Raw genomic sequence first — 108,004 nt, forward strand, 5'->3', positions numbered from 1 at the left:
AAGTGTTACTGATGTCTTGATGCAGTTTTGTCACCGATGTCCCAATACATGACATAGTTAAATGCATGAACGCGCCAATATGGTGTGCCGGCGGGATGAGGATCTTCGAATCATCGAAATGATAGCCGCGGTCATCGGCTTCCACCCAGATCCCGTGCAGGTAATGCCCTATTGCTTTCAAGGGATCCGCTTGTTCTTTAAACCTCACCAGCTGGGGGTGCCCGGTATACCCTTGGGTCTGACCTGCCAGCACCTTCTGGGCCAACAGCGTTTCCCGCCAGCAGGCAACCAAGCCTTTGACATCGAGAAGAGAGGGATGCAGGGACCACATTCGCATGGGCCAAGTCTATGGATACGCCTATGCGGTTGGGAATTCGATGATTTCGCTGCGGATTAAAAAGCGCTTGCCTTCCGGGGCCTCTACCGAAAACCCGGACCCTCGTCCGTTGACCACGTCTACCGTAAGTTTCGTGTGTTTCCAATACTCAAACTGCTCTTTTGACATCCAGAAATCGATATTCCCCAACAACCGGCCGGTGTCGTCGTTGAGTTCGAGTTCCCCCAAGCGGATATCGGAGCCTCCAGTTCGGAATTCACCTGCCGGATAGCACATGGGCGATGAACCGTCGCAGCAGCCGCCAGACTGGTGGAACATCAGTGGACCGTGGATTCCCCAGAGTTTACGCAATAGTTCCAGCGCCGGTTCAGTGAAGGCAACCCTTGAGAAGTCTTCCCCGTCGATGGCGGCTTTCGTTTCGGTCACGGTGCTCACGACTTGCTCCTCATAATTTTGTCGGCTGCTGCTACTGCCAGTGTCCGCTTTTGGCCACCAATAGTCGAAGAGTTTCGGGGCATATGCCCCGAAACCCTTGTCTGGCTAGTATTTAGAAGAAGCCAAGCTTGCCTTCCGCGTAGGAGACGAGCAGGTTCTTGGTCTGCTGGTAGTGATCCAGCATCATCAGGTGGTTCTCACGGCCGATGCCCGATGACTTATAGCCGCCGAAGGCCGAGTGCGCCGGGTATGCATGGTACTGGTTGACCCAGACTCGGCCCGCCTGGATGGCGCGGCCGGCTCGGTAAGCGGTGTTGCCTTCGCGGCTCCATACTCCAGCGCCCAAACCGTAGAGGGTGTCATTGGCGATAGAGATCGCGTCGTCGTAGTCCTTGAACTTGGCCACCGCGACCACCGGGCCGAAAATCTCCTCTTGGAAGATGCGCATGTTGTTGGTGCCTTCGAAGATGGTCGGCTGGACGTAGTACCCCTGGGCCAGGTCACCACCCAAATCTGCACGGGCGCCGCCGGTGAGCACCTTGGCGCCCTCGGCCTTGCCGATGTCCAGATAGGAGAGGATCTTCTCCAACTGGTCGTTGGATGCCTGGGCTCCCATCATGGTCTCGGTGTCCAGCGGGTTGCCCTGCTTGATGGCCTTGGTGCGGGCGACGACCTTCTCCATGAACTCGCCGTAGATGCTTTCCTGGATCAGCGCCCGCGAGGGGCAGGTGCATACCTCGCCCTGGTTCAGTGCGAACATCGTAAAGCCCTCTTGGGCCTTGTCGTAGAAGGCATCGTCCTTGGCTGCAACGTCTTCAAAGAACAGGTTCGGCGACTTGCCGCCGAGCTCAAGGGTCACCGGGATGAGGTTCTCCGAGGCGTACTGCATGATCAGTCGTCCCGTGGTGGTCTCGCCGGTGAAGGCGATCTTGCGGATGCGCTTGTTGGAAGCCAGCGGCTTGCCTGCCTCCACGCCGAAGCCGTTGACGATGTTGACCACGCCTGCAGGCAGCAGGTCACCGATCAGCTCGAAGAGCACCATGATGCTCACCGGGGTCTGCTCGGCCGGCTTGAGGACCACCGCGTTGCCTGCGGCAAGTGCCGGGGCAAGTTTCCAGGTGGCCATGAGGATCGGAAAGTTCCAGGGGATGATCTGGCCCACCACGCCCAGCGGCTCGTGGAAATGGTAAGCGGTGGTGTCGTCGTCGATCTGCGAGAGACCGCCTTCCTGGGCACGGATGGCGCCGGCAAAATAGCGGAAGTGGTCCACCGCCAGCGGCAAGTCGGCATTCAGGGTCTCACGCACGGCCTTGCCGTTGTCCCAGGTTTCGGCCACCGCCAGCATCTCGAGGTTTTCCTCGATGCGGTCGGCGATTTTATTCAGGATGACTGCGCGTTCGGCCGGGCTGGTCTTGCCCCAGGCCGGTGCTGCGGCGTGAGCTGCATCCAGTGCGGATTCAATGTCTTCCGCGGTGGAGCGGGCCACCTCGCAGAAGGCCTTGCCGGTGACAGGGGTGACGTTCTCGAAGTACATGCCCTTGGCTGGGGCGACCCACTGCCCGCCGATGTAATTCTCGTACCGAGATTTGAAGTTGACCAATGCTCCATCGGTATTCGGGTTTGCGTAGATGCTCATGGTTGCGCGACTCCTTCGTCTCTTCCATTCGTACCGGCGCCTCAATGGCTCACCGTGCTGGAATGTGACCCTACTCACGCAAAGGTTGCAAGAAGGTTGCACGCCGTTGCGGCGCCGCCGGGAAACCCGCCGGCCCAGCGGCGAATCAGGCTTCGAGGGCCTCGATCTCCGCGACCACCAGAGAACGCGCCGGAGAATCCAATGGCAGTTCGCGCAGGGCGGCCATCAACAAATGCGAGTCCGCACTCTGCCGCCCGAGACGTAGCAGCTGTTGGGCGGAGCCCCGGTCAAGGACAATTTCCCTCAGCGCCATCTGCGCACGGTAGCGCAATGCCGAAATGCCCGGGGCCTGGGAACGCACCAGAATTTCGGCAGGATAAAGCTGCAGCGCCCGCTCCAGATCCCCCTCTTCCATAGCGTGCCAGAGTCGGGTCAGCGTCGTTTGCAGCTCCCACTCCAGTCGGTAGGGTCGGGCCGCGATGCGGCAGATCGGAGAATTCGAGAGTGCCTTGCGCAAGCGGACCAGCTCGGAGCGCAAGGTCCCTTCAGAAGCCCCGTCGGGTTGCTCGAACAACTCTTCAACCAGCTGCGTGCTGCTCAGTCCCCGTGGATGGGCGGCGAGGATTGTCAGAATTTCAGCGTGCCTCAGGGAAATAGGCCTCCCCGAAAGCCGCGGGCCGTCACTGGCGCACAGGTCAAGGAAATCCTCGTTGCCTTGTTCCACCGCAAGCGCCGGAAGCAACAGCTGCCCTTCAGCCGCGGATACCGCCGCCTGGAGCAGTGGCAGGGAGTGCACGGCGATCGCGTCTGTTCCTCCGGTCAGATCGACCGCGCCGATGATGCGTCCGGTCCGCGGGTTGCGAATCGGCACCGCAGAACAATTCAAATGGTGCACGCGTTCGGACAGATGCTCCGCACCGGAAACTTGGGCTCCACTTCCGGTGACAAGCGCCACCCCCGGCGCCGAGGTGCCCACCGAAGACTCACCCCAATTGGCACCCGCACTGAAGCCAACGTCCTCTGCGTCATCCATGGCTCCCCGGCTCCCAGCCATCCAGAGCAGCGTCCCTTGGGCATCCGCCAGGGCAACCAACAAATTGGCATCGCTGGCGGCGGGCACCAGCAGCTTTTCAAATACCGGCCAGATGCGCTGCAGCTCGCTGCGTTCCCGCGCCAGACGAAGACTGTCGTCACTGAGCATCGCGGGCTGGCCAATCTGCGCAGAGTTCAACAGGGACCGCCTCCACGATTCACGAACGATTTTTCTCAATGGGAGCGCATCGAGGTCATCCAAATGCGATCCCAAAAGCTCGTGCGCCTTGCGCGCTTGGCTCACCGCAGTCAACCAGTCCATGCCAGCTTCGCCCACCATGACTCCAGATACCTGTATAAATTCGCCGTAACGCAGGTCACCCATTACGCGCGTATCCTTACACACTAGGCCATACGGTTGAGGATTCGTAGTGACCGCCCAATCTATGCACCTCGCACTATCTGGACCGATAGGCGCGCCGGCGATGGCACCAACTCTCGCTCACGAACAATAGGTGACTTAGCTACTATATATTTAGATGTTTTATCGACTATTTTCTTTCGCGGTAGAGTTCCTTGAATTAAATCCACCCACCCCCTTCCCCTCAGCGCGCTGCGGGAGTAATATACAACCAAATGGTTGTATATGCTTTGAGCGACGAACAGGTTAACAAGGTCTTCCGCGCCTTGGCAGACGCCACACGACGAGACATCGTGCGGCGGACGTTGAGCGCAGAAGTTCGCGTGAGTGACCTCGCCGCGGCCTACGAGATGTCGTTTGCCGCGGTGCAGAAGCACGTTGCCGCCCTTGAGGCGGCAGGCCTAGTTACCAAGATCGCACGTGGCCGCGAGCGCATAGTCCGCGGCCAGCCGGACACCATCCGGCACGTCCAGGAACTACTTACCACCTATGAGGACATCTGGCGCCAGCGCATCAGCCGGCTCGATGACTTCCTCGCAGATGAAACCAACTAAGGATTTCGCCATGCCTGTCACCTCCGTACTCAAAGACCCTGAAACACTGACGTTGACAGTTAACGCCAACTTCCCGGTCCCCGTTTCACGTCTCTGGGATGCCTATCTCGACCCCCGCCAAATCGAAAAATTCTGGGGCCCTGTTGAATATCCGGCCACCTTCACGCGCCACGACGGCGCGGTTGGCGGCAGGAGCAACTACTTCATGACCTCGCCTGAAGGCGAGCAGTTCCATGGTTACTGGATCTGGAACGAAATCGTTGAACACAAATTCTTCGAGGTCACCGACGGATTCGCCAACGCGGATGGATCCGTGAACGAAGATCTTCCGGCCACCCGTACGGTCTTTAGTTTCGACCCTCACGAAACAGGATCCAATCTGACGATCACAGCCAACTTTGAATCCGTCGATGAGCTGGAGCAGGTTGTCGCCATGGGCATGATCGATGGCACCCGTTCGGCCATGAGCCAGATCGAGCAGGTGTTGATCGACCTGCGCAACTACGCCCAGACCTTCGCCACCGAAGCCCAGCTGCTCTCCGACACCCAGGTACGCGTAAGCCGAATCATCCGAGGCACTCAGGAGCAAGTCTGGCGCGCACATCACGATCCCGAACTCATGAAACGCTGGCTGCTCGGACCCGATGGCTGGCAAATGACCGAATGCATCCTGCCCAAGAAAGTTGGAGACAGCTACCGCTACCGGTGGGAGCCGACTTCCGGCGTCGAAGGCCAAGGGTTCGGGTTCGAAGGCGTGTGCTTGGCAAGCACCCCGCCCAGCTTCGAATCATTCAGCGAGCAGATGATCGATACCGACTACCCTGCAACAGTCAATGAAACGACATTCACCCCGGTGCAGTCCGGCACCCTACTCAGCCTCGTCATCACCTATCCCGACGCCCAAACTCGCGACATGGTGTTGGCCACCGGTATGACCGACGGCATGGAGGCCAGCTACGCACGCCTTGAATCCATGCTCTGAGCGATTCGCCCCACATCCGTCATCGCCCGTAAGGCAAATATGAAACACTTAGAACTATGAGTACCCACAATGTGCGCGCAGGCCTGGACAAGCAGGCGAATCAGGTTCAGCAGATGTTCGATAACTTGGCTCCCAAGTACGACTTGCTCAACACGCTGATGACCGGCGGCATTGTGAACTACTGGCGCAAGATCACCACAGAAGCAATCGCACCCAAGCCAGGCGAGCGAATCCTCGACCTAGCAGCAGGCACAGGCACTTCATCGATGCCCCTGGCGAAAGCAGGAGCAAAGGTCACTGCCTGCGATATGTCCCACGGCATGCTTGCCGAGGGCCGCAAGCGCTACCCGGAACTCGACTTCGTCTACGGCGACGCAATGGATCTTCCGTTTGAAGACAATACTTTTGACGCTGTGACCATCTCCTATGGCCTGCGCAATATTTCAGACACCGAAAAAGCACTCTCCGAACTGCGCCGCGTCACCAAACCCGGCGGCCGCATCGTCGTCGCCGAATTCTCGACCCCTACCTTCGCCCCAATCAAGGTGGCATACCAGCAGTTCTTACCGCGAGTTATCCCCGCTCTGGGCTATCTGGTGTCGCCGAACCCGTCCGCATACGCCTACCTGGCGGAATCAATCGCCGCCTGGCCAGGCCAGAAAGAACTCGGCCGTAAGTTCGTGAACGTCGACTGGAACAAGGTCGAATACCGCAACCTCACCGGTGGCATTGTCGCCGTGCACCGCGCATGGAAGTAACCGCGAGCTAATGGCAGAATTTGGGACGCACCGAGAGGTGCGTCCCAAAATTTTTAACCCTCAACGGACTTTTCCCTGCCAGCCTTGTTTCGGCTCCTCACAGCGGCCCCAGCGGAGAGGACGACCGCCAGACCGCCAAGTAGAGTCGGCCAGGTGAGAGAGTCTCCGAGGAACAGAACGGCCCACGTAATAGTCAGCACCGGCTGCACCAATTGCGTTTGGCTCACCTGCGCCATCGGGCCAATGGCCAGCCCCCGGTACCAGGCGAAGAAGCCCAAGAACATGCTGACCACCGACAAATACCCGAAAGCCGCCCACTGGCTTGCCGATGCCTCAGGAACTTGAAAATTCGTCGCCCAAAGGCTCAATGCAGTTGTCCAGGGAAAGGCCAGTACCAAAGCCCACGAGACTGTCTGCCAGGCGCCCAATTCGCGAGCTAGCATCCCGCCTTCGGCATAACCAACTGCTGCAGCAATCACTGCTCCAAAGAGTAGGAAATCAGCCCCGTTGAGATGGCCGAAGGAACCTGACTGCAATGAAGCAAAGAGCAACGCACACAGGGCACCGACACTCATTGCAACCCAAAACTTTCGACCCGGTTTTTCTTTACTCCGCCATACGGCAACGGTTGCCGTTGCTGCTGGAAGCAACGCGATCACCACAGCACCATGGCTTGCTGGCACGATTGTCAGCGCATAGGTCGAGAACAGCGGAAACCCCAACACGATACCTACGGCCACGATTCCCAGGCGAAGCCCCTGTCGAGGGGTGGGAAGTTTTTGCCTCGTTAGCGCCAAGGCAGCAGCGGCGAGAAGTGCTGCGATCATCGATCGGCCGACGCCTACGAACAATGGAGGCAATCCTTGAACAGCGACAGTAGTCATCGGAACGGTAAATGAAAATGCCACTACGCCAATTAGCCCCCAAAGAAAGCCGCGAGAAGAGCCAGGTAGTATCACTGGCGAATAATCTTGAGTAGCGCTATCGTGTCTATACATGAATAATGATAGCAGTCTGCAGATCACTGCCAAGCTTAAAGCGATAATCAGCAGTTCTGCACCGGGCACTCGGCTGCCGTCCACTCGTTCGCTGGTCAACGAATTCCACGCGAGCCCAGTCACCGTACAAAAAGCTCTGCAGACCCTCACCATGCAGGGGCTCATTGAAAGCCGCCCCGGCATCGGCACCTTCACCCGAACTCAAGCGGTGTCGCGGCCTGCAGATTATTCATGGCAAAGCACTGCGCTCGGATCTGCCCGCACCAGACGGACCTCGGCAGCATCGCCGCTCACCGGGCCGAACGGCGACTCACTGGCGCTTCACCACGGATATCCCGAGCCAGAACTACTGCCATCCCGGCTGGTCCGCGCTGCAATCAACCGTGCATCTCGCAGTGAAACCGCCCTTACCTGCCCTCCGGCCGGAGGCCTGGCAGACCTTCAAACATGGTTCGCCCGCGAACTCGCCGAACAAACCATCGGAGCTGTTACTCCGCCAAATGCCAAAGACGTCATCATTATGCCGGGAAGTCAGGCCGGGCTCAGCTCGATCTTCACCTCCCTCGTCGGAGCCGGCCAACCGTTGATCGTCGAGTCCCCGACCTACTGGGGCGCCCTCCTAGCCGCCGAAAACGCAGGGGTTGAACTCGTTCCTGTTTCCAGCGGACCCCATGGTCCGGACCCGCATGAACTGTCGAAGGCATTCGAGCGCAGTGGCGCTCGGATGTTCTATGCCCAGCCGAATTATGCAAACCCCACCGGAGCCCAGTGGGGAGTAGAGCTCAAGGGACAGGTCATGGACGTAGTCCGTCAGCATTCCGCCTTTTTGGTGGAGGATGACTGGGCTCATGACTTCGGGATCGAATCCTCGAGCGCTCCCATTGCCGCCACAGATGATTCTGGGCATGTCATCTACATTCGTTCGCTGACCAAATCGGTGTCTCCCTCGCTGAGGGTCGCGGCCGTCATCGCTCGCGGTCCGGCAAGGGACCGAATTCTCGCGAATACTGCGGCCGAAGCGATGTATGTCAGCGGACTACTTCAGGCTGCTGCGTTAGACGTGGTGAGCCAACCAGGGTGGAAAACGCACCTACGTACTTTACGCAGCCAATTGCAGTCCCGCAGGGATCTGCTCATCTCGGGCCTGTACGACGCAGTGCCCGAAGCACAGCTCGAGCTGATTCCAAAGGGCGGCTTAAATCTTTGGCTCCGCCTGCCCGAACACATTGACCTCAAGAGACTAACGCTAGATTGCGCCCAATCGGGACTGTCGATTGCCGGCGATGTCAATTGGTTTCCGGCAGAACCAACCGGGAAATATCTACGACTGAACTATGCGGGGCCCCGCCCCAGCGAATACCACGACGCCGCCCGCATTCTTGGCGAGGCACTACATTCCCAGTAGTCGGTAGGTGCAATCATTCGGCTTGCGCAGAATCCCACGTCGCCATGCCGTCTGGCTCCTGCTACACTCAATCCCATGGAAATCATCTCCGAATAGCCAAAGAACTTGTTCCGCGCCCGTCTTCCGGCGCATTGTTCAACTATTGGCTACCGGCAGAGGTTTCTATTTCTTTTCCGGCTGTATTTTCTGGCAGCTCGACTGCCCCCGGTAGCCTCCTCAACAAACAGAGGAGCCGTACATGGCTTTATCACCACCAATCACCCTTCACTCATTGAGTTTCAGCTGGCCCGACGGCAGCACCGCGCTGACAAACCTCGATGGCACGTTTCCCGCGGGAGCCAGCGGTTTGGTAGGGAGGAACGGCAGCGGCAAGTCGACGCTGCTCAAACTCATTGCAGGACTATTAACACCGACTTCCGGCAGCGTCTCGGTCTCCGGCGAGGTAGGTTACCTTGCCCAAAACATCACCCTGCAAGACGATGCAACCCTCGCTGACCTGCTCGGCGTTGCCAAGACGTACCAAGCTCTCAAGGCCATCGAATCCGGTAGCGTCGAGCCCGAAGACTTCGATGCCGTCGGCAACGACTGGGATCTTGAAGCCCGGGTGGAAGTCGAACTTACTGGGTTGGGGCTGGGCCAACTGAGCCTTGACCGCAAGGTCAGCGAGCTATCCGGTGGTGAAACAATGCTGCTGGCCGTCGTAGGACTCAAGTTGGCAGGCAGAACCATCACCCTGCTCGACGAACCGACGAACAACCTCGACAGCGACACCAAGGAACTGCTCTACAGACTGTTGAGAACCTGGAAGGGGACCCTGCTGGTAGTCAGCCACGATCTGGATCTTTTGGAGCAGATGGAGCATACCGTTGAGTTGTACAACGGGCAGTTGCGGTTCTTCGGCGGTCCATACAGCCTCTACGTGGAACAGGTCGAGGGTGAACAGTCGGCAGCACAGCAGGCCGCCAAAACCGCGAATGCGGCGCTAAAGGTGGAAAAGCGGCAGCGCGTCGAAGCAGAAACCAAGCTCGCCCGAACCAAACGCAAGGGCCGGGCCGAACAGCTCGGAGGCAATATGCCGCGCATTCTCGCCAACACCCTTAAACAAAAATCGGAAGCAACTGCTGGCAAGACCCGCGCCCATCTTGACGGAAAAATCGACGCGGCTCAGGAGTCAGTTGATCAGGCCGAATCCAGATTGCGGCAGGTAGACCACATCAATCTTGAACTCCCGGATCCTCAGCTCCCCAGCGGCCGCCGAGTACTAGAGCTCGGCGACGGCGAGCGCAACCACCTTGTCCAGGGCCCCGAACGCGTAGCTTTGGTTGGCCCCAACGGGGCAGGCAAATCCACGCTGCTGCGGCAACTGATGCAAGGAACGCAGGAGGCCGACGGTTTATCCGGGAGCATCTTCGTCAGCCGCTTCGGCTACCTGCCACAGCAGCTGTCGGGTCTTGACGATCACCTTAGCGCCATTGAAAACGTACAAAAGACGGCCCCGAAAGTTCCTTCGGGAAGCATTCGCAACACCTTGGCACGGTTACTGCTGCGCGGGAAGAATGCCGATCGGCCGTTGGGCAGCCTCTCCGGCGGCGAACGCTTCAGGGTGTATTTGGCGTGCCTTCTTGTGGCAGATCCACCGAATCAATTGCTGATCCTCGATGAACCCACGAACAATTTAGACATTGACAGCGTGCGCCAACTAGCTGAGGCGCTCGGTGCCTACCACGGAGCGTTGTTGGTGGTCAGCCACGATCAGAACTTCTTGGACCAGTTGAGCATCGACTACACGTTGGCATTGGATCGAGAGCATCGACTCACTCGACGCTGATGGTCATTGCACGCCCTTGGGCGCGACCCGACGTACACTTATGCAAAGCCCAACGCCGAGGACCGAAAGCACCAAGAATATGTCCTACCCGCAGCGCACAGTAGAAGTCGTCGATTCCGGACTGGTCATCGACCAATCAGCAACATTGCTCTGGAAGGATATCCGGCGAGCGTTCATCTATGACGCTGGATCTGGCGGCATGGACCTGACCTGTGCAGAGTTTCACTTATCCGAGGGCTACAGCGTCGAGATCAACAGCGAAATGCCTGGTTGGGATCACGCATTGCAGCATCTGCCCTCCCAGATCGAAAACCTTGTCGACGAACGATAATTGGCTTGCCCTGCGACGTTGACGAAGACCGCCGCTAGCTCCTAGGCTCGAACGTAGTTCGAGCCTAGGAGCTTTTAATGGCCACCATCGTTTTATTCCACCATGTCCAAGGGTTGACCCCAGGAGTTCAGGCCATGGCGGCCGAGCTTCGCGCCCAGGGCCATTCGGTCCACACCCTTGATCTTTACGGGGGAAGGCTCCCGAAGGATCTCGAAGCCGGAATACGTCTGGCAAACAAAATCGGCGAGGACAAAATCCAAGAGCGTGTGGACAAGCTCTTCAAGAATCTTCCCGAGGATCTGGTGTACATCGGCACCTCGTGGGGTGCCGCCCTGGCCCAGCAATGCGCCCAGCAGCGTCCGGAGACCCGCGGCGCCATCTTGCTCGAATCATTCGTCGATCTGGACGCCGAGTGGAGCTTCGGACCGTGGCCTGCAGGAGTCCCCGTGCAGATTCACGGCATGGACGACGACCCATTCTTCGCCCATGAGGGAGACCTTGAGGCAGCCGAACATTTTGTCAACGGCGAGGGGAAAGCGGTTGCAGAACTCTTCACCTACCCTGGGAATAAGCACCTCTTCACCGACAGCTCACTGCCGTCCCACGACCCGCAGGCGAGGGCGCTGGTAATGGAACGCATGAAGGAGTTCCTCAGCAGGGTTTAGGGGCAGCTAGGGAGGGCACGTTTCACAGTTTCGACCGGTGTGCAAGGTGCGGTGTTGAGAACAATCCGACATTCAGCGCGTGCAGTTCGCCGGATAAAATTGCTTATGTGGTGAAAAGTAAGCGATCTCTTCTCAGTGGCTTCAAGGCTTACTTTTCTCGTCGCTTGGAAAATGAACCTGCCCTAGCCGCAAGGCCGCTCAACGAACAGTTAATTCGCAGCATTGCTGAGATCCAGCGCATTGCAGACCTCACCTTGCGCAATACCCGCATCACCACAGCCGATCAACTGCTTGACCCGGTCTTTGGACCTTCGCTGATCCGTGAGGCGCTGGAAAATGGCTGCCTGTTGCTGTTTATCGAAGTTGCGTTGGGTGACTACGCAACGCTTCGCGACCAACTGGGTGAAGACCTGCATCGAGTAGATGAATCCGTCGAGAGCCCGTTTGCCCTCTGCGCCATCCGAGTAGATCACTTGGCACAGACCGTGCTGGGTCGGACCGCCGAGGTACGAGCAGAGTTGGAAGGCATGTCAACTGTGCGCATGCACTCCTCCGCGATCCGTTCCATGCCCTCAGACATCGGACTTCAGCGGGCCTGTGGGCTTTCCCGGATGCTCAGCAACCCCAAATTCACGGTGTACCTCGTGGTGTTCATCTATTCGTCGTTGCGCGCCCTGCCGGTGGCGTTCATCAAAGAATTCCACGGAAACCTCTTCATCCTGTGGTCAATAGATATCATTACTGCCGTCCCCTATACCTGGGGCGTGCTGACCATGCTCTTTGCCAAACGGTGGCAGATGCGTGCCCTCGGAACGCTGACCACCGTGGTGACATTTGCATCTCCCTATGTGTACTTCTGGCTGCACGGACGCGACTATCCTCCGTTCGTCGCAGTAATCATCGCTGCGCTCACCCTCCTGAGTGTTGGGATGGAGTTCATAAAGTTCCGCCAGGAACGCAGTATGCGGGCCCGCTACAGTAGCGTTGAACAACAACCCGCGCAAGAATTCGCCGCCTAAGATCCGCGCATTGCATCAGCGTGCCCCGATAGAGGCCAGCTTTTTGCACCTTGGCCAATAGACTCGAACTATGAGAATCGACCGTCTGTTTCGCTTTCCGTTCAAGGGCCTGCCAGCCGAAGAAATCACCACGGCCGCTGTTGAGCTGGACGGCGGATTGGCTGGAGATCGAATCGCAGCCTTCAGCAATGGAACCAGCGAAGTTTCGGATGGTCAATGGCAATCATGCCTGACCTTCACGATCTTGAAGAACAACAAAAGCCTGCAGAAATGGTCTGTCAGCTCTCAGCCACCGCTGATCACCGTCACTGCCCCGGGCGTCAGAGAATCGCTGACCTTTGATTCCTCCAGTCAGGCAGGACGCTCCGAAGCAAATAGATACTTCACCGCGCACATCCCTGCTCAGGGGAAATACCCGCGTCAGGTTGTTTCTGCCGGCCGCGGAATGTTTGACTCCCAGCATTCCGGTCTGTCGTTTATCAATCCGAATACCGTCAAGGTCTTATCGGCGGCCAGCGGTGTTGATCTGGACCCGTTGCGCTATCGCGGCAACGTTCTGTTGGAAGGCCTGCCGGCATTCGCTGAATTCGATCTGATCGGCAAGGTGATGCGCATTGGAGAAGTCAGGATCGCCGTCACCAAATCAATCGAAAGGTGCACCGCAACCTCGGTAAATCCGACGTCCACTGAGGTTGATGTCAACGGCCCCAGGCTGTTGGCTGCTCATTTCGGACATTTGCACTGTGGCATTTACGGGACAGTGCTCAGCCCGGGGCAGCTTCATACGGGTGCAGAAATCATCGTAGAAGAGAGCTCGAACGAGGCTGCCGCCCGGGTTCCGCGGAAGAGTACCCCGCGCTATCTTACGGTCGTCAAGCATCAAGAAATCGACAACGGCGCCTTCGCCATCACTCTGCGCGACCCCCTCGGCTGGATTTCGGATCATGATGAAGCCGGCAAGCACCTGCGCGTTCATCTGTCGGACCCGCTGTGGCGCAACTACACGATTACCGGCGTTCAGGGACAGGACATTTCACTTGCCGTGCGGGCTCAGGGAACCGTCTCGCATCGAATGTCCCAACTGTCTGTTGGCGATAGGGTCCTCGCCTCAGGTCCCCACGGGACCGTGACCGCACGAAAGGTCCTTCGGGGCCGCACAGCGTTGCTAACAGCCGGCATCGGGATCACCCCCGCCCTTGGATTGCTGCGTCATCGCGAGTCGGCACATGCGCTCACGGAACTCCGTGTTGTGCACTGTGAGCGCGGTGCCGGAGGAACCCTGTTCTCTGCGCTCCAAGACACCCTGCGTGAAGTCGATGTTCCGTTGGCAGTGACGCACTTCAACACCGCCACGGCCCGTCCCACCGTCGAGCAATTGGTCGAAGCGGTGCGGGACTGCGACAGCGTCGTGATCTGCGGACCAGAAGGTTTCACCGAATTGGCTCTCGAGGCGTGCCATACTGCCGGGCTTGCCCCACAGCAGATCCACCGCGAAACTTTCGCCTCGCCGATACAAGACTTCAGCGAGCTGATCGCAAATTATGAGCCTGCCGACATCACCTGTTCATTCAGTGGAAAGACCTTCACCTGGGACTCCAACGATGGTGTACTTCTCGACTCCCTGGAGGCCCAAGGCCTGACGCCTAGCAGCTCCTGTCGCGGCGGCGCCTGCGGTGAATGCGCCATTACGCTGCTTCGCGGCAGTGTCACCTATCCCATTGATCCCAGTGCATCGGTAGAAGACGGCCAGATCCTGACGTGCATGGCGGTGCCGTCGGAAAACCTGGTGTTGGATCTCTAACCGGTTCCGCCGGGCAACTGCTGTTCACGCACTGGTCATTAGCTTTTTGGTTGCCGGATAAATGCCATCTCTAGGGTGGACACGGCTACAGGGAACCGCATCCCCTGGGCTTTCCCCCACCCTAGAAATGAGGCCAGTTCATGCTTCCACGTATTCCGGCTGCCGTTGCCGCATCCCTCCTCGCCGTCGGGCTTGCCAGCCCGGTTATGGCCGCAGAGCCGTCCGAATCCCAGTTGAAAACCAATGAGCGCAATGGCTCCTTCGACCTTCAGGCCCATCGCGGCGGCCTCGCCGAATGGACCGAAGAGTCCATCGCTGCATTCGGAAACGCGCTTGAAGTCGGGGTCACCACCCTAGAGCTGGACACGATGCTCAGTGAAGACGGAAAGATCGTCGTTTGGCATGACGACCGCATCCAACCCAGCAAGTGCGCGGACACAGCGCCCGTGGTCGCGGGAGATCCGGAGTTTCCCTACGTTGGCCAGCGCGTCGCCGACCTGAGCTTCGCCCAGTTGAGCACGCTGAACTGCGGCTACCAGAAGCTGCCCGGCTACCCTGAACAGAATGTCGCCGAAGGCAACCGCATTGCACAGCTTAAGGACGTATTTGCACTGGTCAAGGAGTCGAAGGCCAAGAAGGTCCGGTTCAACATCGAAACCAAGGTTGAAGACGGCAGGGCCGGCGGCCACGCCATGGAGAAGCTGACGGTGGCGGTGCTAGATGAGATTCAGGATGCGGGGATGGCACAGCGCACCACCTTGCAATCCTTCGACTGGGCGGCGTTGAACCTCGCGCGCGACCTCGCGGCCGACAAGAAAGCTCCGAAGCTTCCCCTTGTCGCTTTGACCAGTGGTGATAAGGCCATGGGCGTAGGACAGCCGGGTTCGGTCCCAGAACTCGGCGGTATAGATATCGACGATTACGACGGTTCGTTGGCCAAGGCCGCCAAGGCCCAGGGCTACGATGTCATTTCGCCGGCCTTTGCAGCTGTCACCGATCAAATGATTTCTGAAGCACACGATCTGGGGCTGCCAGTGATTCCTTGGACCGTCAACAGCCGTACCGACATGGAACGCCTGATGGATATGGGGGTGGATGGAATCATCACGAACTTCCCCACCCGCTTGCGTGAGTTGATGGCGGAGCGCGGACTGAAACTACCCAAGTCATACACGCAGGTGCAGAACTAGACCGCAGCCATTGCTCGACTTCGGCCTTCCGGCTCCGCAGCCGGCGGCTAATGGCCGCCGCCCGCGGCGATTCAGCAATAATTGCATTGGCTTCGGGCCACAGCCACGACGCTAAAACCCATATTCGGCGGCCGCCCGATTTGGGGCCAGCGGGTGATGCCATTCTTCTGCGCGCACGCAACCCCTGCTCACAAAAACCAGTCAAACCATCAGCAAATCCTCAGTAGGCCCCCAAGGTACCGCTCGTTCGATTATGGAATCCGTAGTGTTTCATTCATGCATCTCACTGTTGATGCCAGACGAAATATCTCGATCATTGAGGAGCAAGTCATGGGTTTCATAGGTTGGATTGTTTTGGGTCTCATTGCTGGTGCGATCGCGAAGGCCATCAAGCCCGGAGAAGAAGGCGGAGGCTGGTTGGCTACCCTACTGCTGGGCGTCGTCGGCGCAATCATTGGAGGGTGGATCGGCTCTGCGGTGTTCGGTGTCGGAGTCAATGAGTTCTGGTCGCTTTCGACATGGCTGCTGGCCATCGGTGGCTCTCTTGTGGTGCTCATCATCTGGGGTCTTCTCACCCGCAAAAGGGCATAGTCTACTGACGGTGAGCCCAGAAAGCGCCATTTTCTCCGCTCCGGCAGGTCGGCATCGGCCGGATCATCTAGCGCCGATTGAACCAGTTCGTGAAACATAAACTGTGGTCAAAATCGACCTTCTGGCCGCAAAAAACCCGCCGTTCGCTTGTTTTACCAAGTGAACGGCGGGTATTTTTGTGCGCCCTGCGGGGATCGAACCCGCGACCAATGGATTAAAAGTCCAGTGCTCTACCAGCTGAGCTAAAGGCGCACGGCCTACGGCCAAAAACCATATTACCTGAAGTAGCCGTTCATCCTTAATCGAGCCTTCAAGGCCCGTGAGTCCGTCGCCTGGCTCACTGAAAAGCGCAAGGAAAAGGGAGTAACCTTGTCGCCATGAGAGGTGCTCGATCAGGATCAAAGGTAGCCCACGAGTCGGGGTTTAGACATCATAAACCCCGCCCCTTCGCCCCGATAGATTTCGAACCATATGAGGGCGGAGCCGACCCGGCACGCGTTTCCGAGGCGGCGCACCTTTCAGCTCAGGCCTTCGTGCAGCGGGGCATTGAGAACGAAGATCCAGAGGTGGCGCGCCGCCTCATAGCAGTGGCCGAAGATGAAGGCATCGAGGTACTTGCCGAACTGTGGAGCGAGGCTCCGGCCCATTCGCTGCCCGGAGCGCTGTGGCGGCTCTATGCGGTACGCACCGCAACCCTGAATATGCCAGAGGTGATGGCCGCCCGCTTCTCCGCTGGAGCACACCGCGCAGAGGTCGAACGGATTGTCGCGGGTGTTGCCGAGCCGCCCACCTCCGAAGAGCTGAAAAACATGACCAGCTCCATTCTTTCCGGCGCATTCGACGGAGACTTCGCCCATGCACTGGAGCGCACCGCAGCTTATTGCAGGGTTCTGGCCCTGGGAATGGTTGAGCATGCCGACGCGGCCGACCTTGCTAGCAGCGCCCGCGGTTCACAATTGACCCAGCGCGCCAAGTCCTTGGACAACACCGCCAACGATCTTGAGGTCTGTGCCCGCATGTGGCGCCAGGGCACGCTCGTCTAAGACACAAATCTGCTTTATGCCCGGCGTGCACCGTAGGATGAACGGGCAAGCTTAACAAGCGAAAGGCCGGTGCGTGGAATCGGACAACAAGGCTTCATCTACTGGAACCGTGCGCTGGCTGCTGATTCTGATCGCCACGGCGCTGTTGTCGCAAACTGCGTTGAATCTCGTTCGACCCGTCACCACCTACAAGCTCATTTCGCTGCATGCTGATTCGGTCACCATCGGCGCCGTCACCGCCGCCTATGCGCTGCTGCCGCTGTTCACCGCGATCTATCTGGGGCGCGTGAGCTCACGGATGCGCCAGATCCGCTATCTGATGCTTGCAGGCGTCCTTCTGCTGGCGGTCGGCGGGGCCGGCATTGCGCTGGCTCCCAATGCCCTGTTGGTGGCGTCGGCGAGCGCGGTGTTGGGTCTGGGGCACCTGATGTTTACGATCGGCGGTCAATCCTCGATTGCCCGGTACCTGCCGGATGCCGAACTGGACAAGGGTTTCGGCTGGTTCACCGCCGCCTATTCTGCAGGCCAGTTCCTGGGACCGCTGATTGCTGGCTTCGTGCTCGGCACCGGAACCACGGCAGACTCCCCCGACCGCATTGCAGGCATCGGCCTGTCGCTGTGGATCGGCGCCGCCTGCGCGCTGCTGGCGATTCCGCTGCTGCTGCCAAACTTTCAGCCGAAGATCTCCAAGAAGTCGGCTGCCCCCGTTGCCGGCAAGGCAAAAACCTCGGCCTTCGGCATCCTGAAGATCCGGGGCGTTGCCTCGCATATGTTTGCTTCGCTGACGCTGCTGTCAATCTTGGACATCCTCACCGCCTTCCTGCCGCTGGTTGCCGAGCAACATAACGTCACACCCACGGCGGTGGGCGTGCTCTTGGCCATTCGCGGCTGCGCATCGGTGGTTTCACGCTTGGTGATCCCGCAACTCTCTGCCCATTTCAGCCGCCCCGCGCTGCTGACGGTGAGCCTGTATGTCGCGGCGCTCACCATAGCCATTGCCCCTGCATTCATCGACTCGCTGTGGATCTCCGGCACCGCGCTGCTGATCGGCGGGTTCTTCCTGGGGCTGGGCCAGCCGTTGACCATGACGATGATTTCAACAGCTGTTCCCCCGTTGGACCGCGGCGCGGCCCTGGCCGTTAGGCTCATGGGTAACCGCCTGGGACAGGTGGCGTTGCCGATCGTCGCCAGTACCGTCGCTGCAGGCTTGGGGCCCGCCGGCGCCATCTGGTTCAGCTGCGCGCTGCTGGGTGCCAGCGCCGTGGAGAAATCTCTGCGCCGATGACGTGAGAAGTCGCACTGAAACTGGCACGCAGTTGACAGCCCACCGGTTGAGCGAGAAAACTAGGATGCGGTGTCGGGCCGCTGGTAACCCCGGGCTCCAAAACTCTGCCGCTTCGAGCGGCCTTCCGCCGAGAGGCGTTCCCGGTCCGGCATCACTAAAATTCTTGAGTTCAACTTCAAGCCGTAAACTGTACTGCGTTGGTACCTACCCCTAAAGTTCTAGTCGAATGGTGCGCCGTACAAAGTGAAGTTCCAGATCTTTCCCTCAGCCTCCCGCGGCATTGAGCTGCTCTGCGACCTAGCTGACACGATCCGCCGCTCGGTAGCAGGCGTGGCTGAAATGATCGGCAATCCCGATGGACGCCCACAGCAGCTGCGCGAGCTGGCGGCCGCCGAAGCCGAAGCCTCGGATCTGGTCCACGCGGTGCTCACCCACCTGCGCACCAGCTACATCAGCCCGCTGCCCCGCGAAGATATGTACACGCTCTCGCGACTGCTGCACGAGACCATGGAGCACCTGCGCGGCACCGGAGAATTGATCATGAACGTGGGCTCCACGCCGCTCTCCGAACGCTCCTCGGAGCAGCTCGAACTGATCTCGCAGCTTGCCGAGCTGGCGGCCGACTCGGTCAGGCGCCTGAACAGCCTCGACGACCTGGAAGACAACTGGCTGCAGATGCTGCAGTCTTCCAAGCGTGCCGCCCGCACGCACCTGGTCTGGCTCGACGAGATCGCCAACTTCTCCAAGGCAGGCACGATGCACCGGCACCAGTCGGTGGCAAACCACCTGATGCTCACCGCCAATACCCTGCGCCAGTTCGCAGACCACCTGGGCCGCGTTCTGGTCAAGGAGTCCTAGAGCCGATGACCGTGACCTCGGCCCTGACCGTCATTGCTGTCATTCTCACCCTGGCCTATGCGGTGCTCAACGGCTTCAGGGACTCCTCAACCGCCGTTGCCGCCGCCGTGCGCACCAGGGCGCTGACCCCGGTAGTCGCCGTGGTCGTCGCCGCGTTCTTCGCCTTCCTCGGCACGCTTGCCACCTCCGGGTTGAGCACCGCCCTGGTGGATGCCCTGAACTTCAACGTCCCACCGGGCACCGCCGGGCTGAAGATGGTCATCTGCGGCCTGATCACCGCGGGCGCCTGGGGCATCTACTGCTGGTGGCGCGGCATGCCGATGAGTTCAACCCACTCGCTGCTCTCCGCGCTGGTGGGCGCCAGCGGCGCCGCCGCATTCGTCGGCGACGAGTCCATGGCGGGGGCCTGGCAGCTGCTGCTTGGTTCGGTGCTGCTGCCCCTGCTCATCGCCCCGGGCGTCGCCTATGCGCTGTCCTACCTGGCGGTTATTCCGGCGATGTGGCTGGTGCGGCACAACACCTCCCGCACGGTCAATGAGGTCTCGCGCACCGGGCAGGCGGTCACGGCGTGCGCTTCGGCGCTCGGCCTCGGCCTGCAGGATGGCCAGCGCACCGGCGCCCTGATCGCGCTGGTGCTGATGAACGGCCGCCTGATGGACCCGGGGCCCGTCACCTGGGCCATCCAGCTGGCCGCCGCCGCCGCACTGTCCTTCGGGGTGCTGCTGGGCGGTTGGCGCATTACCTACACGCTGGGACGGCGCCTGGTGAACTTTGATCCGCTGCGCGGCATGATCGCCCAGGGCGTTTCGGCAATCATGCTGTTCCTCGGCTCGGTGGTTTTCCACCTGCCCATGTCGACGACGCAGACGGTCACCAGCGGCATCGTCGGGGCTGGAAACAACCAAAGCTTCGAGTCGGTGGTCTGGCGCAACGTCGCCAAGGTGGCGAGGATCTGGGTGCTGACCCCTGCGGTCTGCATCTTCGGCGGCGCCGTGCTCACCCTGGCCGTCCGGCCGCTGTTCTAGCATGGTTAAAAACCAGCGGCGCACCGTGGTGCGCCGCTGGCGATGATCCCCTCCAGGATCCTCGGAAGACCCCCCTTCCGGTCCGCCTGCCGCCAAGCGGCAGACGAAATCTTTATCCGAAGCGTCCTGAGACGTAGTCTTCGGTGGCCTTCTGCTCCGGCTTGGAGAAGATGGCGGCGGTGTCGTTGTACTCGATGAGCTTGCCCGGCTTGCCGGTGCCCGCGATGTTGAAGAAGGCGGTCTTGTCGCTCACGCGGGCTGCCTGCTGCATATTGTGGGTCACGATCACCACGGTGTAGTCGTTCTTCAGCTCGTTGATCAGATCCTCGATGGCCAGGGTGGAGATCGGGTCCAGAGCCGAGCAGGGCTCATCCATCAGGATCACGTCGGGCTTCACCGCGATGGTGCGTGCGATGCACAGGCGCTGCTGCTGGCCGCCGGAAAGGCCGGAACCCGGCTTATCCAGGCGGTCCTTGACCTCGTTCCACAGGTTCGCGCCGCGCAGCGACTTCTCCACCAGCGCGTCCGCGTCGGACTTGGAGATCTTCTTGCCGTTCAGCTTCACGCCGGCGAGCACATTGTCCTTGATGGACATGGTGGGGAACGGGTTGGGACGCTGGAAGACCATGCCGATCTGGCTGCGGACTGTCACCGGGTCCACGCCCGGGCCGTAGAGGTCGTCGCCGTCCAGCAGGACCTCGCCCTCGACGCGTCCGCCGGGGATGACCTCGTGCATGCGGTTCAGCGTGCGCAGGAAGGTCGACTTGCCGCAGCCCGAGGGGCCGATGAATGCGGTGACCGACTTCGGTTCGATATTGATGGAGACGCCTTCAACGGCCAGGAACTTGGAGTAGTAGACGTTCAGGTCGTTGACGTCGATGCGTTTTGCCATGATATTTCCTTGAAAAGTTTGGGGGTTGGACCGGAGCCTTGGCTCAACGGCCCTTCTTGGGGGCGAAGATCTTTGCGACCAGGCGGGCGATGAGGTTCAACGCCATCACCATCAGGATCAGCAGCAGGGCCGCGGCCCAGGCACGATGCAGCGACGGATCCACATTCGTGGGGCTGGTCGGGGTCATGATCTGGTAGTAGATGAAGGTCGGCAGCGTGGACATCCAGTTGGCGAACACGTTCAGGTTGATGCTGCTGGCGATGCCGGCGGTGACAAGGATCGGTGCGGTTTCACCGATGACGCGGGCGATGGCCAGGGTCACGCCGGAGGCGATGCCGGAGATCGCGGTCGGAATGACCACCTTCAGGATGGTGCGCCAGCGGCGCACGCCCAACGCATAGGATGCCTCGCGCAGCTCGTTCGGGACGATCTTGAGCATTTCCTCGGTGGAGCGGACCACGGTGGGGATCATCAACACGCTCAGGGCGACCGCTGCGACGATGCCCATGCGGGAGTTCGGTCCGAGCAGCAGCCCGAAGAAGGCGGCGGCGAACAGGCCTGCAACGATCGACGGGATGCCGGTCATGACGTCCACGAAGAAGGTGATGGCGCGGGCCAGCGGGCCGTTCTTGCCGTATTCCACCAGGTAGATGGCCGTCAGCATGCCCACCGGGACCGAGATCAGGGTGGCCCAGAAGGTGATCAGCAAGGTGCCCATCAGCGCATGGTAGGCGCCGCCGATCACCGGGGTGCCCTCGGCGACGGTCTGGTTGTCCACCGCACCGGTGACGCCGTTCATCGAGGTGAGCAGGAAGTCCATGCTCATGCCCGGCAGGCCCTTTTCAAGCACCGTGTACAGCACCGATGCCAGCGGCAGCAGCGCCAGGATGAAGCTGGAGTAGATCAGGTAGGTCCACATGGCGTTCTTGCCGCGGCGCTTGCCCTCAACGACGGTGGTTGCCACGGAGGCGATGACCAGGAAGAGCAGCGCCGAGTAGATCGCGAAACTCGCCACGGCGAATCCGGTCAGCGTGGAGGCCGCCGCGCCGAGCACGATGGATCCGGCGCCGATGGCGGGCAGCGCCCACTTGGGCATCTTGCCCTTGGCCAGCGAATTGCGCTTGCGGCTCGGGGGAGGTGTCAGGCCGGTGTTGCTGCGTTCAAAAGTAGTCATGGCATTCATCAGTTGGCTCCGGAGAATTCCTTGTGGCGGGCGATGATTGCCCGAGCGATCATGTTCACGACCAGGGTGATCAGGAACAGGACCAGGCCGGCGGCGATGAGCTCGGCCAGACGCAGCCCAAAGGCCTCAGGGAAGTTCAGTGCGATCTCTGCGGCGATGGTCTGATTGCCGGACTGGATCAGCGAGGCGATCAGCGGGCCGGTGGAGAGCACCAGCGCCACCGCCATGGTCTCACCCAGTGCGCGGCCCAGGCCGAGCATGACCGCCGAGATGATGCCGGGGCGGGCGAAGGGCAGCACCGCGGTGGTGATCATTTCCCAGCGGGTGGCGCCCAGCGCGAGCGCGGCTTCCTCGTGCAGCTTGGGCGTCTGCAGGAAGATCTCGCGGGACAGCGAGGTGATGATCGGCAGGATCATGACCGCCAGCACGATGCCTGCGGTGAGCATGGTCTTGCCGGTCTGGCTGGCGGGGCCTTCAAAGATCGGGATGAAGCCCATGTTCGCAGCCAGCCAGTCGTAGCCGGGGACCAGCGCCGGAGCCAGCACCATGTAGCCCCAGGCGCCGTAGATGACCGAGGGGATGGCGGCCAGCAGGTCGATGACGTAGCCCAGCGGGCCGGCGACCTTGCGAGGAGCGAAGTGGGAGATGAACAGGGCGACGCCCAGTCCGATGGGGGTGGCGATCAGCAGCGCAATGGTTGCGGCGATCACCGTGCCGATGACGATCGGCCAGATGTAGGCGAAGAATCCTTCGCCGCCGGAGATGTCGGCCGGGTCCGCCAGGAAGGTCGGCATGGCCTGAATGAGCAGGAAGACTGCCACCGCGAACAGGGTGATCAGAATCAGCACACCGGCGCCGAGTGCTGCACCGGAGAAGATCTTATCCCCGGCGCGGCCGGACGTCGATGACTTGCTCGTCAAAGCATTGGTAGTCATGGCTTGAGCCTTTGTCGGTTTGAGGGGGTGGGGGTGGAGGGGGTTGGGGGGGGGGGGGGGGCGGCTTCCCGCCCACACCGGGTGTTACTTGGCGACGGTGATCGCGTCGATGGCCGCGGCGGCCTTCTCTTCGATGCTGGTCGACAGCGGGGCGTTGCCGGCCGAGTCGGAGGCTACCTTCTGGCCTTCGGCTGAAACGACGTACTTGCCGAATGCCTTGACCAGGTCGACGGTTGCCTGATCCTTATAGGTGCTGCAGTAGATGTGGTAGGAGAGCAGCACGATGGGGTAGGTGCCCGCCTCGGTGGTGTCGCGCTTCAGGTCAAGTGCCAGGTCGTTCGGGCCGGAACCCTCTACCGGGGTGGCGGTTTCAAGCGCCTTGGCGGCGGCTTCGGCGGAGATCTTGGTGTACTCGTCGCCGACCTTGACGTTCACGGTGGACAGGTCGCCCACGGCGGAGAAGTCTGCGTAGGTGATGGCGCCGGCGGTGGAGCTGGCGGTGGAAACCACACCCGAGGTGCCCTTGGCGTTCTCGGACTGGATGTCCTTCGGCCAGTCGCCGGAGACGTCGTAGGTCCAGACATCGCCCGCGGTGGCCTTCAGGTACTCGACGAAGTTCTCGGTGGTGCCGGACTCGTCGTTGCGGTGCACCACGGTGATTGCGGTGTCCGGCAGCTTGGCGTCGGGGTTCTGCTTGGCGATGGCCTCATCGTTCCACTTGGTGATCTCCTTCTTGAAGATCTTGGCGATGGTGTCTGCATTCAGGTTCAGCGAGTCGACGCCATCGAGGTTGAAGGCCACTGCAATCGGTGAGACGTAGGCTGGAATGTTGAAGGCGCCGTCCGGGCCGCAGACCTGCTTGGCCTGGTCCTTTTCCTCGTCCTTCAGGTAGGCGTCGGAACCGGCGAACTGTGCGCCGCCGGCCAGGAATGCCTTGCGGCCCGCGCCCGAACCGTCAGGCGAGTACTGCACGTTGGCCTGGGCGTTCTCTGCCTTGAACCCGTTGATCCAGGCTTCCATGGCCGAGTTCTGTGAGGAAGCGCCGATGCCGGTCAGGGTGCCGGAGACTCCGGCGCCCGCCGATGCGCCCTCGGCCGGTGCTGCGGTGGCTGCGCCGGTCGGGTTGTCCGAACCGCAGGCAGTCAGTGCCAGTGCTGCGATGGAAAGAACAGCAGCTGCACTGCCAAGACGATTGATCTTCACGAGTAGTACTCCCCAATAAGTGTGGTGGAAAATGATGTAAACCTTGCAGCGGACATCCTTCCCGCTTCACCTAGAACGTTAAGGAGCCAAAGTGACCAGCTCCCCCAGCAAAGGTGAACGAAAGGTTAACAACGAGTTGCAGCGGCGGTGATCCTGATCACGAATTTTTTCGCCGCCTCGTTCCACCCCAAGGACTCCCCTCGTCAGCCCGTAAATACAGGTCTTTTTCTCCGCCCATGACAAACTAGAGGCATGGCTACAGGTCGCACGGTGCGTACTTTTCTTGCCACGCGCAATAAGGCAGGACTGGTCCGCGCCCGCAATTCGCTGCCGAGGATCATCCGGATGACCCTCGGCGCCATCGGCGCGTTCTGGGCGGCGGAGGAACTGCTGGGACACACCCAGCCGATCTTTGCGGCCACCAGCGCGCTGGTATCGCTGGGATTCGGCGGAGCGACCACCGTGCGGCGCACTGCAGAGGTGGCGTTGGGCTGCACGCTGGGAGTGGCCCTGGGTGATCTGCTCATGCAATGGCTGGGACAGGGCATCTGGCAGGCGGCGGTGGTGATGTCGCTGAGCCTGGTGATCGCCCGCTACCTTGATTCGGGGGCGATCTTCTCCACGCAGCTGGGCATGCAGTCGGCGCTGGTGGTGCTGCTGCCGATCAGCGTGGACGGCCCCTTCGCCCGGTCGCTGGATGCGGTGACCGGTTCGGTGCTGGCGCTGCTGATCATCGTCCTGTGGCCCTCCGACCCGCGGCGCACCCCGGTGGCGGCCCTTTCCGAACTGTTCAAGGAGCTCTCCGAGTCGATGCTCGAATGCTCCTGGGCCATCAGGGACGACGACCGCCGCGCTGCGTTCCATGCACTGGTCAAGGCCCGCGCCACGCAGAAGTATCTTGACCAGCTGCCCGCCGCCTTCAAGGCTTCGCAGGAGCTTGCCATGCTCTCCCCCGCCGGGCGGCGGCATCGCGAGGAGCTAAACCGCCTCTCGGAGCGGTTCAACCACTACGACTGGGCTTCACGCAACGCTCGAGTGTTTGTGCGGCGCCTGGCATCCACCCTGAGCAACAGCGCGCTGACCCCCGAGGGTTCGGCGGCGCTCGCCCCGCTGCTGCGGGAGATCGCCGAGGGCATCAACGCGCTGGCCCAATCGGTGCGCGAGCCGACGCTGGCAGGCCAGCACAAATACGAAAAGATCGCACGCTCCCAGCTTGAGGCCGCCGCGGCCCAGTTGGATCCACGGGCGCTGGGCGTTGAGGGGCTGCAGGGCGAAGGGCTGGTGCTACTGCTTCGCCCCATGGTCGTTGATCTGTTGGAAGCCGCGGGGCGCAGCAATGAATCCGCCGTCGAGTTCTTCCCGAAGTTGTCCTAGCCGGTCGATAGCATTGGTACATGGCCAAAACTTCGACTAAGACCAAAGCTACTGCGAGCTTTAAGTGCTCCGAATGCGGCTGGACCACCATCAAATGGGTGGGCCGCTGCGGCGAATGCCAGGCCTGGGGCACGGTAGAAGAGGTTGGCGTGGTCAGCGCCCGCACCGTGGCCGCCGCCAAGGTGGCCCACCCCGCCAAGCCCATCGCGCAGATCGACGGTTCCGAGGCGGCCTTCCGCCCCAGCGGCGTGCCCGAGCTGGACCGCGTGCTCGGCGGCGGCCTGGTCCCGGCCGCGGCGATCCTGCTGGCCGGCGAACCAGGCGTGGGCAAGTCGACGCTGCTGCTCGACGTGGCGGCCAAGGCGGCGCAGACCGGGCTGCGCGTGCTGTACCTGACCGGCGAGGAGTCCGCGGCACAGGTCAAGTCCCGCGCCGAACGCATCAACGCCATCGCCGACACCCTGTACCTCGCCGCAGAGACGGACCTGTCGTTGGCGCTGGGGCAGATCCAGGAGATCAACCCGCAGCTGCTGATCCTCGACTCCGTGCAGACCTTCTCCTCTGCAGAGGTCGACGGGGCCGCCGGCGGCGTCTCCCAGGTGCGCGAGGTGGCCGCCTCCATCATCAACTCCGCAAAAACCCGCGCAATGACGACCATCATGGTGGGACACGTGACCAAGGAGGGCTCGGTGGCCGGCCCGCGCCTGCTCGAGCACCTGGTGGACGTGGTCTGCCAGTTCGACGGTGAAAAGCATTCGCGGCTGCGCATCCTGCGCGCGCTGAAGAACCGCTACGGCGCCACCGACGAGGTGGGCTGCTTCGATTTGAACGAGGACGGCATCGAATCGCTGACCGACCCGTCCAAGCTTTTCGTCACGCGCACCCGCAACCCGGTGCCCGGCACCTGCATCACCGTCACCCTCGAGGGCCGGCGCCCGCTGGTCGCCGAGGTGCAGACCCTGCTCTCGCGCGGCAGCGGCCCGGCCCCGCGCAGGGCCACCAGCGGCCTGGACGCGGCCCGTGCCCAAATGGTCGTCGCGGTGCTGCAGGCCCGCGCCCATATGGACCTGTCTTCCATGGACTCCTATATAGCAACGGTGGGCGGGGTGAAGATCGCCGAACCGGCCGCGGACCTTGCCTGCGCGCTGGCGCTGGCCTCCTCGATGAACGAGTTCCCGCTGCCCCAAGACTTCGTGGCCTTCGGCGAGGTCGGCCTCGCCGGCGAGGTGCGGCAGGTCCCGGAGATCGCGCGGCGCATCACCGAGGCGCAGCGCCTTGGCTTCTCCTTCGCCATGGCGCCTGCCACCCCCGAGCCGTTGAAGAACATTCCCGAGGGCATCCGTGTGTTTCAGGTGGAGAACGTGGCCCAGGCCCTTGACATCGCGTTTAACCAGCGGCAGAAGCCAACACGATAAACTTGGTGTTGCTGCCCGCTGAAAGGACGCACGTTGAAGCCGCATCCAGCACCCGAACTGCTCACCACCCTGGCCCGGATCGCCCCGGGAACCGAACTTGCCCAGGGTTTGGAGCGTATTCAGCGCGGCCGCACCGGCGCCCTGATCGTGCTCGGGCATGACAGGATCGTCGAGTCCATCTGCTCCGGCGGCTTCAGGATCAACACCGAGTACACACCCACCAGGCTGCGCGAACTGGCGAAGATGGACGGTGCGATCATCCTCGACGCCTCGGCCAAGCAGATCCTTCAGGCGGGCGTGCAGCTGATGCCCGATGCCGGGATCGAGACCCAGGAATCAGGCACCCGCCACCGCACCGCTGAGCGCGTGGCGGCGCAGACCGGTTTTCCAGTGATCTCCGTGTCCCAGTCAATGCAGACGATCACGCTCTATGCGGCCGGCGAGCGCCATGTGCTTGAACCCGCCGAACGCCTGCTGGCCCGCGGCAACCAGGCTATTGCCACGCTTGAGCGCTACCGCCACCGCCTCGACCAGGTCACCAGCGCATTATCTGCCGCTGAAATCGAGGACGTCGCCACCGTGCGCGAGGTGCTTGCGGTCCTGCAGCGCACGGAAATGCTGCGCCGCACCAGCGAGGAAATCTCCCGCTACGTTCTTGAGCTCGGCGTGGACGGGCGTCTGCTCGCCTCCCAGCACACCGAACTGCTGGCCGGCATCCACGTGGACAACCAGCTGCTGCTGCGCGACTACTCCCATGCCGACGGCGCCGAGCTGGATATCGAGGCCGCCCTGGAGAAACTGCATGAGATTTCCGATGCACAGCTGATCGAGCCGGAGGCGTTGACCAAGATCCTCTTCCCGCACTCCACCGCGGATCAGGAAGACCAGCTGACCCCGAAGGGCTACCGCCTGCTCTCGCAGATCCGCTCTGTACCCAAGGCGATCGGCGAGCGGCTGGTCGCCTCGTTCGACAACCTGCAGCTGCTGATGGCCGCCTCGACCACCCAGTTGATGCAGATCGAGGGCGTCGGCGAACAGCGTGCGCGCTCCATCCGCGAAGGCCTTGCCCGGATGGCCGAATCTTCACTTCTCGACCGCTACATCTAGGGCTACTTCAGCACGAAGGTCACCGGGTCGCTGGTGAATTCTCCCAGCGCAGCGGTGAACTTATAGGTGCCCGGCAGCGGCTTGGAGTTGATTGCCTTGCACCCGGGGGCCGAACGCTTGCGGTCCCATTCGAACCTTGCGCTCTCCTTCTGTCCCGCGGCGAATTTGAGCATCACGTCTTCGCTGTTGGCCAAGCAGTCAACGGTGGAGAAGATGCGGTCGGACCCGCTGGAAATCAGGAATTCCTGCTGGCTCGTGCCGACGTTGACCTCACAGTCGCGATCCGAGGTGTTCTCGATACCCAGGGTGAGCACCGGGTTTTCCTCGGGGGCATATGACTTTTTATCGGTGGATGCGGTGATCTTAACTTCGTCGTCCTTGCAGACCTCGCCGGAAGCTTCCTTGGGCTTCTCGCTGCCGTCGGCGCTGGGGGTCGCCTGCACACTGGGCGCTGCGGCGGTCGGGTTCGGGTTGTCTCCCGAGCTGAACAAACCGACCAGGGCGGTAATGCCCCAGATGATCACGCCCACAAGCAAGAGGGCCGCGATAGCCACAGTGATGCGCCGGCGCCGATAAACGCCAGCCGATTCCTTGCCCCCCGAAGTTTTGCTCATGGGTTAAGGCTAGTTCATCGACCGGCTTCAACCGCGTCATAGCGCGTGATTCTGCGCCGAGATACCTCTCATTTAGAGTGGTGAGGTGCAGCAAATTCACGACAAGATCAATAACTGGTACATACACAACGCCCGCGACCTTCCGTGGCGCCGCCCCTCGGCCACCGGCTGGGAAGTGATGGTCAGTGAATTCATGCTCCAGCAGACGCCCGTGGCGCGCGTACTGCCGGTGTGGGAGGAGTGGATGCGGCGCTGGCCGCGCCCCCAGGATCTGGCGGCCGAACCCCTCTCCGAGGCGCTCAAGGCGTGGGGACGCCTAGGGTATCCGCGTCGCGCCCAGCGCTTGCATGCGGCGGCCATCGAGATCACCACCGAATACAACGGCCAGGTCCCGCGCACCGAGGAGCAGCTGCGCGCGCTGCCCGGGGTCGGCGACTACACGGCTGCGGCGATCGCCTGCTTTGCCTTCAAGGAGCCGACGGTGGTTGTCGACACGAACATCCGCCGGGTCCATGCCCGGCTCTTCGGCGGGATGGCCCTGCCGGAGCCGAGCCCGCGTGCCAGCGAGTTCGCCCGCGCAAGGGAAGTTCAGCCGCGGGACACGCAGGCGGCAAATCTGTGGAACGTCTCGGTGATGGAGCTCGGCGCCCTTCTCTGCACCGCGCGCACTCCCAAATGCGAGCAATGCCCGGTGTTCAATGACTGTGCCTGGATCAAGGCCGGGCAGCCCGCACCCCACTACACTCCCAAGGGGCAGGCGTGGAAGGGAACCGACCGGCAGGTCCGCGGGGCGATCATGGCGATCCTGCGCGAGCATGATCACCCGGTGGCGGAGTCCAGTTTCCTCACAGACCTTTCTCTGCAGTCCCATGCGAAGTATGTCGCCCTGGGCATGCTTGAATCGCCGCTGGAACAGCGCGAACGTGCATTGGCCGGATTGCTGAAGGACGGATTGGCGGTGGCCGAGCCAGAAGGCATTCGCCTTCCTTCCTAGGAATCAGCGCAGAGTCGGTGCAATGGATCTAAGCTATGTCCATGAGCGCTTCCTCCTCCGACGCCCTACGACAGGTGACTGATCATCCGTGGTTTCGGCGCATTGCCCGCTTGGGGTACATCGCGAACGCAGTATTACACGCAATGTTGGGCGTGCTGGCCCTGACGCTCGCACAAGGGGGCAATACTGAAGCTGACCAAAGCGGGGCGATGCAGACTTTAGCCCAAGACCCCTGGGGAATGATCTTGCTCTGGTTTTGCGCACTGTCAGCAGCTCTTCTGGGTCTCTGGTCAATTGCGCAAGCGGTGATGACACAGACCAAGGCAACACGACGGTTCAAGGTCGGTGGCACCGGGCTGGTTTTTATCGCACTCAGCGGCGCGTTCTTTCAATTTGCCACGGGCCACCATAGCGATTCGGGGCAGACGACCAGCTCAATTAGCTCGGTGCTCATGCAGTCGGCAGGCGGTAGGTTCCTGCTGATTGCGCTTGGACTGGGGCTCATAGGAATCGGCGGATACTTCATCTTTCGTGGCATTTCGCGGCGATTCCTCGAAGACATCGACTCATCCAGCCACGTGGCGCTGCAAAAGGCAATCACCATTTCTGGGGCACTCGGATATCCTGCCAAGGGTCTCGTCCTTGCAGCTGTGGGGTTGCTGTTCATTAGCGCCACGGTCCAAAACAATCCGGAAGATTCAACCGGCCTCGACGGTGCGCTCAAGGCAGTTCGAGACCAAGATTTCGGTCCCACGGCACTAGCTCTGGTCGGAGCAGGTTTGCTGGCCTACGCCGTATACCTCGCCTTCCGGTCTCGCTACGACAGCATGGATGCCTGAATTACAGGGTGATGATCATCCGGGTATTGCCAAGGGTATTTGGCTTGACGCGGGCCAGATCCAAGAATTCTGCCACGCCTTCATCGCGTGAGAGCAGGATTTCTTGGTACACGGCGGGGTCCACGGCGCTCTGGTCCGCCATTACGCTGAATCCCTGGCGTTCGAAGAACTTCACCTCGAAGGTCAGGCAGAAGACCCGCGCCACCCCGACTATGCGCGCCCTGCGCAGCAGTTCGTTCAACAGCAGATGCCCCACCCCCTGGCCGCGCACCGCTGAGGAGGTGGCAAGTGTGCGGATTTCGGCGATGTCCTCCCAAATCACATGCAGGCCTCCGCAGCCGACGACGTTGCCTTCGGAATCCTCAGCCACCACGAATTCTTGAATCGATTCGTAATAGGTCACCGCTTCTTTATCCAGCAAGATTCGCTCCTCGGCCAACGGTCGCACCAAGCTGCGAATCGCCTGGACGTCACTGGTTTTTGCTGAACGAACGGTAATTGTATTCACACATCAAATCCTATGCCCGCGTGATTACAGAATCGATTCTTCGGTAGGCAAAAGTCACGGATCACACCCGGTGTGGTGTTCTATGCGAAACTTAGCTTCGGCGGCGGTGATTCTACGGCGAAGGAACAGGATGGCGACAAAGTCTGCAGCTCCCGGGTTCGGATTGCTCTCCATCCTGCTTGCGGCCGTCGGCATCGCGCCCCTGCTCAACTACGGGTTGAGCGCCACCAGTGATCTGGTCATCCGCGACCTGGGCATCAACGAAACCCAGTTCGGCCTGCTGGCCACCGCATGCTTCGGCTGCGGCGCCATCGGCAATGTCGTGTTCGGCAGGTATTCGGACCGGCAGTCCGACGCAAAGTTGCTGGCCCTGGTCTTCGGCATTGCCGCAGTTGCCATGACCGTGGCAGCCATTCCGGCTGGTTATGCCTTCTTGCTCGTCGCCTCCGGAATTGCAGGCTTCGCCCAGTCCTTCCCCAATGGCGTCACCAACCGCATCCTTGTCCAGCGGGTGCCCGCGGCGCAGCGCATCGGCTGGACAGGCATCAAGCAATCTGGGGTTCAGGTTTCGCAGCTGGTGGGAAGCCTCGGCTTCCCCCTCATGGCCGGAATCATCGGCTGGCACGGCGCCTCGGCCGCTGGTGCTGTCTTCGCGGTGCTTTTGGCGATGCTCGCGGTGCGGATCTTGGGCAAGACGCCGATGTTCCCGGCCCCGACACCACGGCAGCAGGTCAGTGCTGTTCCGCTTCGGGACGCAGCCCCCGATGTCTCTACCAGATTCATCGTATTTGCCCTGACACTTTTCGGCTTCATCAATGGTGTCGGGGTGCAGGCAACAAACGTAGGCTGTTCTAAACCCCATTTGAGACTGACACGAACTTCGAACCACAGATATATTGATCGTCCTTTAACAAGTTCATGATTGAGTACGAACATTATGAACATGATCAACGTGTGCATTTGATTAGTTGCTGACTAAACGACCAACTTCTTCAAACTTGTAAAGATGTTAAACGTCAACATCAAAGTCGACAGTTATTAAGTGAGATCCTTCATCAAAATATTTAGTTATGCGCTATAACGCGCTATAGTTCATGAACGTGCAACGTTTACACACAATGTATGTACCAACGAAGCACGCACTTTGGTGTACTCGTGTGTCACCATACAACAGGAAGTGATCAGAATGGACAACGCAGAAGCACTCGTTCACTCTATTGGGCTTCATGCAGTTTCGGGCATTGGTAAAGAAAATCTCCGTGCACTCGAAGTTGCATTGGATTCCGATAGTCACGAAGCACACATTGCCGTAGTTTTACGTCATGAGTCTGAAGAGCAGATCCTTCGCACTACTGACAAGCTTAATGATCTACAGATTCTATTTCTCGGTGAGGCTTCAATTGAATGGTCTTTCGAGGAAGCTGGCTCCCGTACCCGTACGGTTCGAGCAACCGAAAAACAGTATCAGTACGCCTAGGCAACGATGCTCCCTACTACATCGCAGCTAGAAGATTGGGCCGGTCCCCATTGGAGGACGGCCCAGTCTTTGTTTAAGAGCTCTGACCAATGGGCGGCTGTTGCCGCGTTTTATACTTCGTACCATTACTTGCGTGCAGCGCTCATCGCAGATCCAGTATTTCAGGATCAGAAGGCGCTCTCATTGATCCACCCGGCGTTGAAGGTCGGCGATCAATTCGAGAAAAAACATAGCTTTGGTGGCTTGAGTAAAGCACAGCTTGGACTCATAGAAATGTGTATTGTGGTATATCCTCATGTCTCGCGTTATTACACGCTTGGGCATCAAGCCAGCTGCGGAGTTCGGTATGATGGAGGCTTCCCTCGTCACGTGTCGCTTGAAAAATCCATGGAATACGCCGAAATCTTCCGGCAAGAGTACCTTGCAGGGAACCTGGTACATACCAAGTCCAAGGCCCTCAAAGCTGCACAATCCTAGTCTTCTCTTTAACGAAGAAAACTGCCCGATCATATTCACCTTGCGGTGAATATGATCGGGCAGTTTCGCTGCAGCTACTTGCGGAAGGTCTCACCGTCGAAGCCAGGGTAAGAGCCCTCGGCCGCGGCCGTTGAGAAATCCTCCTGCGGTTCAACTTCGACCTGATCGCCAGGATCCGCAAAAGTGATTCCGGATCCCAACGGATCGTTCGCTTCACGCAGCGAATCAATGTGCTTCACGATCGTTCCGTACACCAACTGCTGCAGACCGTAGACGACGAGGAACGCCGGGAGGATCTGCATCCCGGTAAGCGCGCCAGTCGCGAACGAATACACTCCGGCGATTGCCAGTGACACCACGACGGGCAGCGCAACGCTGAGCGTCTTGGACCAGTCGCGGGTCTTGCGCCACTGGATGACCGGCGCCGAGGCGATGGTGAAGACCGCGGCGATCGCGGCCATGAGGATATCTGTATCCATGAGGTGGTTCTCCTTTACTTGAAGGGTGGGATGTCGAGCATTCGGCAGGTGATCGCACCGGCTTGGCCGTCGGCCTTGCCGCCGCCGAGCTTGGTGTAGCGGGTCCAGTTGGCTTTCTGGATCGCAGTGACGTGCTTGGCCAGGACTGGGCCGTAGTCGCCGTCGCGGACGAGCTTGCCCAGGCGCTGCGAGGCAGCCCATTTGGCAACGGCCGGCTGCAGCGTGTTGCGCACCCACTCGTACCAGCGCTGTGTGGTCGGGCCCCAGTAGCCGTCGGCCTTGAAGGTGGCGCCGCCGTACTTGCGTGCCCGCTCCTGGTAGCGCTTCACCGCGGAGCGGGTCATTTCGCCGTAGATGCCATCGATCTCGCCGGTGTAGATGCCAAGCGACTTGAGCAGCTTCTGGATCTTCTTGGTGTCCTTGGCGGAAACACCCTTCCAGACGGTTTTGGTCTTCGGCGCTGGCTTCGAAGTGCCACCGGTAGGCTTGGTGACTTCCTCGACCTTGCCTTCAGTGGCTCGACGGATCTTGTCTGCCACGCGCTTGACCGCGGCCGGCGAACCCACGATCTCGAAGTGCATGTCATCGCGCTTCGAAATCAGCAGGTTATAGTCGCCGCCCCAGCGCAGTGTGCCTTCGTAGTACTTGAGGCGGGCGCGGATCGCTGCGCGCTGCGCCGCGGCGAAGGTATTGATTGCCCCGCGTGGGTGGCGCATGGCGTTGACGTCGACCGCGTAGCCGCCGGCATGGTTCGAATAGCCCTTGGTCTTGCCACGTACCGGGCGGACCGCGTGGCCCCAGTCGTCCTCGCCCTGGTCGACGTCCTCGATGTGCTGATCGACGTACAGGACGATGTCTGTCAGGATGACCGCGACGTCGCCGCCGTGCACCTTGCCGATGATTTTCGGGATCCGTGTGAGCTGCGAACTGGTCGAGTCAAAGATGACCGGCCAGCCGTTCTGGCATAGGGCCATGGGGTTTCCTTTCGGGTATGCGAAAGCCCCGGCACCGGGTGGTGCCAGGGCATAAGAAAAGCCCCGACCATTTGGTCTAGGGCTTGGGTGGTTTGCGCTCCTACGGAACTACGGGTAGTGCAGCAAGAGCGGCCGCTGTGGGCCACGCGTCGGTGGTGAGCCAGCTGATCTGCGTGATCGAGTACTGATCGCCAAAGGTCGGCGTTGCGGTTCGGTTGATGATTCCCATGTCCCGCTCCGCGTAGCGAATAGTGACGCCTGTAAGGTTCGTGGTGCCGCTGCTGTTCATGTACACCGGGACGCGGGCGGTGATAGCCGTAGGCCGGAAACCGATTGGATATCCAGTCAAGAAGAAATTGGATGTAGCTGCACCAGTGAAGGTGACATTCTTCAGTAGCAGTGTTGCCCGGTTGCTTTCGCGGATCATGCGAGCGAAACCGTCGGTGCCTACAGTGACGTTCGCAGTCAGCAGGCTGGCTACATCACGCATAAACGTGGTCGACGACAGTAGTTTCTCTGTTGCGCCGGCGGAAACGTAGACCCGCTCTCCGACTGTTGAGTCGACCCGAAGGGTTGCGTTACCTGGGTCGCCCTGCGGACCCTTGAGCCAGTTCATGAATTCGGCTTCGGTCCCCGTGTGGCCGAGGCCCAACCAGACTTGGTAGGCCGAGAGCCCGTCGAAGTTCCCGGCGTCGGCATCCGATCGCACGCTGTTCGAAACTTGCTTCGCTTCCAACGCGGCCTGCTTCGATTCCTCGGCCGACGCTGCAGACTCAGCCGAGGACTCCGCGGATCGAAGCGCGGCCGCCTCCGACTGAGGAAGACCATATCCAGGGGTAGCCGGAGTCGGCGCAACGTCGGCAAGATTCAGCGGTTCTTCCGCATACGGGAGCAGAAAACTGAACGTTGGGATCTGAACTTGAACGTCCCCGACCTTATTGAACTTCGTTTCGATCGACCAGGTGTAATCCTGTACCGATGCATTCGGGTCATCTGTCACGTGCAGCACAACGCCGCGGTACATCGGCCGGCCCTCTTGCGGATGCCCCTTTGGATACGGCGTGGCCAAATGCCCCTCGTCGTCGAAGATCGCATTTATGGGTACGCGGACCAGCGTTGCGGATCCTGCTGACGTGTGGACGTTGTTGTAAGTGACGAACATCTTTAACACAGCGGTCCCGGCTACCGGTACCGTGTCAGGTTTCTGGTCAGGGTCCACACCGTCCGTTACCGCTGCAGCGACCCACCAGTTCACCAGACGTGTTCTGAGCTCGTCAGGCAAAACGCTCATCGGTGTTCCTTTCAGACTGGAATAGAACCACCCCACGAGGTGGCTTAGGTTATCCGTTTCTTATCGTGATACTGATTATGAAGATCGCTGATCATCGCTCGAACTGGTTCGGATTCTTTGACATGCTCTTCAAACTCTTCCCGCAAGACCTGTGTCTCACGTCTACCTGCCCTATCCTCGGCACGTAGATGACCGATATCCATTCGGGTAGCTTGATGGTCCTCACGTAATCCACGAACATCACGCGCGATCTCTCGCAATGCGCTCACGGTAGCTTCATGCCGTTCGTCCTGTTCCTCGCGGAGGTTCGTTGTGTGGGTGTTCTTTACCTGTTCCCGCGCCTCCTTGGCGTCTTTGGCGGCCGAGCGCGCGTCTTTCTTCGTCTTGCCAACATCGAAGGACAGCTTTCCAATCAAAGCTGTCAGCAGCGTGACAGCACCACCGATGATTGCGAGCAATACAGTCTCAGACATTCTTGCCTTTCACCGCTCCTGTGGGAGGGCACAAAAAATGCGCCCTCCACACAGGCGCCTCATGATCGATTTGGTTACGACGAATACAGATCGTCCAGAGCTTGCTTTAGACGAGAGTTCGGATTGTTCAAAGACTGCAGGAACATGTTGATGAACTCCGTCAAAGCAGGCGAACGACTCAACGTCGTTGGTGCATTGCCGTCCAGAATCGTGCGAGCATCCGGATACCGATCGTTCACCGGGAGTGCGCCCATGGTTACCAGCGCTTTCACCGTGCCCCCATGATTGACCAGCATGCAAACGTTGCCAATGATGTTGTTCAACGTTCCAGTCTTGCCGGCAATGAACTCCGGGAAGCTCGGGTTTCCATTCACAGGGATCGAGTGGTTGATCGTGAACGTTCTGGCATTCGGCCCAGTAATGGTTACCGTATGCGTTAGTTCACCCATGATACCGATCAACGTTGAGTCCTCGTCACGGATACGGAAGATCAACTGGGCCATCTGCCGAGCAGTAGCCTTGTTGCTGGTGCCGAGACCCGAAGCCGTGGTGAAGTTCGCGCCGGTCCAGCCCCAACCCTGCACCGTGCTATTCATCAGCGCGATGAACTTGTCACGAGGCGTATCAGTTCCCGACAGTTCAGATCCGACCCGCGCCGCCAGCAGCTCAGCGGCCACGTTGTGCGACGGAAGAGAAGCCATGTAGAACAGCTCGCGCCACGTGATCACGTCGCCCGCCTTGATCTCCGGAGAGGATCCACCGGTGATCGTGTTGATCGTTGCCATCTCAGTGCTATCGAGCGTCAACGCTTCACTGAGTCGGGCATTGGTCACCGTCTTGCGCGCCACGTACTGCATCAACATCTTGGTCAGCGAGGCCGGGATCTCCGGCTGGTCGGGAAGTTTCCCGAAGTCCAAAGTCCCATCGGCGCGCATGAGCACGGCTTCCTTTGATTTCAACCGGTCCGACTGCACAAGTGAAGCTGGCAAGGTAATCGACTGCAACGCACGTTCCATCCGTTCGCGTACTTCGTCCGAAGGGATTCCCTTATAGATCAATGTCGGACCGATCAGGCCGTCCCACCAACGCCCCGCGGTTCCGGCTTGGTGATTGCCCAAGGTTAGGCCGTCCAGCGGGCGGGTGTTTGCGGTGGATCCCCAGGAACCGGTCCGCGGAACACCGTCGACGAAGAATCGTGAACCTGTGGTCGAGAATGCTCCGTTGAACTGAGCGCCGAACACGTGGTCGAATGCATCTACGTCGACGGTCGATCCAAACTCATTGCCCGCATAGGATCCCCACTTGCCCGGGAACAGTGACGAAGCGAGAATTGCTTGCCGGCCCGCGTTGGTCGCACCGTCGACGATGACGCGGCTTGTAGGGTTCGAGATGTCAGAGCGTGCCAGGGTCATGATGAATGTCGGCTGCTGCAACGCTTCAGGGAAAAGGCCGGTGCGCAGTGCGTTCGGCACGTCGCCCACGCCGTACCACGCGCCGCCGTAGCCGTCCCAGGACGCTGGGGACCATCGCGGCCTAGATGAAGCAACATTGGTCGTTGCTGGCGGAAGGTTGCCCATGAGGTCGTAAATTGCCGCCACGTCACCGTTGACCAGATCGCGGCCCTTCGGATTGGCCGGATCGTAGAGCGCGTACCACCCATCGGACTTTGCCAGATCGTAGATCATGCGCTGCCGTTCAGGCATCGGCACGTCAGCATCGTCCGCAACAGTACGCCACGGCCCCCACAGATTCGCGGCCGCATCAATCGCTTCACGCCAGATCATCTTGTCTGAGTCCGTGCGGCGCTGCACAACGGCGAAACCCGCCGATGCAGGAAGAACTTCCCAGACGAACGAAGAACCTGCGAGCGGCATGTTCAAGTAACCACCAGTGGTTACGCCCTGCCAGATGCCGTAGTGCTCTGGCTTGTAGTAGTCGTTCGCGTTCGCACCATCAGGCAGAAGGCCACGGCGCTGCGGAACCTTCGCCAGGATCTCCATAGCGATCGAGTCGCCAGGCATTCCCTTGAGATTAGCGATAACTTCCCACGCCATTTAGGGCCTCCATACATGTAGATCGGACGTATTCAAAGGATCGAAAGGATCCGGATCGGGACCTGGCTCCTGCTGAAGCCAATACATCCCTGGATAAGGCTTCGCTGGCGGGTACTGACCAACCCAGACGAGGCTACGGTTGATGTTTCCGCCGCCACCCGTCGGGTCAATCAGATCTTTGAGCTGTCCGCCTGCCGGGGGAACACGGATCTTGATTCCCAGATAACCGGTCAATGCATGGCCGTCCTGGTTCCAACGGATCGATACGTCGTACCAGGCATCCAAAGTCATGGTTGTGGTTGGAAGCAGCCCAACGGTGCATCTATTGTTGGCATCCGGTTTGACCGGATAGCTATTCATATCAGCGACAAGAGTGTTATCGCTGGTGGTGTTGGCTTGGTTGAGCGTGAAGATCACTTCTCCGTCTTTCGGATCCATGCTGGATCCTGCAAGGTCAGCGAAATCGAAATCGACGACAGCCACGGCCACCTCCTTTAAATGAAGAAACCCACCGAGTTATTCGGTGAGTTTCGTTGCGAGTGTGAGTTGCGCATCCTTGACAGCTATTGAGTGATTCGCCGCTGTTAGTGACTGCTGGTAAGTGGCTAGCACCAGCTTCAACAATTGATTTTCTTGGCGCACAGACGCCAAATCTTTTTCTAGTTTTTCGAGTCTTTCCTCTAAATTGGGTTTTTCATATTCATTAGAATCTGACATTTATCGGCTCCTTAGATTAATCTGGTAAACATGCGCCCAAAACTTATTTCTCTGCTTGCCGTACCGGCTCTCTTGCTCGTCGGTTGTTCCACTGCTGAACCAGCCCCATCGGACCCAGCTGCCTCGTCAGCTCCTACGGCGAGCGCGACCCCAACTGCAACAGCAACTGACGCAGAAGAACCAGCGACGGCTGACGATGCAGCTGCCGAAGCTGCCTTTCTTGAAGGCGTCTCGACCGTCACTGACAAGGCTTCACAACTGCCAAAGAACCTTCGGGCTAAAGCCGAAGATTCTTATTTGCTAAAGCGCGGTAAGGAATACTGCGAGACAATTGCGAAAAAGGGCACTGCCGAGCCTGAGCAGACTGTGGACAATGCTGATGATCTGGCCATTGAATCAATGATTCTGACGTCGGCCCGGATTTACCTTTGCCCTGCTGATTAGTTCTTAGATACGCCAAAGGCGCCCGGCTGCATCAATATGAACGTTGGCTTCTGCACCGGTTTTTACATCTACTGGGATAGTGACGCTCGGGCCATTGATCCTCACTCCGAGATTGTGTGTGACTACCAATCCGAATGTGGGCGAAGCTGCAATACCTCCGCCAAGGAAGTTGATCTGGCCACCGTTGGCTGGTTCGATTTGCAGGTTTCCTGCGTTGATCTTGCCGCCTTCTTCAATGTTCAGGTCGTTACTGAGCGTGGTCACGCCTTCCACCGCCAGGGTTCCTTTGGTGGACATTGGACCGGTCACGTCTAGAGTTCCTGAAATGGTGGAGTCGCCCTGTACATCCAGCAGGCCGGTGATAGTCGTGTCTCCGCCGATATCGGTGACGCCGTCTAGCTTCGTCGGCCCAGTCACTATGAGCTCACCGGTGATCGAGGTATTCCCGCTGATCGTGGTGATGCCCTCGATCGTCAGATCGCCGGTAACATTGGTGGGTCCTGTGATGTGATTCGTTCCCGACAGGTTGTTCGTGCCGGACATGTTGTTGTCGCCGGACGCATTGAACGTTCCTGTAACGTCCAAGGTGCCGGAGATCGTCGCTGTGCCAATCACCTGCAGGCCGCCGTTGAGGATGCGTATCCAACCACCGTCGTAGACTTCCAGACCTTCACGGCCGATAGCCGAGTGGTTCAGGTTGGAGTTGTTCATGAAACGCTCTAGCTTCGCGAGACGCCTTTTGAAATCTCCCTCGTTGATGTTTCGCTGCATGCTCATGCGCCCGAGCTCCTACCTTCCATCTCCTGTGTTTCGATCTTTACTACCTCGGAAGTCAGATCTCCAGACAAACCGATCAGCTCGAAAGGGTGCCAACCGGAGAGCAGCCATGAATCTTTGTCAGCCTTCCACCGGACGGACCCGCCCAACGCGAGCTCGTTCAGGGCCGGAGACCCATCGGCGCGAACTGCCATATCGAGCTGCCGAATCGCGCCGTCCTTAGCCCGACGAGCACCTGTTGTCGCAGACTGCAGACGCTCTAGAGATTTCATGCCTGAAAACTTCTCGGCATCCTCCAGCGCCGGGTATGGAAACCCATCACTGGATGACTGGCGAGTGAGCGTACGGCGTTCTGTGCCTTCGCCGGTGCCGTACATCTTATTCACCAGGTACGCGCCGGACAGCGTGTAGTTCATGTTCTCCACCGAGGACTTATCAACGTCCAGGTCGTAGTCCCACACACGAGTCTTGTTCGCATTGACTTCCATCACCCATTCCAGCGTCCCCTCGGAAGACCAACGTGGACGGAAATCGATATCTGGGCCTTCGTCATCTTCGATGTAATCGTTGATGAGATCAGAGGCCTTGTCGAAGTTGTACCCATACACCGTCATGTCTTCCGATCCGGCGGCGTCTGCAGGTAAAGAAATCGGCAGATCGTAGATCAGGGGTGACCCGAAATTATTCGTGATGTTCTGAATGATCTTCTTGATCATCGTTGCCTTGGACAAGTTGGTCCACGTGACCTTCGAACTTGAAATGTCGTTGGATCGGTCCGTGGTGACGATGCGCTTGCTGAAGATCGTCCAGATGTCCTCGTGCGACAGCGTGAGCTTCTTGGACGCCCATTCGTACGATGCCTCAGTGATCACCCCGGCATAGACAACATGCCACGTGTTGTACTTCGGATTACGCCATTCGACAACGATCCACGACTGCCACGGCCACACCGGCGTGCGCTGCGTTCCCTTGAACTTTTCGTGTTTCGTGTCTATGGTGATTCGCCCGCGGGATCCAGCGTTGCGTTTTCGTTCCCAAGATCCGGAATCAAAGGGAAGCTCCATGCGAACTTCCCATGTTGGTTTGATTCCAGGTCCTGGTACTGCGCCGTCTACCACTTGCACACGGTATGGCACACTGACCTCCTTAAATGAAAGTGTCGTACAGGCTGATATTGAACGTTCCGGATCCTCCGGCAAGTGGGTTAGGCCAGAAGTTTTGCTGCTCGCCGGGATTCACTGCGAAATACTCGGCGATTTCGATTCCCTTGTAAACGCGGTCGCCGTTTTCCCGGAGGATGCCAGTTCGCATATCCAGGGTGTGCGTTGAGCCAGAGGCAAGACTTTTCGTCACCGTTACCACGCGCCCGTTCAATGTGAGCTCGTACCCTCCAGGCATGCTGCCGGTGATCGTAATTACCGGCCAGGCATGAACGGTTCCTCGGTGGAACAATTCGATGCTGTCGCCGGCCGCTGTCTGGAAGGAACGGACTTCGCCATATTTGAATGGGTCCGTTGATTCCAGAGGGATCTGGAAGCTCAGGTAGTTGTCCGTGTCGAAGTTCGTCTTTACCTTGCCGCGTGGATCCACCCTGGCCCACTGTGTGGGCCCATGGCCACGCACCAGGAGCTTCTTCCCGCCTCGACCAGGTAGAGCGGTCAGGCGAAGCGCTGCTTCATGCAAGTAGTCGTGGCTCTTTGACCTGACTCGCCCGTTGAAGGTGATGAGCCTGGACTCGAAGTAGATCTCGGTATCGATAGTCCCGTCCCCGTTCACCCGATCATTTCGATCACGTTTAGGTTCAGGGCTATCGAACCAGCCTTCCAACTCTCCGAGTCGCTTCCACTCCCCCTCGCGGGTCCTACCTGTTAGTGGGTATCCGTCAAGGGTGATCATCTCAGCGACCAATGTTGACTCCTCTCTCGGCAAGCTTCACCGTTATTGCGTCTGTAACCTGCCGGGCCACACGGTTAGCATCCGTCGCACCATTGATCTGGATCTCAATCGGCGGGCCGTCATAACCACCAGCAGCTGCAGGCGCCGCACTGGACTGCATGACAGAGAACGATGAGATACCCACCGGCAGACCACCAATCTCCCCGCCGGTTGCATGTCCACGAATCGCGCCAGAGCGGATCCCCGCACGGAAGCGATACACGGAATCATGGCCACCCATCAGATCGACTTCCCTCGCGGTCAGCATGTGCTCACCATTCGAAGCCATGATCGGGACACTGTCCGACGTGCCCGAACCTGGGCCGAAAATCCCGCCGCCGTCAGCTTTACGCCCGAAGAGCGAGGTCACGCCACCGGACGGTCGCGATTCCTGCAGCTGCTTCTGAATCGGATTCTGAGGCCGGAAAGGGACGCCCTTAGTTTCATAGGTTTGAATGATGCTGACATTGGCGGTCATTCCGTCCAATTGCTCAGTCTTCTTGATCGTGTCCTCGGCGGTTTTCTTCGCCGCCTCGGACATCCACGAGCTGACCTTCACATCATCAGGAATACCCATCACCTTGCGAGCCATCGCGTCGGCCTTGTCGCCGGTGATCCCGAACTGACCCGCCGCCGTAATCAGCGAGTCATAGGTCGAGGTCATCGCCGACTGCAGTTCTTCTTCCGACGCGCCGCCGGCTGCCAGAGCCCGAACGTAGTCCTCGCCGGACTGTGCCAGAGCGTCAAAGGCCGCCTGGTTAGCGCGGCCCTTCTCCGTGTGTTCGTCGAGGCTCTTGCCGTTCTCCTTGATCGAGGCTGCGATGTCATCGATCGCCGCCTGATATTCACGGAACGCGGCCCGTTCATCACGGGTGATAACGCCGGCCTGGAAGAGCACATCGAGGAAATCCTCCATGTTGTCCACCGCGCCCTCGGCAGACACACCTACATCTTCCAGAGCGGACTCTGTGATCGCTGCGCCCTCGGCCGCTTGGATGCCGGCAGGCTTCACGCCCTCGATCGCCCAGTTCAAAAGCTCCTGATCGCTGACCGTCACGCCCGCCTGATTCGCTACGTCCTGCAAGGACGCAATGTAACCAGGCATCAGGTCGGCCGCATCCTGAGCGCTCTTTCCCTGGGCTTCGAACTGCTCCACGATGCCACGGAAGGCCTCCGCCGCCCGCTCACCGTTACCAGAAGCAACCATCTCGCCCAGTGCATCGCCGATACCGGTGAAGCGGGTTTCAAGCTGCGTCAGCTTGTCGTCGGGAAGGTTGAACCATCCATTCATGAAGTTCAGGTTCTGGTCAATCCGTTCGCCCAGCGAGGGATCACCGATATCCGAGATCGCCTGCTCTAGGTTCTTCACATCGCCCAGACGGCGAGCGCCAAAGACTGAGTCGGAGTCTCGGAAGACTTCGGTCATGTCTGTGGTTCCGAGGTTGGCGATGCGTGTGAGCGCTGCTGCGTAGGCTTCGGCGGTGATGACTTGCTCGTTTGTTGCGAGCTCTCCGACGATGGACCCGGCTGCGAATGCGGCTGACACGATACCTACGGCTTTGCCGATCTTGCCGATGACTCCTGGTACTGGACCTGCGGAGTCTTTCAGTTCCTTGAAGGCGGATACTCCGTCTCGGATCTTCGGCAGGAAGGTGACGATTGCGCCGCCGGCAAGCAGTGTTCCGCCGACGATGCCGGTGAGGATACCGCCGATGGCCAGTACCGGTTCGGGGATCTGTCCGACGAAGTCGATCATGGATTCTGCGCCTTGGACGAACTCGCGGAGTACGGCGTTGGCTCCGGATCCTGATTTCAGGAAGACGGTGTCGAAGCTGCCTCCGAGCTTTTCGAGGTCGCCTGCAAGGTTGTTCTGCATGGCGGCCGCGGTGTCGGCTGCGAAGCCGGCGTCGTTGACTGCGTCTTCCCACTTCTGGATGCCTTCAGCGCCCTCTTCGTAAAGGATGTTTGCTGCACGGACGGCGTCTGATCCGAAGATGGTCTTGAGCGTCGCGTTGCGTTGCTCGTCGCTCATGTCCCTGAGAGCGTTCTGGAGCACTCCGGCGTATTCGGACATGCCGATGAAGCTGCCGCTGGCGTCGTAGGCGCTCAGACCCAGCTCGTCCATGAGCTTTGCTGCTTCCTTGGAGTTGGGAGTCAGCGATTGCAGCATGGTCTTGAAGCTGGTTCCGGAGTCGGAGCCGGTCAGGCCGGCCGAGGCGAATGCGGCTAGGGCTCCGGTGGTTTCCTCAATGGTGAGGCCTACGCCGTTAGCTACCAGGCCGGACTGGTTGAGGGCTTCTCCGAGGTCTTCGACGCCGCCCTGGGCTTTGCCTGCGCCAGCGGCCAGCAGGTCGGCCACGTGTGGGACCGCTTCTCCGGAGAGCTTGAACTGGGTGATGGCTGAGGCGGCGATCTCTGCAGCCTTGGCCACTTCGATGTTGTCGGATGCTGCCAAAGACAAGGCACCGCTGAGGCCACCGCTCAGGATGTCCTGAGTATCGACACCAGCCTTCGCCAGTTCCTTGATGCCGCCGGCGGCTTCCTCTGCGCTAAATGCAGTATCAGCACCGGCGTCCACGGCGGCATCACGCAACAGATCCATGTTCTGTGCGGACTCGTGCGTAGCCGCCTGAACCTCAGACATGGACTTGTCGAAGTCGGCGTAAGTTTTGATCATCTTGCCAAAAGCAAGAGTCACAGCGCCGCCGGCCACCGTCACCGCCGGGGCAAGGGTCTGGTATGCCTCGGCCTGCTTGGCTACCGCGACTTCAGTTGCTGCAGCCGATTCCTGCGCTTCGACGTTCGCCAAGTACACGGCCTCGCTGAATTGATCGACGCCGTGCGCTGCCGCCTGCGAAGACGAGACGACCTTGCCGTGAGAGTTCACCAGCTGGCCGTTGGCGTTGTACAGAAGGCCCGCGTTCTTTGCGGCCTTCTGGTCTGCGTCAGCGACCAGCCGGATTTTCTTTGCCGCTTCCTCCGAGAACCGAGCGTTGTCCTGTGTTGCCTTGTTCGCGTTCTGAGTGGATTGGGTTAGGTCATCAGTGGACTTCTTAGCGTCCTTGAAACCGTTGATGAAGTTCTGGACGACGGCTTCAAGTCGTGCGACCACTCTGCGCTCGGCCACTGGCCCTCCTCACTGATTTAGGACGGTCGGTCTCGTATTGGCTTGTCTGCCGGCCGGTCATAGGTGGTGTAGAGCCGTTCGCCGGGCTCTGGTTTATACGGCTCGTTGCCGATGCCTGTCGTCGAACGCTCCCGCGCTGCACAGGCCTGGCAGACCTTTTTGTGGGCTGAATACCAACCGTCGTTGTCTGGATGGTGTGCGATCTCCATGGGCTGCCCGCAGGCGCACAGTCCGTCCTCGTAGACGGTGAGCACCAGGGATAACAGATAGTCCTTTTCCGTCCAGTCGCCGCGCTGGCTGGAAAACCAGTGCATTGGTGGTTTCCCAGCGGCGCGGGCGGTGCGGAGTACTTGGACTATCGGCCGGAGTCGCGGTTGGTACCAGAGGCACCTGGCAAAAAATCTGCGTCCGGCTGCGGTGCTTCGTTCTGCACCTCTTGACGCTTGAGCAACAGCTTGGCTAGCTGTGCCGGTCCGATGCCGTTCTCCAAAGCGACGATCATCGGGACCGGCAGGCTAATCTCCCGCTTTTCCAGTGTTGGGGATTCCATGGCCACGATGGATGCAGAGAGCAGCTCACGGTTCATTTCGATCCGCTTCAACATTTGCTCATCCGGCGAGTTTTCCGGGCCCGTAGTGTGCCGGGCTGCGATCTCCCGGATCTTGTCGTTCGGCAGGGCGCGAATGTAGAAGGTGATCTCTGAACGGGCGAACGCTTCCATCAGCTTCTTACGCTTGGCCTGCAGTTGCTTCAAGAGCGGGGATCCTCCACTGGTCTTTTCGCCGGCCGTCGCGTCGGTCTCGACACGGATCTGCCGGGCAAGCAGGTCAATCTGTGCGACCAGGTCGGCACGCTTGTAGACGGTCTCAGACCCTTCAGGCAGACGGGCATCCGAGATCCAAGCTTCGAAGTCGAACTCGGCTGCTTCAGCGTAGTTCTCGGCGGTGGTTTCAGTCATGGTGGGCTCCAATCGTGCGGTGGGCTCCGGGAAAGTATGGGAAAGCCCGGTGACGTGAGGAGCCCTTTCACGTCACCGGGCTGGAATATCGCCTACTTGGGGTTAGGCGGCCACGAGAACTTCACTGACCATGGTCTGGCCCAAGAACTCCACGCGGCGCTTGATGTTGCCGTCGTTACCCGGACGGGTCGGCGAATCGGTCTTGAGCTCGCCACCAAGGAAGATCTCGTCCCCGGTAGCCCAGTCCTCAGTCGAGTCCTTGTCGGTCTCGCGCATATAGATCCACACGGTGGTGTCCTTCACGCGCACCGCCTGGTAAGCGGCATCCTCTCCGGCGAGGTCTGCACCGCTGCCGGTTGTAAGCCACTCACGGACAAACGTCAGTGCCGTCTCGTAGTTGGAAGAGCCAAGCGCCTGAGCATTGCCCTTCTGGCACGAGACCTTCTCGTTGAATCGGTCAGACGCAGTCGGAGACCACGTAATGTCCGATTCCAGCACCACGCAGGAGAAATCGATTCCCGCGTTGAGTTCAGCTGCGGTCGGAATAAGTCCGGCTGGCTTGGTGAGCAGCATCGCCCACTTCTTCTTGCCGTCTGCAGACGTCTTCACTTGGCCTCCTCCTCTTCTACTGGATCCGGTCCAGCGGACGGCCGGCGAGTTGCTTTCTTGCCGGTATCACGAATCGATGGCACTTCGACAAAGCCGAATGCCTCGTTGGTCAGGTAATGTTCCGGCACCAGCCGGATATCGCCGCCACCCTTCGGGCGGGCTTCCACAAAACCGGGCTTAGCCATGGTCAGTGTCCTTTCGGTCAGGCCCGGTAGGCCGTGAACGGATATTCGTCCACGAGATACACGGGATTGAGTGTGTCCACCGAGACCCGGTTATCCGGTTCCGCGGTAAGAACTTCTTGCTGCCGAAGCTTTGAAAAACGCCAACCAGTCACCGTCGGCCGCTGACGATTCAGCGCCTCGCGGCTGGTCGTTGTTATCTCGCTCAGGCCGTCGAGCGACAACGCCGCCACCGTGCAGCGCAACGTAAACGCCACCTGGTCGGGAATGTCATCGCTCGAACGATCGCCCGGTTCCCCGGAGACCTCTTCGCCCCATCCGCCGTGCAGCACCACATAAGGGAAGTCCTCCAATCTCGGAGGATTAGACAGCTCCGCCCGGTACAGATGAACTCGTGTACCGGGCGGAAACAGTGCCTTGATGCCGTCGAAAATCGCTTTACTCACAACAGCCCCTCCAAAAGCTCCAGCAAATACTCTTCAAAAGCCGGAGCTTCATCGGCGAGCGCTTCTGCTGGATCTCGGACGGTACCGCCGCCGCCTGGGGATCCACCGAAGTAGGCGAAGCCCGCGAGGCCGGCAGATGAGTGGCGCGATTTGTTGGGACCGATCTCGGCTGCATACGACGTTGCACCGAATGCTCCGGAGGTCATTTCGTCGAAGTCCACGGAACGGGCCATGATTCTGAACGACGCTGACTCTCGGATGTCTGCCTGCATGGCGTTCTTGACGTTGACGGCGCCCTTGCGGACGACGCCTCGGACTTTGGGAACGATCCCGTTCGGGACGAGGCCGAGATCTTCGGATAGGAGGCGTAATTGGGAATCGTCGAGACTCACAACGTCACCGCCCTCCATCGTTCTGCCGTGCGGTGAGTTCCCTCGGCCAGCTCTACGAGCTTGGCTTTGGTTCCTGGTACTGGCATGTCCAGTTCGCAAGCGGTGATTTCCAACAGGTCCCCTGACTTTGCGCCGGAGCCCACGGGAAGTTTCGCGATGGCGTTGGTGATGGTGTACTCGGCGCCAGCCAAGACAAGATCCGAAGGTTGCGTATCGTCAACATCGAAGCCGCAGATGCCGGTGTAGATGAGGTCGAATGTTTCGACCTCGTGCCCCTTCGCCGCGTCATAGGTGTTTCCGGTCCGCCGGTTGATGGTGCATTGCGCGATCATCAACATTTTGGCTCGGGCTCGTCCGCGGCGGGTGGCCATGACGGCCCTACGTCGCATGCTCATAGGCTGCCCACCACCTTCGCGCCGTAGTTCCCGAATCTCTTTGCGAGTCGGTCCCGGGTGCGCTGAGGTAGCGACATTTCGGTGATGGCATCGACAGTGTCGCCGGTGGCGTAGCCTTCGGCGTAGTCGTCGATCTTCACCGAGGAGAGGCGGCCGTTGTTCAGTGCGAACCCTTCAGCCCCTGCCTCGTCGTTGTTGAGCAGTCCTGAGATGACCATGCGGCAGACCAGGTCTTTGATGTCTGCCGGCAGTTCTGGCAGACCGTGGGTGTAGTCCACCGTGACGATCTCCAAGCCGCCTTCAGCCCATCCAGAAGCCCGGTACAGGCCGGCGTTGATGCGTTTCCAGTCCGTGACTGGGGTTCCTTCCGCTTCCACGGAATGAACCTCAGTCACGGGTAGTCCTGGCAAGCGCAGGATCCGGGCCCGCATGGCCGGGAGTTCGACGACTGAGCGTCGTTGAAGGATTGGCGAGCCTGCCGCATCGACCACTTCGGCCGAGGCCGAATTGATCAGCGCGTTGGTGAGCGGGCCGGTCAGATCCACGTTCTCAGGCAGTGGGTACACTTCCAGATCTGCGCTGGTGATCAAGCCCAACAGGCTCACCTCCTATTCAGTGGGAGTGTTTCCGTCGCCCTTGCCATCACCGGAAGGATTGCTGTCGCCGCCGGCTTTCTGCTTCTCAGCTTCCTCGGCCTGCTTCGCTTCCCACTGATCCACCAGCTCGCGGATCTCGGTCTGAGTCTTGCCTGTGAGGTCGTCCTCAAGGATGCCGATGTGCAGCGCCCAGGCTTCCCAGTCGTCACGCTTCGCGTTTCCCCGCGGCTTTTCCGCCGGGTTGGAGGCAACAATCGCGTCGGAGGTCTTCGAAGTCGCCTTCGAGTTGAAACGCTCCTTGACGATTGCCGCCACCTGCTCCGCGCTGAGACCTTCCTCGATCTCAACGATCGTCCCCTGGCGGACAAGTCCGCCAGCGGTCAGTTCGTCCAGATCCATCACGACTCCGGAGAGTCCAACATATGGCGCCATGGCTACGCCGCCGTCCAGTGGAATACGGCGTTAGGTCGGATGACCTTGCCGCCGTACACGTGCAGGCCGCGCAGGCGGTCAGCGAACTTGTTCTGAGCGCGCATTGGCTCAGTCTTTTCGATCTGCGAGGCGTAGGCCAGCGCGGACTTGTGCCAGCCAACGATCTGCGGCTTGGAGGTCTCAGGTAGATTCTCCGAGTCGTAGGTGTCGAAGGTCAGCAGCTTGCCGTAGGAGGCATCACGCAGGCCCGCGGTGGATGCGAACTCGTTGGCCTTCATCAGCTTCGAGTCGTTCTCGTCCAGGAACGAGGCGAACTCGGCGTTCATGACCAGAACACGCTGCGAAGCAGGCACCTTGGCCTTGCGCATCGCCTTCTTGAGGGTCGCAATTGCGTTCCATGCGGTGGCTGCATCAGTTACGGCGGTAAGGCCCGTGACTGCCGTTCCCTGGGCGATCAGCAGCGCGGAGAGGAACTTGTCGGTATCCTCGGCCAGGCCGTCTGCAGCCGACTTGGTGTAAGCCGACATCAGCGCAGGCTTAGCCTGGGCCGCATCGATGTCATCCACGTAGAAGTCGAAGGACTTCTCCTGGTCGATCAGCAGATCAACGCCGGTGTCAGTGACAGCGTCGGCGGAGGTCGTGCGACCAGCAGCCTTGTAGTCCTTGACCTGGATTGGCTCGATGCCAGTGATGTGGACGGTGTTGCCGCCCTTGGCTTCGCCTTCGTACTCGCGGTTCGCGAGGCCGGCGAAGATGGTTGCTTCCTGGAACTCAGTCAGGATCTTTGCTGACCACAGTTCAGGAATTGCATGGGTGATTGCCACAGCAATCTCCTTTCCTAAGAGGTTTTGACCCGGCCTTCGTCATAGGCCTTGGCGATTTCCGCCGGGCTCATGCTTTGGAGGTCTTTCTGGGTGAGTTTCTTCGCCAGCTTGCGCTTGCCACGAGCTGAGTCGAACTTTGGTCCACCGCCGCTTTGCGCAGCGAGGTAGGGTTCCTTCTCGAGAAGCTCGTCGATCGCCTCGGCGATCTCGTCTGCGTCTACTTCGCCGTCCTCGTCGACCTCAAACTGTGAGAGGTCGAGTAGACGGACAGCCAGGGCAGGATTCTGCAGTTTGCCTGCAGCTGCCGATTTCACCTCGGACCGGAGGATCCGATCGTTGGCCTTGCTGAGGATCGCCGCGTCGCGCTCAGCCTGCTTCCGGGAAGCTTCCTGTTCGTCCTCGCTCTTGCCCGCAGAATCCTTGAACTGTTGCAGCTCGGCTCGTGCGGCTCGTGCATCGGCTTTGGACGCCTTCACCTTGTCCTTCATGGCGCGAAGGGCTTTCTTTCCCTTATCGCCAAGCTCTTCGGCTCCGTCTTCTTCGGCCTCGTCTTCCTCGTCGTCGTCCGAGTCGTCCTCGTCGCCACCTTGTTCGGTGTCGGCTTCGTCTTCCTCGTCTTCGTCCGAGTCGTCCTCGCCCTCCTCTTCTTTGGCGAGCATGACTGCATCGCCGAAGTTGAGGTAGTGGAAGGCCAGCAGCGCTTCAACTCCACCAGGTGCGGTGAGGTCGATGCCGTGAACGGTTGTGGACATTGTGTTTCCTTTCAGTCGTTAGCATTGCGCTAAGCGGCGGTCCACGACCCGGTTGCGGGGTCGAGGGTGTAGGCCGGTTTCTTGCCACCGAGGTAGCCGACGCCCGGCCCGCGGACCACACCTTCCGAGGATTGACCTAATCCGGTGATGTATCCGTAGTCCTCCAGCATCCGAAGCGTCTGCTCGCGGTTGCCTTTGGTACGCTTGTAAATTTCTTCCGGCATCAGACGCTCACGAGTTGCCACCCCGTAGCGCTCTTTGCCTTTTCGGTTTCGTGTTTCCTGCAGCGATCCCCAGTACCCTCGACGGGTTGTGCCCGTATAGGTCGCCAGCGCCCCGCCCTTGGTCGAATAGACACCTTGCCGGGCATTGACCACCTGGAAGATATCTGCGCCGTCACGCACCGCCTGAGCGCCTGCCTTAGTGAAGTACTTGTCCTGATCCGCACCGCTTAATGACTTGAAGTACGAATACGGATCAACAGTCATCTCACCGGCGAGCGCTTCATCGACTGGGATATGTCTGCAGTCGCACCCCGGATGTCTATCGAAGGCTTCTGCAGAGCGGTAAGTTTTGCCGGCGAGGATTGCGCAGCGGCTGCACGAGGGCGGGTTGAGCATGCGGACGTAGTGCATGCGGACCGGCGCCGTGGTCATGGCAACGCCTTCGGCCTGCCGTGCTGCGTCGGAGATTTGCATCTGCGAGCGCAGCATCAGATTGTCCAGCCCGATGCCGAGGGAGCGGTCCGTGGTGTATCCAGTTTTCAACGCTCGAATGGTCTTGAAGGCTGGCGACAGTATGGACTCTTCCAAGCCCACGGGCGGGCGAGGCTTGTCCCCTAGTGGGTAGGCGATGCCCGCGAATCCTGCGGCGATGGTTTGGAACGCGTCTGGTGCTACGTCGTAGGACTCCATGACTGCGTTGGAGTACTCGATCGCGTCTTCGGCCACGGCCTGCTGTGCCTGCGCTACGACCAGTGCGGCGGTGCCGGCGGCGGTTAACCATGAGTCCAGGATGTTTCGGCGGTCGATGCCCATCCAGAGCCGAGTGATGCGGTGCATTGCTCGGCTCTGGACCAGCTGCCCGTAGGCGTAGTGTGCTGCTGCGGCTTCGAGAAGGGTCTGAGCCATTTAGGCGACCCCCTGGCGCATCCGTTCTTCAGCTGCGATGAAGGGGTCCATCGTTCGTTCTCGCTCGACCATCTTCATGACTCGTGCCACTTGGACCGGGTCTGTCACAAGCTTCTCGACCACGTACTCGGTCGGGAAGCCTGCAGACTTGAGCTTGGTTCCGACGTCGGCCATCTGAGCTTCGGAGCGGTACTGGATGTTGTCCCAGATGATCGTTCCTGCTCGGAGTACTTCTATACGCTCGGCAGACGCTCCTCGTGCTGCTGCCATCAGTCGGAAGGTCTTCTTGATGCCCTTGGATGCATACAGGATGCGTTCCTTGACCTTGGAGACCAGACCGGCTTCGGCGATGTTGAGCGACTCAGCCGCGGTGTTGATCATTTTCGCCACCAGGTAGTGCGGTGGCGTTCTGGTCTGCGCCGCGATGTGCTCGACGATCTGCGAGATGACTTTCGAGAACGCTTCAAGGTTCGCGGCCGTCCACTCTTCAATGCGGGCATCTTGACCAGGAAGGAAGATGATCTTCTCTTTGATCAACTCGTCAAGCTCCACATCCTGATAACCGGCAATCTGACCGTCCTTGTCGAGGATCGGCACCTGCGGCACGTCGGCGTTGACCGCCACGCGTGCCGGCATCGATGCCTGGTCAAGTGCGTTCATCAAGTAGGCCCACACGAGATTGACCGCGTCCTGCAGTGCAGCCACGCCCGCGATGTCTGATAGTGGTTCTTCGTCCAGAAGGGTCTTGTTGCGGATCTCCGTCAGCGGTACCTCGCCCAGACGGTGCTCGGTGAAAATCTCTTCATCGTCCTTGAGGATCCAGCCGCCTTGAGCGTTCATCCGGCTCTTGTCTTCGAAGCGTTGTTTGCCATTGTGGCGCTTGAGCTTCACGAAATGAGTAGGTGTGTAGTAGGTCGCGTAGTCCCACTGGTCATCTCGCCACATCACGAGACCGTCTCGATCGATGCCTGTCACCGGGTCGGTGTCGACAATCGCTGTCTGCGGGTGCTCCCAGGTGACAGACGGGGCCTTGTCCGGAGAATCGGCAGGGTGCACGAGCGAGAATGCCCGGCCGGCGGCCATTTGCATGGTGAATGCCTCGGAGCTTCCCAGATCCGAGTTGGACCCCAGCCAGTCGCGCTGCAACTGCTGGTCGATCTTGAAGTCTTCGCCATGGGCACGGAAGCCGAGAACGCTCATGCGCTCTGCGGCGGCATCAACCACTGGCATGCACCAGTTGTCGCCGAACCCTGCAAACTGCTTCTTGAAGTACTCGTCGAACTTCTTAGAAGCCCAACGCAGGGTTTCGCCGCGGCCTTGGTAGCGGTCCACGTGCCCTTCGATGGTGGTTGCACGGTCTTCTAGTTCTCTGGCCAGCTGGTCGACGCGGGTTGCCACCTCGACAGGGTCATACACGTTGACGCTCATCAAGACCTCCTTCGAGTACTAGAGCCTGTAGCAATCAGCCGCTTCTTTTCTTCCAGCGAGGTACGCACGATCCCGTCCAAGCCGGTCACTGCTGCCTGGAACCCGTCAATACGGGCCGAGGAGGTGCGCCGGTTAGGCTTCACCGGGCGGAAGTTATCGGCGTCGTCGAATTTGATCTCCACGCGAGAGGCCATCCACCGCATGACAGGGTTACCGTCATGGCGCATTTCCCCGGCTTTCCACATGCGTTCCATCTCCTTGGACGCCGGGCCAAGCCCGAACATCGTCTGAGAAACGGGAACAATGTCGATACCCCTAAGTTCTGAATCAAGCTCCTGGACGATCTGTCCGGCAAACATTCGGTCGTAGCTGATGCGCTGCATGTCGAAATGCTTCGCGTCGCCGATCACCGCTGCCTTGACGGCGCTGTAGTCGATCACGTCGCCCTCGGTGGCCGTGATGTAGCCTCGGTCCACCCAGTCCTGAATCGGAACCAGAAGCTGCTCTTCCAGCTCTTTGATGCGCTCCTCCGGAATCCAGAACCTAGTGAACAGGTCAAACTTCAGACCTGGACGGTTAGATTGCGCCCAAACCGTCCAGGCCGTGAAGTCGCTGGTTGCCGACAGGTCAAGACCGCCCCAGGCACGGCGCCCACGCAACGGAGTGCGCTTCGCGCCCTGCAGCTCGTCCCACGTCTTCACATCCACCCACCGGGCAGTGCCCGGCGAGCGCAGATTCAGCGCGAGCTGCAGGTAGGTCTTGAGTGCTGCCGGTGAGCCCTTGGCCTTGGTGGCCTGGTCTCGCATGTAGGCCCTGGTCGGTGATTTTCCGAGTCCAGGGTTGGCTTTGAACTGCGTCGCCTCATCGAAAGGGTCGTCCTTTTCATCGGCTGCCCAGATCACGCCGTAGAAGCGTGGATCCTTGACGATGTTGTTGGCGATGTTGCGGGTGTAGTTGTGCTTCTCGTCGTACGGCGTGCCTTCCTCGGCTTCGTCCGCGGTGGTGATGAAGACGATCAGCGGTTGGTCTCGTGCGCCGGTGCCGGTCTCAATGGCTTCGATCAGCTTGCCCTTGAGGCGCAGCGTGTGGATCTCATCAACAGTGGCCCCGGAGACGTTCAGTCCGTGGGCCGTCTCAGCGATGGATGAGATGACTCGCAGGATCGAATTGGAACGAGGGACACGGACCACGTCTTTGAGCGGTTCAATCCGCTTTCTCGCCGCCGTGGACGAGAGAAGCATGGTCTTGGAGTCGTCGAAGACTCGGCGTGCCTGCTCGGTGGAGCCTGCAGCGTTGTAGACCTCGGCGCCCGGCTCGTTGTCGGCCAGGAGGAGGATGCCCGAGATGCCGGCGGCGAAGGTGGACTTACCGTTCTTGCGGGGAATCTCGATCCAGACTGTGCGAATGACTCGGACGATGCGGTCGATTTCTTCGTCGTAGTAGACCCAGCCGAACACCGGGGCAAGTACCCAGATGACCTGCCACGAGTCCAGACCTTCGCCCAGACGCATGCGAACACCCGCCCAGCGGCCTTTCGTGTGCTTGAAGGCTCCCAGTGCCTTCAGTGCCTTGCGCGCCCGTTCTACGTCAAACCACGCGCCCGGCTGCTCGTCCGCCTGGTTCGCGACAACCAGCGGCTCACGCTTGAGCCCCTCGATGATCTCTTCATGGGACAGGCCCAGCTCGATCAGTGCGTCGTAGGGTACCGGCAGTCGGTCGAAATCACCATCGATCATGCCGGCCACCTCCTCGCCGGAGGTGGATCACCCTCCCATCACGACTCAGTCGAATGGATCATCATCGTCCGGACCGTCTTCCCGGCCCGGCAGGCCGGTTCTCGCGGCCGGAGACAAGCCCAGCTCACGGATATAGGTCTTGATCTGAGTTCGGTACTGGGAAGCGATCGTGGTGTGCGGGTTGCGTGCCGGGCCGCGCTGCCCCAGGACGATGAGCCCCTCGCGGGACAGCTCATGTTCGGCCCATTCCAGGCGAGCCACACAGATGCACAGGTCCACCACGATGGACCAGTCCACGGCACCGAGGCCGACACTGTTCTGCAGCACCGGGACGATGCGCTGCCATTCCTGGCTGGCCCGCTTTTTCACGTACCTGGTGCCGTTGATTGCTTGGCGCTTGAGATGGTAATCAGTCATCTTCTTTTCGAAGCGATACATGCGTTGCTGGAAGTGCTCGATCGACTCATCGTCTTCACGCTCAGGCTCGGTCGGCTTCTTCGGAGCCATCGACTCGGGAAGCTCTTTAGACCAGTCCGGCTCCTCGAACTCCACGGGCGGCAACGTCACCGATTCAGGCACCGGCCGGTGGCTCGGATTGCCCTCGCGCACCACGGCGAGCGCTGGTTTTGGGGCTGGACCAGGCATTTTTCGCGGCACCCCCTGATCAAAAAGTTCTATCCTGCGGGGATACGAAAACCCCTGCCCGGCGGCTAATCCCGGCGCCCCTTTGGGGGTCACCCCCACCCCTCTCAGAGGGTGCCGATGCCTGCAATGTCAAGGCTTCGAGGGTGTGTCACTGCGGTGCATTCCAACCTCCGGGCTGATGCACGGCGGTCTCGCTCTTGTGGCACGGCGAGCACAAGCCGCGCCCATATTTAGGATCGTCAGGGTTCAGACCCTGAGCTATCAATCCCTTGCGGGATGTTGGGAAGTGATCAGCCTCGCGAGATGGTCTCGACATGCACAGCACACAGATCGGATCTCGTGCGAGTACTTCCTCGCGGAACCTGCGGTGACCACGACTGGTGTAGCCACGGAACCGAGACGATCCGCGGGCTTGCTCGGCTGCCTTCTCGTGGGTATCGCATCGGCCACGGTTGCCGAAGGCTGATATCAGCTCGGTGCAACCTGGTTGAGTACAGGGTTTCTTCGGAGCAGAAGGCAACGCGGTCACCTCACTGCAAGTAGATACGACAAAGCCCCGAACCTCAAGGAAGTTCAGGGCTTCATCTAAGACACTAAGTCCATTCAATCAGTAAATTTACGTGACTATGTCAAGTCCGTCAACTCAGGTCAGACGGGGAGGACGAGCGCCCCGCTTCTGTGGACGTCTTGCCTTCAGCATCTTCGACCAGGTGTCCCACTGCACCGCATGCTTCGCATCGCCTTGGCACTGCACAACACGTTCGCCTTTGCGGTTCTCCACAACTACCAACTGAGCTTTACAACCAGGTCGCTTGCAGAACTGATCCGGTATCTCCACGCTGGTCTCGGCGCCATGCGTTGCCGTGGCCAACCAGTCCGCAGCATGAGCGATCCACCAATACGCCTGCCTACTGAATGCCCGATCCGGATATGCAGCTATGGTCACTGCCTTAGTTCTAGCCAACCATTCGGCAAGACCTGGTGTCGTCTGGTCTGCCGGGACTCGCACTCCGAGGTCATCTACCAGGCGCAGGACTACGGACCAGATGTTATCGCGAACCACCATCAGCGCATCGGATACCGACACATTGATTGGCAACGGCGCTTCGGTTCTCTGGGCATGACGCTCACTACCACCGCCGCCTGACCCAGCATGCAGCGCTTCCTGTGCATCGTCCCACCGATCGGCCACGAACCGCAGGTCGCGAATCATCCGGTCGTTGCACTCACCGCACAGGTTCAGGTCATCCAGCGCTACAGGTGCCAGCTGATCCGGCTCCGCCTGCGCATGAACCACACAGCCCCGTGACTCACGAGCTGAACTCACGCAACCCCAGCATGAGCAATCTGGGCGCTCAAAGTGTTCTCCCAACGACAGCACCTCCTCGCAGCACCTTGGCAATACGGCCAGACACATAATCAATCGGACGCCATACCTCAGCCACATGACCGCCAATCCGAAGCCCGTTAATCCACGACTCCTGATGCACGCTCACGCGACCTACCTGTGTCTTCAGCTCGATAAACAGAAGCTTGCCGGTCTTACCATGCACGAGCACCAGATCAGGGAAACCAGGATTCGAGCGCCGGCTATCCGCCGTGTGGTAGGTCAACGTGTAGCCGTAGGTCTTGGCCAGGTGCAGCACGTGAGTCTGGAAATCTGATTCACTCCACAGCAAGGCAGGATGCTTGATTGGCTTTGAGTTTGAGTAAGTCATCAGTTGTTCCTCCTTCGAGGTCTTCTACGTCTTCGACCAGAGCGAGGAGCGTCCGAGGGCTTAGAAGAATCTGGGGGCAAGTGACCGCGGCTCCCGTCCAGACCCTGCCCGGCCCTGCCAGACCCTTCCCGACCCGACCCGGCAGATCCAGATCCGCCACCCTCGTCTTCTTTGATCGTTGTTTGATGATCAATTGATCGTTCTTTGATTCGTGTTTGATCCGCATGTGGAGGCTGTGACGAGTGCTGCGCTGGCTGGCCGGAGGTGTCCGTTGCCTTCCCAGTGGCTGCCGGAGTCTCACCTGGAGCGGGAGTCTCTACGGTCTCGTCGTCGTGCACTGCAGGAAACGCCATCAGGTCAGAATGGGACCGAGGCTTTTCATGGGCCGGGATGTCCGTTGCCTCATGTCGCTCAACCTTGCTGGCTGCCGTCGCGTTCGAGTCGAAGCTGGATGAGCCGGAGATAGCCGTTGCGTCATCACTAGCCGGGCGTGCCCATTCAGGCATGCTGGCCGTCGTGTCCTCGAACGCCGGAGCTGGCGCGGGATCGAATAGTTCTCTGCGTTTCTCGGATGCGTTCACGCGATATCCACATCTGTCGAGCAGCCAATCGGCTGTCGCCTTGCTGTAATAAGGGTTTTCTGGGACTGGACGCAACGGTCTGTCCCAGGTTGCACCGTCCTTTCTTGATGAGTTGCAGGTCTTGCAGGCGACGACCAGGCGCTCAGCGGGGGTCGGGTCCGAGCTATCTAGATCGCGTGGATCTAGATGGTCGATCGTGCCCACACGAGCTGACTTCTGGTCTCCGCCTGCACCATTGCTAAATCGGACGATGACACCACACCAGCGGCATTCGTCACCGTCACGCTTACGAACTGGACCGGAACGTTCAGGCTTGCGATTATCTGCTTCCCTGTTCTTGTTCCGTTCCTTCTCAGACTTCAATATCATGTGGAAGAGGTCTTCCTCTTCCACGAGTTTCAGACCGGCGCGCCTAATGCCCTTGTCATCATCAAACTCTTTCTCTTCAAAAAGTCCGCAGTACACGGCCGCTGCGAGCAGCTCCTTGTACCGGCTGAGCCCGGCCAGTGCTTTCGCCTGACCGACCTCCACAATGTAGTCACGATCGAACGCTGCTGACCGAGTCGCGCACTTAGTCACCCAACCAAACAACTCGTTCAGCAGCCGATCATCAGCCCAGTCCAACTCCAGAACGCGCATAACCACTGGATGCTCGGCCGAAACGTCCGACAGCTTCAACCACGACATCTGATGATTTCCTGTTCGTATCTCGCGCACGCGGCAACTTGAAGGCCTGAGCCCTGGCTACGGCGAGCGCTTGTTGGTGTTCTTTGGTGTCAGCGATGGTTAGCTGATGCTGGATGGTGACCCATCGTTGGGTGTACGGGTTTCGGCAGACGTAGATCTTGTCTCCGGTGGCGGTCAGTGCTCGTATAAGTAGCGCATTCCAGTAGGTCATGGCGTTGCCTCGATCCTGATGATCTGCTCCGGGTGGCCGATCCGTTCGTTTTGGAGGCCTTGCCAGTTGACGGCGATCTTGCTGGACATTTCCCGGTGGTGAACGAAGGTAATCTGCCCGTAGACGGTGGCCTGATTAGCGAATGCAATCTGGGCGTGCAGCCCCCGATGAAACGAGGTGATGTCGCCCAGACGGATCGGCTCCATATCGCGGATTGGGTCAAGCTTTTGCGGTGGGCCTGCAAGCTCTCGTTCTTCCTGGTTCTCGCTCACTGCTCACCATCCAAGGCTTCGAGAATGTCCCCCACGGTGTTGCACTCTGCGTCGTTGTCGATGTAGTCACCGTCAGTAGTCATGCACAGCGCCCGCACTCTTGCCACCTGCTGTTCAGCCTGTTCGAGTCGAGACAAGAGGGCGAGGACAGTGGTCGGATCAAACATGGCGATAAACTCGGCGGTTGACGCGCCCTCAGACTCACCCTGCGTCATTTTCTCTGCAACATACGAGCGGCCAAAATTATCACCGTCATTGATGTAAACTCCGTAACCGTCCCAGTCGTCCTCTTCGAACGCCCACGGGCCCCACTCACGGGTTTCCTCGGCTTCGGCTATCTTCCGCAGCTGCTCAAGGTCTAGGCTCTGCTCACTCATTGGTATCCCCGTAAAGATCAACCAGCGTCTGCTGCTCTGGAGACAGGTCGCGCTCGTAGGTCTGCTCGAAGATGTCAGGCTTGCACGGGTAGAACTCTCCCTGCACGCCTCGAATGATGTAGTCGCCAACGTTGGCGGTCATAGTTCCTTCGAGAGTGTGGACCAGCATCTGATGGGCGTGCCCGCTTTTCGGCACGGCTCTTATGAGAGTCCCTAGCGGTGCATTGGACTTTGCCCATTGCAGGATTTCCCCACGGTTCGTTTCGGTCAGCTGGAAAGCCTCGATCACGACCGGCTTCTTGCGGAACTTCAGTGACTTAGACATTAGTTCTTCCTTTCCTGGGTCTCGTTGATGCTCTTGCTTAGCCAGCGGTAGAGCCCGTAAGCGATTGCCGGTGATGCGGCCGCATAGGCTCCGAGGCAAAGGACCACTACATCCCAGCTGCTCATTCGGTGTCCCCTGGCTTCGGGCTGGGCTTGCCAGTGATAGTGATCAAGGTGGACGGGATCAAGCCGAACTCCCCTCTCTCGGTGACGATCCGGACAAGCTTGAGCTTGTGAGTCCTTTTCTTCCTGTCGCCAAACGTGGTTTCCTCAAAGGTTTCCTCGGCATGTCCAACCGACTGCAGGACTCCATAGTTTGCGAGTTCCTTACCCAGATCCGTGCCGTTGAGGCGGCGGGCTTCAATCGGCATGCTCATCGCGTGGACTCCCTCATGATGTGGTCGTACATCGCGCGAGCATGCCGGGCATCGGCGAGCGCGTCGTGTAGGCCGATTGGTTGCTTTGGTAGGCGGTCGATGCCGGTCCAGGTTGAGAGTGATCGGACGTCATTGGTGAACATTGGGATGCCCGTTGGCAGGTTGATCATGCGTCCAAAGAGTTGCGCTAGGGCTACGTGGTCGTAGGCGCTGTACCAGGCCCACAGCTCGGGCGGGGTGTGGTCTGCGGTGAGGAAGGCCGGCACTTCGTCGCGGATTCGTTCTTTGAATTTCCACGTTTGGACGTTGAAGATTGGTAGCTGGGCGACCACGTTGGTCATGAGCCACGCATCGTTTTCGATGGCTTCCCAGTTGGCATCGCGATTTACTGCGTAGTATTCGCGGCCATCCTGGGCGACGATGCCGATGCTGATCAGCTCAATGGTCTTGCCGTCTTCGAGGAACTCGGTGTCGTAGAAGTACTTCACAGTGATCCTCTTCTCTTTGCGATGATGTGCTCCACGATGAGATCCGAGCGATGCCCGAACCACTCTTCGGTGTCGCCGGTGTCGGTGTTGACGACCTTGACGTAAGGCATGGCCAGCTTGGAACCGAGTTGCTCAGCAATAGCCCGCAGCTTCTCGATCAGTTCGATGTTGTCTTCGGCAACGTGCACCGTCTGGTGCGGAACCTTTCGCTGGTTCAGGTTGCTCTTGGTCCGCCTGCAGTCGCCGCAGGCGTCCTTCGTATAGACCGTGACTTCTAAAGCCATCAGATCCTCCTTTTTATAAAAACAAGGCTTTTAGTTTGTTTATCGGTAAACAAGGTTTGGCTAGCTGACTACGGCCAGATGCATCGGAACATGGTCGATCCATGCGCGCTTCGTCGCCCTGTAGTTTTTGCTCTTGGAATCGTCCAGCTCCAGCTTGGAGACCTCCATGCACCCGATGAACGACGAACCAACCATCACGAGGATGCGGCCGCCGCCGGCCGCCGCCAGAACACAGCCAACGCCGTACGCAGTCTCGGCCGCCTTGAACGTCGCCAAGCGCTTCGAATCGAACTCCACTGGAGGAAGACTCGAGGACTGCAGCTGCAAATAGTGTGCGAGCGAGTGCCAGGCCTTCTGCAGCCCTTCCCGGTATTGAACCGGGGTGGTCACTCGATAAGAGTCACCACCGAAGAGCTGGCCTAGGCGCCGAATGTTGACCGTCGCTACTCGGATCTCCTTTTCCTCGGGCCTTCGCTCGATAGTGAAAGACACCGTCACTTCCAGCTGCACTTCCCAATCTGTCTTCGACGGGGTGAACGCAGCGATGATCGTCGAGGCAATAGCTGGGGTGAGGCTGAAATCGCCAAGTTCTCCGTCCCAGTCCTCACGATCGATCTCAACGCGGGCCATTCCCATCGTTAGACCGTTCTCTGCGAAGACCAGGAGATCCCCATTGGGGCGAACCGATAACGTCAGCGAGCCACCGACAGTGTCATCCTTGTCTTTCGACGCATGGACTTTTACAGCAGCGAGAGCCGCACGGAACCGGAACATATCGACAACAAATTTCATGATGTTTCTTCCCTCGCTCTTCTCGCTTCCTGCTGAGTCCGACGGCGAGCCCGGATCCTGTCTTCCGCCGTCGTGCCGCCGTAGATCCCGTACTTGAACGTGTTGGCATCCTCGTGGGCGAAGAAGCCGCAGATCTGCCGCACACGGCACGTACCGCAGATCGCCTGCGCCTGCTGGGCGGCCGCCGGCGCCGCGCTAGTGGGGAAGAACGGATCGCCGTGCTTCTTGAAGTCCCAGCGGACGCACGCCGCGTCCTCCTGCCAAGCCGCAGAATCGCTGGCTTTCGATGGCGCGTGCGCCACCATGGAACGCATTCCCCTAGTCGCCATTACGGAGCCCCCTCCAGAACCTGGACGCATCGACCTGAGCTTCAGCCCACGCCCAAGCGACGGTCTTCGAGTCATAGACCGCAGCCAACGGGCGGCCGTCAACTTTGAGAGGGCAGCAGTAGTCCGTCCAGATCTTCGCCACCCACACCGGCTTGCCATCATCAAGCCCGCGTGCCGGTCGGACGGTGGCCCGTGGGTACTTGGCGCCCGCCGGCGGCAGTGAGGACAGCGGAAAATGAGCTCGTTTGATGTCTACGATGCGGATTCGTGGCGCGGTGCCTGCAGCCGATGGGTGTGCGCCCATGCTGCGAGCACGAACAGCCGGATCGCGGAAGTCGAATCCCCTGACCATTACGCAACCTCGCCATCAGTCGAAGCGCAGCCAGTGCAGATCTCCGCGCCGGTCGGCTCGAACGGTGAAGTGCCGCAGGACTTGCACACATCATCCGGAACCTCGACCAGGTCTAGTTCCCGGTTTCGCGCCGGCTCTTTGAGCGCCTGGTACTGCATGGCCTCGATCTCGTCCAGATCCAGCTCGTAGCCCAGCTGCTCCTGCAAAAACAGGTAGTACTGCCGACGACGCTTCCACGCAGACCCGTACTGCGGCTGCTCCCACTGAGAACGCTCGAAGCCCCTGAGCTTGCTCAGATCCTCCTCGGCATAAACCATGTTGCTGAACGCCAGCAGACGGCCAAGACCAGCCAACGACTGCTTAGCCAAATGCTTCGTCAGGTCTTCCGTCCAGCGTTCGTACGGATCCAGCTCGTCATCGGGGTTGTCCTCGTCCACGTAAGGGAACCCGACTGCGGGACCAAAAATGGTTTTGAGCGATTCTTCATATCGGAGGTTTGCGACGACCTGCTCCGCAATTGCACGCTTCGCGAAAGAGTCATCCGGCTTGACGGTCTGCAGCTTGTCCTGGATAAACGCCAGTCGGGTGCGCTGCACGATTGGCAGCATGCCATTGAGCTTGTCCTGGATCTTCTTGTCCAGCTTCTCTTCCTTGGACAGCTCAGGCTTAGCTTTCACCGCCTTGGCGTACCAAGTAGGCTCCGCGCTCTGGTAGCCGAAGTAGTAACGGGGCTTCGCAGCAACGTGCTCCTCATCAGTCATCTCGTCCTCGACCTTGGACCACTTGCTGCCATACTGCATGTCGTAGTCGCCCTCGACGGCGCCGAGCTCAACCAGCGCATCCTTACGCTTCGCCTTGAAGATCGAAATTTCAGTCTCAGCAATCACCCGCTCCACAGTCTCCACGCTGGCACCGTTGGTCATACCCTCGATGCGCTCAACAGCCCGCTCATACAGTCCAGGGACATCCGAATTCTCTTCAAGGTCCTGAAGGCGCTGCACAGCGTCCAGGCGGAGACGGCCAGAAGTGTAGGCCTTGGAAAGGGCGTCATCCTTCCGCGCCACCTTGGCGCGGGTACGGATCTCTGTGCGAGGCATCTTGAACTTCTTGCCGATGGTCGTCTCGTGCATGCCAAGATCGAGAAGGGTCTGAACGCCCTTGGAAACCTCGGCCTCGGTCAATGGGCGATGGTTACGGCCCGTGGTCAACATGGCCTCAACGTCAGCCCGCTGGCCGCGCTCCGGAGACGGATGAACCACGCAAGGGATCTCCGAAAGGCCAGCCTGGATACAGGCGGCGCGGCGGCGGTTTCCGTCCTGCACGACGTAATCTCCGGCGCGTTCTGGATGCGGGTAAACCAGCAGTGGGTTGATCAGGCCCATCTCTTTGATCTCAGCAGTCAACTGAGTCAGATCCCCCAGGTCTGCACGGATGTTGTCAGGGTGCTGGTGAATCGAGGAAGCCGCTAGGACTTCCAATCTGCCTTTGAAACTGGCCATAGAAAATACACCTCTAGTGTGAAAAGAAGAATGAAAAGAGAAAGGGGGTTATCCCTGCCGGGCTGCTTCAGCACGGAACGCAGCACGTTCGGCGGCGGCCCAGTCAGCGACAGCGCACACGCAGAGAACGCCGAAAACCATCATGACCAGGACCCACAGCCCGTTAGACAACGGCAATACGAAATACAGTGCGACAACCAGGGCAGCCAGTACCGGCAGCCAGATGAACCACATGCGGATGCCGTTTGCCTGTCGAATCTGATCAGCGTCCATCGTTTCCACCGCCAAACAATGAAGCAGCAGCGACTGGTTCGGGAAGCTGAATAAACGCGGTGATCTCGGCATACTTGATGCCATCAACGAACAGTGTTCCCACGCCATCGACTCCGAGTTCACGCATGGTTCCCTGGTCAACGATGACCTTGCGGCCCAGATACTTGCGGTTCGCCCAGGTCTGCACGACCTTCTGGATCTGCTTCGCACATTCAGCCTTTGGGTACTCGGTCCACTCCACATCGAACTTGTGCGATGCATGCTTGCCACGAGTCCGATTGAACGAACCAGCAACCTCGGGCGTAGGAATAATCAGAACTTTGCCCTTGACCCGGCTCATGGGTTGGCCTTTCTGGACTTCACGATCTGGCTCTCCAAGGGAGTGATCGCAACCTCCGACTTAGGCGACATGGCAGCATACTTGGCTGCGACCTCCGCGGCGTGGAGTAACTTGCTTATGCCGAAGTTCAGATCAGGAATCACCGGGCGGATCTCCACACACTTGATACCTCGGAACTTATCCATCTCATCGCGCAGCTCATCAAGCACTTCATCCAAGGCGTCAATGGTCGCGTCGGTATGATCCATGGCGCCCAGAATGTTTCCGGTCGCGTCGTAACCAGGCCAGCTCTTCAACGCATGCAACAGGTGCACGGCCTTGTCCTTCGCCCGATCGAAGGTTTCTTGACGGACCTGGCAAGCCTTAGCCTCCGCATTGGCTTCAGCTCCACGGCCGCCGTTATGACGGAAGTAGCGCTTAGCCACGCTGACCACGCCCTCTCAGACGAAGGATCAGCTCAACCAGGAGCATGAACAGAGCGGTCAGGAACCGCGCAACGTTATTCGCGATCACGCCGCCACCTCCGCGGGAGTGGCTTCGCGCTGACGCAAGTATTCTGCATACGTGCGAGCTGCATCAGCCAAGCACTCGTCTTCCGACTTCACCGGCACAGGCGATGCGCCTGCCCCAATTTGTGGGTTCGATACACTAGACATCGAAATCAGTCCTTTGCTTACCGTTCTGGATTATTGGTTTCGTCGCCCTCAGCAGTTGCCGCTGCTGGGGGCACTTCTTTTGTCATCGAGTCGATCTGCTCGACGATCACTCGGATTTCAGCGAGTGCTTCGACGGCCGTGAGTCGCTTCCTCGCTGGGATAGTTCCGGGAGACCAGAAGTCTTGGATCCGTTCAAGGTCTAAAGCCATGCAGATGATCGGGACTTCGTTCAGCCGAATCTCCCGCTCACCCCGCTCTACTTTCGAGAGCACGGACGTCGACCAGTAGAGGCCGAGGCCGCACAGTCGAGCAGCGAGCTGGGCCCGCGCAAGCTTCTTGGACTCACGCAAAGCCTTGAGTCGCCGACCAGGACCGAACTGCCGTTCATCATCGTGATTCTGAATGTGCCGATCGATGTCGTCGAAGTAGTTCTGTTCGACCTCCCAGTCCAGCTCGGTGAGATTTGGGCCGTTTGAGATGCCTACGTGGTAATCGCAGCCGATCTCCGGGCATTCATAAGAGCTCATGGCTTCCCTCCAAACTGCTTGTCGAAATCTTCCATCCAAACCGCAACATCATCGATGTACTTCAAGACCCGTTCAAGGTCTGCACGTGAGACAGTCACCTGATCGGCGAGTTCCTGCTCTTCAAGGTTGGTTTTGAGGTTGGTAACTGCTTGGTTGCTGCTCATGCAGCCCTCAGCTTCCCTGCACGTGAACCACGCTTCGGCGCGGTTGTTTGCGATGAAGTCCGTGGGCTTGGCGATTTTCGGGATCCAGCTTTCGAATGCTCTGGAACCTCTTCCAACTGTTCAATCTTTTCTTCCACTTTGGTCAAAAAAAGATCGTCCACTGCCACACCCAGAAACTTGGCAATACGCAATGCGGGCTCTGGCTTGCAAGTGTCTTCCAGCCCATTGCACATGCGATTGAAGTAGCTATGTGACGACCATCCAGCGGCTCGCGCCACATCGCGACGCGACACGTCCTGAATCTCAATCAATCGAAGGAGACGCTTTCGATCTTTGAGTTGCATCCAAAGATCCCCTAACCGAATCGGAAACTTTACGACCTTCACTGTATTACCTTTCTTTCCAAGTGTCCAGATAATCTTTACACGTGGTGCGCGTAGGTGTCCAGTCATTCTTTACAACTTTTCCTTAATCCGCGTGGATTCGGGCTTAATTGGAGCAAAAAAGCTAAAGTTCTTAGTGTCCACCCCTGCAAGCGTCCAAGTGTCCACGACGGTTGCGCGGGCGCCATCCACCGAGAAAGACTGTCGCCGTGAACGAATTGCACCCGCTCGGAGAGCTAATCCAGGCAGCGCAAGACAGGTACGGCTGGTCCACTCGCGACATGGAACGTGAGGCCGATAAGCATGGCCTACGCATGGCGCACTCAAACTTCTCTCGCTTGAAGCTGGAGCCCGTAGTTGCAATCAAGGCAACCCAGATCCAAGCCTTGGCAAAAGTACTTCGAATATCAGAGCAGACAGTGGCTCGGGCGGCTATCTCCAGCATGGGAGTAGACCTCGACGAGAAACTAGCCGATCCTGGCGATGCACTTCGTTCCGCAGCCGATCTTAGCGAGCGAGATAAGCGGATACTCCTGTCCGCCCTCACCGCTATGCGGCAAGAGGAAAGTAGCGACGATGCAAAGTCGAACACGCCAAAGCAAGCGCACATCGCCCCACGACTTCGAGCGGTGGAGCCTGACTCAGATCACCCTGGCAAGGAACAGAAGACAGAGCCGGAAGGCTTCAGCATTACCGAAATTCACGGCGCCGAAACAGCGAAGTATCCGGTGCCACCGATCGAGCAACTAGCCGCTCACCCGAAGGTGAAGACGACTCGGGAATGGCTCGACGAAACCACCGGCGAGCGCCAATCAGACAAGGACCAGTAATGACCACCGTTAAGGATAAATCCGTTCCCATTTCGAAATTGGATTTGGATCTCGATAACTACCGACTCGATGTTTCAGCGAGTAGCCAGTCCGAAGCTCTTGAATTGCTGATGGAAAGTTTTGGAGAAAGCATCGTTGGTCTAGCGCGAGACATCCATCAACGAGGAGAATTAAGTCCTATTGACCAAATGCTGGTACTGCCAGTTGATAATCGCTATGTCGTCCTCGAAGGTAATCGAAGGCTTTGCGCACTTCGATTGCTCAACCGCCCCAATTTGGCGCCTGAAAAGTACAGGAAAGTTTTCGAACGCCTGTCCAAGAAATACACACCAATAACGCGCGTACAGGCGAAAGTTATCGGTAATTTGCATGAAGCCTACGAGTGGATTGAGCTCAAACACAAGGGGCAGGGACAAGGTGAAGGTACAGTAACTTGGGGACCTAATGCCAAACGTAACTTCTTAGCAAGAAGCCAAGGAAAGATCACGTACATTCAAGCTATCGATAGCACCTTGCAGAAATGGTACAGCGATGATGCAGACTTTCAGGAAATGCTTCGTTCCATCCGGCATGGAGACCACCTCACGAACCTGGAACGTATATTGCAGGACCGATTCGTAAAGGATCAACTTGGTATTGAGTGGAGTAACGGATACCTGTCATTCAAATACTCACCAGAGGATCTACAACCATTCTTTGCCCGCGTGCTGTCATCTATAACCGGCGACCGAGGCGTTAATCAGGCATCATGGTCCAGAGCTTGGGCAACGGCTGGGGATCGGAAGACCTGGTTCTGCGCTCAGGACGATGTCTTGCCAGAATCGTCCAACCGCCTGAAGGAACCCATCACCATCAAAGGTGAAGTTCCCGATCGAGGGGAGCGGCCTGCGACCGACGGGAAATCCCCGAACAGGAAGCCTAGTACACCAAAACCAAAGAAGGAGGATTCGCGCCTCGACACGCGCGGATTCGCACCGCATGATAGATATCCACTCGCCGTCAGGGAGCTGTTCAATGAGATTCGCGACGTGGATTATTCGACTATTCCGAACATGACTCTTGATTCATTAAGATCACTTATTGAGAAGACCATTAAGGCATACGCACAGTTGCAGGGCGATCGTGTAAGAGGGCCAGAAAATCAGCGTTCCGGCAAGGAGGGATTTGCTCAGTTTGGCCACTGCATTTCTTGGCTTCAGGAACACTGTAAGCAATATCCGAGCCTGAAGGGGCACCTCACGCCCATCAGCGCGTTGACCACGAAACAAACCAAGTGGCCACGTACTGCCGATTATTTCAATGGCACTAATCACAACGACCAGTTCATGGCTGACAAAACAATGGTGCTTGAAGCATGGAATACATTCCATCCGGTGCTTCAAGACTTGCTAAATCGAGGTCCTGAGGCACCACCGGCCTAAGCTGGCCATCTCGAATCAAAGATTGAATAATAAGAACATGCGTTTCCTTTCTCCGCTCCGCTACCCAGGCGGCAAAGCCAAAATGGCCGACTTTTTTGCGCGCACGATTACAGCGCAATCTAACGTTGCAAACGTGTATGCGGAACCGTTTGCCGGCGGAGCTGGCGCAGCATTGAGGCTCCTCGACGATGGCGTTGTGGATCATATCGTCCTCAACGACAAGAACCCTGGAATCTATCAATTCTGGCAAAACGTCTATCACCGAACTGACAGGTTCGTTGATGAAATTCGTCGAACTGTTCCTAGCGTTGACGAATGGAGGGTCCACCGTGAAATCTATATGAACCCCACAGAAGCAGACCCATACGAACTAGGATTTGCAACGTTTTTCCTCAATCGCTGCAACCACTCCGGCATATTAAGTGCCCGGCCTATTGGCGGACTTGAACAAACGGGAAACTGGCTCATTGACGCTCGGTTCAAGCCAGATTATATGGCTAAGCGCATCGAGTACATAGCAGCTAGGCGCGACCAGGTAGAGCTACACAACATGGACGCACTGGACTTCATGACAGTTCTAGAATCAAAAAGCGACACGGTATTCGCTTATGTAGACCCACCTTACATTCAGCAGGGTGAGGAGCTGTACATGCAGCAGTTTGGCGACGAACAACATCTGAGCCTGTCCCAACGATTGGGCAAGACAGACCTTCAATGGGTATTGACCTACGACGACCATAAGTCCATCTCGGACGACTTGTACCTCGGTAGACGCTGCGCGGCATTCGGCATTGCACACACAGCTCAGAAGCAACACATCGGACGAGAATACATCGTATTCTCAGATGATCTTGTCATTCCAGATCTCCAAGTACTCCCCAATCGTGCGGCGGAGTATTTGGAGGCCTAGCACTCCTCTCCGACCCTTCATTTCGATTACCGGTTAAATTAGGCACAGCTATCAACTAGAACATATATTCGAATAATGCAGAATGTATGGGGCATGCTGCGCACACTCGCGCAGGTCGTAATAGTTTGGACCCGGCCACATCCGGAATTAGTCGCCGCCACTGATGGGCGGCATATATGGATCGACCCGAAGCTCACCAAGGCAGAGCGTCATTGCTTCCTCGCGCACGAGGCAATCCACATCAAACAAGGGCACGAGGGCTGTCAGACCGGCGCCATCGAACGGCAGGTCTGCCTGGAGACCGCCCAGTTCCTGGTGAGCTTCGAAGACCTGCAAAGCGTGGCCGGATGGTCCCGCAGCCCATGGGACATGGCAGAAGAACTTGGAGTCACCGAGCAGGTCGTCATCGACCGGCTGCAGACGCTGAGCGGCCCAGAGATTCAGACTCTCTGGCCGCCGAGCGACCATCACCCCTAGCAGGGTTATCCACAATCCGCCATCTCTTTAATTCATTAGCATCCGCGCACCTACACACTAGAAGATATCCACGATATTCACAGGAGTATCCACAATGAACTCGAATACAAACCCGACCATGAACCACGCTTCCGAATACCAGCTTCCTGCCACGGCTTTCGGCTGCACGCCCAGAGAGCCCACCGCCGAGGAAGACAACCTCCTCACCCTGCTCATTGCTCAACTCGACCTACTCACCCAGCCGCCACAAGGAGGGAAGCTGAAATGAACGCCCAGGATCGGCCGCGCGCTGTCCTCTACCTGCGCCAATCCATCGCCCGCGAAGAATCCATCAGCATGGAACTGCAGGAAGAGGCCGGCAGAAGGTACGCCGAGCAGCAAGGCTATGAAGTGATCGCCGTCGAAGCCGACGAAGGCATCAGCGGCCGGTCCTGGAAAACCCGCCCCGCGGTGCAACGCGTCATGACCATGATCGAGAACCGCGAAGCAGATGTGATCGTGCTCTGGAAGTGGAGCCGCCTTTCCCGCGCCCGCCTGGACTGGGCCATCGCGATCGACAAGGTCGAGTCCGCCGGCGGCCGCATCGAATCAGCCACCGAGCAAGTCGACGTCAGCACCAGCACCGGCCGCTTCGCCCGCGGCATGCTCGCCGAATTCGCAGCCTTCGAATCAGAACGCATCAGCGACACCTGGAAAGAAGCCCAAGCCCGCCGGCTAGCCAATGGACTACCCGTCAACGGACTGCCACGATTCGGATACCAGTACGACCCGGCCACCGGGTACACACCACACCCCAACGATGGTCCAGTACTGCGCGAATGCTACCTCCGCTATCTCCGAGGGGCGTCCTTCCGGCAGCTAACCGTCTACTTGCGTGGCGCCGCCGAGGTCCCCCACAGGCACCGCAGCAGCACCGGGATATGGCGCGTCAACTCGGTCATCCACATCTTGGATAACCCTTTCGCTGCCGGCCTGATCCGCCACAAAGACGAGCTCTACCAAGGCGCACACGAACCACTGATCAGCGCGGAAGAGTGGGCCGAGTACCAGGCACTGCGTAAGCAGCGGACAAGCACACGGACCCGGCAGAGCAGCAAGAACCAATCACCATTCAGCGTCTTGTCCATCTGCGTGGTCTGCCAAAACCGCTACTACGTCTCCGGACGCACCAGCAACGGAACGATCATGCTCAAATGCTCCGGCGTCAACTCACTCGGCGCCCACCGTGGAGCCAACATCATCGAGCACAAGATCGAAGCATCCTTCCTCAAATGGCTTACCGAGTACATACCCCGCATCAACCAACTCGCCGCCGACTACAAAGCCGACGAGACCCCGGCCACCGATACCGAAGCCAAGATCCGGCGAGCGCTCACCAAGGCTCAGGCGCGGCTTGATTCTCTGACCGCCAAGTATGTGGATGATGTAATCCCGAAGGAGTCGTATGTGCGGCTGCGCGATGAACAGACGGAGATCATCGATTCCTTGAATCGGCAGCTGGTCGAAGCGTCGCGGCCGAAGCGGAAGCCGCCAGAACTTGACCCGAAGCTGTTGGAAGACTGGCCCGAGATGCCCGTGGAAGTGAAGAAGCAGCTCGTGCACGACCTGGTGCTGCGGATTGAGATCTCCGAAGGATACGCACGCGACGTCAAGGGGGTTCACCGGAAGATTGATGTTGTGCCAAAATGGGCGGTGGATCATTGATTTCCTGCGGAAGTTGACCACTTGATAAGCGATAGGGGTTTAGACCAGTCCACAAACGTAGGCTGTTCTAAACCCCATTTGAGACTGACACGAACTTCGAACCACAGATATATTGATCGTCCTTTAACAAGTTCATGATTGAGTACGAACATTATGAACATGATCAACGTGTGCATTTGATTAGTTGCTGACTAAACGACCAACTTCTTCAAACTTGTAAAGATGTTAAACGTCAACATCAAAGTCGACAGTTATTAAGTGAGATCCTTCATCAAAATATTTAGTTATGCGCTATAACGCGCTATAGTTCATGAACGTGCAACGTTTACACACAATGTATGTACCAACGAAGCACGCACTTTGGTGTACTCGTGTGTCACCATACAACAGGAAGTGATCAGAATGGACAACGCAGAAGCACTCGTTCACTCTATTGGGCTTCATGCAGTTTCGGGCATTGGTAAAGAAAATCTCCGTGCACTCGAAGTTGCATTGGATTCCGATAGTCACGAAGCACACATTGCCGTAGTTTTACGTCATGAGTCTGAAGAGCAGATCCTTCGCACTACTGACAAGCTTAATGATCTACAGATTCTATTTCTCGGTGAGGCTTCAATTGAATGGTCTTTCGAGGAAGCTGGCTCCCGTACCCGTACGGTTCGAGCAACCGAAAAACAGTATCAGTACGCCTAGGCAACGATGCTCCCTACTACATCGCAGCTAGAAGATTGGGCCGGTCCCCATTGGAGGACGGCCCAGTCTTTGTTTAAGAGCTCTGACCAATGGGCGGCTGTTGCCGCGTTTTATACTTCGTACCATTACTTGCGTGCAGCGCTCATCGCAGATCCAGTATTTCAGGATCAGAAGGCGCTCTCATTGATCCACCCGGCGTTGAAGGTCGGCGATCAATTCGAGAAAAAACATAGCTTTGGTGGCTTGAGTAAAGCACAGCTTGGACTCATAGAAATGTGTATTGTGGTATATCCTCATGTCTCGCGTTATTACACGCTTGGGCATCAAGCCAGCTGCGGAGTTCGGTATGATGGAGGCTTCCCTCGTCACGTGTCGCTTGAAAAATCCATGGAATACGCCGAAATCTTCCGGCAAGAGTACCTTGCAGGGAACCTGGTACATACCAAGTCCAAGGCCCTCAAAGCTGCACAATCCTAGTCTTCTCTTTAACGAAGAAAACTGCCCGATCATATTCACCTTGCGGTGAATATGATCGGGCAGTTTCGCTGCAGCTACTTGCGGAAGGTCTCACCGTCGAAGCCAGGGTAAGAGCCCTCGGCCGCGGCCGTTGAGAAATCCTCCTGCGGTTCAACTTCGACCTGATCGCCAGGATCCGCAAAAGTGATTCCGGATCCCAACGGATCGTTCGCTTCACGCAGCGAATCAATGTGCTTCACGATCGTTCCGTACACCAACTGCTGCAGACCGTAGACGACGAGGAACGCCGGGAGGATCTGCATCCCGGTAAGCGCGCCAGTCGCGAACGAATACACTCCGGCGATTGCCAGTGACACCACGACGGGCAGCGCAACGCTGAGCGTCTTGGACCAGTCGCGGGTCTTGCGCCACTGGATGACCGGCGCCGAGGCGATGGTGAAGACCGCGGCGATCGCGGCCATGAGGATATCTGTATCCATGAGGTGGTTCTCCTTTACTTGAAGGGTGGGATGTCGAGCATTCGGCAGGTGATCGCACCGGCTTGGCCGTCGGCCTTGCCGCCGCCGAGCTTGGTGTAGCGGGTCCAGTTGGCTTTCTGGATCGCAGTGACGTGCTTGGCCAGGACTGGGCCGTAGTCGCCGTCGCGGACGAGCTTGCCCAGGCGCTGCGAGGCAGCCCATTTGGCAACGGCCGGCTGCAGCGTGTTGCGCACCCACTCGTACCAGCGCTGTGTGGTCGGGCCCCAGTAGCCGTCGGCCTTGAAGGTGGCGCCGCCGTACTTGCGTGCCCGCTCCTGGTAGCGCTTCACCGCGGAGCGGGTCATTTCGCCGTAGATGCCATCGATCTCGCCGGTGTAGATGCCAAGCGACTTGAGCAGCTTCTGGATCTTCTTGGTGTCCTTGGCGGAAACACCCTTCCAGACGGTTTTGGTCTTCGGCGCTGGCTTCGAAGTGCCACCGGTAGGCTTGGTGACTTCCTCGACCTTGCCTTCAGTGGCTCGACGGATCTTGTCTGCCACGCGCTTGACCGCGGCCGGCGAACCCACGATCTCGAAGTGCATGTCATCGCGCTTCGAAATCAGCAGGTTATAGTCGCCGCCCCAGCGCAGTGTGCCTTCGTAGTACTTGAGGCGGGCGCGGATCGCTGCGCGCTGCGCCGCGGCGAAGGTATTGATTGCCCCGCGTGGGTGGCGCATGGCGTTGACGTCGACCGCGTAGCCGCCGGCATGGTTCGAATAGCCCTTGGTCTTGCCACGTACCGGGCGGACCGCGTGGCCCCAGTCGTCCTCGCCCTGGTCGACGTCCTCGATGTGCTGATCGACGTACAGGACGATGTCTGTCAGGATGACCGCGACGTCGCCGCCGTGCACCTTGCCGATGATTTTCGGGATCCGTGTGAGCTGCGAACTGGTCGAGTCAAAGATGACCGGCCAGCCGTTCTGGCATAGGGCCATGGGGTTTCCTTTCGGGTATGCGAAAGCCCCGGCACCGGGTGGTGCCAGGGCATAAGAAAAGCCCCGACCATTTGGTCTAGGGCTTGGGTGGTTTGCGCTCCTACGGAACTACGGGTAGTGCAGCAAGAGCGGCCGCTGTGGGCCACGCGTCGGTGGTGAGCCAGCTGATCTGCGTGATCGAGTACTGATCGCCAAAGGTCGGCGTTGCGGTTCGGTTGATGATTCCCATGTCCCGCTCCGCGTAGCGAATAGTGACGCCTGTAAGGTTCGTGGTGCCGCTGCTGTTCATGTACACCGGGACGCGGGCGGTGATAGCCGTAGGCCGGAAACCGATTGGATATCCAGTCAAGAAGAAATTGGATGTAGCTGCACCAGTGAAGGTGACATTCTTCAGTAGCAGTGTTGCCCGGTTGCTTTCGCGGATCATGCGAGCGAAACCGTCGGTGCCTACAGTGACGTTCGCAGTCAGCAGGCTGGCTACATCACGCATAAACGTGGTCGACGACAGTAGTTTCTCTGTTGCGCCGGCGGAAACGTAGACCCGCTCTCCGACTGTTGAGTCGACCCGAAGGGTTGCGTTACCTGGGTCGCCCTGCGGACCCTTGAGCCAGTTCATGAATTCGGCTTCGGTCCCCGTGTGGCCGAGGCCCAACCAGACTTGGTAGGCCGAGAGCCCGTCGAAGTTCCCGGCGTCGGCATCCGATCGCACGCTGTTCGAAACTTGCTTCGCTTCCAACGCGGCCTGCTTCGATTCCTCGGCCGACGCTGCAGACTCAGCCGAGGACTCCGCGGATCGAAGCGCGGCCGCCTCCGACTGAGGAAGACCATATCCAGGGGTAGCCGGAGTCGGCGCAACGTCGGCAAGATTCAGCGGTTCTTCCGCATACGGGAGCAGAAAACTGAACGTTGGGATCTGAACTTGAACGTCCCCGACCTTATTGAACTTCGTTTCGATCGACCAGGTGTAATCCTGTACCGATGCATTCGGGTCATCTGTCACGTGCAGCACAACGCCGCGGTACATCGGCCGGCCCTCTTGCGGATGCCCCTTTGGATACGGCGTGGCCAAATGCCCCTCGTCGTCGAAGATCGCATTTATGGGTACGCGGACCAGCGTTGCGGATCCTGCTGACGTGTGGACGTTGTTGTAAGTGACGAACATCTTTAACACAGCGGTCCCGGCTACCGGTACCGTGTCAGGTTTCTGGTCAGGGTCCACACCGTCCGTTACCGCTGCAGCGACCCACCAGTTCACCAGACGTGTTCTGAGCTCGTCAGGCAAAACGCTCATCGGTGTTCCTTTCAGACTGGAATAGAACCACCCCACGAGGTGGCTTAGGTTATCCGTTTCTTATCGTGATACTGATTATGAAGATCGCTGATCATCGCTCGAACTGGTTCGGATTCTTTGACATGCTCTTCAAACTCTTCCCGCAAGACCTGTGTCTCACGTCTACCTGCCCTATCCTCGGCACGTAGATGACCGATATCCATTCGGGTAGCTTGATGGTCCTCACGTAATCCACGAACATCACGCGCGATCTCTCGCAATGCGCTCACGGTAGCTTCATGCCGTTCGTCCTGTTCCTCGCGGAGGTTCGTTGTGTGGGTGTTCTTTACCTGTTCCCGCGCCTCCTTGGCGTCTTTGGCGGCCGAGCGCGCGTCTTTCTTCGTCTTGCCAACATCGAAGGACAGCTTTCCAATCAAAGCTGTCAGCAGCGTGACAGCACCACCGATGATTGCGAGCAATACAGTCTCAGACATTCTTGCCTTTCACCGCTCCTGTGGGAGGGCACAAAAAATGCGCCCTCCACACAGGCGCCTCATGATCGATTTGGTTACGACGAATACAGATCGTCCAGAGCTTGCTTTAGACGAGAGTTCGGATTGTTCAAAGACTGCAGGAACATGTTGATGAACTCCGTCAAAGCAGGCGAACGACTCAACGTCGTTGGTGCATTGCCGTCCAGAATCGTGCGAGCATCCGGATACCGATCGTTCACCGGGAGTGCGCCCATGGTTACCAGCGCTTTCACCGTGCCCCCATGATTGACCAGCATGCAAACGTTGCCAATGATGTTGTTCAACGTTCCAGTCTTGCCGGCAATGAACTCCGGGAAGCTCGGGTTTCCATTCACAGGGATCGAGTGGTTGATCGTGAACGTTCTGGCATTCGGCCCAGTAATGGTTACCGTATGCGTTAGTTCACCCATGATACCGATCAACGTTGAGTCCTCGTCACGGATACGGAAGATCAACTGGGCCATCTGCCGAGCAGTAGCCTTGTTGCTGGTGCCGAGACCCGAAGCCGTGGTGAAGTTCGCGCCGGTCCAGCCCCAACCCTGCACCGTGCTATTCATCAGCGCGATGAACTTGTCACGAGGCGTATCAGTTCCCGACAGTTCAGATCCGACCCGCGCCGCCAGCAGCTCAGCGGCCACGTTGTGCGACGGAAGAGAAGCCATGTAGAACAGCTCGCGCCACGTGATCACGTCGCCCGCCTTGATCTCCGGAGAGGATCCACCGGTGATCGTGTTGATCGTTGCCATCTCAGTGCTATCGAGCGTCAACGCTTCACTGAGTCGGGCATTGGTCACCGTCTTGCGCGCCACGTACTGCATCAACATCTTGGTCAGCGAGGCCGGGATCTCCGGCTGGTCGGGAAGTTTCCCGAAGTCCAAAGTCCCATCGGCGCGCATGAGCACGGCTTCCTTTGATTTCAACCGGTCCGACTGCACAAGTGAAGCTGGCAAGGTAATCGACTGCAACGCACGTTCCATCCGTTCGCGTACTTCGTCCGAAGGGATTCCCTTATAGATCAATGTCGGACCGATCAGGCCGTCCCACCAACGCCCCGCGGTTCCGGCTTGGTGATTGCCCAAGGTTAGGCCGTCCAGCGGGCGGGTGTTTGCGGTGGATCCCCAGGAACCGGTCCGCGGAACACCGTCGACGAAGAATCGTGAACCTGTGGTCGAGAATGCTCCGTTGAACTGAGCGCCGAACACGTGGTCGAATGCATCTACGTCGACGGTCGATCCAAACTCATTGCCCGCATAGGATCCCCACTTGCCCGGGAACAGTGACGAAGCGAGAATTGCTTGCCGGCCCGCGTTGGTCGCACCGTCGACGATGACGCGGCTTGTAGGGTTCGAGATGTCAGAGCGTGCCAGGGTCATGATGAATGTCGGCTGCTGCAACGCTTCAGGGAAAAGGCCGGTGCGCAGTGCGTTCGGCACGTCGCCCACGCCGTACCACGCGCCGCCGTAGCCGTCCCAGGACGCTGGGGACCATCGCGGCCTAGATGAAGCAACATTGGTCGTTGCTGGCGGAAGGTTGCCCATGAGGTCGTAAATTGCCGCCACGTCACCGTTGACCAGATCGCGGCCCTTCGGATTGGCCGGATCGTAGAGCGCGTACCACCCATCGGACTTTGCCAGATCGTAGATCATGCGCTGCCGTTCAGGCATCGGCACGTCAGCATCGTCCGCAACAGTACGCCACGGCCCCCACAGATTCGCGGCCGCATCAATCGCTTCACGCCAGATCATCTTGTCTGAGTCCGTGCGGCGCTGCACAACGGCGAAACCCGCCGATGCAGGAAGAACTTCCCAGACGAACGAAGAACCTGCGAGCGGCATGTTCAAGTAACCACCAGTGGTTACGCCCTGCCAGATGCCGTAGTGCTCTGGCTTGTAGTAGTCGTTCGCGTTCGCACCATCAGGCAGAAGGCCACGGCGCTGCGGAACCTTCGCCAGGATCTCCATAGCGATCGAGTCGCCAGGCATTCCCTTGAGATTAGCGATAACTTCCCACGCCATTTAGGGCCTCCATACATGTAGATCGGACGTATTCAAAGGATCGAAAGGATCCGGATCGGGACCTGGCTCCTGCTGAAGCCAATACATCCCTGGATAAGGCTTCGCTGGCGGGTACTGACCAACCCAGACGAGGCTACGGTTGATGTTTCCGCCGCCACCCGTCGGGTCAATCAGATCTTTGAGCTGTCCGCCTGCCGGGGGAACACGGATCTTGATTCCCAGATAACCGGTCAATGCATGGCCGTCCTGGTTCCAACGGATCGATACGTCGTACCAGGCATCCAAAGTCATGGTTGTGGTTGGAAGCAGCCCAACGGTGCATCTATTGTTGGCATCCGGTTTGACCGGATAGCTATTCATATCAGCGACAAGAGTGTTATCGCTGGTGGTGTTGGCTTGGTTGAGCGTGAAGATCACTTCTCCGTCTTTCGGATCCATGCTGGATCCTGCAAGGTCAGCGAAATCGAAATCGACGACAGCCACGGCCACCTCCTTTAAATGAAGAAACCCACCGAGTTATTCGGTGAGTTTCGTTGCGAGTGTGAGTTGCGCATCCTTGACAGCTATTGAGTGATTCGCCGCTGTTAGTGACTGCTGGTAAGTGGCTAGCACCAGCTTCAACAATTGATTTTCTTGGCGCACAGACGCCAAATCTTTTTCTAGTTTTTCGAGTCTTTCCTCTAAATTGGGTTTTTCATATTCATTAGAATCTGACATTTATCGGCTCCTTAGATTAATCTGGTAAACATGCGCCCAAAACTTATTTCTCTGCTTGCCGTACCGGCTCTCTTGCTCGTCGGTTGTTCCACTGCTGAACCAGCCCCATCGGACCCAGCTGCCTCGTCAGCTCCTACGGCGAGCGCGACCCCAACTGCAACAGCAACTGACGCAGAAGAACCAGCGACGGCTGACGATGCAGCTGCCGAAGCTGCCTTTCTTGAAGGCGTCTCGACCGTCACTGACAAGGCTTCACAACTGCCAAAGAACCTTCGGGCTAAAGCCGAAGATTCTTATTTGCTAAAGCGCGGTAAGGAATACTGCGAGACAATTGCGAAAAAGGGCACTGCCGAGCCTGAGCAGACTGTGGACAATGCTGATGATCTGGCCATTGAATCAATGATTCTGACGTCGGCCCGGATTTACCTTTGCCCTGCTGATTAGTTCTTAGATACGCCAAAGGCGCCCGGCTGCATCAATATGAACGTTGGCTTCTGCACCGGTTTTTACATCTACTGGGATAGTGACGCTCGGGCCATTGATCCTCACTCCGAGATTGTGTGTGACTACCAATCCGAATGTGGGCGAAGCTGCAATACCTCCGCCAAGGAAGTTGATCTGGCCACCGTTGGCTGGTTCGATTTGCAGGTTTCCTGCGTTGATCTTGCCGCCTTCTTCAATGTTCAGGTCGTTACTGAGCGTGGTCACGCCTTCCACCGCCAGGGTTCCTTTGGTGGACATTGGACCGGTCACGTCTAGAGTTCCTGAAATGGTGGAGTCGCCCTGTACATCCAGCAGGCCGGTGATAGTCGTGTCTCCGCCGATATCGGTGACGCCGTCTAGCTTCGTCGGCCCAGTCACTATGAGCTCACCGGTGATCGAGGTATTCCCGCTGATCGTGGTGATGCCCTCGATCGTCAGATCGCCGGTAACATTGGTGGGTCCTGTGATGTGATTCGTTCCCGACAGGTTGTTCGTGCCGGACATGTTGTTGTCGCCGGACGCATTGAACGTTCCTGTAACGTCCAAGGTGCCGGAGATCGTCGCTGTGCCAATCACCTGCAGGCCGCCGTTGAGGATGCGTATCCAACCACCGTCGTAGACTTCCAGACCTTCACGGCCGATAGCCGAGTGGTTCAGGTTGGAGTTGTTCATGAAACGCTCTAGCTTCGCGAGACGCCTTTTGAAATCTCCCTCGTTGATGTTTCGCTGCATGCTCATGCGCCCGAGCTCCTACCTTCCATCTCCTGTGTTTCGATCTTTACTACCTCGGAAGTCAGATCTCCAGACAAACCGATCAGCTCGAAAGGGTGCCAACCGGAGAGCAGCCATGAATCTTTGTCAGCCTTCCACCGGACGGACCCGCCCAACGCGAGCTCGTTCAGGGCCGGAGACCCATCGGCGCGAACTGCCATATCGAGCTGCCGAATCGCGCCGTCCTTAGCCCGACGAGCACCTGTTGTCGCAGACTGCAGACGCTCTAGAGATTTCATGCCTGAAAACTTCTCGGCATCCTCCAGCGCCGGGTATGGAAACCCATCACTGGATGACTGGCGAGTGAGCGTACGGCGTTCTGTGCCTTCGCCGGTGCCGTACATCTTATTCACCAGGTACGCGCCGGACAGCGTGTAGTTCATGTTCTCCACCGAGGACTTATCAACGTCCAGGTCGTAGTCCCACACACGAGTCTTGTTCGCATTGACTTCCATCACCCATTCCAGCGTCCCCTCGGAAGACCAACGTGGACGGAAATCGATATCTGGGCCTTCGTCATCTTCGATGTAATCGTTGATGAGATCAGAGGCCTTGTCGAAGTTGTACCCATACACCGTCATGTCTTCCGATCCGGCGGCGTCTGCAGGTAAAGAAATCGGCAGATCGTAGATCAGGGGTGACCCGAAATTATTCGTGATGTTCTGAATGATCTTCTTGATCATCGTTGCCTTGGACAAGTTGGTCCACGTGACCTTCGAACTTGAAATGTCGTTGGATCGGTCCGTGGTGACGATGCGCTTGCTGAAGATCGTCCAGATGTCCTCGTGCGACAGCGTGAGCTTCTTGGACGCCCATTCGTACGATGCCTCAGTGATCACCCCGGCATAGACAACATGCCACGTGTTGTACTTCGGATTACGCCATTCGACAACGATCCACGACTGCCACGGCCACACCGGCGTGCGCTGCGTTCCCTTGAACTTTTCGTGTTTCGTGTCTATGGTGATTCGCCCGCGGGATCCAGCGTTGCGTTTTCGTTCCCAAGATCCGGAATCAAAGGGAAGCTCCATGCGAACTTCCCATGTTGGTTTGATTCCAGGTCCTGGTACTGCGCCGTCTACCACTTGCACACGGTATGGCACACTGACCTCCTTAAATGAAAGTGTCGTACAGGCTGATATTGAACGTTCCGGATCCTCCGGCAAGTGGGTTAGGCCAGAAGTTTTGCTGCTCGCCGGGATTCACTGCGAAATACTCGGCGATTTCGATTCCCTTGTAAACGCGGTCGCCGTTTTCCCGGAGGATGCCAGTTCGCATATCCAGGGTGTGCGTTGAGCCAGAGGCAAGACTTTTCGTCACCGTTACCACGCGCCCGTTCAATGTGAGCTCGTACCCTCCAGGCATGCTGCCGGTGATCGTAATTACCGGCCAGGCATGAACGGTTCCTCGGTGGAACAATTCGATGCTGTCGCCGGCCGCTGTCTGGAAGGAACGGACTTCGCCATATTTGAATGGGTCCGTTGATTCCAGAGGGATCTGGAAGCTCAGGTAGTTGTCCGTGTCGAAGTTCGTCTTTACCTTGCCGCGTGGATCCACCCTGGCCCACTGTGTGGGCCCATGGCCACGCACCAGGAGCTTCTTCCCGCCTCGACCAGGTAGAGCGGTCAGGCGAAGCGCTGCTTCATGCAAGTAGTCGTGGCTCTTTGACCTGACTCGCCCGTTGAAGGTGATGAGCCTGGACTCGAAGTAGATCTCGGTATCGATAGTCCCGTCCCCGTTCACCCGATCATTTCGATCACGTTTAGGTTCAGGGCTATCGAACCAGCCTTCCAACTCTCCGAGTCGCTTCCACTCCCCCTCGCGGGTCCTACCTGTTAGTGGGTATCCGTCAAGGGTGATCATCTCAGCGACCAATGTTGACTCCTCTCTCGGCAAGCTTCACCGTTATTGCGTCTGTAACCTGCCGGGCCACACGGTTAGCATCCGTCGCACCATTGATCTGGATCTCAATCGGCGGGCCGTCATAACCACCAGCAGCTGCAGGCGCCGCACTGGACTGCATGACAGAGAACGATGAGATACCCACCGGCAGACCACCAATCTCCCCGCCGGTTGCATGTCCACGAATCGCGCCAGAGCGGATCCCCGCACGGAAGCGATACACGGAATCATGGCCACCCATCAGATCGACTTCCCTCGCGGTCAGCATGTGCTCACCATTCGAAGCCATGATCGGGACACTGTCCGACGTGCCCGAACCTGGGCCGAAAATCCCGCCGCCGTCAGCTTTACGCCCGAAGAGCGAGGTCACGCCACCGGACGGTCGCGATTCCTGCAGCTGCTTCTGAATCGGATTCTGAGGCCGGAAAGGGACGCCCTTAGTTTCATAGGTTTGAATGATGCTGACATTGGCGGTCATTCCGTCCAATTGCTCAGTCTTCTTGATCGTGTCCTCGGCGGTTTTCTTCGCCGCCTCGGACATCCACGAGCTGACCTTCACATCATCAGGAATACCCATCACCTTGCGAGCCATCGCGTCGGCCTTGTCGCCGGTGATCCCGAACTGACCCGCCGCCGTAATCAGCGAGTCATAGGTCGAGGTCATCGCCGACTGCAGTTCTTCTTCCGACGCGCCGCCGGCTGCCAGAGCCCGAACGTAGTCCTCGCCGGACTGTGCCAGAGCGTCAAAGGCCGCCTGGTTAGCGCGGCCCTTCTCCGTGTGTTCGTCGAGGCTCTTGCCGTTCTCCTTGATCGAGGCTGCGATGTCATCGATCGCCGCCTGATATTCACGGAACGCGGCCCGTTCATCACGGGTGATAACGCCGGCCTGGAAGAGCACATCGAGGAAATCCTCCATGTTGTCCACCGCGCCCTCGGCAGACACACCTACATCTTCCAGAGCGGACTCTGTGATCGCTGCGCCCTCGGCCGCTTGGATGCCGGCAGGCTTCACGCCCTCGATCGCCCAGTTCAAAAGCTCCTGATCGCTGACCGTCACGCCCGCCTGATTCGCTACGTCCTGCAAGGACGCAATGTAACCAGGCATCAGGTCGGCCGCATCCTGAGCGCTCTTTCCCTGGGCTTCGAACTGCTCCACGATGCCACGGAAGGCCTCCGCCGCCCGCTCACCGTTACCAGAAGCAACCATCTCGCCCAGTGCATCGCCGATACCGGTGAAGCGGGTTTCAAGCTGCGTCAGCTTGTCGTCGGGAAGGTTGAACCATCCATTCATGAAGTTCAGGTTCTGGTCAATCCGTTCGCCCAGCGAGGGATCACCGATATCCGAGATCGCCTGCTCTAGGTTCTTCACATCGCCCAGACGGCGAGCGCCAAAGACTGAGTCGGAGTCTCGGAAGACTTCGGTCATGTCTGTGGTTCCGAGGTTGGCGATGCGTGTGAGCGCTGCTGCGTAGGCTTCGGCGGTGATGACTTGCTCGTTTGTTGCGAGCTCTCCGACGATGGACCCGGCTGCGAATGCGGCTGACACGATACCTACGGCTTTGCCGATCTTGCCGATGACTCCTGGTACTGGACCTGCGGAGTCTTTCAGTTCCTTGAAGGCGGATACTCCGTCTCGGATCTTCGGCAGGAAGGTGACGATTGCGCCGCCGGCAAGCAGTGTTCCGCCGACGATGCCGGTGAGGATACCGCCGATGGCCAGTACCGGTTCGGGGATCTGTCCGACGAAGTCGATCATGGATTCTGCGCCTTGGACGAACTCGCGGAGTACGGCGTTGGCTCCGGATCCTGATTTCAGGAAGACGGTGTCGAAGCTGCCTCCGAGCTTTTCGAGGTCGCCTGCAAGGTTGTTCTGCATGGCGGCCGCGGTGTCGGCTGCGAAGCCGGCGTCGTTGACTGCGTCTTCCCACTTCTGGATGCCTTCAGCGCCCTCTTCGTAAAGGATGTTTGCTGCACGGACGGCGTCTGATCCGAAGATGGTCTTGAGCGTCGCGTTGCGTTGCTCGTCGCTCATGTCCCTGAGAGCGTTCTGGAGCACTCCGGCGTATTCGGACATGCCGATGAAGCTGCCGCTGGCGTCGTAGGCGCTCAGACCCAGCTCGTCCATGAGCTTTGCTGCTTCCTTGGAGTTGGGAGTCAGCGATTGCAGCATGGTCTTGAAGCTGGTTCCGGAGTCGGAGCCGGTCAGGCCGGCCGAGGCGAATGCGGCTAGGGCTCCGGTGGTTTCCTCAATGGTGAGGCCTACGCCGTTAGCTACCAGGCCGGACTGGTTGAGGGCTTCTCCGAGGTCTTCGACGCCGCCCTGGGCTTTGCCTGCGCCAGCGGCCAGCAGGTCGGCCACGTGTGGGACCGCTTCTCCGGAGAGCTTGAACTGGGTGATGGCTGAGGCGGCGATCTCTGCAGCCTTGGCCACTTCGATGTTGTCGGATGCTGCCAAAGACAAGGCACCGCTGAGGCCACCGCTCAGGATGTCCTGAGTATCGACACCAGCCTTCGCCAGTTCCTTGATGCCGCCGGCGGCTTCCTCTGCGCTAAATGCAGTATCAGCACCGGCGTCCACGGCGGCATCACGCAACAGATCCATGTTCTGTGCGGACTCGTGCGTAGCCGCCTGAACCTCAGACATGGACTTGTCGAAGTCGGCGTAAGTTTTGATCATCTTGCCAAAAGCAAGAGTCACAGCGCCGCCGGCCACCGTCACCGCCGGGGCAAGGGTCTGGTATGCCTCGGCCTGCTTGGCTACCGCGACTTCAGTTGCTGCAGCCGATTCCTGCGCTTCGACGTTCGCCAAGTACACGGCCTCGCTGAATTGATCGACGCCGTGCGCTGCCGCCTGCGAAGACGAGACGACCTTGCCGTGAGAGTTCACCAGCTGGCCGTTGGCGTTGTACAGAAGGCCCGCGTTCTTTGCGGCCTTCTGGTCTGCGTCAGCGACCAGCCGGATTTTCTTTGCCGCTTCCTCCGAGAACCGAGCGTTGTCCTGTGTTGCCTTGTTCGCGTTCTGAGTGGATTGGGTTAGGTCATCAGTGGACTTCTTAGCGTCCTTGAAACCGTTGATGAAGTTCTGGACGACGGCTTCAAGTCGTGCGACCACTCTGCGCTCGGCCACTGGCCCTCCTCACTGATTTAGGACGGTCGGTCTCGTATTGGCTTGTCTGCCGGCCGGTCATAGGTGGTGTAGAGCCGTTCGCCGGGCTCTGGTTTATACGGCTCGTTGCCGATGCCTGTCGTCGAACGCTCCCGCGCTGCACAGGCCTGGCAGACCTTTTTGTGGGCTGAATACCAACCGTCGTTGTCTGGATGGTGTGCGATCTCCATGGGCTGCCCGCAGGCGCACAGTCCGTCCTCGTAGACGGTGAGCACCAGGGATAACAGATAGTCCTTTTCCGTCCAGTCGCCGCGCTGGCTGGAAAACCAGTGCATTGGTGGTTTCCCAGCGGCGCGGGCGGTGCGGAGTACTTGGACTATCGGCCGGAGTCGCGGTTGGTACCAGAGGCACCTGGCAAAAAATCTGCGTCCGGCTGCGGTGCTTCGTTCTGCACCTCTTGACGCTTGAGCAACAGCTTGGCTAGCTGTGCCGGTCCGATGCCGTTCTCCAAAGCGACGATCATCGGGACCGGCAGGCTAATCTCCCGCTTTTCCAGTGTTGGGGATTCCATGGCCACGATGGATGCAGAGAGCAGCTCACGGTTCATTTCGATCCGCTTCAACATTTGCTCATCCGGCGAGTTTTCCGGGCCCGTAGTGTGCCGGGCTGCGATCTCCCGGATCTTGTCGTTCGGCAGGGCGCGAATGTAGAAGGTGATCTCTGAACGGGCGAACGCTTCCATCAGCTTCTTACGCTTGGCCTGCAGTTGCTTCAAGAGCGGGGATCCTCCACTGGTCTTTTCGCCGGCCGTCGCGTCGGTCTCGACACGGATCTGCCGGGCAAGCAGGTCAATCTGTGCGACCAGGTCGGCACGCTTGTAGACGGTCTCAGACCCTTCAGGCAGACGGGCATCCGAGATCCAAGCTTCGAAGTCGAACTCGGCTGCTTCAGCGTAGTTCTCGGCGGTGGTTTCAGTCATGGTGGGCTCCAATCGTGCGGTGGGCTCCGGGAAAGTATGGGAAAGCCCGGTGACGTGAGGAGCCCTTTCACGTCACCGGGCTGGAATATCGCCTACTTGGGGTTAGGCGGCCACGAGAACTTCACTGACCATGGTCTGGCCCAAGAACTCCACGCGGCGCTTGATGTTGCCGTCGTTACCCGGACGGGTCGGCGAATCGGTCTTGAGCTCGCCACCAAGGAAGATCTCGTCCCCGGTAGCCCAGTCCTCAGTCGAGTCCTTGTCGGTCTCGCGCATATAGATCCACACGGTGGTGTCCTTCACGCGCACCGCCTGGTAAGCGGCATCCTCTCCGGCGAGGTCTGCACCGCTGCCGGTTGTAAGCCACTCACGGACAAACGTCAGTGCCGTCTCGTAGTTGGAAGAGCCAAGCGCCTGAGCATTGCCCTTCTGGCACGAGACCTTCTCGTTGAATCGGTCAGACGCAGTCGGAGACCACGTAATGTCCGATTCCAGCACCACGCAGGAGAAATCGATTCCCGCGTTGAGTTCAGCTGCGGTCGGAATAAGTCCGGCTGGCTTGGTGAGCAGCATCGCCCACTTCTTCTTGCCGTCTGCAGACGTCTTCACTTGGCCTCCTCCTCTTCTACTGGATCCGGTCCAGCGGACGGCCGGCGAGTTGCTTTCTTGCCGGTATCACGAATCGATGGCACTTCGACAAAGCCGAATGCCTCGTTGGTCAGGTAATGTTCCGGCACCAGCCGGATATCGCCGCCACCCTTCGGGCGGGCTTCCACAAAACCGGGCTTAGCCATGGTCAGTGTCCTTTCGGTCAGGCCCGGTAGGCCGTGAACGGATATTCGTCCACGAGATACACGGGATTGAGTGTGTCCACCGAGACCCGGTTATCCGGTTCCGCGGTAAGAACTTCTTGCTGCCGAAGCTTTGAAAAACGCCAACCAGTCACCGTCGGCCGCTGACGATTCAGCGCCTCGCGGCTGGTCGTTGTTATCTCGCTCAGGCCGTCGAGCGACAACGCCGCCACCGTGCAGCGCAACGTAAACGCCACCTGGTCGGGAATGTCATCGCTCGAACGATCGCCCGGTTCCCCGGAGACCTCTTCGCCCCATCCGCCGTGCAGCACCACATAAGGGAAGTCCTCCAATCTCGGAGGATTAGACAGCTCCGCCCGGTACAGATGAACTCGTGTACCGGGCGGAAACAGTGCCTTGATGCCGTCGAAAATCGCTTTACTCACAACAGCCCCTCCAAAAGCTCCAGCAAATACTCTTCAAAAGCCGGAGCTTCATCGGCGAGCGCTTCTGCTGGATCTCGGACGGTACCGCCGCCGCCTGGGGATCCACCGAAGTAGGCGAAGCCCGCGAGGCCGGCAGATGAGTGGCGCGATTTGTTGGGACCGATCTCGGCTGCATACGACGTTGCACCGAATGCTCCGGAGGTCATTTCGTCGAAGTCCACGGAACGGGCCATGATTCTGAACGACGCTGACTCTCGGATGTCTGCCTGCATGGCGTTCTTGACGTTGACGGCGCCCTTGCGGACGACGCCTCGGACTTTGGGAACGATCCCGTTCGGGACGAGGCCGAGATCTTCGGATAGGAGGCGTAATTGGGAATCGTCGAGACTCACAACGTCACCGCCCTCCATCGTTCTGCCGTGCGGTGAGTTCCCTCGGCCAGCTCTACGAGCTTGGCTTTGGTTCCTGGTACTGGCATGTCCAGTTCGCAAGCGGTGATTTCCAACAGGTCCCCTGACTTTGCGCCGGAGCCCACGGGAAGTTTCGCGATGGCGTTGGTGATGGTGTACTCGGCGCCAGCCAAGACAAGATCCGAAGGTTGCGTATCGTCAACATCGAAGCCGCAGATGCCGGTGTAGATGAGGTCGAATGTTTCGACCTCGTGCCCCTTCGCCGCGTCATAGGTGTTTCCGGTCCGCCGGTTGATGGTGCATTGCGCGATCATCAACATTTTGGCTCGGGCTCGTCCGCGGCGGGTGGCCATGACGGCCCTACGTCGCATGCTCATAGGCTGCCCACCACCTTCGCGCCGTAGTTCCCGAATCTCTTTGCGAGTCGGTCCCGGGTGCGCTGAGGTAGCGACATTTCGGTGATGGCATCGACAGTGTCGCCGGTGGCGTAGCCTTCGGCGTAGTCGTCGATCTTCACCGAGGAGAGGCGGCCGTTGTTCAGTGCGAACCCTTCAGCCCCTGCCTCGTCGTTGTTGAGCAGTCCTGAGATGACCATGCGGCAGACCAGGTCTTTGATGTCTGCCGGCAGTTCTGGCAGACCGTGGGTGTAGTCCACCGTGACGATCTCCAAGCCGCCTTCAGCCCATCCAGAAGCCCGGTACAGGCCGGCGTTGATGCGTTTCCAGTCCGTGACTGGGGTTCCTTCCGCTTCCACGGAATGAACCTCAGTCACGGGTAGTCCTGGCAAGCGCAGGATCCGGGCCCGCATGGCCGGGAGTTCGACGACTGAGCGTCGTTGAAGGATTGGCGAGCCTGCCGCATCGACCACTTCGGCCGAGGCCGAATTGATCAGCGCGTTGGTGAGCGGGCCGGTCAGATCCACGTTCTCAGGCAGTGGGTACACTTCCAGATCTGCGCTGGTGATCAAGCCCAACAGGCTCACCTCCTATTCAGTGGGAGTGTTTCCGTCGCCCTTGCCATCACCGGAAGGATTGCTGTCGCCGCCGGCTTTCTGCTTCTCAGCTTCCTCGGCCTGCTTCGCTTCCCACTGATCCACCAGCTCGCGGATCTCGGTCTGAGTCTTGCCTGTGAGGTCGTCCTCAAGGATGCCGATGTGCAGCGCCCAGGCTTCCCAGTCGTCACGCTTCGCGTTTCCCCGCGGCTTTTCCGCCGGGTTGGAGGCAACAATCGCGTCGGAGGTCTTCGAAGTCGCCTTCGAGTTGAAACGCTCCTTGACGATTGCCGCCACCTGCTCCGCGCTGAGACCTTCCTCGATCTCAACGATCGTCCCCTGGCGGACAAGTCCGCCAGCGGTCAGTTCGTCCAGATCCATCACGACTCCGGAGAGTCCAACATATGGCGCCATGGCTACGCCGCCGTCCAGTGGAATACGGCGTTAGGTCGGATGACCTTGCCGCCGTACACGTGCAGGCCGCGCAGGCGGTCAGCGAACTTGTTCTGAGCGCGCATTGGCTCAGTCTTTTCGATCTGCGAGGCGTAGGCCAGCGCGGACTTGTGCCAGCCAACGATCTGCGGCTTGGAGGTCTCAGGTAGATTCTCCGAGTCGTAGGTGTCGAAGGTCAGCAGCTTGCCGTAGGAGGCATCACGCAGGCCCGCGGTGGATGCGAACTCGTTGGCCTTCATCAGCTTCGAGTCGTTCTCGTCCAGGAACGAGGCGAACTCGGCGTTCATGACCAGAACACGCTGCGAAGCAGGCACCTTGGCCTTGCGCATCGCCTTCTTGAGGGTCGCAATTGCGTTCCATGCGGTGGCTGCATCAGTTACGGCGGTAAGGCCCGTGACTGCCGTTCCCTGGGCGATCAGCAGCGCGGAGAGGAACTTGTCGGTATCCTCGGCCAGGCCGTCTGCAGCCGACTTGGTGTAAGCCGACATCAGCGCAGGCTTAGCCTGGGCCGCATCGATGTCATCCACGTAGAAGTCGAAGGACTTCTCCTGGTCGATCAGCAGATCAACGCCGGTGTCAGTGACAGCGTCGGCGGAGGTCGTGCGACCAGCAGCCTTGTAGTCCTTGACCTGGATTGGCTCGATGCCAGTGATGTGGACGGTGTTGCCGCCCTTGGCTTCGCCTTCGTACTCGCGGTTCGCGAGGCCGGCGAAGATGGTTGCTTCCTGGAACTCAGTCAGGATCTTTGCTGACCACAGTTCAGGAATTGCATGGGTGATTGCCACAGCAATCTCCTTTCCTAAGAGGTTTTGACCCGGCCTTCGTCATAGGCCTTGGCGATTTCCGCCGGGCTCATGCTTTGGAGGTCTTTCTGGGTGAGTTTCTTCGCCAGCTTGCGCTTGCCACGAGCTGAGTCGAACTTTGGTCCACCGCCGCTTTGCGCAGCGAGGTAGGGTTCCTTCTCGAGAAGCTCGTCGATCGCCTCGGCGATCTCGTCTGCGTCTACTTCGCCGTCCTCGTCGACCTCAAACTGTGAGAGGTCGAGTAGACGGACAGCCAGGGCAGGATTCTGCAGTTTGCCTGCAGCTGCCGATTTCACCTCGGACCGGAGGATCCGATCGTTGGCCTTGCTGAGGATCGCCGCGTCGCGCTCAGCCTGCTTCCGGGAAGCTTCCTGTTCGTCCTCGCTCTTGCCCGCAGAATCCTTGAACTGTTGCAGCTCGGCTCGTGCGGCTCGTGCATCGGCTTTGGACGCCTTCACCTTGTCCTTCATGGCGCGAAGGGCTTTCTTTCCCTTATCGCCAAGCTCTTCGGCTCCGTCTTCTTCGGCCTCGTCTTCCTCGTCGTCGTCCGAGTCGTCCTCGTCGCCACCTTGTTCGGTGTCGGCTTCGTCTTCCTCGTCTTCGTCCGAGTCGTCCTCGCCCTCCTCTTCTTTGGCGAGCATGACTGCATCGCCGAAGTTGAGGTAGTGGAAGGCCAGCAGCGCTTCAACTCCACCAGGTGCGGTGAGGTCGATGCCGTGAACGGTTGTGGACATTGTGTTTCCTTTCAGTCGTTAGCATTGCGCTAAGCGGCGGTCCACGACCCGGTTGCGGGGTCGAGGGTGTAGGCCGGTTTCTTGCCACCGAGGTAGCCGACGCCCGGCCCGCGGACCACACCTTCCGAGGATTGACCTAATCCGGTGATGTATCCGTAGTCCTCCAGCATCCGAAGCGTCTGCTCGCGGTTGCCTTTGGTACGCTTGTAAATTTCTTCCGGCATCAGACGCTCACGAGTTGCCACCCCGTAGCGCTCTTTGCCTTTTCGGTTTCGTGTTTCCTGCAGCGATCCCCAGTACCCTCGACGGGTTGTGCCCGTATAGGTCGCCAGCGCCCCGCCCTTGGTCGAATAGACACCTTGCCGGGCATTGACCACCTGGAAGATATCTGCGCCGTCACGCACCGCCTGAGCGCCTGCCTTAGTGAAGTACTTGTCCTGATCCGCACCGCTTAATGACTTGAAGTACGAATACGGATCAACAGTCATCTCACCGGCGAGCGCTTCATCGACTGGGATATGTCTGCAGTCGCACCCCGGATGTCTATCGAAGGCTTCTGCAGAGCGGTAAGTTTTGCCGGCGAGGATTGCGCAGCGGCTGCACGAGGGCGGGTTGAGCATGCGGACGTAGTGCATGCGGACCGGCGCCGTGGTCATGGCAACGCCTTCGGCCTGCCGTGCTGCGTCGGAGATTTGCATCTGCGAGCGCAGCATCAGATTGTCCAGCCCGATGCCGAGGGAGCGGTCCGTGGTGTATCCAGTTTTCAACGCTCGAATGGTCTTGAAGGCTGGCGACAGTATGGACTCTTCCAAGCCCACGGGCGGGCGAGGCTTGTCCCCTAGTGGGTAGGCGATGCCCGCGAATCCTGCGGCGATGGTTTGGAACGCGTCTGGTGCTACGTCGTAGGACTCCATGACTGCGTTGGAGTACTCGATCGCGTCTTCGGCCACGGCCTGCTGTGCCTGCGCTACGACCAGTGCGGCGGTGCCGGCGGCGGTTAACCATGAGTCCAGGATGTTTCGGCGGTCGATGCCCATCCAGAGCCGAGTGATGCGGTGCATTGCTCGGCTCTGGACCAGCTGCCCGTAGGCGTAGTGTGCTGCTGCGGCTTCGAGAAGGGTCTGAGCCATTTAGGCGACCCCCTGGCGCATCCGTTCTTCAGCTGCGATGAAGGGGTCCATCGTTCGTTCTCGCTCGACCATCTTCATGACTCGTGCCACTTGGACCGGGTCTGTCACAAGCTTCTCGACCACGTACTCGGTCGGGAAGCCTGCAGACTTGAGCTTGGTTCCGACGTCGGCCATCTGAGCTTCGGAGCGGTACTGGATGTTGTCCCAGATGATCGTTCCTGCTCGGAGTACTTCTATACGCTCGGCAGACGCTCCTCGTGCTGCTGCCATCAGTCGGAAGGTCTTCTTGATGCCCTTGGATGCATACAGGATGCGTTCCTTGACCTTGGAGACCAGACCGGCTTCGGCGATGTTGAGCGACTCAGCCGCGGTGTTGATCATTTTCGCCACCAGGTAGTGCGGTGGCGTTCTGGTCTGCGCCGCGATGTGCTCGACGATCTGCGAGATGACTTTCGAGAACGCTTCAAGGTTCGCGGCCGTCCACTCTTCAATGCGGGCATCTTGACCAGGAAGGAAGATGATCTTCTCTTTGATCAACTCGTCAAGCTCCACATCCTGATAACCGGCAATCTGACCGTCCTTGTCGAGGATCGGCACCTGCGGCACGTCGGCGTTGACCGCCACGCGTGCCGGCATCGATGCCTGGTCAAGTGCGTTCATCAAGTAGGCCCACACGAGATTGACCGCGTCCTGCAGTGCAGCCACGCCCGCGATGTCTGATAGTGGTTCTTCGTCCAGAAGGGTCTTGTTGCGGATCTCCGTCAGCGGTACCTCGCCCAGACGGTGCTCGGTGAAAATCTCTTCATCGTCCTTGAGGATCCAGCCGCCTTGAGCGTTCATCCGGCTCTTGTCTTCGAAGCGTTGTTTGCCATTGTGGCGCTTGAGCTTCACGAAATGAGTAGGTGTGTAGTAGGTCGCGTAGTCCCACTGGTCATCTCGCCACATCACGAGACCGTCTCGATCGATGCCTGTCACCGGGTCGGTGTCGACAATCGCTGTCTGCGGGTGCTCCCAGGTGACAGACGGGGCCTTGTCCGGAGAATCGGCAGGGTGCACGAGCGAGAATGCCCGGCCGGCGGCCATTTGCATGGTGAATGCCTCGGAGCTTCCCAGATCCGAGTTGGACCCCAGCCAGTCGCGCTGCAACTGCTGGTCGATCTTGAAGTCTTCGCCATGGGCACGGAAGCCGAGAACGCTCATGCGCTCTGCGGCGGCATCAACCACTGGCATGCACCAGTTGTCGCCGAACCCTGCAAACTGCTTCTTGAAGTACTCGTCGAACTTCTTAGAAGCCCAACGCAGGGTTTCGCCGCGGCCTTGGTAGCGGTCCACGTGCCCTTCGATGGTGGTTGCACGGTCTTCTAGTTCTCTGGCCAGCTGGTCGACGCGGGTTGCCACCTCGACAGGGTCATACACGTTGACGCTCATCAAGACCTCCTTCGAGTACTAGAGCCTGTAGCAATCAGCCGCTTCTTTTCTTCCAGCGAGGTACGCACGATCCCGTCCAAGCCGGTCACTGCTGCCTGGAACCCGTCAATACGGGCCGAGGAGGTGCGCCGGTTAGGCTTCACCGGGCGGAAGTTATCGGCGTCGTCGAATTTGATCTCCACGCGAGAGGCCATCCACCGCATGACAGGGTTACCGTCATGGCGCATTTCCCCGGCTTTCCACATGCGTTCCATCTCCTTGGACGCCGGGCCAAGCCCGAACATCGTCTGAGAAACGGGAACAATGTCGATACCCCTAAGTTCTGAATCAAGCTCCTGGACGATCTGTCCGGCAAACATTCGGTCGTAGCTGATGCGCTGCATGTCGAAATGCTTCGCGTCGCCGATCACCGCTGCCTTGACGGCGCTGTAGTCGATCACGTCGCCCTCGGTGGCCGTGATGTAGCCTCGGTCCACCCAGTCCTGAATCGGAACCAGAAGCTGCTCTTCCAGCTCTTTGATGCGCTCCTCCGGAATCCAGAACCTAGTGAACAGGTCAAACTTCAGACCTGGACGGTTAGATTGCGCCCAAACCGTCCAGGCCGTGAAGTCGCTGGTTGCCGACAGGTCAAGACCGCCCCAGGCACGGCGCCCACGCAACGGAGTGCGCTTCGCGCCCTGCAGCTCGTCCCACGTCTTCACATCCACCCACCGGGCAGTGCCCGGCGAGCGCAGATTCAGCGCGAGCTGCAGGTAGGTCTTGAGTGCTGCCGGTGAGCCCTTGGCCTTGGTGGCCTGGTCTCGCATGTAGGCCCTGGTCGGTGATTTTCCGAGTCCAGGGTTGGCTTTGAACTGCGTCGCCTCATCGAAAGGGTCGTCCTTTTCATCGGCTGCCCAGATCACGCCGTAGAAGCGTGGATCCTTGACGATGTTGTTGGCGATGTTGCGGGTGTAGTTGTGCTTCTCGTCGTACGGCGTGCCTTCCTCGGCTTCGTCCGCGGTGGTGATGAAGACGATCAGCGGTTGGTCTCGTGCGCCGGTGCCGGTCTCAATGGCTTCGATCAGCTTGCCCTTGAGGCGCAGCGTGTGGATCTCATCAACAGTGGCCCCGGAGACGTTCAGTCCGTGGGCCGTCTCAGCGATGGATGAGATGACTCGCAGGATCGAATTGGAACGAGGGACACGGACCACGTCTTTGAGCGGTTCAATCCGCTTTCTCGCCGCCGTGGACGAGAGAAGCATGGTCTTGGAGTCGTCGAAGACTCGGCGTGCCTGCTCGGTGGAGCCTGCAGCGTTGTAGACCTCGGCGCCCGGCTCGTTGTCGGCCAGGAGGAGGATGCCCGAGATGCCGGCGGCGAAGGTGGACTTACCGTTCTTGCGGGGAATCTCGATCCAGACTGTGCGAATGACTCGGACGATGCGGTCGATTTCTTCGTCGTAGTAGACCCAGCCGAACACCGGGGCAAGTACCCAGATGACCTGCCACGAGTCCAGACCTTCGCCCAGACGCATGCGAACACCCGCCCAGCGGCCTTTCGTGTGCTTGAAGGCTCCCAGTGCCTTCAGTGCCTTGCGCGCCCGTTCTACGTCAAACCACGCGCCCGGCTGCTCGTCCGCCTGGTTCGCGACAACCAGCGGCTCACGCTTGAGCCCCTCGATGATCTCTTCATGGGACAGGCCCAGCTCGATCAGTGCGTCGTAGGGTACCGGCAGTCGGTCGAAATCACCATCGATCATGCCGGCCACCTCCTCGCCGGAGGTGGATCACCCTCCCATCACGACTCAGTCGAATGGATCATCATCGTCCGGACCGTCTTCCCGGCCCGGCAGGCCGGTTCTCGCGGCCGGAGACAAGCCCAGCTCACGGATATAGGTCTTGATCTGAGTTCGGTACTGGGAAGCGATCGTGGTGTGCGGGTTGCGTGCCGGGCCGCGCTGCCCCAGGACGATGAGCCCCTCGCGGGACAGCTCATGTTCGGCCCATTCCAGGCGAGCCACACAGATGCACAGGTCCACCACGATGGACCAGTCCACGGCACCGAGGCCGACACTGTTCTGCAGCACCGGGACGATGCGCTGCCATTCCTGGCTGGCCCGCTTTTTCACGTACCTGGTGCCGTTGATTGCTTGGCGCTTGAGATGGTAATCAGTCATCTTCTTTTCGAAGCGATACATGCGTTGCTGGAAGTGCTCGATCGACTCATCGTCTTCACGCTCAGGCTCGGTCGGCTTCTTCGGAGCCATCGACTCGGGAAGCTCTTTAGACCAGTCCGGCTCCTCGAACTCCACGGGCGGCAACGTCACCGATTCAGGCACCGGCCGGTGGCTCGGATTGCCCTCGCGCACCACGGCGAGCGCTGGTTTTGGGGCTGGACCAGGCATTTTTCGCGGCACCCCCTGATCAAAAAGTTCTATCCTGCGGGGATACGAAAACCCCTGCCCGGCGGCTAATCCCGGCGCCCCTTTGGGGGTCACCCCCACCCCTCTCAGAGGGTGCCGATGCCTGCAATGTCAAGGCTTCGAGGGTGTGTCACTGCGGTGCATTCCAACCTCCGGGCTGATGCACGGCGGTCTCGCTCTTGTGGCACGGCGAGCACAAGCCGCGCCCATATTTAGGATCGTCAGGGTTCAGACCCTGAGCTATCAATCCCTTGCGGGATGTTGGGAAGTGATCAGCCTCGCGAGATGGTCTCGACATGCACAGCACACAGATCGGATCTCGTGCGAGTACTTCCTCGCGGAACCTGCGGTGACCACGACTGGTGTAGCCACGGAACCGAGACGATCCGCGGGCTTGCTCGGCTGCCTTCTCGTGGGTATCGCATCGGCCACGGTTGCCGAAGGCTGATATCAGCTCGGTGCAACCTGGTTGAGTACAGGGTTTCTTCGGAGCAGAAGGCAACGCGGTCACCTCACTGCAAGTAGATACGACAAAGCCCCGAACCTCAAGGAAGTTCAGGGCTTCATCTAAGACACTAAGTCCATTCAATCAGTAAATTTACGTGACTATGTCAAGTCCGTCAACTCAGGTCAGACGGGGAGGACGAGCGCCCCGCTTCTGTGGACGTCTTGCCTTCAGCATCTTCGACCAGGTGTCCCACTGCACCGCATGCTTCGCATCGCCTTGGCACTGCACAACACGTTCGCCTTTGCGGTTCTCCACAACTACCAACTGAGCTTTACAACCAGGTCGCTTGCAGAACTGATCCGGTATCTCCACGCTGGTCTCGGCGCCATGCGTTGCCGTGGCCAACCAGTCCGCAGCATGAGCGATCCACCAATACGCCTGCCTACTGAATGCCCGATCCGGATATGCAGCTATGGTCACTGCCTTAGTTCTAGCCAACCATTCGGCAAGACCTGGTGTCGTCTGGTCTGCCGGGACTCGCACTCCGAGGTCATCTACCAGGCGCAGGACTACGGACCAGATGTTATCGCGAACCACCATCAGCGCATCGGATACCGACACATTGATTGGCAACGGCGCTTCGGTTCTCTGGGCATGACGCTCACTACCACCGCCGCCTGACCCAGCATGCAGCGCTTCCTGTGCATCGTCCCACCGATCGGCCACGAACCGCAGGTCGCGAATCATCCGGTCGTTGCACTCACCGCACAGGTTCAGGTCATCCAGCGCTACAGGTGCCAGCTGATCCGGCTCCGCCTGCGCATGAACCACACAGCCCCGTGACTCACGAGCTGAACTCACGCAACCCCAGCATGAGCAATCTGGGCGCTCAAAGTGTTCTCCCAACGACAGCACCTCCTCGCAGCACCTTGGCAATACGGCCAGACACATAATCAATCGGACGCCATACCTCAGCCACATGACCGCCAATCCGAAGCCCGTTAATCCACGACTCCTGATGCACGCTCACGCGACCTACCTGTGTCTTCAGCTCGATAAACAGAAGCTTGCCGGTCTTACCATGCACGAGCACCAGATCAGGGAAACCAGGATTCGAGCGCCGGCTATCCGCCGTGTGGTAGGTCAACGTGTAGCCGTAGGTCTTGGCCAGGTGCAGCACGTGAGTCTGGAAATCTGATTCACTCCACAGCAAGGCAGGATGCTTGATTGGCTTTGAGTTTGAGTAAGTCATCAGTTGTTCCTCCTTCGAGGTCTTCTACGTCTTCGACCAGAGCGAGGAGCGTCCGAGGGCTTAGAAGAATCTGGGGGCAAGTGACCGCGGCTCCCGTCCAGACCCTGCCCGGCCCTGCCAGACCCTTCCCGACCCGACCCGGCAGATCCAGATCCGCCACCCTCGTCTTCTTTGATCGTTGTTTGATGATCAATTGATCGTTCTTTGATTCGTGTTTGATCCGCATGTGGAGGCTGTGACGAGTGCTGCGCTGGCTGGCCGGAGGTGTCCGTTGCCTTCCCAGTGGCTGCCGGAGTCTCACCTGGAGCGGGAGTCTCTACGGTCTCGTCGTCGTGCACTGCAGGAAACGCCATCAGGTCAGAATGGGACCGAGGCTTTTCATGGGCCGGGATGTCCGTTGCCTCATGTCGCTCAACCTTGCTGGCTGCCGTCGCGTTCGAGTCGAAGCTGGATGAGCCGGAGATAGCCGTTGCGTCATCACTAGCCGGGCGTGCCCATTCAGGCATGCTGGCCGTCGTGTCCTCGAACGCCGGAGCTGGCGCGGGATCGAATAGTTCTCTGCGTTTCTCGGATGCGTTCACGCGATATCCACATCTGTCGAGCAGCCAATCGGCTGTCGCCTTGCTGTAATAAGGGTTTTCTGGGACTGGACGCAACGGTCTGTCCCAGGTTGCACCGTCCTTTCTTGATGAGTTGCAGGTCTTGCAGGCGACGACCAGGCGCTCAGCGGGGGTCGGGTCCGAGCTATCTAGATCGCGTGGATCTAGATGGTCGATCGTGCCCACACGAGCTGACTTCTGGTCTCCGCCTGCACCATTGCTAAATCGGACGATGACACCACACCAGCGGCATTCGTCACCGTCACGCTTACGAACTGGACCGGAACGTTCAGGCTTGCGATTATCTGCTTCCCTGTTCTTGTTCCGTTCCTTCTCAGACTTCAATATCATGTGGAAGAGGTCTTCCTCTTCCACGAGTTTCAGACCGGCGCGCCTAATGCCCTTGTCATCATCAAACTCTTTCTCTTCAAAAAGTCCGCAGTACACGGCCGCTGCGAGCAGCTCCTTGTACCGGCTGAGCCCGGCCAGTGCTTTCGCCTGACCGACCTCCACAATGTAGTCACGATCGAACGCTGCTGACCGAGTCGCGCACTTAGTCACCCAACCAAACAACTCGTTCAGCAGCCGATCATCAGCCCAGTCCAACTCCAGAACGCGCATAACCACTGGATGCTCGGCCGAAACGTCCGACAGCTTCAACCACGACATCTGATGATTTCCTGTTCGTATCTCGCGCACGCGGCAACTTGAAGGCCTGAGCCCTGGCTACGGCGAGCGCTTGTTGGTGTTCTTTGGTGTCAGCGATGGTTAGCTGATGCTGGATGGTGACCCATCGTTGGGTGTACGGGTTTCGGCAGACGTAGATCTTGTCTCCGGTGGCGGTCAGTGCTCGTATAAGTAGCGCATTCCAGTAGGTCATGGCGTTGCCTCGATCCTGATGATCTGCTCCGGGTGGCCGATCCGTTCGTTTTGGAGGCCTTGCCAGTTGACGGCGATCTTGCTGGACATTTCCCGGTGGTGAACGAAGGTAATCTGCCCGTAGACGGTGGCCTGATTAGCGAATGCAATCTGGGCGTGCAGCCCCCGATGAAACGAGGTGATGTCGCCCAGACGGATCGGCTCCATATCGCGGATTGGGTCAAGCTTTTGCGGTGGGCCTGCAAGCTCTCGTTCTTCCTGGTTCTCGCTCACTGCTCACCATCCAAGGCTTCGAGAATGTCCCCCACGGTGTTGCACTCTGCGTCGTTGTCGATGTAGTCACCGTCAGTAGTCATGCACAGCGCCCGCACTCTTGCCACCTGCTGTTCAGCCTGTTCGAGTCGAGACAAGAGGGCGAGGACAGTGGTCGGATCAAACATGGCGATAAACTCGGCGGTTGACGCGCCCTCAGACTCACCCTGCGTCATTTTCTCTGCAACATACGAGCGGCCAAAATTATCACCGTCATTGATGTAAACTCCGTAACCGTCCCAGTCGTCCTCTTCGAACGCCCACGGGCCCCACTCACGGGTTTCCTCGGCTTCGGCTATCTTCCGCAGCTGCTCAAGGTCTAGGCTCTGCTCACTCATTGGTATCCCCGTAAAGATCAACCAGCGTCTGCTGCTCTGGAGACAGGTCGCGCTCGTAGGTCTGCTCGAAGATGTCAGGCTTGCACGGGTAGAACTCTCCCTGCACGCCTCGAATGATGTAGTCGCCAACGTTGGCGGTCATAGTTCCTTCGAGAGTGTGGACCAGCATCTGATGGGCGTGCCCGCTTTTCGGCACGGCTCTTATGAGAGTCCCTAGCGGTGCATTGGACTTTGCCCATTGCAGGATTTCCCCACGGTTCGTTTCGGTCAGCTGGAAAGCCTCGATCACGACCGGCTTCTTGCGGAACTTCAGTGACTTAGACATTAGTTCTTCCTTTCCTGGGTCTCGTTGATGCTCTTGCTTAGCCAGCGGTAGAGCCCGTAAGCGATTGCCGGTGATGCGGCCGCATAGGCTCCGAGGCAAAGGACCACTACATCCCAGCTGCTCATTCGGTGTCCCCTGGCTTCGGGCTGGGCTTGCCAGTGATAGTGATCAAGGTGGACGGGATCAAGCCGAACTCCCCTCTCTCGGTGACGATCCGGACAAGCTTGAGCTTGTGAGTCCTTTTCTTCCTGTCGCCAAACGTGGTTTCCTCAAAGGTTTCCTCGGCATGTCCAACCGACTGCAGGACTCCATAGTTTGCGAGTTCCTTACCCAGATCCGTGCCGTTGAGGCGGCGGGCTTCAATCGGCATGCTCATCGCGTGGACTCCCTCATGATGTGGTCGTACATCGCGCGAGCATGCCGGGCATCGGCGAGCGCGTCGTGTAGGCCGATTGGTTGCTTTGGTAGGCGGTCGATGCCGGTCCAGGTTGAGAGTGATCGGACGTCATTGGTGAACATTGGGATGCCCGTTGGCAGGTTGATCATGCGTCCAAAGAGTTGCGCTAGGGCTACGTGGTCGTAGGCGCTGTACCAGGCCCACAGCTCGGGCGGGGTGTGGTCTGCGGTGAGGAAGGCCGGCACTTCGTCGCGGATTCGTTCTTTGAATTTCCACGTTTGGACGTTGAAGATTGGTAGCTGGGCGACCACGTTGGTCATGAGCCACGCATCGTTTTCGATGGCTTCCCAGTTGGCATCGCGATTTACTGCGTAGTATTCGCGGCCATCCTGGGCGACGATGCCGATGCTGATCAGCTCAATGGTCTTGCCGTCTTCGAGGAACTCGGTGTCGTAGAAGTACTTCACAGTGATCCTCTTCTCTTTGCGATGATGTGCTCCACGATGAGATCCGAGCGATGCCCGAACCACTCTTCGGTGTCGCCGGTGTCGGTGTTGACGACCTTGACGTAAGGCATGGCCAGCTTGGAACCGAGTTGCTCAGCAATAGCCCGCAGCTTCTCGATCAGTTCGATGTTGTCTTCGGCAACGTGCACCGTCTGGTGCGGAACCTTTCGCTGGTTCAGGTTGCTCTTGGTCCGCCTGCAGTCGCCGCAGGCGTCCTTCGTATAGACCGTGACTTCTAAAGCCATCAGATCCTCCTTTTTATAAAAACAAGGCTTTTAGTTTGTTTATCGGTAAACAAGGTTTGGCTAGCTGACTACGGCCAGATGCATCGGAACATGGTCGATCCATGCGCGCTTCGTCGCCCTGTAGTTTTTGCTCTTGGAATCGTCCAGCTCCAGCTTGGAGACCTCCATGCACCCGATGAACGACGAACCAACCATCACGAGGATGCGGCCGCCGCCGGCCGCCGCCAGAACACAGCCAACGCCGTACGCAGTCTCGGCCGCCTTGAACGTCGCCAAGCGCTTCGAATCGAACTCCACTGGAGGAAGACTCGAGGACTGCAGCTGCAAATAGTGTGCGAGCGAGTGCCAGGCCTTCTGCAGCCCTTCCCGGTATTGAACCGGGGTGGTCACTCGATAAGAGTCACCACCGAAGAGCTGGCCTAGGCGCCGAATGTTGACCGTCGCTACTCGGATCTCCTTTTCCTCGGGCCTTCGCTCGATAGTGAAAGACACCGTCACTTCCAGCTGCACTTCCCAATCTGTCTTCGACGGGGTGAACGCAGCGATGATCGTCGAGGCAATAGCTGGGGTGAGGCTGAAATCGCCAAGTTCTCCGTCCCAGTCCTCACGATCGATCTCAACGCGGGCCATTCCCATCGTTAGACCGTTCTCTGCGAAGACCAGGAGATCCCCATTGGGGCGAACCGATAACGTCAGCGAGCCACCGACAGTGTCATCCTTGTCTTTCGACGCATGGACTTTTACAGCAGCGAGAGCCGCACGGAACCGGAACATATCGACAACAAATTTCATGATGTTTCTTCCCTCGCTCTTCTCGCTTCCTGCTGAGTCCGACGGCGAGCCCGGATCCTGTCTTCCGCCGTCGTGCCGCCGTAGATCCCGTACTTGAACGTGTTGGCATCCTCGTGGGCGAAGAAGCCGCAGATCTGCCGCACACGGCACGTACCGCAGATCGCCTGCGCCTGCTGGGCGGCCGCCGGCGCCGCGCTAGTGGGGAAGAACGGATCGCCGTGCTTCTTGAAGTCCCAGCGGACGCACGCCGCGTCCTCCTGCCAAGCCGCAGAATCGCTGGCTTTCGATGGCGCGTGCGCCACCATGGAACGCATTCCCCTAGTCGCCATTACGGAGCCCCCTCCAGAACCTGGACGCATCGACCTGAGCTTCAGCCCACGCCCAAGCGACGGTCTTCGAGTCATAGACCGCAGCCAACGGGCGGCCGTCAACTTTGAGAGGGCAGCAGTAGTCCGTCCAGATCTTCGCCACCCACACCGGCTTGCCATCATCAAGCCCGCGTGCCGGTCGGACGGTGGCCCGTGGGTACTTGGCGCCCGCCGGCGGCAGTGAGGACAGCGGAAAATGAGCTCGTTTGATGTCTACGATGCGGATTCGTGGCGCGGTGCCTGCAGCCGATGGGTGTGCGCCCATGCTGCGAGCACGAACAGCCGGATCGCGGAAGTCGAATCCCCTGACCATTACGCAACCTCGCCATCAGTCGAAGCGCAGCCAGTGCAGATCTCCGCGCCGGTCGGCTCGAACGGTGAAGTGCCGCAGGACTTGCACACATCATCCGGAACCTCGACCAGGTCTAGTTCCCGGTTTCGCGCCGGCTCTTTGAGCGCCTGGTACTGCATGGCCTCGATCTCGTCCAGATCCAGCTCGTAGCCCAGCTGCTCCTGCAAAAACAGGTAGTACTGCCGACGACGCTTCCACGCAGACCCGTACTGCGGCTGCTCCCACTGAGAACGCTCGAAGCCCCTGAGCTTGCTCAGATCCTCCTCGGCATAAACCATGTTGCTGAACGCCAGCAGACGGCCAAGACCAGCCAACGACTGCTTAGCCAAATGCTTCGTCAGGTCTTCCGTCCAGCGTTCGTACGGATCCAGCTCGTCATCGGGGTTGTCCTCGTCCACGTAAGGGAACCCGACTGCGGGACCAAAAATGGTTTTGAGCGATTCTTCATATCGGAGGTTTGCGACGACCTGCTCCGCAATTGCACGCTTCGCGAAAGAGTCATCCGGCTTGACGGTCTGCAGCTTGTCCTGGATAAACGCCAGTCGGGTGCGCTGCACGATTGGCAGCATGCCATTGAGCTTGTCCTGGATCTTCTTGTCCAGCTTCTCTTCCTTGGACAGCTCAGGCTTAGCTTTCACCGCCTTGGCGTACCAAGTAGGCTCCGCGCTCTGGTAGCCGAAGTAGTAACGGGGCTTCGCAGCAACGTGCTCCTCATCAGTCATCTCGTCCTCGACCTTGGACCACTTGCTGCCATACTGCATGTCGTAGTCGCCCTCGACGGCGCCGAGCTCAACCAGCGCATCCTTACGCTTCGCCTTGAAGATCGAAATTTCAGTCTCAGCAATCACCCGCTCCACAGTCTCCACGCTGGCACCGTTGGTCATACCCTCGATGCGCTCAACAGCCCGCTCATACAGTCCAGGGACATCCGAATTCTCTTCAAGGTCCTGAAGGCGCTGCACAGCGTCCAGGCGGAGACGGCCAGAAGTGTAGGCCTTGGAAAGGGCGTCATCCTTCCGCGCCACCTTGGCGCGGGTACGGATCTCTGTGCGAGGCATCTTGAACTTCTTGCCGATGGTCGTCTCGTGCATGCCAAGATCGAGAAGGGTCTGAACGCCCTTGGAAACCTCGGCCTCGGTCAATGGGCGATGGTTACGGCCCGTGGTCAACATGGCCTCAACGTCAGCCCGCTGGCCGCGCTCCGGAGACGGATGAACCACGCAAGGGATCTCCGAAAGGCCAGCCTGGATACAGGCGGCGCGGCGGCGGTTTCCGTCCTGCACGACGTAATCTCCGGCGCGTTCTGGATGCGGGTAAACCAGCAGTGGGTTGATCAGGCCCATCTCTTTGATCTCAGCAGTCAACTGAGTCAGATCCCCCAGGTCTGCACGGATGTTGTCAGGGTGCTGGTGAATCGAGGAAGCCGCTAGGACTTCCAATCTGCCTTTGAAACTGGCCATAGAAAATACACCTCTAGTGTGAAAAGAAGAATGAAAAGAGAAAGGGGGTTATCCCTGCCGGGCTGCTTCAGCACGGAACGCAGCACGTTCGGCGGCGGCCCAGTCAGCGACAGCGCACACGCAGAGAACGCCGAAAACCATCATGACCAGGACCCACAGCCCGTTAGACAACGGCAATACGAAATACAGTGCGACAACCAGGGCAGCCAGTACCGGCAGCCAGATGAACCACATGCGGATGCCGTTTGCCTGTCGAATCTGATCAGCGTCCATCGTTTCCACCGCCAAACAATGAAGCAGCAGCGACTGGTTCGGGAAGCTGAATAAACGCGGTGATCTCGGCATACTTGATGCCATCAACGAACAGTGTTCCCACGCCATCGACTCCGAGTTCACGCATGGTTCCCTGGTCAACGATGACCTTGCGGCCCAGATACTTGCGGTTCGCCCAGGTCTGCACGACCTTCTGGATCTGCTTCGCACATTCAGCCTTTGGGTACTCGGTCCACTCCACATCGAACTTGTGCGATGCATGCTTGCCACGAGTCCGATTGAACGAACCAGCAACCTCGGGCGTAGGAATAATCAGAACTTTGCCCTTGACCCGGCTCATGGGTTGGCCTTTCTGGACTTCACGATCTGGCTCTCCAAGGGAGTGATCGCAACCTCCGACTTAGGCGACATGGCAGCATACTTGGCTGCGACCTCCGCGGCGTGGAGTAACTTGCTTATGCCGAAGTTCAGATCAGGAATCACCGGGCGGATCTCCACACACTTGATACCTCGGAACTTATCCATCTCATCGCGCAGCTCATCAAGCACTTCATCCAAGGCGTCAATGGTCGCGTCGGTATGATCCATGGCGCCCAGAATGTTTCCGGTCGCGTCGTAACCAGGCCAGCTCTTCAACGCATGCAACAGGTGCACGGCCTTGTCCTTCGCCCGATCGAAGGTTTCTTGACGGACCTGGCAAGCCTTAGCCTCCGCATTGGCTTCAGCTCCACGGCCGCCGTTATGACGGAAGTAGCGCTTAGCCACGCTGACCACGCCCTCTCAGACGAAGGATCAGCTCAACCAGGAGCATGAACAGAGCGGTCAGGAACCGCGCAACGTTATTCGCGATCACGCCGCCACCTCCGCGGGAGTGGCTTCGCGCTGACGCAAGTATTCTGCATACGTGCGAGCTGCATCAGCCAAGCACTCGTCTTCCGACTTCACCGGCACAGGCGATGCGCCTGCCCCAATTTGTGGGTTCGATACACTAGACATCGAAATCAGTCCTTTGCTTACCGTTCTGGATTATTGGTTTCGTCGCCCTCAGCAGTTGCCGCTGCTGGGGGCACTTCTTTTGTCATCGAGTCGATCTGCTCGACGATCACTCGGATTTCAGCGAGTGCTTCGACGGCCGTGAGTCGCTTCCTCGCTGGGATAGTTCCGGGAGACCAGAAGTCTTGGATCCGTTCAAGGTCTAAAGCCATGCAGATGATCGGGACTTCGTTCAGCCGAATCTCCCGCTCACCCCGCTCTACTTTCGAGAGCACGGACGTCGACCAGTAGAGGCCGAGGCCGCACAGTCGAGCAGCGAGCTGGGCCCGCGCAAGCTTCTTGGACTCACGCAAAGCCTTGAGTCGCCGACCAGGACCGAACTGCCGTTCATCATCGTGATTCTGAATGTGCCGATCGATGTCGTCGAAGTAGTTCTGTTCGACCTCCCAGTCCAGCTCGGTGAGATTTGGGCCGTTTGAGATGCCTACGTGGTAATCGCAGCCGATCTCCGGGCATTCATAAGAGCTCATGGCTTCCCTCCAAACTGCTTGTCGAAATCTTCCATCCAAACCGCAACATCATCGATGTACTTCAAGACCCGTTCAAGGTCTGCACGTGAGACAGTCACCTGATCGGCGAGTTCCTGCTCTTCAAGGTTGGTTTTGAGGTTGGTAACTGCTTGGTTGCTGCTCATGCAGCCCTCAGCTTCCCTGCACGTGAACCACGCTTCGGCGCGGTTGTTTGCGATGAAGTCCGTGGGCTTGGCGATTTTCGGGATCCAGCTTTCGAATGCTCTGGAACCTCTTCCAACTGTTCAATCTTTTCTTCCACTTTGGTCAAAAAAAGATCGTCCACTGCCACACCCAGAAACTTGGCAATACGCAATGCGGGCTCTGGCTTGCAAGTGTCTTCCAGCCCATTGCACATGCGATTGAAGTAGCTATGTGACGACCATCCAGCGGCTCGCGCCACATCGCGACGCGACACGTCCTGAATCTCAATCAATCGAAGGAGACGCTTTCGATCTTTGAGTTGCATCCAAAGATCCCCTAACCGAATCGGAAACTTTACGACCTTCACTGTATTACCTTTCTTTCCAAGTGTCCAGATAATCTTTACACGTGGTGCGCGTAGGTGTCCAGTCATTCTTTACAACTTTTCCTTAATCCGCGTGGATTCGGGCTTAATTGGAGCAAAAAAGCTAAAGTTCTTAGTGTCCACCCCTGCAAGCGTCCAAGTGTCCACGACGGTTGCGCGGGCGCCATCCACCGAGAAAGACTGTCGCCGTGAACGAATTGCACCCGCTCGGAGAGCTAATCCAGGCAGCGCAAGACAGGTACGGCTGGTCCACTCGCGACATGGAACGTGAGGCCGATAAGCATGGCCTACGCATGGCGCACTCAAACTTCTCTCGCTTGAAGCTGGAGCCCGTAGTTGCAATCAAGGCAACCCAGATCCAAGCCTTGGCAAAAGTACTTCGAATATCAGAGCAGACAGTGGCTCGGGCGGCTATCTCCAGCATGGGAGTAGACCTCGACGAGAAACTAGCCGATCCTGGCGATGCACTTCGTTCCGCAGCCGATCTTAGCGAGCGAGATAAGCGGATACTCCTGTCCGCCCTCACCGCTATGCGGCAAGAGGAAAGTAGCGACGATGCAAAGTCGAACACGCCAAAGCAAGCGCACATCGCCCCACGACTTCGAGCGGTGGAGCCTGACTCAGATCACCCTGGCAAGGAACAGAAGACAGAGCCGGAAGGCTTCAGCATTACCGAAATTCACGGCGCCGAAACAGCGAAGTATCCGGTGCCACCGATCGAGCAACTAGCCGCTCACCCGAAGGTGAAGACGACTCGGGAATGGCTCGACGAAACCACCGGCGAGCGCCAATCAGACAAGGACCAGTAATGACCACCGTTAAGGATAAATCCGTTCCCATTTCGAAATTGGATTTGGATCTCGATAACTACCGACTCGATGTTTCAGCGAGTAGCCAGTCCGAAGCTCTTGAATTGCTGATGGAAAGTTTTGGAGAAAGCATCGTTGGTCTAGCGCGAGACATCCATCAACGAGGAGAATTAAGTCCTATTGACCAAATGCTGGTACTGCCAGTTGATAATCGCTATGTCGTCCTCGAAGGTAATCGAAGGCTTTGCGCACTTCGATTGCTCAACCGCCCCAATTTGGCGCCTGAAAAGTACAGGAAAGTTTTCGAACGCCTGTCCAAGAAATACACACCAATAACGCGCGTACAGGCGAAAGTTATCGGTAATTTGCATGAAGCCTACGAGTGGATTGAGCTCAAACACAAGGGGCAGGGACAAGGTGAAGGTACAGTAACTTGGGGACCTAATGCCAAACGTAACTTCTTAGCAAGAAGCCAAGGAAAGATCACGTACATTCAAGCTATCGATAGCACCTTGCAGAAATGGTACAGCGATGATGCAGACTTTCAGGAAATGCTTCGTTCCATCCGGCATGGAGACCACCTCACGAAC

Annotated in this window: 140 protein-coding genes and 1 tRNA gene (1 of these 141 cut by a window edge); 35 read left to right on the forward strand and 106 right to left on the reverse strand. The window is 58.9% G+C overall.

Translation table 11 applies throughout. The features are described from left to right. The 4 genes from RUH64_RS09205 to RUH64_RS09220 form a co-directional block, all read right to left on the reverse strand. Positions 1–337 (reverse strand): pyrimidine dimer DNA glycosylase/endonuclease V (locus RUH64_RS09205; protein ID WP_313812940.1); only part of this gene is annotated, 337 nt, incomplete at its 3' end. A gap of 21 nt (positions 338–358) precedes the next feature. Further along, complete coding sequence (locus RUH64_RS09210) at positions 359–772, reverse strand: DUF779 domain-containing protein (RefSeq protein WP_313812941.1); 414 nt, start codon at positions 770–772, stop codon at positions 359–361. Between the two features lie 112 nt (positions 773–884). Further along, positions 885–2,408 carry an aldehyde dehydrogenase gene (gene adh / locus RUH64_RS09215; protein WP_313812942.1) on the reverse strand — a complete coding sequence of 508 codons (1,524 nt, stop codon included), beginning with the start codon at positions 2,406–2,408 and terminating at the stop codon, positions 885–887. A 145-nt stretch (positions 2,409–2,553) separates the two neighbouring features. Continuing rightward, entirely contained in the window at positions 2,554–3,825 is a 1,272-nt protein-coding gene (locus RUH64_RS09220; protein ID WP_313812943.1) for a GAF domain-containing protein, read from the reverse strand. 251 nt (positions 3,826–4,076) lie between these two features. On the opposite strand from RUH64_RS09220, the gene RUH64_RS09225 reads away from it, so the two are divergent. Genes RUH64_RS09225 through RUH64_RS09235 form a run of 3 tightly spaced genes read left to right on the forward strand, consistent with a single transcriptional unit; the run spans position 4,077 to position 6,155 of the window. Beyond that, the gene (locus RUH64_RS09225) at positions 4,077–4,415 is read left to right on the forward strand and encodes a metalloregulator ArsR/SmtB family transcription factor (protein ID WP_313812944.1); all 339 of its coding nucleotides are present in this window, start codon (positions 4,077–4,079) and stop codon (positions 4,413–4,415) included. 10 nt (positions 4,416–4,425) lie between these two features. Beyond that, positions 4,426–5,397: an SRPBCC family protein gene (locus RUH64_RS09230; protein ID WP_313812945.1), complete on the forward strand. Its 972-nt coding sequence runs from the start codon at positions 4,426–4,428 to the stop codon at positions 5,395–5,397. Positions 5,398–5,453: 56 nt separating this feature from the next. Continuing rightward, on the forward strand, positions 5,454–6,155 hold the full coding sequence (locus tag RUH64_RS09235) for a class I SAM-dependent methyltransferase (protein WP_313812946.1): 702 nt from the start codon (positions 5,454–5,456) through the stop codon (positions 6,153–6,155). Positions 6,156–6,208: 53 nt separating this feature from the next. Here the strand turns inward: RUH64_RS09235 and RUH64_RS09240 are convergent, their stop codons facing one another. After that, the gene (locus tag RUH64_RS09240; protein WP_313813052.1) at positions 6,209–7,153 is read right to left on the reverse strand and encodes a DMT family transporter; all 945 of its coding nucleotides are present in this window, start codon (positions 7,151–7,153) and stop codon (positions 6,209–6,211) included. Between RUH64_RS09240 and RUH64_RS09245 the strand changes: the two genes are divergently transcribed. The 8 genes from RUH64_RS09245 to RUH64_RS09280 all read left to right on the forward strand — a co-directional run bounded on the left by RUH64_RS09245 (position 7,152) and on the right by RUH64_RS09280 (position 15,983). Then, positions 7,152–8,558, forward strand: a complete 1,407-nt coding sequence (locus RUH64_RS09245; RefSeq protein WP_313812947.1) for a PLP-dependent aminotransferase family protein — start codon at positions 7,152–7,154, stop codon at positions 8,556–8,558. The genes RUH64_RS09240 and RUH64_RS09245 overlap by 2 nt on opposite strands. A gap of 238 nt (positions 8,559–8,796) precedes the next feature. Then, positions 8,797–10,386 carry an ABC-F family ATP-binding cassette domain-containing protein gene (locus tag RUH64_RS09250; RefSeq protein WP_313812948.1) on the forward strand — a complete coding sequence of 530 codons (1,590 nt, stop codon included), beginning with the start codon at positions 8,797–8,799 and terminating at the stop codon, positions 10,384–10,386. A 79-nt stretch (positions 10,387–10,465) separates the two neighbouring features. Next, positions 10,466–10,717: a hypothetical protein gene (locus tag RUH64_RS09255; protein WP_313812949.1), complete on the forward strand. Its 252-nt coding sequence runs from the start codon at positions 10,466–10,468 to the stop codon at positions 10,715–10,717. A gap of 77 nt (positions 10,718–10,794) precedes the next feature. After that, positions 10,795–11,382, forward strand: coding sequence for a dienelactone hydrolase family protein (locus tag RUH64_RS09260; protein ID WP_313812950.1), 588 nt, complete (start codon positions 10,795–10,797; stop codon positions 11,380–11,382). 164 nt (positions 11,383–11,546) lie between these two features. After that, complete coding sequence (locus RUH64_RS09265) at positions 11,547–12,401, forward strand: hypothetical protein (RefSeq protein ID WP_313812951.1); 855 nt, start codon at positions 11,547–11,549, stop codon at positions 12,399–12,401. A gap of 70 nt (positions 12,402–12,471) precedes the next feature. Further along, positions 12,472–14,202, forward strand: coding sequence for an MOSC domain-containing protein (locus RUH64_RS09270; protein WP_313812952.1), 1,731 nt, complete (start codon positions 12,472–12,474; stop codon positions 14,200–14,202). A 140-nt stretch (positions 14,203–14,342) separates the two neighbouring features. Next, positions 14,343–15,392, forward strand: coding sequence for a glycerophosphodiester phosphodiesterase family protein (locus tag RUH64_RS09275; protein WP_313812953.1), 1,050 nt, complete (start codon positions 14,343–14,345; stop codon positions 15,390–15,392). A gap of 330 nt (positions 15,393–15,722) precedes the next feature. Continuing rightward, positions 15,723–15,983, forward strand: a complete 261-nt coding sequence (locus tag RUH64_RS09280; RefSeq protein ID WP_313812954.1) for a GlsB/YeaQ/YmgE family stress response membrane protein — start codon at positions 15,723–15,725, stop codon at positions 15,981–15,983. A gap of 179 nt (positions 15,984–16,162) precedes the next feature. On the opposite strand, the gene RUH64_RS09285 is transcribed toward RUH64_RS09280, so the two are convergent. Further along, positions 16,163–16,235, reverse strand: a tRNA-Lys gene (locus RUH64_RS09285). A gap of 125 nt (positions 16,236–16,360) precedes the next feature. Here RUH64_RS09285 and RUH64_RS09290 point away from each other — a divergent pair. The 4 genes from RUH64_RS09290 (at position 16,361) to RUH64_RS09305 (ending at position 20,194) form a co-directional block, all read left to right on the forward strand. Next, on the forward strand, positions 16,361–17,026 hold the full coding sequence (locus RUH64_RS09290) for a hypothetical protein (RefSeq protein WP_313812955.1): 666 nt from the start codon (positions 16,361–16,363) through the stop codon (positions 17,024–17,026). Between the two features lie 73 nt (positions 17,027–17,099). Further along, positions 17,100–18,311, forward strand: coding sequence for an MFS transporter (locus tag RUH64_RS09295; RefSeq protein ID WP_313812956.1), 1,212 nt, complete (start codon positions 17,100–17,102; stop codon positions 18,309–18,311). A gap of 243 nt (positions 18,312–18,554) precedes the next feature. Further along, positions 18,555–19,169 carry a hypothetical protein gene (locus tag RUH64_RS09300; RefSeq protein WP_313812957.1) on the forward strand — a complete coding sequence of 205 codons (615 nt, stop codon included), beginning with the start codon at positions 18,555–18,557 and terminating at the stop codon, positions 19,167–19,169. 5 nt (positions 19,170–19,174) lie between these two features. Beyond that, positions 19,175–20,194, forward strand: a complete 1,020-nt coding sequence (locus RUH64_RS09305; RefSeq protein WP_313812958.1) for an inorganic phosphate transporter — start codon at positions 19,175–19,177, stop codon at positions 20,192–20,194. Between the two features lie 112 nt (positions 20,195–20,306). Here the strand turns inward: RUH64_RS09305 and pstB are convergent, their stop codons facing one another. The 4 genes from pstB to pstS all read right to left on the reverse strand — a co-directional run bounded on the left by pstB (position 20,307) and on the right by pstS (position 24,407). Continuing rightward, positions 20,307–21,086 (reverse strand): phosphate ABC transporter ATP-binding protein PstB, encoded by a 780-nt coding sequence (gene pstB / locus RUH64_RS09310; protein ID WP_313812960.1) that lies wholly within the window; start codon positions 21,084–21,086, stop codon positions 20,307–20,309. A gap of 43 nt (positions 21,087–21,129) precedes the next feature. Further along, on the reverse strand, positions 21,130–22,269 hold the full coding sequence (gene pstA, locus RUH64_RS09315) for a phosphate ABC transporter permease PstA (RefSeq protein WP_396276004.1): 1,140 nt from the start codon (positions 22,267–22,269) through the stop codon (positions 21,130–21,132). Continuing rightward, positions 22,269–23,204: a phosphate ABC transporter permease subunit PstC gene (pstC, locus tag RUH64_RS09320; RefSeq protein WP_313812962.1), complete on the reverse strand. Its 936-nt coding sequence runs from the start codon at positions 23,202–23,204 to the stop codon at positions 22,269–22,271. Before pstC ends, pstA begins: the two co-directional genes overlap by 1 nt. Positions 23,205–23,288: 84 nt before the next feature. Further along, positions 23,289–24,407 carry a phosphate ABC transporter substrate-binding protein PstS gene (gene pstS / locus RUH64_RS09325; protein WP_313812963.1) on the reverse strand — a complete coding sequence of 373 codons (1,119 nt, stop codon included), beginning with the start codon at positions 24,405–24,407 and terminating at the stop codon, positions 23,289–23,291. 252 nt (positions 24,408–24,659) lie between these two features. On the opposite strand from pstS, the gene RUH64_RS09330 reads away from it, so the two are divergent. Genes RUH64_RS09330 through disA form a run of 3 tightly spaced genes read left to right on the forward strand, consistent with a single transcriptional unit; the run spans position 24,660 to position 28,303 of the window. Then, positions 24,660–25,781 carry an FUSC family protein gene (locus RUH64_RS09330; RefSeq protein WP_313812964.1) on the forward strand — a complete coding sequence of 374 codons (1,122 nt, stop codon included), beginning with the start codon at positions 24,660–24,662 and terminating at the stop codon, positions 25,779–25,781. A 20-nt stretch (positions 25,782–25,801) separates the two neighbouring features. Next, positions 25,802–27,196 carry a DNA repair protein RadA gene (gene radA / locus RUH64_RS09335; RefSeq protein WP_313812965.1) on the forward strand — a complete coding sequence of 465 codons (1,395 nt, stop codon included), beginning with the start codon at positions 25,802–25,804 and terminating at the stop codon, positions 27,194–27,196. Positions 27,197–27,229: 33 nt separating this feature from the next. Next, entirely contained in the window at positions 27,230–28,303 is a 1,074-nt protein-coding gene (gene disA, locus RUH64_RS09340) for a DNA integrity scanning diadenylate cyclase DisA (protein ID WP_313812966.1), read from the forward strand. A gap of 2 nt (positions 28,304–28,305) precedes the next feature. Here disA and RUH64_RS09345 read toward each other — a convergent pair whose 3' ends face one another. Continuing rightward, positions 28,306–28,917: a hypothetical protein gene (locus RUH64_RS09345; RefSeq protein ID WP_313812967.1), complete on the reverse strand. Its 612-nt coding sequence runs from the start codon at positions 28,915–28,917 to the stop codon at positions 28,306–28,308. Between the two features lie 85 nt (positions 28,918–29,002). Between RUH64_RS09345 and RUH64_RS09350 the strand changes: the two genes are divergently transcribed. Both RUH64_RS09350 and RUH64_RS09355 read left to right on the forward strand, forming a co-directional pair. Beyond that, entirely contained in the window at positions 29,003–29,911 is a 909-nt protein-coding gene (locus tag RUH64_RS09350; protein WP_313812968.1) for an A/G-specific adenine glycosylase, read from the forward strand. Between the two features lie 41 nt (positions 29,912–29,952). Further along, positions 29,953–30,750: a DUF1206 domain-containing protein gene (locus RUH64_RS09355; RefSeq protein WP_313812969.1), complete on the forward strand. Its 798-nt coding sequence runs from the start codon at positions 29,953–29,955 to the stop codon at positions 30,748–30,750. Between the two features lies 1 nt (position 30,751). On the opposite strand, the gene RUH64_RS09360 is transcribed toward RUH64_RS09355, so the two are convergent. Next, on the reverse strand, positions 30,752–31,258 hold the full coding sequence (locus tag RUH64_RS09360; protein WP_313812970.1) for an amino-acid N-acetyltransferase: 507 nt from the start codon (positions 31,256–31,258) through the stop codon (positions 30,752–30,754). Between the two features lie 130 nt (positions 31,259–31,388). Between RUH64_RS09360 and RUH64_RS09365 the strand changes: the two genes are divergently transcribed. The 3 genes from RUH64_RS09365 (at position 31,389) to RUH64_RS09375 (ending at position 33,212) form a co-directional block, all read left to right on the forward strand. Beyond that, positions 31,389–32,180: an MFS transporter gene (locus RUH64_RS09365; protein ID WP_313812971.1), complete on the forward strand. Its 792-nt coding sequence runs from the start codon at positions 31,389–31,391 to the stop codon at positions 32,178–32,180. Between the two features lie 264 nt (positions 32,181–32,444). Next, positions 32,445–32,735 carry a hypothetical protein gene (locus RUH64_RS09370; protein ID WP_313812972.1) on the forward strand — a complete coding sequence of 97 codons (291 nt, stop codon included), beginning with the start codon at positions 32,445–32,447 and terminating at the stop codon, positions 32,733–32,735. A 69-nt stretch (positions 32,736–32,804) separates the two neighbouring features. Next, positions 32,805–33,212, forward strand: a complete 408-nt coding sequence (locus tag RUH64_RS09375; protein WP_313812973.1) for a hypothetical protein — start codon at positions 32,805–32,807, stop codon at positions 33,210–33,212. Positions 33,213–33,286: 74 nt separating this feature from the next. On the opposite strand, the gene RUH64_RS09380 is transcribed toward RUH64_RS09375, so the two are convergent. The 7 genes from RUH64_RS09380 to RUH64_RS09410 form a co-directional block, all read right to left on the reverse strand. Beyond that, positions 33,287–33,691 (reverse strand): hypothetical protein, encoded by a 405-nt coding sequence (locus tag RUH64_RS09380; RefSeq protein WP_313812974.1) that lies wholly within the window; start codon positions 33,689–33,691, stop codon positions 33,287–33,289. Between the two features lie 14 nt (positions 33,692–33,705). Further along, entirely contained in the window at positions 33,706–34,665 is a 960-nt protein-coding gene (locus tag RUH64_RS09385; RefSeq protein ID WP_313812975.1) for a peptidoglycan-binding protein, read from the reverse strand. 100 nt (positions 34,666–34,765) lie between these two features. Then, entirely contained in the window at positions 34,766–35,956 is a 1,191-nt protein-coding gene (locus RUH64_RS09390) for a hypothetical protein (RefSeq protein WP_313812976.1), read from the reverse strand. 44 nt (positions 35,957–36,000) lie between these two features. Continuing rightward, positions 36,001–36,429, reverse strand: coding sequence for a DUF2746 domain-containing protein (locus RUH64_RS09395; RefSeq protein WP_313812977.1), 429 nt, complete (start codon positions 36,427–36,429; stop codon positions 36,001–36,003). A gap of 74 nt (positions 36,430–36,503) precedes the next feature. Beyond that, positions 36,504–38,483, reverse strand: a complete 1,980-nt coding sequence (locus RUH64_RS09400; protein WP_313812978.1) for a hypothetical protein — start codon at positions 38,481–38,483, stop codon at positions 36,504–36,506. Beyond that, positions 38,484–38,966, reverse strand: a complete 483-nt coding sequence (locus RUH64_RS09405) for a hypothetical protein (protein WP_313812979.1) — start codon at positions 38,964–38,966, stop codon at positions 38,484–38,486. 33 nt (positions 38,967–38,999) lie between these two features. Then, positions 39,000–39,200 (reverse strand): hypothetical protein, encoded by a 201-nt coding sequence (locus RUH64_RS09410; RefSeq protein WP_313812980.1) that lies wholly within the window; start codon positions 39,198–39,200, stop codon positions 39,000–39,002. A 30-nt stretch (positions 39,201–39,230) separates the two neighbouring features. On the opposite strand from RUH64_RS09410, the gene RUH64_RS09415 reads away from it, so the two are divergent. Beyond that, a complete protein-coding gene (locus RUH64_RS09415) occupies positions 39,231–39,644 on the forward strand; it encodes a hypothetical protein (protein WP_313812981.1) in 414 nt (137 codons plus the stop codon). A gap of 3 nt (positions 39,645–39,647) precedes the next feature. Here the strand turns inward: RUH64_RS09415 and RUH64_RS09420 are convergent, their stop codons facing one another. The 40 genes from RUH64_RS09420 to RUH64_RS09615 form a co-directional block, all read right to left on the reverse strand. Next, positions 39,648–40,421 (reverse strand): hypothetical protein, encoded by a 774-nt coding sequence (locus RUH64_RS09420; RefSeq protein WP_313812982.1) that lies wholly within the window; start codon positions 40,419–40,421, stop codon positions 39,648–39,650. Then, the gene (locus RUH64_RS09425) at positions 40,418–41,485 is read right to left on the reverse strand and encodes a hypothetical protein (RefSeq protein ID WP_313812983.1); all 1,068 of its coding nucleotides are present in this window, start codon (positions 41,483–41,485) and stop codon (positions 40,418–40,420) included. The genes RUH64_RS09420 and RUH64_RS09425 overlap by 4 nt, the downstream gene beginning before the upstream one ends. Before the next feature lie 82 nt (positions 41,486–41,567). Beyond that, positions 41,568–42,329 carry a phage tail domain-containing protein gene (locus tag RUH64_RS09430; RefSeq protein ID WP_313812984.1) on the reverse strand — a complete coding sequence of 254 codons (762 nt, stop codon included), beginning with the start codon at positions 42,327–42,329 and terminating at the stop codon, positions 41,568–41,570. Beyond that, positions 42,319–45,483 carry a phage tail tape measure protein gene (locus RUH64_RS09435; protein WP_313812985.1) on the reverse strand — a complete coding sequence of 1,055 codons (3,165 nt, stop codon included), beginning with the start codon at positions 45,481–45,483 and terminating at the stop codon, positions 42,319–42,321. The genes RUH64_RS09430 and RUH64_RS09435 overlap by 11 nt, the downstream gene beginning before the upstream one ends. A gap of 17 nt (positions 45,484–45,500) precedes the next feature. Beyond that, positions 45,501–45,797, reverse strand: a complete 297-nt coding sequence (locus RUH64_RS09440) for a hypothetical protein (protein ID WP_313812986.1) — start codon at positions 45,795–45,797, stop codon at positions 45,501–45,503. A 41-nt stretch (positions 45,798–45,838) separates the two neighbouring features. Next, a complete protein-coding gene (locus RUH64_RS09445; protein ID WP_313812987.1) occupies positions 45,839–46,441 on the reverse strand; it encodes a hypothetical protein in 603 nt (200 codons plus the stop codon). 102 nt (positions 46,442–46,543) lie between these two features. Continuing rightward, positions 46,544–47,050 (reverse strand): hypothetical protein, encoded by a 507-nt coding sequence (locus RUH64_RS09450; protein ID WP_313812988.1) that lies wholly within the window; start codon positions 47,048–47,050, stop codon positions 46,544–46,546. Then, a complete protein-coding gene (locus tag RUH64_RS09455) occupies positions 47,047–47,235 on the reverse strand; it encodes a hypothetical protein (protein WP_313812989.1) in 189 nt (62 codons plus the stop codon). Before RUH64_RS09455 ends, RUH64_RS09450 begins: the two co-directional genes overlap by 4 nt. A 17-nt stretch (positions 47,236–47,252) precedes the next feature. Beyond that, positions 47,253–47,678 (reverse strand): hypothetical protein, encoded by a 426-nt coding sequence (locus tag RUH64_RS09460; protein ID WP_313812990.1) that lies wholly within the window; start codon positions 47,676–47,678, stop codon positions 47,253–47,255. Beyond that, positions 47,675–48,070, reverse strand: coding sequence for a hypothetical protein (locus RUH64_RS09465; protein ID WP_313812991.1), 396 nt, complete (start codon positions 48,068–48,070; stop codon positions 47,675–47,677). The genes RUH64_RS09460 and RUH64_RS09465 overlap by 4 nt, the downstream gene beginning before the upstream one ends. After that, entirely contained in the window at positions 48,067–48,459 is a 393-nt protein-coding gene (locus RUH64_RS09470) for a DUF6093 family protein (protein WP_313812992.1), read from the reverse strand. The genes RUH64_RS09465 and RUH64_RS09470 overlap by 4 nt, the downstream gene beginning before the upstream one ends. A 2-nt stretch (positions 48,460–48,461) precedes the next feature. Next, on the reverse strand, positions 48,462–49,070 hold the full coding sequence (locus tag RUH64_RS09475; protein ID WP_313812993.1) for a hypothetical protein: 609 nt from the start codon (positions 49,068–49,070) through the stop codon (positions 48,462–48,464). A 3-nt stretch (positions 49,071–49,073) separates the two neighbouring features. Further along, the gene (locus tag RUH64_RS09480; protein ID WP_313812994.1) at positions 49,074–49,493 is read right to left on the reverse strand and encodes a hypothetical protein; all 420 of its coding nucleotides are present in this window, start codon (positions 49,491–49,493) and stop codon (positions 49,074–49,076) included. 2 nt (positions 49,494–49,495) lie between these two features. After that, entirely contained in the window at positions 49,496–50,317 is an 822-nt protein-coding gene (locus RUH64_RS09485) for a P22 phage major capsid protein family protein (protein ID WP_313812995.1), read from the reverse strand. Positions 50,318–50,331: 14 nt separating this feature from the next. After that, the gene (locus RUH64_RS09490; protein WP_313812996.1) at positions 50,332–51,069 is read right to left on the reverse strand and encodes a hypothetical protein; all 738 of its coding nucleotides are present in this window, start codon (positions 51,067–51,069) and stop codon (positions 50,332–50,334) included. A 29-nt stretch (positions 51,070–51,098) separates the two neighbouring features. Next, positions 51,099–52,199 carry a hypothetical protein gene (locus RUH64_RS09495; RefSeq protein WP_313812997.1) on the reverse strand — a complete coding sequence of 367 codons (1,101 nt, stop codon included), beginning with the start codon at positions 52,197–52,199 and terminating at the stop codon, positions 51,099–51,101. Continuing rightward, the gene (locus RUH64_RS09500; protein WP_313812998.1) at positions 52,200–53,627 is read right to left on the reverse strand and encodes a phage portal protein; all 1,428 of its coding nucleotides are present in this window, start codon (positions 53,625–53,627) and stop codon (positions 52,200–52,202) included. Continuing rightward, the gene (locus RUH64_RS09505; protein ID WP_313812999.1) at positions 53,627–55,363 is read right to left on the reverse strand and encodes a terminase TerL endonuclease subunit; all 1,737 of its coding nucleotides are present in this window, start codon (positions 55,361–55,363) and stop codon (positions 53,627–53,629) included. The genes RUH64_RS09500 and RUH64_RS09505 overlap by 1 nt, the downstream gene beginning before the upstream one ends. A gap of 45 nt (positions 55,364–55,408) precedes the next feature. After that, positions 55,409–56,008 (reverse strand): phage terminase small subunit P27 family, encoded by a 600-nt coding sequence (locus RUH64_RS09510; RefSeq protein ID WP_313813000.1) that lies wholly within the window; start codon positions 56,006–56,008, stop codon positions 55,409–55,411. Between the two features lie 643 nt (positions 56,009–56,651). Further along, a complete protein-coding gene (locus tag RUH64_RS09515) occupies positions 56,652–57,335 on the reverse strand; it encodes a hypothetical protein (protein ID WP_313813001.1) in 684 nt (227 codons plus the stop codon). A gap of 28 nt (positions 57,336–57,363) precedes the next feature. Continuing rightward, on the reverse strand, positions 57,364–57,726 hold the full coding sequence (locus RUH64_RS09520; protein WP_313813002.1) for a VRR-NUC domain-containing protein: 363 nt from the start codon (positions 57,724–57,726) through the stop codon (positions 57,364–57,366). After that, positions 57,726–58,994: a hypothetical protein gene (locus tag RUH64_RS09525; RefSeq protein ID WP_313813003.1), complete on the reverse strand. Its 1,269-nt coding sequence runs from the start codon at positions 58,992–58,994 to the stop codon at positions 57,726–57,728. Before RUH64_RS09525 ends, RUH64_RS09520 begins: the two co-directional genes overlap by 1 nt. Next, positions 58,918–59,205 (reverse strand): hypothetical protein, encoded by a 288-nt coding sequence (locus tag RUH64_RS09530; protein ID WP_313813004.1) that lies wholly within the window; start codon positions 59,203–59,205, stop codon positions 58,918–58,920. The genes RUH64_RS09525 and RUH64_RS09530 overlap by 77 nt, the downstream gene beginning before the upstream one ends. After that, on the reverse strand, positions 59,202–59,477 hold the full coding sequence (locus tag RUH64_RS09535; protein ID WP_313813005.1) for a hypothetical protein: 276 nt from the start codon (positions 59,475–59,477) through the stop codon (positions 59,202–59,204). The genes RUH64_RS09530 and RUH64_RS09535 overlap by 4 nt, the downstream gene beginning before the upstream one ends. Then, entirely contained in the window at positions 59,474–59,854 is a 381-nt protein-coding gene (locus RUH64_RS09540; protein ID WP_313813006.1) for an ead/Ea22-like family protein, read from the reverse strand. Before RUH64_RS09540 ends, RUH64_RS09535 begins: the two co-directional genes overlap by 4 nt. After that, positions 59,847–60,179, reverse strand: coding sequence for a hypothetical protein (locus tag RUH64_RS09545; protein ID WP_313813007.1), 333 nt, complete (start codon positions 60,177–60,179; stop codon positions 59,847–59,849). Before RUH64_RS09545 ends, RUH64_RS09540 begins: the two co-directional genes overlap by 8 nt. After that, on the reverse strand, positions 60,179–60,304 hold the full coding sequence (locus RUH64_RS09550; protein WP_313813008.1) for a hypothetical protein: 126 nt from the start codon (positions 60,302–60,304) through the stop codon (positions 60,179–60,181). Before RUH64_RS09550 ends, RUH64_RS09545 begins: the two co-directional genes overlap by 1 nt. Continuing rightward, positions 60,301–60,555, reverse strand: coding sequence for a hypothetical protein (locus RUH64_RS09555; RefSeq protein ID WP_313813009.1), 255 nt, complete (start codon positions 60,553–60,555; stop codon positions 60,301–60,303). The genes RUH64_RS09550 and RUH64_RS09555 overlap by 4 nt, the downstream gene beginning before the upstream one ends. Next, complete coding sequence (locus RUH64_RS09560) at positions 60,552–61,043, reverse strand: 3'-5' exoribonuclease domain-containing protein (protein ID WP_313813010.1); 492 nt, start codon at positions 61,041–61,043, stop codon at positions 60,552–60,554. The genes RUH64_RS09555 and RUH64_RS09560 overlap by 4 nt, the downstream gene beginning before the upstream one ends. Beyond that, positions 61,040–61,327, reverse strand: a complete 288-nt coding sequence (locus tag RUH64_RS09565) for a glutaredoxin family protein (RefSeq protein WP_313813011.1) — start codon at positions 61,325–61,327, stop codon at positions 61,040–61,042. Before RUH64_RS09565 ends, RUH64_RS09560 begins: the two co-directional genes overlap by 4 nt. A 60-nt stretch (positions 61,328–61,387) precedes the next feature. Further along, on the reverse strand, positions 61,388–62,119 hold the full coding sequence (locus RUH64_RS09570; protein WP_313813012.1) for a hypothetical protein: 732 nt from the start codon (positions 62,117–62,119) through the stop codon (positions 61,388–61,390). Further along, the gene (locus tag RUH64_RS09575; protein ID WP_313813013.1) at positions 62,116–62,448 is read right to left on the reverse strand and encodes a WhiB family transcriptional regulator; all 333 of its coding nucleotides are present in this window, start codon (positions 62,446–62,448) and stop codon (positions 62,116–62,118) included. Before RUH64_RS09575 ends, RUH64_RS09570 begins: the two co-directional genes overlap by 4 nt. Further along, positions 62,438–62,752, reverse strand: a complete 315-nt coding sequence (locus tag RUH64_RS09580) for a hypothetical protein (RefSeq protein WP_313813014.1) — start codon at positions 62,750–62,752, stop codon at positions 62,438–62,440. The genes RUH64_RS09575 and RUH64_RS09580 overlap by 11 nt, the downstream gene beginning before the upstream one ends. 47 nt (positions 62,753–62,799) lie before the next feature. Further along, positions 62,800–64,299, reverse strand: a complete 1,500-nt coding sequence (locus RUH64_RS09585; RefSeq protein ID WP_313813015.1) for a ParB N-terminal domain-containing protein — start codon at positions 64,297–64,299, stop codon at positions 62,800–62,802. A 48-nt stretch (positions 64,300–64,347) separates the two neighbouring features. Beyond that, positions 64,348–64,572 carry a hypothetical protein gene (locus RUH64_RS09590; protein ID WP_313813016.1) on the reverse strand — a complete coding sequence of 75 codons (225 nt, stop codon included), beginning with the start codon at positions 64,570–64,572 and terminating at the stop codon, positions 64,348–64,350. Then, on the reverse strand, positions 64,562–64,912 hold the full coding sequence (locus RUH64_RS09595) for a hypothetical protein (RefSeq protein WP_313813018.1): 351 nt from the start codon (positions 64,910–64,912) through the stop codon (positions 64,562–64,564). The genes RUH64_RS09590 and RUH64_RS09595 overlap by 11 nt, the downstream gene beginning before the upstream one ends. Further along, complete coding sequence (locus tag RUH64_RS09600) at positions 64,909–65,337, reverse strand: hypothetical protein (RefSeq protein WP_313813020.1); 429 nt, start codon at positions 65,335–65,337, stop codon at positions 64,909–64,911. The genes RUH64_RS09595 and RUH64_RS09600 overlap by 4 nt, the downstream gene beginning before the upstream one ends. 248 nt (positions 65,338–65,585) lie before the next feature. Beyond that, on the reverse strand, positions 65,586–66,095 hold the full coding sequence (locus tag RUH64_RS09605; RefSeq protein WP_313813022.1) for a helix-turn-helix transcriptional regulator: 510 nt from the start codon (positions 66,093–66,095) through the stop codon (positions 65,586–65,588). Then, positions 66,092–66,259: a hypothetical protein gene (locus RUH64_RS09610; RefSeq protein WP_313813025.1), complete on the reverse strand. Its 168-nt coding sequence runs from the start codon at positions 66,257–66,259 to the stop codon at positions 66,092–66,094. The genes RUH64_RS09605 and RUH64_RS09610 overlap by 4 nt, the downstream gene beginning before the upstream one ends. After that, positions 66,256–66,711, reverse strand: a complete 456-nt coding sequence (locus tag RUH64_RS09615) for a helix-turn-helix transcriptional regulator (protein WP_313813027.1) — start codon at positions 66,709–66,711, stop codon at positions 66,256–66,258. The genes RUH64_RS09610 and RUH64_RS09615 overlap by 4 nt, the downstream gene beginning before the upstream one ends. Before the next feature lie 140 nt (positions 66,712–66,851). Between RUH64_RS09615 and RUH64_RS09620 the strand changes: the two genes are divergently transcribed. The 8 genes from RUH64_RS09620 to RUH64_RS09655 all read left to right on the forward strand — a co-directional run bounded on the left by RUH64_RS09620 (position 66,852) and on the right by RUH64_RS09655 (position 73,154). Beyond that, positions 66,852–67,472: a hypothetical protein gene (locus RUH64_RS09620; RefSeq protein ID WP_313813028.1), complete on the forward strand. Its 621-nt coding sequence runs from the start codon at positions 66,852–66,854 to the stop codon at positions 67,470–67,472. Further along, entirely contained in the window at positions 67,472–68,893 is a 1,422-nt protein-coding gene (locus RUH64_RS09625; RefSeq protein WP_313813029.1) for a ParB/RepB/Spo0J family partition protein, read from the forward strand. Before RUH64_RS09620 ends, RUH64_RS09625 begins: the two co-directional genes overlap by 1 nt. 37 nt (positions 68,894–68,930) lie before the next feature. Further along, positions 68,931–69,803, forward strand: coding sequence for a DNA adenine methylase (locus tag RUH64_RS09630; protein WP_313813030.1), 873 nt, complete (start codon positions 68,931–68,933; stop codon positions 69,801–69,803). A 75-nt stretch (positions 69,804–69,878) separates the two neighbouring features. Then, a complete protein-coding gene (locus RUH64_RS09635; protein WP_313813031.1) occupies positions 69,879–70,280 on the forward strand; it encodes an ImmA/IrrE family metallo-endopeptidase in 402 nt (133 codons plus the stop codon). Between the two features lie 94 nt (positions 70,281–70,374). Beyond that, positions 70,375–70,548, forward strand: coding sequence for a hypothetical protein (locus tag RUH64_RS09640; protein WP_313813034.1), 174 nt, complete (start codon positions 70,375–70,377; stop codon positions 70,546–70,548). After that, the gene (locus tag RUH64_RS09645; protein WP_313813037.1) at positions 70,545–71,984 is read left to right on the forward strand and encodes a recombinase family protein; all 1,440 of its coding nucleotides are present in this window, start codon (positions 70,545–70,547) and stop codon (positions 71,982–71,984) included. Before RUH64_RS09640 ends, RUH64_RS09645 begins: the two co-directional genes overlap by 4 nt. A gap of 402 nt (positions 71,985–72,386) precedes the next feature. Then, the gene (locus tag RUH64_RS09650; protein ID WP_313812972.1) at positions 72,387–72,677 is read left to right on the forward strand and encodes a hypothetical protein; all 291 of its coding nucleotides are present in this window, start codon (positions 72,387–72,389) and stop codon (positions 72,675–72,677) included. Between the two features lie 69 nt (positions 72,678–72,746). Next, positions 72,747–73,154: a hypothetical protein gene (locus RUH64_RS09655; RefSeq protein WP_313812973.1), complete on the forward strand. Its 408-nt coding sequence runs from the start codon at positions 72,747–72,749 to the stop codon at positions 73,152–73,154. 74 nt (positions 73,155–73,228) lie between these two features. On the opposite strand, the gene RUH64_RS09660 is transcribed toward RUH64_RS09655, so the two are convergent. From RUH64_RS09660 to RUH64_RS09690, 7 genes are all read right to left on the reverse strand, one after another. Beyond that, complete coding sequence (locus RUH64_RS09660; protein WP_313812974.1) at positions 73,229–73,633, reverse strand: hypothetical protein; 405 nt, start codon at positions 73,631–73,633, stop codon at positions 73,229–73,231. Positions 73,634–73,647: 14 nt separating this feature from the next. Continuing rightward, entirely contained in the window at positions 73,648–74,607 is a 960-nt protein-coding gene (locus RUH64_RS09665) for a peptidoglycan-binding protein (protein WP_313812975.1), read from the reverse strand. 100 nt (positions 74,608–74,707) lie between these two features. After that, positions 74,708–75,898 carry a hypothetical protein gene (locus RUH64_RS09670; protein WP_313812976.1) on the reverse strand — a complete coding sequence of 397 codons (1,191 nt, stop codon included), beginning with the start codon at positions 75,896–75,898 and terminating at the stop codon, positions 74,708–74,710. A gap of 44 nt (positions 75,899–75,942) precedes the next feature. Continuing rightward, the gene (locus tag RUH64_RS09675; RefSeq protein ID WP_313812977.1) at positions 75,943–76,371 is read right to left on the reverse strand and encodes a DUF2746 domain-containing protein; all 429 of its coding nucleotides are present in this window, start codon (positions 76,369–76,371) and stop codon (positions 75,943–75,945) included. Between the two features lie 74 nt (positions 76,372–76,445). Beyond that, complete coding sequence (locus RUH64_RS09680; protein ID WP_313812978.1) at positions 76,446–78,425, reverse strand: hypothetical protein; 1,980 nt, start codon at positions 78,423–78,425, stop codon at positions 76,446–76,448. Then, on the reverse strand, positions 78,426–78,908 hold the full coding sequence (locus RUH64_RS09685; RefSeq protein ID WP_313812979.1) for a hypothetical protein: 483 nt from the start codon (positions 78,906–78,908) through the stop codon (positions 78,426–78,428). Positions 78,909–78,941: 33 nt separating this feature from the next. Next, positions 78,942–79,142 carry a hypothetical protein gene (locus RUH64_RS09690; RefSeq protein WP_313812980.1) on the reverse strand — a complete coding sequence of 67 codons (201 nt, stop codon included), beginning with the start codon at positions 79,140–79,142 and terminating at the stop codon, positions 78,942–78,944. A 30-nt stretch (positions 79,143–79,172) separates the two neighbouring features. Between RUH64_RS09690 and RUH64_RS09695 the strand changes: the two genes are divergently transcribed. Then, positions 79,173–79,586, forward strand: a complete 414-nt coding sequence (locus RUH64_RS09695; RefSeq protein WP_313812981.1) for a hypothetical protein — start codon at positions 79,173–79,175, stop codon at positions 79,584–79,586. A gap of 3 nt (positions 79,587–79,589) precedes the next feature. Here RUH64_RS09695 and RUH64_RS09700 read toward each other — a convergent pair whose 3' ends face one another. The 40 genes from RUH64_RS09700 to RUH64_RS09895 form a co-directional block, all read right to left on the reverse strand. Next, positions 79,590–80,363 carry a hypothetical protein gene (locus RUH64_RS09700; RefSeq protein WP_313812982.1) on the reverse strand — a complete coding sequence of 258 codons (774 nt, stop codon included), beginning with the start codon at positions 80,361–80,363 and terminating at the stop codon, positions 79,590–79,592. Then, entirely contained in the window at positions 80,360–81,427 is a 1,068-nt protein-coding gene (locus RUH64_RS09705; RefSeq protein ID WP_313812983.1) for a hypothetical protein, read from the reverse strand. The genes RUH64_RS09700 and RUH64_RS09705 overlap by 4 nt, the downstream gene beginning before the upstream one ends. 82 nt (positions 81,428–81,509) lie before the next feature. Continuing rightward, the gene (locus tag RUH64_RS09710) at positions 81,510–82,271 is read right to left on the reverse strand and encodes a phage tail domain-containing protein (RefSeq protein ID WP_313812984.1); all 762 of its coding nucleotides are present in this window, start codon (positions 82,269–82,271) and stop codon (positions 81,510–81,512) included. Then, the gene (locus RUH64_RS09715; RefSeq protein ID WP_313812985.1) at positions 82,261–85,425 is read right to left on the reverse strand and encodes a phage tail tape measure protein; all 3,165 of its coding nucleotides are present in this window, start codon (positions 85,423–85,425) and stop codon (positions 82,261–82,263) included. The genes RUH64_RS09710 and RUH64_RS09715 overlap by 11 nt, the downstream gene beginning before the upstream one ends. Positions 85,426–85,442: 17 nt before the next feature. After that, positions 85,443–85,739, reverse strand: coding sequence for a hypothetical protein (locus RUH64_RS09720; protein ID WP_313812986.1), 297 nt, complete (start codon positions 85,737–85,739; stop codon positions 85,443–85,445). Between the two features lie 41 nt (positions 85,740–85,780). Further along, on the reverse strand, positions 85,781–86,383 hold the full coding sequence (locus tag RUH64_RS09725) for a hypothetical protein (RefSeq protein WP_313812987.1): 603 nt from the start codon (positions 86,381–86,383) through the stop codon (positions 85,781–85,783). A 102-nt stretch (positions 86,384–86,485) separates the two neighbouring features. Further along, positions 86,486–86,992, reverse strand: a complete 507-nt coding sequence (locus RUH64_RS09730; RefSeq protein WP_313812988.1) for a hypothetical protein — start codon at positions 86,990–86,992, stop codon at positions 86,486–86,488. Next, on the reverse strand, positions 86,989–87,177 hold the full coding sequence (locus RUH64_RS09735) for a hypothetical protein (protein WP_313812989.1): 189 nt from the start codon (positions 87,175–87,177) through the stop codon (positions 86,989–86,991). The genes RUH64_RS09730 and RUH64_RS09735 overlap by 4 nt, the downstream gene beginning before the upstream one ends. A 17-nt stretch (positions 87,178–87,194) precedes the next feature. Continuing rightward, a complete protein-coding gene (locus RUH64_RS09740) occupies positions 87,195–87,620 on the reverse strand; it encodes a hypothetical protein (RefSeq protein ID WP_313812990.1) in 426 nt (141 codons plus the stop codon). Further along, entirely contained in the window at positions 87,617–88,012 is a 396-nt protein-coding gene (locus RUH64_RS09745; protein WP_313812991.1) for a hypothetical protein, read from the reverse strand. Before RUH64_RS09745 ends, RUH64_RS09740 begins: the two co-directional genes overlap by 4 nt. Then, complete coding sequence (locus tag RUH64_RS09750; protein WP_313812992.1) at positions 88,009–88,401, reverse strand: DUF6093 family protein; 393 nt, start codon at positions 88,399–88,401, stop codon at positions 88,009–88,011. The genes RUH64_RS09745 and RUH64_RS09750 overlap by 4 nt, the downstream gene beginning before the upstream one ends. 2 nt (positions 88,402–88,403) lie before the next feature. Further along, positions 88,404–89,012 carry a hypothetical protein gene (locus RUH64_RS09755; protein ID WP_313812993.1) on the reverse strand — a complete coding sequence of 203 codons (609 nt, stop codon included), beginning with the start codon at positions 89,010–89,012 and terminating at the stop codon, positions 88,404–88,406. Between the two features lie 3 nt (positions 89,013–89,015). After that, on the reverse strand, positions 89,016–89,435 hold the full coding sequence (locus RUH64_RS09760) for a hypothetical protein (RefSeq protein WP_313812994.1): 420 nt from the start codon (positions 89,433–89,435) through the stop codon (positions 89,016–89,018). Between the two features lie 2 nt (positions 89,436–89,437). Next, positions 89,438–90,259: a P22 phage major capsid protein family protein gene (locus tag RUH64_RS09765; protein WP_313812995.1), complete on the reverse strand. Its 822-nt coding sequence runs from the start codon at positions 90,257–90,259 to the stop codon at positions 89,438–89,440. A gap of 14 nt (positions 90,260–90,273) precedes the next feature. Further along, complete coding sequence (locus RUH64_RS09770; protein WP_313812996.1) at positions 90,274–91,011, reverse strand: hypothetical protein; 738 nt, start codon at positions 91,009–91,011, stop codon at positions 90,274–90,276. A 29-nt stretch (positions 91,012–91,040) separates the two neighbouring features. After that, positions 91,041–92,141 (reverse strand): hypothetical protein, encoded by a 1,101-nt coding sequence (locus tag RUH64_RS09775; RefSeq protein WP_313812997.1) that lies wholly within the window; start codon positions 92,139–92,141, stop codon positions 91,041–91,043. Next, positions 92,142–93,569 carry a phage portal protein gene (locus RUH64_RS09780; protein WP_313812998.1) on the reverse strand — a complete coding sequence of 476 codons (1,428 nt, stop codon included), beginning with the start codon at positions 93,567–93,569 and terminating at the stop codon, positions 92,142–92,144. After that, on the reverse strand, positions 93,569–95,305 hold the full coding sequence (locus RUH64_RS09785; protein ID WP_313812999.1) for a terminase TerL endonuclease subunit: 1,737 nt from the start codon (positions 95,303–95,305) through the stop codon (positions 93,569–93,571). Before RUH64_RS09785 ends, RUH64_RS09780 begins: the two co-directional genes overlap by 1 nt. Before the next feature lie 45 nt (positions 95,306–95,350). Beyond that, the gene (locus tag RUH64_RS09790) at positions 95,351–95,950 is read right to left on the reverse strand and encodes a phage terminase small subunit P27 family (protein WP_313813000.1); all 600 of its coding nucleotides are present in this window, start codon (positions 95,948–95,950) and stop codon (positions 95,351–95,353) included. Positions 95,951–96,593: 643 nt separating this feature from the next. Beyond that, the gene (locus RUH64_RS09795) at positions 96,594–97,277 is read right to left on the reverse strand and encodes a hypothetical protein (protein WP_313813001.1); all 684 of its coding nucleotides are present in this window, start codon (positions 97,275–97,277) and stop codon (positions 96,594–96,596) included. Between the two features lie 28 nt (positions 97,278–97,305). After that, a complete protein-coding gene (locus tag RUH64_RS09800; protein ID WP_313813002.1) occupies positions 97,306–97,668 on the reverse strand; it encodes a VRR-NUC domain-containing protein in 363 nt (120 codons plus the stop codon). After that, positions 97,668–98,936: a hypothetical protein gene (locus RUH64_RS09805; protein WP_313813003.1), complete on the reverse strand. Its 1,269-nt coding sequence runs from the start codon at positions 98,934–98,936 to the stop codon at positions 97,668–97,670. Before RUH64_RS09805 ends, RUH64_RS09800 begins: the two co-directional genes overlap by 1 nt. Then, on the reverse strand, positions 98,860–99,147 hold the full coding sequence (locus RUH64_RS09810) for a hypothetical protein (RefSeq protein ID WP_313813004.1): 288 nt from the start codon (positions 99,145–99,147) through the stop codon (positions 98,860–98,862). The genes RUH64_RS09805 and RUH64_RS09810 overlap by 77 nt, the downstream gene beginning before the upstream one ends. Beyond that, entirely contained in the window at positions 99,144–99,419 is a 276-nt protein-coding gene (locus RUH64_RS09815) for a hypothetical protein (protein ID WP_313813005.1), read from the reverse strand. The genes RUH64_RS09810 and RUH64_RS09815 overlap by 4 nt, the downstream gene beginning before the upstream one ends. Then, positions 99,416–99,796, reverse strand: a complete 381-nt coding sequence (locus RUH64_RS09820) for an ead/Ea22-like family protein (RefSeq protein ID WP_313813006.1) — start codon at positions 99,794–99,796, stop codon at positions 99,416–99,418. Before RUH64_RS09820 ends, RUH64_RS09815 begins: the two co-directional genes overlap by 4 nt. Beyond that, entirely contained in the window at positions 99,789–100,121 is a 333-nt protein-coding gene (locus RUH64_RS09825) for a hypothetical protein (RefSeq protein WP_313813007.1), read from the reverse strand. Before RUH64_RS09825 ends, RUH64_RS09820 begins: the two co-directional genes overlap by 8 nt. After that, a complete protein-coding gene (locus RUH64_RS09830) occupies positions 100,121–100,246 on the reverse strand; it encodes a hypothetical protein (protein ID WP_313813008.1) in 126 nt (41 codons plus the stop codon). Before RUH64_RS09830 ends, RUH64_RS09825 begins: the two co-directional genes overlap by 1 nt. Then, positions 100,243–100,497, reverse strand: coding sequence for a hypothetical protein (locus RUH64_RS09835; protein WP_313813009.1), 255 nt, complete (start codon positions 100,495–100,497; stop codon positions 100,243–100,245). The genes RUH64_RS09830 and RUH64_RS09835 overlap by 4 nt, the downstream gene beginning before the upstream one ends. Next, a complete protein-coding gene (locus RUH64_RS09840) occupies positions 100,494–100,985 on the reverse strand; it encodes a 3'-5' exoribonuclease domain-containing protein (protein WP_313813010.1) in 492 nt (163 codons plus the stop codon). Before RUH64_RS09840 ends, RUH64_RS09835 begins: the two co-directional genes overlap by 4 nt. Beyond that, entirely contained in the window at positions 100,982–101,269 is a 288-nt protein-coding gene (locus RUH64_RS09845; RefSeq protein ID WP_313813011.1) for a glutaredoxin family protein, read from the reverse strand. The genes RUH64_RS09840 and RUH64_RS09845 overlap by 4 nt, the downstream gene beginning before the upstream one ends. Positions 101,270–101,329: 60 nt before the next feature. Then, on the reverse strand, positions 101,330–102,061 hold the full coding sequence (locus tag RUH64_RS09850) for a hypothetical protein (protein WP_313813012.1): 732 nt from the start codon (positions 102,059–102,061) through the stop codon (positions 101,330–101,332). Next, entirely contained in the window at positions 102,058–102,390 is a 333-nt protein-coding gene (locus tag RUH64_RS09855; RefSeq protein ID WP_313813013.1) for a WhiB family transcriptional regulator, read from the reverse strand. The genes RUH64_RS09850 and RUH64_RS09855 overlap by 4 nt, the downstream gene beginning before the upstream one ends. Beyond that, positions 102,380–102,694, reverse strand: coding sequence for a hypothetical protein (locus tag RUH64_RS09860; RefSeq protein WP_313813014.1), 315 nt, complete (start codon positions 102,692–102,694; stop codon positions 102,380–102,382). The genes RUH64_RS09855 and RUH64_RS09860 overlap by 11 nt, the downstream gene beginning before the upstream one ends. Before the next feature lie 47 nt (positions 102,695–102,741). After that, positions 102,742–104,241: a ParB N-terminal domain-containing protein gene (locus tag RUH64_RS09865; RefSeq protein ID WP_313813015.1), complete on the reverse strand. Its 1,500-nt coding sequence runs from the start codon at positions 104,239–104,241 to the stop codon at positions 102,742–102,744. Between the two features lie 48 nt (positions 104,242–104,289). Next, the gene (locus RUH64_RS09870; protein ID WP_313813016.1) at positions 104,290–104,514 is read right to left on the reverse strand and encodes a hypothetical protein; all 225 of its coding nucleotides are present in this window, start codon (positions 104,512–104,514) and stop codon (positions 104,290–104,292) included. Next, positions 104,504–104,854 (reverse strand): hypothetical protein, encoded by a 351-nt coding sequence (locus RUH64_RS09875; protein WP_313813018.1) that lies wholly within the window; start codon positions 104,852–104,854, stop codon positions 104,504–104,506. Before RUH64_RS09875 ends, RUH64_RS09870 begins: the two co-directional genes overlap by 11 nt. Further along, entirely contained in the window at positions 104,851–105,279 is a 429-nt protein-coding gene (locus RUH64_RS09880; RefSeq protein ID WP_313813020.1) for a hypothetical protein, read from the reverse strand. Before RUH64_RS09880 ends, RUH64_RS09875 begins: the two co-directional genes overlap by 4 nt. Before the next feature lie 248 nt (positions 105,280–105,527). Then, entirely contained in the window at positions 105,528–106,037 is a 510-nt protein-coding gene (locus RUH64_RS09885; protein WP_313813022.1) for a helix-turn-helix transcriptional regulator, read from the reverse strand. Next, positions 106,034–106,201: a hypothetical protein gene (locus RUH64_RS09890; RefSeq protein ID WP_313813025.1), complete on the reverse strand. Its 168-nt coding sequence runs from the start codon at positions 106,199–106,201 to the stop codon at positions 106,034–106,036. Before RUH64_RS09890 ends, RUH64_RS09885 begins: the two co-directional genes overlap by 4 nt. After that, a complete protein-coding gene (locus tag RUH64_RS09895; RefSeq protein WP_313813027.1) occupies positions 106,198–106,653 on the reverse strand; it encodes a helix-turn-helix transcriptional regulator in 456 nt (151 codons plus the stop codon). Before RUH64_RS09895 ends, RUH64_RS09890 begins: the two co-directional genes overlap by 4 nt. Positions 106,654–106,793: 140 nt before the next feature. Here RUH64_RS09895 and RUH64_RS09900 point away from each other — a divergent pair, with 140 nt between their 5' ends. Both RUH64_RS09900 and RUH64_RS09905 read left to right on the forward strand, forming a co-directional pair. Then, on the forward strand, positions 106,794–107,414 hold the full coding sequence (locus RUH64_RS09900; protein WP_313813028.1) for a hypothetical protein: 621 nt from the start codon (positions 106,794–106,796) through the stop codon (positions 107,412–107,414). Then, positions 107,414–108,004 carry the 5' end (the start) of a ParB/RepB/Spo0J family partition protein gene (locus tag RUH64_RS09905; protein WP_313813029.1) on the forward strand. It continues 831 nt past the right edge of the window, so the window shows 591 of its 1,422 coding nt (coding positions 1–591); it begins with the start codon at positions 107,414–107,416; the stop codon falls past the right edge of the window. The genes RUH64_RS09900 and RUH64_RS09905 overlap by 1 nt, the downstream gene beginning before the upstream one ends.

It is taken from the genome of Glutamicibacter sp. (assembly GCF_032154645.1).
GTDB lineage: Bacteria > Actinomycetota > Actinomycetes > Actinomycetales > Micrococcaceae > Glutamicibacter.

What these genes read in the sequence shown, in the direction of transcription:
- adh (WP_313812942.1), bottom strand. Translation starts at nt 2,408, where the DNA reads ATGAGCATCTACGCAAACCCGAATACCGATGGAGCATTGGTCAACTTC.
- RUH64_RS09220 (WP_313812943.1), bottom strand. Translation starts at nt 3,825, where the DNA reads ATGGGTGACCTGCGTTACGGCGAATTTATACAGGTATCTGGAGTCATG.
- RUH64_RS09225 (WP_313812944.1), top strand. Translation starts at nt 4,077, where the DNA reads ATGGTTGTATATGCTTTGAGCGACGAACAGGTTAACAAGGTCTTCCGC.
- RUH64_RS09230 (WP_313812945.1), top strand. Translation starts at nt 4,426, where the DNA reads ATGCCTGTCACCTCCGTACTCAAAGACCCTGAAACACTGACGTTGACA.
- RUH64_RS09235 (WP_313812946.1), top strand. Translation starts at nt 5,454, where the DNA reads ATGAGTACCCACAATGTGCGCGCAGGCCTGGACAAGCAGGCGAATCAG.
- RUH64_RS09245 (WP_313812947.1), top strand. Translation starts at nt 7,152, where the DNA reads ATGAATAATGATAGCAGTCTGCAGATCACTGCCAAGCTTAAAGCGATA.
- RUH64_RS09240 (WP_313813052.1), bottom strand. Translation starts at nt 7,153, where the DNA reads ATGTATAGACACGATAGCGCTACTCAAGATTATTCGCCAGTGATACTA.
- RUH64_RS09250 (WP_313812948.1), top strand. Translation starts at nt 8,797, where the DNA reads ATGGCTTTATCACCACCAATCACCCTTCACTCATTGAGTTTCAGCTGG.
- RUH64_RS09255 (WP_313812949.1), top strand. Translation starts at nt 10,466, where the DNA reads ATGTCCTACCCGCAGCGCACAGTAGAAGTCGTCGATTCCGGACTGGTC.
- RUH64_RS09260 (WP_313812950.1), top strand. Translation starts at nt 10,795, where the DNA reads ATGGCCACCATCGTTTTATTCCACCATGTCCAAGGGTTGACCCCAGGA.
- RUH64_RS09270 (WP_313812952.1), top strand. Translation starts at nt 12,472, where the DNA reads ATGAGAATCGACCGTCTGTTTCGCTTTCCGTTCAAGGGCCTGCCAGCC.
- RUH64_RS09275 (WP_313812953.1), top strand. Translation starts at nt 14,343, where the DNA reads ATGCTTCCACGTATTCCGGCTGCCGTTGCCGCATCCCTCCTCGCCGTC.
- RUH64_RS09280 (WP_313812954.1), top strand. Translation starts at nt 15,723, where the DNA reads ATGGGTTTCATAGGTTGGATTGTTTTGGGTCTCATTGCTGGTGCGATC.
- RUH64_RS09290 (WP_313812955.1), top strand. Translation starts at nt 16,361, where the DNA reads ATGAGAGGTGCTCGATCAGGATCAAAGGTAGCCCACGAGTCGGGGTTT.
- RUH64_RS09305 (WP_313812958.1), top strand. Translation starts at nt 19,175, where the DNA reads ATGACCGTGACCTCGGCCCTGACCGTCATTGCTGTCATTCTCACCCTG.
- pstB (WP_313812960.1), bottom strand. Translation starts at nt 21,086, where the DNA reads ATGGCAAAACGCATCGACGTCAACGACCTGAACGTCTACTACTCCAAG.
- pstA (WP_396276004.1), bottom strand. Translation starts at nt 22,269, where the DNA reads ATGAATGCCATGACTACTTTTGAACGCAGCAACACCGGCCTGACACCT.
- pstC (WP_313812962.1), bottom strand. Translation starts at nt 23,204, where the DNA reads ATGACTACCAATGCTTTGACGAGCAAGTCATCGACGTCCGGCCGCGCC.
- RUH64_RS09330 (WP_313812964.1), top strand. Translation starts at nt 24,660, where the DNA reads ATGGCTACAGGTCGCACGGTGCGTACTTTTCTTGCCACGCGCAATAAG.
- radA (WP_313812965.1), top strand. Translation starts at nt 25,802, where the DNA reads ATGGCCAAAACTTCGACTAAGACCAAAGCTACTGCGAGCTTTAAGTGC.
- RUH64_RS09345 (WP_313812967.1), bottom strand. Translation starts at nt 28,917, where the DNA reads ATGAGCAAAACTTCGGGGGGCAAGGAATCGGCTGGCGTTTATCGGCGC.
- RUH64_RS09355 (WP_313812969.1), top strand. Translation starts at nt 29,953, where the DNA reads ATGAGCGCTTCCTCCTCCGACGCCCTACGACAGGTGACTGATCATCCG.
- RUH64_RS09365 (WP_313812971.1), top strand. Translation starts at nt 31,389, where the DNA reads ATGGCGACAAAGTCTGCAGCTCCCGGGTTCGGATTGCTCTCCATCCTG.
- RUH64_RS09370 (WP_313812972.1), top strand. Translation starts at nt 32,445, where the DNA reads ATGGACAACGCAGAAGCACTCGTTCACTCTATTGGGCTTCATGCAGTT.
- RUH64_RS09380 (WP_313812974.1), bottom strand. Translation starts at nt 33,691, where the DNA reads ATGGATACAGATATCCTCATGGCCGCGATCGCCGCGGTCTTCACCATC.
- RUH64_RS09385 (WP_313812975.1), bottom strand. Translation starts at nt 34,665, where the DNA reads ATGGCCCTATGCCAGAACGGCTGGCCGGTCATCTTTGACTCGACCAGT.
- RUH64_RS09390 (WP_313812976.1), bottom strand. Translation starts at nt 35,956, where the DNA reads ATGAGCGTTTTGCCTGACGAGCTCAGAACACGTCTGGTGAACTGGTGG.
- RUH64_RS09395 (WP_313812977.1), bottom strand. Translation starts at nt 36,429, where the DNA reads ATGTCTGAGACTGTATTGCTCGCAATCATCGGTGGTGCTGTCACGCTG.
- RUH64_RS09400 (WP_313812978.1), bottom strand. Translation starts at nt 38,483, where the DNA reads ATGGCGTGGGAAGTTATCGCTAATCTCAAGGGAATGCCTGGCGACTCG.
- RUH64_RS09410 (WP_313812980.1), bottom strand. Translation starts at nt 39,200, where the DNA reads ATGTCAGATTCTAATGAATATGAAAAACCCAATTTAGAGGAAAGACTC.
- RUH64_RS09415 (WP_313812981.1), top strand. Translation starts at nt 39,231, where the DNA reads ATGCGCCCAAAACTTATTTCTCTGCTTGCCGTACCGGCTCTCTTGCTC.
- RUH64_RS09420 (WP_313812982.1), bottom strand. Translation starts at nt 40,421, where the DNA reads ATGAGCATGCAGCGAAACATCAACGAGGGAGATTTCAAAAGGCGTCTC.
- RUH64_RS09425 (WP_313812983.1), bottom strand. Translation starts at nt 41,485, where the DNA reads ATGGAGCTTCCCTTTGATTCCGGATCTTGGGAACGAAAACGCAACGCT.
- RUH64_RS09440 (WP_313812986.1), bottom strand. Translation starts at nt 45,797, where the DNA reads ATGCACTGGTTTTCCAGCCAGCGCGGCGACTGGACGGAAAAGGACTAT.
- RUH64_RS09445 (WP_313812987.1), bottom strand. Translation starts at nt 46,441, where the DNA reads ATGACTGAAACCACCGCCGAGAACTACGCTGAAGCAGCCGAGTTCGAC.
- RUH64_RS09455 (WP_313812989.1), bottom strand. Translation starts at nt 47,235, where the DNA reads ATGGCTAAGCCCGGTTTTGTGGAAGCCCGCCCGAAGGGTGGCGGCGAT.
- RUH64_RS09470 (WP_313812992.1), bottom strand. Translation starts at nt 48,459, where the DNA reads ATGCGACGTAGGGCCGTCATGGCCACCCGCCGCGGACGAGCCCGAGCC.
- RUH64_RS09480 (WP_313812994.1), bottom strand. Translation starts at nt 49,493, where the DNA reads ATGGCGCCATATGTTGGACTCTCCGGAGTCGTGATGGATCTGGACGAA.
- RUH64_RS09490 (WP_313812996.1), bottom strand. Translation starts at nt 51,069, where the DNA reads ATGTCCACAACCGTTCACGGCATCGACCTCACCGCACCTGGTGGAGTT.
- RUH64_RS09495 (WP_313812997.1), bottom strand. Translation starts at nt 52,199, where the DNA reads ATGGCTCAGACCCTTCTCGAAGCCGCAGCAGCACACTACGCCTACGGG.
- RUH64_RS09500 (WP_313812998.1), bottom strand. Translation starts at nt 53,627, where the DNA reads ATGAGCGTCAACGTGTATGACCCTGTCGAGGTGGCAACCCGCGTCGAC.
- RUH64_RS09505 (WP_313812999.1), bottom strand. Translation starts at nt 55,363, where the DNA reads ATGATCGATGGTGATTTCGACCGACTGCCGGTACCCTACGACGCACTG.
- RUH64_RS09510 (WP_313813000.1), bottom strand. Translation starts at nt 56,008, where the DNA reads ATGCCTGGTCCAGCCCCAAAACCAGCGCTCGCCGTGGTGCGCGAGGGC.
- RUH64_RS09520 (WP_313813002.1), bottom strand. Translation starts at nt 57,726, where the DNA reads ATGACTTACTCAAACTCAAAGCCAATCAAGCATCCTGCCTTGCTGTGG.
- RUH64_RS09525 (WP_313813003.1), bottom strand. Translation starts at nt 58,994, where the DNA reads ATGTCGTGGTTGAAGCTGTCGGACGTTTCGGCCGAGCATCCAGTGGTT.
- RUH64_RS09530 (WP_313813004.1), bottom strand. Translation starts at nt 59,205, where the DNA reads ATGACCTACTGGAATGCGCTACTTATACGAGCACTGACCGCCACCGGA.
- RUH64_RS09540 (WP_313813006.1), bottom strand. Translation starts at nt 59,854, where the DNA reads ATGAGTGAGCAGAGCCTAGACCTTGAGCAGCTGCGGAAGATAGCCGAA.
- RUH64_RS09545 (WP_313813007.1), bottom strand. Translation starts at nt 60,179, where the DNA reads ATGTCTAAGTCACTGAAGTTCCGCAAGAAGCCGGTCGTGATCGAGGCT.
- RUH64_RS09550 (WP_313813008.1), bottom strand. Translation starts at nt 60,304, where the DNA reads ATGAGCAGCTGGGATGTAGTGGTCCTTTGCCTCGGAGCCTATGCGGCC.
- RUH64_RS09555 (WP_313813009.1), bottom strand. Translation starts at nt 60,555, where the DNA reads ATGAGCATGCCGATTGAAGCCCGCCGCCTCAACGGCACGGATCTGGGT.
- RUH64_RS09565 (WP_313813011.1), bottom strand. Translation starts at nt 61,327, where the DNA reads ATGGCTTTAGAAGTCACGGTCTATACGAAGGACGCCTGCGGCGACTGC.
- RUH64_RS09570 (WP_313813012.1), bottom strand. Translation starts at nt 62,119, where the DNA reads ATGAAATTTGTTGTCGATATGTTCCGGTTCCGTGCGGCTCTCGCTGCT.
- RUH64_RS09575 (WP_313813013.1), bottom strand. Translation starts at nt 62,448, where the DNA reads ATGGCGACTAGGGGAATGCGTTCCATGGTGGCGCACGCGCCATCGAAA.
- RUH64_RS09580 (WP_313813014.1), bottom strand. Translation starts at nt 62,752, where the DNA reads ATGGGCGCACACCCATCGGCTGCAGGCACCGCGCCACGAATCCGCATC.
- RUH64_RS09585 (WP_313813015.1), bottom strand. Translation starts at nt 64,299, where the DNA reads ATGGCCAGTTTCAAAGGCAGATTGGAAGTCCTAGCGGCTTCCTCGATT.
- RUH64_RS09590 (WP_313813016.1), bottom strand. Translation starts at nt 64,572, where the DNA reads ATGGACGCTGATCAGATTCGACAGGCAAACGGCATCCGCATGTGGTTC.
- RUH64_RS09595 (WP_313813018.1), bottom strand. Translation starts at nt 64,912, where the DNA reads ATGAGCCGGGTCAAGGGCAAAGTTCTGATTATTCCTACGCCCGAGGTT.
- RUH64_RS09605 (WP_313813022.1), bottom strand. Translation starts at nt 66,095, where the DNA reads ATGAGCTCTTATGAATGCCCGGAGATCGGCTGCGATTACCACGTAGGC.
- RUH64_RS09610 (WP_313813025.1), bottom strand. Translation starts at nt 66,259, where the DNA reads ATGAGCAGCAACCAAGCAGTTACCAACCTCAAAACCAACCTTGAAGAG.
- RUH64_RS09615 (WP_313813027.1), bottom strand. Translation starts at nt 66,711, where the DNA reads ATGACTGGACACCTACGCGCACCACGTGTAAAGATTATCTGGACACTT.
- RUH64_RS09625 (WP_313813029.1), top strand. Translation starts at nt 67,472, where the DNA reads ATGACCACCGTTAAGGATAAATCCGTTCCCATTTCGAAATTGGATTTG.
- RUH64_RS09630 (WP_313813030.1), top strand. Translation starts at nt 68,931, where the DNA reads ATGCGTTTCCTTTCTCCGCTCCGCTACCCAGGCGGCAAAGCCAAAATG.
- RUH64_RS09635 (WP_313813031.1), top strand. Translation starts at nt 69,879, where the DNA reads ATGCAGAATGTATGGGGCATGCTGCGCACACTCGCGCAGGTCGTAATA.
- RUH64_RS09640 (WP_313813034.1), top strand. Translation starts at nt 70,375, where the DNA reads ATGAACTCGAATACAAACCCGACCATGAACCACGCTTCCGAATACCAG.
- RUH64_RS09645 (WP_313813037.1), top strand. Translation starts at nt 70,545, where the DNA reads ATGAACGCCCAGGATCGGCCGCGCGCTGTCCTCTACCTGCGCCAATCC.
- RUH64_RS09650 (WP_313812972.1), top strand. Translation starts at nt 72,387, where the DNA reads ATGGACAACGCAGAAGCACTCGTTCACTCTATTGGGCTTCATGCAGTT.
- RUH64_RS09660 (WP_313812974.1), bottom strand. Translation starts at nt 73,633, where the DNA reads ATGGATACAGATATCCTCATGGCCGCGATCGCCGCGGTCTTCACCATC.
- RUH64_RS09665 (WP_313812975.1), bottom strand. Translation starts at nt 74,607, where the DNA reads ATGGCCCTATGCCAGAACGGCTGGCCGGTCATCTTTGACTCGACCAGT.
- RUH64_RS09670 (WP_313812976.1), bottom strand. Translation starts at nt 75,898, where the DNA reads ATGAGCGTTTTGCCTGACGAGCTCAGAACACGTCTGGTGAACTGGTGG.
- RUH64_RS09675 (WP_313812977.1), bottom strand. Translation starts at nt 76,371, where the DNA reads ATGTCTGAGACTGTATTGCTCGCAATCATCGGTGGTGCTGTCACGCTG.
- RUH64_RS09680 (WP_313812978.1), bottom strand. Translation starts at nt 78,425, where the DNA reads ATGGCGTGGGAAGTTATCGCTAATCTCAAGGGAATGCCTGGCGACTCG.
- RUH64_RS09690 (WP_313812980.1), bottom strand. Translation starts at nt 79,142, where the DNA reads ATGTCAGATTCTAATGAATATGAAAAACCCAATTTAGAGGAAAGACTC.
- RUH64_RS09695 (WP_313812981.1), top strand. Translation starts at nt 79,173, where the DNA reads ATGCGCCCAAAACTTATTTCTCTGCTTGCCGTACCGGCTCTCTTGCTC.
- RUH64_RS09700 (WP_313812982.1), bottom strand. Translation starts at nt 80,363, where the DNA reads ATGAGCATGCAGCGAAACATCAACGAGGGAGATTTCAAAAGGCGTCTC.
- RUH64_RS09705 (WP_313812983.1), bottom strand. Translation starts at nt 81,427, where the DNA reads ATGGAGCTTCCCTTTGATTCCGGATCTTGGGAACGAAAACGCAACGCT.
- RUH64_RS09720 (WP_313812986.1), bottom strand. Translation starts at nt 85,739, where the DNA reads ATGCACTGGTTTTCCAGCCAGCGCGGCGACTGGACGGAAAAGGACTAT.
- RUH64_RS09725 (WP_313812987.1), bottom strand. Translation starts at nt 86,383, where the DNA reads ATGACTGAAACCACCGCCGAGAACTACGCTGAAGCAGCCGAGTTCGAC.
- RUH64_RS09735 (WP_313812989.1), bottom strand. Translation starts at nt 87,177, where the DNA reads ATGGCTAAGCCCGGTTTTGTGGAAGCCCGCCCGAAGGGTGGCGGCGAT.
- RUH64_RS09750 (WP_313812992.1), bottom strand. Translation starts at nt 88,401, where the DNA reads ATGCGACGTAGGGCCGTCATGGCCACCCGCCGCGGACGAGCCCGAGCC.
- RUH64_RS09760 (WP_313812994.1), bottom strand. Translation starts at nt 89,435, where the DNA reads ATGGCGCCATATGTTGGACTCTCCGGAGTCGTGATGGATCTGGACGAA.
- RUH64_RS09770 (WP_313812996.1), bottom strand. Translation starts at nt 91,011, where the DNA reads ATGTCCACAACCGTTCACGGCATCGACCTCACCGCACCTGGTGGAGTT.
- RUH64_RS09775 (WP_313812997.1), bottom strand. Translation starts at nt 92,141, where the DNA reads ATGGCTCAGACCCTTCTCGAAGCCGCAGCAGCACACTACGCCTACGGG.
- RUH64_RS09780 (WP_313812998.1), bottom strand. Translation starts at nt 93,569, where the DNA reads ATGAGCGTCAACGTGTATGACCCTGTCGAGGTGGCAACCCGCGTCGAC.
- RUH64_RS09785 (WP_313812999.1), bottom strand. Translation starts at nt 95,305, where the DNA reads ATGATCGATGGTGATTTCGACCGACTGCCGGTACCCTACGACGCACTG.
- RUH64_RS09790 (WP_313813000.1), bottom strand. Translation starts at nt 95,950, where the DNA reads ATGCCTGGTCCAGCCCCAAAACCAGCGCTCGCCGTGGTGCGCGAGGGC.
- RUH64_RS09800 (WP_313813002.1), bottom strand. Translation starts at nt 97,668, where the DNA reads ATGACTTACTCAAACTCAAAGCCAATCAAGCATCCTGCCTTGCTGTGG.
- RUH64_RS09805 (WP_313813003.1), bottom strand. Translation starts at nt 98,936, where the DNA reads ATGTCGTGGTTGAAGCTGTCGGACGTTTCGGCCGAGCATCCAGTGGTT.
- RUH64_RS09810 (WP_313813004.1), bottom strand. Translation starts at nt 99,147, where the DNA reads ATGACCTACTGGAATGCGCTACTTATACGAGCACTGACCGCCACCGGA.
- RUH64_RS09820 (WP_313813006.1), bottom strand. Translation starts at nt 99,796, where the DNA reads ATGAGTGAGCAGAGCCTAGACCTTGAGCAGCTGCGGAAGATAGCCGAA.
- RUH64_RS09825 (WP_313813007.1), bottom strand. Translation starts at nt 100,121, where the DNA reads ATGTCTAAGTCACTGAAGTTCCGCAAGAAGCCGGTCGTGATCGAGGCT.
- RUH64_RS09830 (WP_313813008.1), bottom strand. Translation starts at nt 100,246, where the DNA reads ATGAGCAGCTGGGATGTAGTGGTCCTTTGCCTCGGAGCCTATGCGGCC.
- RUH64_RS09835 (WP_313813009.1), bottom strand. Translation starts at nt 100,497, where the DNA reads ATGAGCATGCCGATTGAAGCCCGCCGCCTCAACGGCACGGATCTGGGT.
- RUH64_RS09845 (WP_313813011.1), bottom strand. Translation starts at nt 101,269, where the DNA reads ATGGCTTTAGAAGTCACGGTCTATACGAAGGACGCCTGCGGCGACTGC.
- RUH64_RS09850 (WP_313813012.1), bottom strand. Translation starts at nt 102,061, where the DNA reads ATGAAATTTGTTGTCGATATGTTCCGGTTCCGTGCGGCTCTCGCTGCT.
- RUH64_RS09855 (WP_313813013.1), bottom strand. Translation starts at nt 102,390, where the DNA reads ATGGCGACTAGGGGAATGCGTTCCATGGTGGCGCACGCGCCATCGAAA.
- RUH64_RS09860 (WP_313813014.1), bottom strand. Translation starts at nt 102,694, where the DNA reads ATGGGCGCACACCCATCGGCTGCAGGCACCGCGCCACGAATCCGCATC.
- RUH64_RS09865 (WP_313813015.1), bottom strand. Translation starts at nt 104,241, where the DNA reads ATGGCCAGTTTCAAAGGCAGATTGGAAGTCCTAGCGGCTTCCTCGATT.
- RUH64_RS09870 (WP_313813016.1), bottom strand. Translation starts at nt 104,514, where the DNA reads ATGGACGCTGATCAGATTCGACAGGCAAACGGCATCCGCATGTGGTTC.
- RUH64_RS09875 (WP_313813018.1), bottom strand. Translation starts at nt 104,854, where the DNA reads ATGAGCCGGGTCAAGGGCAAAGTTCTGATTATTCCTACGCCCGAGGTT.
- RUH64_RS09885 (WP_313813022.1), bottom strand. Translation starts at nt 106,037, where the DNA reads ATGAGCTCTTATGAATGCCCGGAGATCGGCTGCGATTACCACGTAGGC.
- RUH64_RS09890 (WP_313813025.1), bottom strand. Translation starts at nt 106,201, where the DNA reads ATGAGCAGCAACCAAGCAGTTACCAACCTCAAAACCAACCTTGAAGAG.
- RUH64_RS09895 (WP_313813027.1), bottom strand. Translation starts at nt 106,653, where the DNA reads ATGACTGGACACCTACGCGCACCACGTGTAAAGATTATCTGGACACTT.